General features: G+C 60.6%; 87 protein-coding genes, 4 tRNA genes and 2 pseudogenes (2 of these 93 cut by a window edge). 62 read left to right on the forward strand and 31 right to left on the reverse strand.

Annotated features, from left to right (window positions below; all coding sequences use genetic code 11):
* Positions 1 to 74, reverse strand: a pseudogene (locus GM655_RS17115) (EAL domain-containing protein); its annotated part reaches 715 nt to the left of the window's first position; the annotation flags it as partial.
* A gap of 227 nt (positions 75 to 301) precedes the next feature.
* Between GM655_RS17115 and GM655_RS17120 the strand changes: the two are divergent.
* From GM655_RS17120 to GM655_RS17130, 3 genes are all read left to right on the forward strand, one after another.
* A complete protein-coding gene (locus GM655_RS17120; protein ID WP_155435908.1) occupies positions 302 to 2,464 on the forward strand; it encodes a prolyl oligopeptidase family serine peptidase in 2,163 nt (720 codons plus the stop codon).
* Entirely contained in the window at positions 2,461 to 4,947 is a 2,487-nt protein-coding gene (locus GM655_RS17125) for a zinc-dependent metalloprotease (protein WP_155435909.1), read from the forward strand. The genes GM655_RS17120 and GM655_RS17125 overlap by 4 nt, the downstream gene beginning before the upstream one ends.
* Positions 4,948 to 5,118: 171 nt before the next feature.
* Positions 5,119 to 6,321, forward strand: coding sequence for an ammonium transporter (locus GM655_RS17130; RefSeq protein ID WP_155435910.1), 1,203 nt, complete (start codon positions 5,119 to 5,121; stop codon positions 6,319 to 6,321).
* Positions 6,322 to 6,380: 59 nt separating this feature from the next.
* On the opposite strand, the gene GM655_RS17135 is transcribed toward GM655_RS17130, so the two are convergent.
* The gene (locus tag GM655_RS17135; protein ID WP_155435911.1) at positions 6,381 to 6,956 is read right to left on the reverse strand and encodes a helix-turn-helix domain-containing protein; all 576 of its coding nucleotides are present in this window, start codon (positions 6,954 to 6,956) and stop codon (positions 6,381 to 6,383) included.
* Between the two features lie 159 nt (positions 6,957 to 7,115).
* On the opposite strand from GM655_RS17135, the gene kbl reads away from it, so the two are divergent.
* The 3 genes from kbl (at position 7,116) to GM655_RS17150 (ending at position 10,808) form a co-directional block, all read left to right on the forward strand.
* Complete coding sequence (gene kbl / locus GM655_RS17140) at positions 7,116 to 8,321, forward strand: glycine C-acetyltransferase (RefSeq protein WP_155435912.1); 1,206 nt, start codon at positions 7,116 to 7,118, stop codon at positions 8,319 to 8,321.
* Between the two features lie 26 nt (positions 8,322 to 8,347).
* Positions 8,348 to 9,319, forward strand: coding sequence for an NAD-dependent epimerase/dehydratase family protein (locus GM655_RS17145; protein WP_155435913.1), 972 nt, complete (start codon positions 8,348 to 8,350; stop codon positions 9,317 to 9,319).
* A gap of 91 nt (positions 9,320 to 9,410) precedes the next feature.
* Positions 9,411 to 10,808 (forward strand): L-serine ammonia-lyase, encoded by a 1,398-nt coding sequence (locus tag GM655_RS17150; protein WP_155435914.1) that lies wholly within the window; start codon positions 9,411 to 9,413, stop codon positions 10,806 to 10,808.
* 54 nt (positions 10,809 to 10,862) lie between these two features.
* Here the strand turns inward: GM655_RS17150 and GM655_RS17155 are convergent, their stop codons facing one another.
* Positions 10,863 to 13,913: a bifunctional diguanylate cyclase/phosphodiesterase gene (locus GM655_RS17155; protein ID WP_371866868.1), complete on the reverse strand. Its 3,051-nt coding sequence runs from the start codon at positions 13,911 to 13,913 to the stop codon at positions 10,863 to 10,865.
* Between the two features lie 299 nt (positions 13,914 to 14,212).
* Here GM655_RS17155 and thrC point away from each other — a divergent pair, with 299 nt between their 5' ends.
* From thrC to GM655_RS17175, 4 genes are read left to right on the forward strand one after another with little or no spacing between them, the layout of a single operon-like run.
* On the forward strand, positions 14,213 to 15,691 hold the full coding sequence (gene thrC / locus GM655_RS17160) for a threonine synthase (RefSeq protein WP_155435916.1): 1,479 nt from the start codon (positions 14,213 to 14,215) through the stop codon (positions 15,689 to 15,691).
* A 13-nt stretch (positions 15,692 to 15,704) separates the two neighbouring features.
* Positions 15,705 to 16,925, forward strand: a complete 1,221-nt coding sequence (locus GM655_RS17165; RefSeq protein ID WP_155435917.1) for a molybdopterin molybdotransferase MoeA — start codon at positions 15,705 to 15,707, stop codon at positions 16,923 to 16,925.
* A complete protein-coding gene (moaD, locus tag GM655_RS17170) occupies positions 16,925 to 17,179 on the forward strand; it encodes a molybdopterin converting factor subunit 1 (protein ID WP_155435918.1) in 255 nt (84 codons plus the stop codon). The genes GM655_RS17165 and moaD overlap by 1 nt, the downstream gene beginning before the upstream one ends.
* Complete coding sequence (locus GM655_RS17175; protein ID WP_155435919.1) at positions 17,180 to 18,442, forward strand: TIGR03862 family flavoprotein; 1,263 nt, start codon at positions 17,180 to 17,182, stop codon at positions 18,440 to 18,442.
* A gap of 5 nt (positions 18,443 to 18,447) precedes the next feature.
* Here GM655_RS17175 and GM655_RS17180 read toward each other — a convergent pair whose 3' ends face one another.
* The 5 genes from GM655_RS17180 to hpnC all read right to left on the reverse strand — a co-directional run bounded on the left by GM655_RS17180 (position 18,448) and on the right by hpnC (position 23,384).
* On the reverse strand, positions 18,448 to 19,254 hold the full coding sequence (locus GM655_RS17180) for a head GIN domain-containing protein (RefSeq protein WP_155435920.1): 807 nt from the start codon (positions 19,252 to 19,254) through the stop codon (positions 18,448 to 18,450).
* A 10-nt stretch (positions 19,255 to 19,264) separates the two neighbouring features.
* Positions 19,265 to 20,101 carry a DUF1700 domain-containing protein gene (locus GM655_RS17185; protein WP_155435921.1) on the reverse strand — a complete coding sequence of 279 codons (837 nt, stop codon included), beginning with the start codon at positions 20,099 to 20,101 and terminating at the stop codon, positions 19,265 to 19,267.
* Positions 20,102 to 20,246: 145 nt separating this feature from the next.
* Positions 20,247 to 21,584, reverse strand: coding sequence for a hydroxysqualene dehydroxylase HpnE (gene hpnE / locus GM655_RS17190; protein ID WP_371866884.1), 1,338 nt, complete (start codon positions 21,582 to 21,584; stop codon positions 20,247 to 20,249).
* 58 nt (positions 21,585 to 21,642) lie between these two features.
* A complete protein-coding gene (hpnD, locus tag GM655_RS17195; RefSeq protein WP_155435922.1) occupies positions 21,643 to 22,476 on the reverse strand; it encodes a presqualene diphosphate synthase HpnD in 834 nt (277 codons plus the stop codon).
* A gap of 65 nt (positions 22,477 to 22,541) precedes the next feature.
* The gene (hpnC, locus tag GM655_RS17200) at positions 22,542 to 23,384 is read right to left on the reverse strand and encodes a squalene synthase HpnC (protein ID WP_155435923.1); all 843 of its coding nucleotides are present in this window, start codon (positions 23,382 to 23,384) and stop codon (positions 22,542 to 22,544) included.
* Between the two features lie 156 nt (positions 23,385 to 23,540).
* Between hpnC and GM655_RS17205 the strand changes: the two genes are divergently transcribed.
* The 24 genes from GM655_RS17205 (at position 23,541) to GM655_RS17320 (ending at position 52,157) form a co-directional block, all read left to right on the forward strand.
* Positions 23,541 to 24,698 (forward strand): efflux RND transporter periplasmic adaptor subunit, encoded by a 1,158-nt coding sequence (locus tag GM655_RS17205; protein ID WP_371866870.1) that lies wholly within the window; start codon positions 23,541 to 23,543, stop codon positions 24,696 to 24,698.
* Positions 24,695 to 27,796 carry an efflux RND transporter permease subunit gene (locus GM655_RS17210; protein WP_155435924.1) on the forward strand — a complete coding sequence of 1,034 codons (3,102 nt, stop codon included), beginning with the start codon at positions 24,695 to 24,697 and terminating at the stop codon, positions 27,794 to 27,796. The genes GM655_RS17205 and GM655_RS17210 overlap by 4 nt, the downstream gene beginning before the upstream one ends.
* Positions 27,797 to 28,006: 210 nt before the next feature.
* A tRNA-Leu gene (locus GM655_RS17215) sits at positions 28,007 to 28,093 on the forward strand.
* 32 nt (positions 28,094 to 28,125) lie between these two features.
* The gene (gene tig / locus GM655_RS17220; protein ID WP_155435925.1) at positions 28,126 to 29,466 is read left to right on the forward strand and encodes a trigger factor; all 1,341 of its coding nucleotides are present in this window, start codon (positions 28,126 to 28,128) and stop codon (positions 29,464 to 29,466) included.
* A 74-nt stretch (positions 29,467 to 29,540) separates the two neighbouring features.
* Positions 29,541 to 30,158 (forward strand): ATP-dependent Clp endopeptidase proteolytic subunit ClpP, encoded by a 618-nt coding sequence (gene clpP, locus GM655_RS17225; protein ID WP_371865907.1) that lies wholly within the window; start codon positions 29,541 to 29,543, stop codon positions 30,156 to 30,158.
* Between the two features lie 173 nt (positions 30,159 to 30,331).
* The gene (gene clpX, locus GM655_RS17230) at positions 30,332 to 31,600 is read left to right on the forward strand and encodes an ATP-dependent Clp protease ATP-binding subunit ClpX (RefSeq protein WP_155435927.1); all 1,269 of its coding nucleotides are present in this window, start codon (positions 30,332 to 30,334) and stop codon (positions 31,598 to 31,600) included.
* Positions 31,601 to 31,887: 287 nt separating this feature from the next.
* Entirely contained in the window at positions 31,888 to 34,299 is a 2,412-nt protein-coding gene (lon, locus tag GM655_RS17235) for an endopeptidase La (protein ID WP_155435928.1), read from the forward strand.
* 233 nt (positions 34,300 to 34,532) lie between these two features.
* Entirely contained in the window at positions 34,533 to 34,805 is a 273-nt protein-coding gene (gene hbs, locus GM655_RS17240) for a non-specific DNA-binding protein Hbs (RefSeq protein WP_155435929.1), read from the forward strand.
* A 50-nt stretch (positions 34,806 to 34,855) separates the two neighbouring features.
* Positions 34,856 to 34,931, forward strand: a tRNA-Val gene (locus GM655_RS17245).
* A gap of 77 nt (positions 34,932 to 35,008) precedes the next feature.
* A tRNA-Asp gene (locus GM655_RS17250) sits at positions 35,009 to 35,085 on the forward strand.
* Positions 35,086 to 35,107: 22 nt separating this feature from the next.
* Positions 35,108 to 35,184, forward strand: a tRNA-Asp gene (locus tag GM655_RS17255).
* A gap of 198 nt (positions 35,185 to 35,382) precedes the next feature.
* A complete protein-coding gene (locus GM655_RS17260) occupies positions 35,383 to 35,973 on the forward strand; it encodes a PEP-CTERM sorting domain-containing protein (RefSeq protein ID WP_155435930.1) in 591 nt (196 codons plus the stop codon).
* 193 nt (positions 35,974 to 36,166) lie between these two features.
* Positions 36,167 to 38,077 carry a SurA N-terminal domain-containing protein gene (locus GM655_RS17265; RefSeq protein WP_155435931.1) on the forward strand — a complete coding sequence of 637 codons (1,911 nt, stop codon included), beginning with the start codon at positions 36,167 to 36,169 and terminating at the stop codon, positions 38,075 to 38,077.
* A 291-nt stretch (positions 38,078 to 38,368) separates the two neighbouring features.
* Positions 38,369 to 39,583 carry a XylR family transcriptional regulator gene (locus GM655_RS17270; RefSeq protein WP_155435932.1) on the forward strand — a complete coding sequence of 405 codons (1,215 nt, stop codon included), beginning with the start codon at positions 38,369 to 38,371 and terminating at the stop codon, positions 39,581 to 39,583.
* A 2-nt stretch (positions 39,584 to 39,585) separates the two neighbouring features.
* The gene (locus GM655_RS17275; RefSeq protein ID WP_229632619.1) at positions 39,586 to 40,632 is read left to right on the forward strand and encodes an aldose epimerase family protein; all 1,047 of its coding nucleotides are present in this window, start codon (positions 39,586 to 39,588) and stop codon (positions 40,630 to 40,632) included.
* A gap of 109 nt (positions 40,633 to 40,741) precedes the next feature.
* Positions 40,742 to 41,899, forward strand: coding sequence for a fumarylacetoacetate hydrolase family protein (locus GM655_RS17280; protein WP_371866871.1), 1,158 nt, complete (start codon positions 40,742 to 40,744; stop codon positions 41,897 to 41,899).
* A gap of 11 nt (positions 41,900 to 41,910) precedes the next feature.
* Positions 41,911 to 42,699: a D-xylose 1-dehydrogenase gene (gene xylB / locus GM655_RS17285; RefSeq protein WP_155435933.1), complete on the forward strand. Its 789-nt coding sequence runs from the start codon at positions 41,911 to 41,913 to the stop codon at positions 42,697 to 42,699.
* Positions 42,696 to 43,592, forward strand: a complete 897-nt coding sequence (locus GM655_RS17290) for an SMP-30/gluconolactonase/LRE family protein (protein ID WP_155435934.1) — start codon at positions 42,696 to 42,698, stop codon at positions 43,590 to 43,592. Before xylB ends, GM655_RS17290 begins: the two co-directional genes overlap by 4 nt.
* Positions 43,589 to 45,376 (forward strand): IlvD/Edd family dehydratase, encoded by a 1,788-nt coding sequence (locus GM655_RS17295; protein WP_155435935.1) that lies wholly within the window; start codon positions 43,589 to 43,591, stop codon positions 45,374 to 45,376. The genes GM655_RS17290 and GM655_RS17295 overlap by 4 nt, the downstream gene beginning before the upstream one ends.
* Before the next feature lie 54 nt (positions 45,377 to 45,430).
* Positions 45,431 to 46,435: a D-xylose ABC transporter substrate-binding protein gene (gene xylF / locus GM655_RS17300; RefSeq protein ID WP_155435936.1), complete on the forward strand. Its 1,005-nt coding sequence runs from the start codon at positions 45,431 to 45,433 to the stop codon at positions 46,433 to 46,435.
* A gap of 10 nt (positions 46,436 to 46,445) precedes the next feature.
* Positions 46,446 to 47,984 carry a D-xylose ABC transporter ATP-binding protein gene (gene xylG / locus GM655_RS17305; RefSeq protein ID WP_155435937.1) on the forward strand — a complete coding sequence of 513 codons (1,539 nt, stop codon included), beginning with the start codon at positions 46,446 to 46,448 and terminating at the stop codon, positions 47,982 to 47,984.
* Between the two features lie 3 nt (positions 47,985 to 47,987).
* A complete protein-coding gene (locus tag GM655_RS17310; RefSeq protein ID WP_155435938.1) occupies positions 47,988 to 49,130 on the forward strand; it encodes a sugar ABC transporter permease in 1,143 nt (380 codons plus the stop codon).
* A 36-nt stretch (positions 49,131 to 49,166) separates the two neighbouring features.
* Positions 49,167 to 50,786, forward strand: a complete 1,620-nt coding sequence (locus GM655_RS17315) for an alpha-L-fucosidase (protein ID WP_155435939.1) — start codon at positions 49,167 to 49,169, stop codon at positions 50,784 to 50,786.
* 36 nt (positions 50,787 to 50,822) lie between these two features.
* The gene (locus GM655_RS17320) at positions 50,823 to 52,157 is read left to right on the forward strand and encodes a GDSL-type esterase/lipase family protein (RefSeq protein WP_155435940.1); all 1,335 of its coding nucleotides are present in this window, start codon (positions 50,823 to 50,825) and stop codon (positions 52,155 to 52,157) included.
* Between the two features lie 29 nt (positions 52,158 to 52,186).
* On the opposite strand, the gene GM655_RS17325 is transcribed toward GM655_RS17320, so the two are convergent.
* Positions 52,187 to 53,095, reverse strand: coding sequence for an alpha/beta hydrolase (locus GM655_RS17325; RefSeq protein ID WP_155435941.1), 909 nt, complete (start codon positions 53,093 to 53,095; stop codon positions 52,187 to 52,189).
* Positions 53,096 to 53,316: 221 nt separating this feature from the next.
* On the opposite strand from GM655_RS17325, the gene GM655_RS17330 reads away from it, so the two are divergent.
* The 3 genes from GM655_RS17330 (at position 53,317) to GM655_RS17340 (ending at position 58,196) form a co-directional block, all read left to right on the forward strand.
* Positions 53,317 to 54,483 carry a glycoside hydrolase family 5 protein gene (locus GM655_RS17330; protein WP_155435942.1) on the forward strand — a complete coding sequence of 389 codons (1,167 nt, stop codon included), beginning with the start codon at positions 53,317 to 53,319 and terminating at the stop codon, positions 54,481 to 54,483.
* Positions 54,484 to 54,594: 111 nt separating this feature from the next.
* Positions 54,595 to 56,847 (forward strand): glycoside hydrolase family 3 C-terminal domain-containing protein, encoded by a 2,253-nt coding sequence (locus tag GM655_RS17335; RefSeq protein WP_155435943.1) that lies wholly within the window; start codon positions 54,595 to 54,597, stop codon positions 56,845 to 56,847.
* Positions 56,847 to 58,196, forward strand: a complete 1,350-nt coding sequence (locus GM655_RS17340) for a tryptophan 7-halogenase (protein ID WP_155435944.1) — start codon at positions 56,847 to 56,849, stop codon at positions 58,194 to 58,196. The genes GM655_RS17335 and GM655_RS17340 overlap by 1 nt, the downstream gene beginning before the upstream one ends.
* A 9-nt stretch (positions 58,197 to 58,205) precedes the next feature.
* On the opposite strand, the gene GM655_RS17345 is transcribed toward GM655_RS17340, so the two are convergent.
* The 7 genes and pseudogenes from GM655_RS17345 to GM655_RS17370 form a co-directional block, all read right to left on the reverse strand.
* Positions 58,206 to 59,747, reverse strand: a complete 1,542-nt coding sequence (locus tag GM655_RS17345; RefSeq protein WP_155435945.1) for a GH39 family glycosyl hydrolase — start codon at positions 59,745 to 59,747, stop codon at positions 58,206 to 58,208.
* A complete protein-coding gene (locus GM655_RS23330) occupies positions 59,744 to 60,385 on the reverse strand; it encodes a glycoside hydrolase family 31 protein (protein WP_371866886.1) in 642 nt (213 codons plus the stop codon). The genes GM655_RS17345 and GM655_RS23330 overlap by 4 nt, the downstream gene beginning before the upstream one ends.
* Positions 60,377 to 62,737: pseudogene (locus GM655_RS17350) on the reverse strand (TIM-barrel domain-containing protein); the annotation flags it as partial. The pseudogene GM655_RS17350 and the gene GM655_RS23330, both read right to left, overlap by 9 nt.
* Positions 62,638 to 64,284 (reverse strand): DUF5597 domain-containing protein, encoded by a 1,647-nt coding sequence (locus GM655_RS17355; protein ID WP_155435946.1) that lies wholly within the window; start codon positions 64,282 to 64,284, stop codon positions 62,638 to 62,640. The gene GM655_RS17355 and the pseudogene GM655_RS17350, both read right to left, overlap by 100 nt.
* 17 nt (positions 64,285 to 64,301) lie before the next feature.
* On the reverse strand, positions 64,302 to 67,313 hold the full coding sequence (locus tag GM655_RS17360; RefSeq protein ID WP_155435947.1) for a TonB-dependent receptor: 3,012 nt from the start codon (positions 67,311 to 67,313) through the stop codon (positions 64,302 to 64,304).
* A 466-nt stretch (positions 67,314 to 67,779) separates the two neighbouring features.
* On the reverse strand, positions 67,780 to 68,838 hold the full coding sequence (mnmH, locus tag GM655_RS17365) for a tRNA 2-selenouridine(34) synthase MnmH (RefSeq protein WP_155435948.1): 1,059 nt from the start codon (positions 68,836 to 68,838) through the stop codon (positions 67,780 to 67,782).
* Entirely contained in the window at positions 68,835 to 69,470 is a 636-nt protein-coding gene (locus GM655_RS17370) for an arylesterase (RefSeq protein ID WP_308807415.1), read from the reverse strand. Before GM655_RS17370 ends, mnmH begins: the two co-directional genes overlap by 4 nt.
* Before the next feature lie 46 nt (positions 69,471 to 69,516).
* Here GM655_RS17370 and GM655_RS17375 point away from each other — a divergent pair, with 46 nt between their 5' ends.
* A complete protein-coding gene (locus GM655_RS17375) occupies positions 69,517 to 70,242 on the forward strand; it encodes an ABC transporter ATP-binding protein (protein WP_155435950.1) in 726 nt (241 codons plus the stop codon).
* Here the strand turns inward: GM655_RS17375 and GM655_RS17380 are convergent.
* The gene (locus GM655_RS17380) at positions 70,239 to 71,744 is read right to left on the reverse strand and encodes an NAD(P)H-hydrate dehydratase (RefSeq protein ID WP_155435951.1); all 1,506 of its coding nucleotides are present in this window, start codon (positions 71,742 to 71,744) and stop codon (positions 70,239 to 70,241) included. The two genes, GM655_RS17375 and GM655_RS17380, sit on opposite strands and share 4 nt — an antisense overlap.
* Before the next feature lie 98 nt (positions 71,745 to 71,842).
* Between GM655_RS17380 and GM655_RS17385 the strand changes: the two genes are divergently transcribed.
* The gene (locus tag GM655_RS17385) at positions 71,843 to 75,454 is read left to right on the forward strand and encodes a hydantoinase B/oxoprolinase family protein (RefSeq protein ID WP_155435952.1); all 3,612 of its coding nucleotides are present in this window, start codon (positions 71,843 to 71,845) and stop codon (positions 75,452 to 75,454) included.
* 211 nt (positions 75,455 to 75,665) lie between these two features.
* On the opposite strand, the gene GM655_RS17390 is transcribed toward GM655_RS17385, so the two are convergent.
* Positions 75,666 to 77,381, reverse strand: a complete 1,716-nt coding sequence (locus GM655_RS17390) for a response regulator (RefSeq protein ID WP_155435953.1) — start codon at positions 77,379 to 77,381, stop codon at positions 75,666 to 75,668.
* 305 nt (positions 77,382 to 77,686) lie between these two features.
* Between GM655_RS17390 and purL the strand changes: the two genes are divergently transcribed.
* Together purL and GM655_RS17400 are read left to right on the forward strand one after the other, a co-directional pair.
* Complete coding sequence (gene purL, locus GM655_RS17395) at positions 77,687 to 81,736, forward strand: phosphoribosylformylglycinamidine synthase (RefSeq protein ID WP_155435954.1); 4,050 nt, start codon at positions 77,687 to 77,689, stop codon at positions 81,734 to 81,736.
* Positions 81,737 to 81,902: 166 nt separating this feature from the next.
* A complete protein-coding gene (locus tag GM655_RS17400) occupies positions 81,903 to 83,642 on the forward strand; it encodes a DUF4214 domain-containing protein (RefSeq protein ID WP_155435955.1) in 1,740 nt (579 codons plus the stop codon).
* Between the two features lie 55 nt (positions 83,643 to 83,697).
* On the opposite strand, the gene GM655_RS17405 is transcribed toward GM655_RS17400, so the two are convergent.
* The 7 genes from GM655_RS17405 to GM655_RS17435 all read right to left on the reverse strand — a co-directional run bounded on the left by GM655_RS17405 (position 83,698) and on the right by GM655_RS17435 (position 88,999).
* Complete coding sequence (locus tag GM655_RS17405; protein ID WP_155435956.1) at positions 83,698 to 84,357, reverse strand: DNA alkylation repair protein; 660 nt, start codon at positions 84,355 to 84,357, stop codon at positions 83,698 to 83,700.
* 63 nt (positions 84,358 to 84,420) lie between these two features.
* Positions 84,421 to 85,197: a peptidylprolyl isomerase gene (locus tag GM655_RS17410; RefSeq protein ID WP_155435957.1), complete on the reverse strand. Its 777-nt coding sequence runs from the start codon at positions 85,195 to 85,197 to the stop codon at positions 84,421 to 84,423.
* Positions 85,198 to 85,296: 99 nt separating this feature from the next.
* The gene (locus GM655_RS17415; protein WP_155435958.1) at positions 85,297 to 86,076 is read right to left on the reverse strand and encodes a peptidylprolyl isomerase; all 780 of its coding nucleotides are present in this window, start codon (positions 86,074 to 86,076) and stop codon (positions 85,297 to 85,299) included.
* A 120-nt stretch (positions 86,077 to 86,196) separates the two neighbouring features.
* The gene (locus tag GM655_RS17420; protein WP_155435959.1) at positions 86,197 to 86,469 is read right to left on the reverse strand and encodes a BolA family protein; all 273 of its coding nucleotides are present in this window, start codon (positions 86,467 to 86,469) and stop codon (positions 86,197 to 86,199) included.
* On the reverse strand, positions 86,466 to 87,095 hold the full coding sequence (locus GM655_RS17425) for a septation protein A (RefSeq protein WP_155435960.1): 630 nt from the start codon (positions 87,093 to 87,095) through the stop codon (positions 86,466 to 86,468). Before GM655_RS17425 ends, GM655_RS17420 begins: the two co-directional genes overlap by 4 nt.
* Before the next feature lie 10 nt (positions 87,096 to 87,105).
* Positions 87,106 to 87,501, reverse strand: a complete 396-nt coding sequence (gene msrB, locus GM655_RS17430) for a peptide-methionine (R)-S-oxide reductase MsrB (RefSeq protein WP_155435961.1) — start codon at positions 87,499 to 87,501, stop codon at positions 87,106 to 87,108.
* 28 nt (positions 87,502 to 87,529) lie between these two features.
* Positions 87,530 to 88,999 carry a protein adenylyltransferase SelO gene (locus GM655_RS17435; protein WP_155435962.1) on the reverse strand — a complete coding sequence of 490 codons (1,470 nt, stop codon included), beginning with the start codon at positions 88,997 to 88,999 and terminating at the stop codon, positions 87,530 to 87,532.
* A 155-nt stretch (positions 89,000 to 89,154) separates the two neighbouring features.
* Here GM655_RS17435 and GM655_RS17440 point away from each other — a divergent pair, with 155 nt between their 5' ends.
* The 3 genes from GM655_RS17440 to GM655_RS17450 all read left to right on the forward strand — a co-directional run bounded on the left by GM655_RS17440 (position 89,155) and on the right by GM655_RS17450 (position 93,890).
* A complete protein-coding gene (locus tag GM655_RS17440) occupies positions 89,155 to 90,807 on the forward strand; it encodes a 3-(methylthio)propionyl-CoA ligase (protein WP_155435963.1) in 1,653 nt (550 codons plus the stop codon).
* A 64-nt stretch (positions 90,808 to 90,871) separates the two neighbouring features.
* Entirely contained in the window at positions 90,872 to 91,666 is a 795-nt protein-coding gene (locus GM655_RS17445; protein WP_229632620.1) for a PEP-CTERM sorting domain-containing protein, read from the forward strand.
* Positions 91,667 to 91,802: 136 nt separating this feature from the next.
* Positions 91,803 to 93,890 carry a 3-hydroxyacyl-CoA dehydrogenase NAD-binding domain-containing protein gene (locus GM655_RS17450; protein WP_155435964.1) on the forward strand — a complete coding sequence of 696 codons (2,088 nt, stop codon included), beginning with the start codon at positions 91,803 to 91,805 and terminating at the stop codon, positions 93,888 to 93,890.
* Between the two features lie 55 nt (positions 93,891 to 93,945).
* Here GM655_RS17450 and GM655_RS17455 read toward each other — a convergent pair whose 3' ends face one another.
* Positions 93,946 to 95,655, reverse strand: a complete 1,710-nt coding sequence (locus GM655_RS17455; RefSeq protein ID WP_155435965.1) for an MFS transporter — start codon at positions 95,653 to 95,655, stop codon at positions 93,946 to 93,948.
* Positions 95,656 to 95,850: 195 nt separating this feature from the next.
* Between GM655_RS17455 and GM655_RS17460 the strand changes: the two genes are divergently transcribed.
* The 6 genes from GM655_RS17460 to GM655_RS17485 all read left to right on the forward strand — a co-directional run bounded on the left by GM655_RS17460 (position 95,851) and on the right by GM655_RS17485 (position 101,088).
* A complete protein-coding gene (locus tag GM655_RS17460; protein WP_155435966.1) occupies positions 95,851 to 97,029 on the forward strand; it encodes an acetyl-CoA C-acyltransferase in 1,179 nt (392 codons plus the stop codon).
* Between the two features lie 105 nt (positions 97,030 to 97,134).
* Positions 97,135 to 97,437 carry a Dabb family protein gene (locus GM655_RS17465; protein ID WP_155435967.1) on the forward strand — a complete coding sequence of 101 codons (303 nt, stop codon included), beginning with the start codon at positions 97,135 to 97,137 and terminating at the stop codon, positions 97,435 to 97,437.
* Between the two features lie 6 nt (positions 97,438 to 97,443).
* Positions 97,444 to 98,226: an SDR family oxidoreductase gene (locus GM655_RS17470; RefSeq protein ID WP_155435968.1), complete on the forward strand. Its 783-nt coding sequence runs from the start codon at positions 97,444 to 97,446 to the stop codon at positions 98,224 to 98,226.
* An 8-nt stretch (positions 98,227 to 98,234) separates the two neighbouring features.
* Positions 98,235 to 99,233: an NADP-dependent oxidoreductase gene (locus tag GM655_RS17475; protein ID WP_371866887.1), complete on the forward strand. Its 999-nt coding sequence runs from the start codon at positions 98,235 to 98,237 to the stop codon at positions 99,231 to 99,233.
* The gene (locus tag GM655_RS17480) at positions 99,233 to 99,664 is read left to right on the forward strand and encodes a GNAT family N-acetyltransferase (protein ID WP_155435970.1); all 432 of its coding nucleotides are present in this window, start codon (positions 99,233 to 99,235) and stop codon (positions 99,662 to 99,664) included. Before GM655_RS17475 ends, GM655_RS17480 begins: the two co-directional genes overlap by 1 nt.
* Before the next feature lie 65 nt (positions 99,665 to 99,729).
* On the forward strand, positions 99,730 to 101,088 hold the full coding sequence (locus GM655_RS17485; protein WP_155435971.1) for a 3-oxoacyl-ACP reductase: 1,359 nt from the start codon (positions 99,730 to 99,732) through the stop codon (positions 101,086 to 101,088).
* A gap of 33 nt (positions 101,089 to 101,121) precedes the next feature.
* On the opposite strand, the gene GM655_RS17490 is transcribed toward GM655_RS17485, so the two are convergent.
* The 3 genes from GM655_RS17490 to ygfZ are packed head-to-tail and all read right to left on the reverse strand — an operon-like array spanning position 101,122 to position 103,161.
* Positions 101,122 to 101,865, reverse strand: a complete 744-nt coding sequence (locus GM655_RS17490) for an NRDE family protein (protein WP_155435972.1) — start codon at positions 101,863 to 101,865, stop codon at positions 101,122 to 101,124.
* Positions 101,856 to 102,143 carry a DUF4936 family protein gene (locus GM655_RS17495; RefSeq protein ID WP_155435973.1) on the reverse strand — a complete coding sequence of 96 codons (288 nt, stop codon included), beginning with the start codon at positions 102,141 to 102,143 and terminating at the stop codon, positions 101,856 to 101,858. Before GM655_RS17495 ends, GM655_RS17490 begins: the two co-directional genes overlap by 10 nt.
* A 1-nt stretch (position 102,144) precedes the next feature.
* Complete coding sequence (gene ygfZ, locus GM655_RS17500) at positions 102,145 to 103,161, reverse strand: CAF17-like 4Fe-4S cluster assembly/insertion protein YgfZ (protein ID WP_155435974.1); 1,017 nt, start codon at positions 103,159 to 103,161, stop codon at positions 102,145 to 102,147.
* Between the two features lie 164 nt (positions 103,162 to 103,325).
* Here ygfZ and mltG point away from each other — a divergent pair, with 164 nt between their 5' ends.
* The 10 genes from mltG (at position 103,326) to GM655_RS17550 (ending at position 110,123) form a co-directional block, all read left to right on the forward strand.
* Positions 103,326 to 104,315 (forward strand): endolytic transglycosylase MltG, encoded by a 990-nt coding sequence (gene mltG, locus GM655_RS17505; RefSeq protein WP_155435975.1) that lies wholly within the window; start codon positions 103,326 to 103,328, stop codon positions 104,313 to 104,315.
* Positions 104,316 to 104,318: 3 nt separating this feature from the next.
* On the forward strand, positions 104,319 to 104,942 hold the full coding sequence (tmk, locus tag GM655_RS17510) for a dTMP kinase (RefSeq protein WP_155435976.1): 624 nt from the start codon (positions 104,319 to 104,321) through the stop codon (positions 104,940 to 104,942).
* A 3-nt stretch (positions 104,943 to 104,945) separates the two neighbouring features.
* Entirely contained in the window at positions 104,946 to 105,980 is a 1,035-nt protein-coding gene (locus tag GM655_RS17515) for a DNA polymerase III subunit delta' (RefSeq protein ID WP_155435977.1), read from the forward strand.
* A gap of 10 nt (positions 105,981 to 105,990) precedes the next feature.
* On the forward strand, positions 105,991 to 106,371 hold the full coding sequence (locus GM655_RS17520; protein ID WP_155435978.1) for a PilZ domain-containing protein: 381 nt from the start codon (positions 105,991 to 105,993) through the stop codon (positions 106,369 to 106,371).
* A gap of 6 nt (positions 106,372 to 106,377) precedes the next feature.
* Positions 106,378 to 106,899, forward strand: a complete 522-nt coding sequence (locus tag GM655_RS17525) for a GNAT family N-acetyltransferase (RefSeq protein ID WP_155435979.1) — start codon at positions 106,378 to 106,380, stop codon at positions 106,897 to 106,899.
* Positions 106,900 to 106,943: 44 nt separating this feature from the next.
* On the forward strand, positions 106,944 to 107,723 hold the full coding sequence (locus GM655_RS17530; protein WP_155435980.1) for a TatD family hydrolase: 780 nt from the start codon (positions 106,944 to 106,946) through the stop codon (positions 107,721 to 107,723).
* A gap of 16 nt (positions 107,724 to 107,739) precedes the next feature.
* Positions 107,740 to 108,426, forward strand: a complete 687-nt coding sequence (locus GM655_RS17535; protein ID WP_155435981.1) for an ankyrin repeat domain-containing protein — start codon at positions 107,740 to 107,742, stop codon at positions 108,424 to 108,426.
* Between the two features lie 132 nt (positions 108,427 to 108,558).
* Positions 108,559 to 109,482 carry a class I SAM-dependent methyltransferase gene (locus GM655_RS17540; protein WP_155435982.1) on the forward strand — a complete coding sequence of 308 codons (924 nt, stop codon included), beginning with the start codon at positions 108,559 to 108,561 and terminating at the stop codon, positions 109,480 to 109,482.
* A gap of 58 nt (positions 109,483 to 109,540) precedes the next feature.
* The gene (locus tag GM655_RS17545) at positions 109,541 to 109,789 is read left to right on the forward strand and encodes a hypothetical protein (RefSeq protein WP_155435983.1); all 249 of its coding nucleotides are present in this window, start codon (positions 109,541 to 109,543) and stop codon (positions 109,787 to 109,789) included.
* A gap of 136 nt (positions 109,790 to 109,925) precedes the next feature.
* Positions 109,926 to 110,123 carry a hypothetical protein gene (locus GM655_RS17550; protein ID WP_155436119.1) on the forward strand — a complete coding sequence of 66 codons (198 nt, stop codon included), beginning with the start codon at positions 109,926 to 109,928 and terminating at the stop codon, positions 110,121 to 110,123.
* Here GM655_RS17550 and GM655_RS17555 read toward each other — a convergent pair.
* Complete coding sequence (locus GM655_RS17555) at positions 110,120 to 111,181, reverse strand: phospholipase A (RefSeq protein WP_155435984.1); 1,062 nt, start codon at positions 111,179 to 111,181, stop codon at positions 110,120 to 110,122. The two genes, GM655_RS17550 and GM655_RS17555, sit on opposite strands and share 4 nt — an antisense overlap.
* 143 nt (positions 111,182 to 111,324) lie before the next feature.
* Here GM655_RS17555 and fusA point away from each other — a divergent pair, with 143 nt between their 5' ends.
* The gene (gene fusA, locus GM655_RS17560; RefSeq protein ID WP_155436120.1) at positions 111,325 to 113,427 is read left to right on the forward strand and encodes an elongation factor G; all 2,103 of its coding nucleotides are present in this window, start codon (positions 111,325 to 111,327) and stop codon (positions 113,425 to 113,427) included.
* Here fusA and GM655_RS17565 read toward each other — a convergent pair.
* Positions 113,411 to 113,896 (reverse strand): hypothetical protein, encoded by a 486-nt coding sequence (locus GM655_RS17565; RefSeq protein WP_155435985.1) that lies wholly within the window; start codon positions 113,894 to 113,896, stop codon positions 113,411 to 113,413. The genes fusA and GM655_RS17565 overlap by 17 nt on opposite strands.
* A gap of 189 nt (positions 113,897 to 114,085) precedes the next feature.
* Here GM655_RS17565 and GM655_RS17570 point away from each other — a divergent pair, with 189 nt between their 5' ends.
* A protein-coding gene (locus GM655_RS17570) for a DUF2799 domain-containing protein (RefSeq protein WP_155435986.1) crosses the window boundary here: on the forward strand, positions 114,086 to 115,343 show its 5' portion. It continues 137 nt past the right edge of the window; 1,258 of the gene's 1,395 nt are visible here — the first part of the coding sequence; it begins with the start codon at positions 114,086 to 114,088; the stop codon falls past the right edge of the window.

Consider the following 115,343-nt stretch of genomic DNA (forward strand, 5'->3'; position numbering starts at 1 on the left):
AGCTGGCGGCGCGCCAGAATTTCCAGTAGTTCCACGCGCTGGTGATCGGCTTGCTCCTCGCTACGGGTGGGCAGATAGTGGATACGGGCGCTACGGTGCAGAGTCACGATCAGGTAGAAGGCAGGTGATAACAAGGGCCTATGGTAGTGGGGTTTTGTGTCACTATCGTGACGGCCGGCAACTTTATCGGGCTGAAGCTTGCCGCCGAATAAAAATCGTTCTGGCCAGAGTGCTATCGTTTCATATTTGTTACGCTTCAGGCTATGATCGGAGTTCCTGAACTTCCGACCATGGACCCCGTATGCAACGACGACTCACCCTGCTGGCCAGCCTGATCATCACTCATTTTGCCGCCTACGCCCAGACTTGCCCGCCCGCTGCTGGCGCGCTCAGTTATCCGGTGACGCGCACAGTGGCCCAGCAGGATGTGTATCACGGTACCACGGTGGCCGATCCCTATCGCTGGCTGGAAGATGCCAACAGCGAAGAGACCCACGCCTGGGTACAGCAGCAGAACCAGCTGACCCAGAGCTATCTGGGGCAGATCGATGCGCGCGCCGCGATCCGCCAGCGCCTGACCACGCTGTGGAACTACGAGCGTTTCAGCGTACCGTTCAAGGAAGGCGGACGTTATTTCTACAGCCGCAATGACGGCCTGCAGAACCAGTCCGTGCTGTACACCATGAAGTCGCTGGCCGATGTGCCGCGCCTGCTGCTTGATCCGAATACGCTGGCCGCTGATGGCACGGTAGCGCTGGCCGGTCTGGCGGTGAGCCCGAACGGCAAATATCTGGCCTATAGCACGGCCGCTTCCGGCTCCGACTGGAACGAGATCCATGTGCGCGATATCGACAGCGGCAAGGACACGAACGACCATATCAAATGGGTGAAGTTCTCCCAGACCGCCTGGCTGCATGACGCTTCCGGCTTTTTCTACAGCCGCTATGACGAGCCTACCGAAGCCACCAAGCTGGCTGCCGTGAACTACTTCCAGAAGCTGTACTTCCACAAGATCGGCACGCCGCAAAGTGCCGATACGCTCGTGTACGAACGGCCTGACCACAAGGACTGGGGTTTCAGCGCGGAAGTCAGCGAAGATGGACACTACCTGATCATCCATGGTTCGCAAGGCACCGAGAACAAGAACCGGGTGTTCTACAAGGATCTGACGCGCAAGGGCGCGCCGGTGGTGGCGCTGCTGGAAGAATTCGACGCAGCGTATAGCTTCATTGGCAATGACGGTCCGGTGTTCCTGTTCCGCACCGAGCGCGATGCGCCGCGCGGGCGCATAGTCGCGATCGACATCCGCAAGCCCGCCGTGGCCAACTGGAAGCAGTTGGTGCCCGAATCGGCCAATACCATGGTGTCCGCATCGTTGGTCAACAACCAGCTGGTGATCGACTATCTGAGCGATGCCCACAGCCTGGTCAAGGTGTTCGACCTGAAAGGCAAACCGCTGCACGACATCGAACTGCCCGGCATCGGTTCGGCGGGCGGCTTCGGCGGCAAACGGGGCGATAGCGAAACCTTTTATTCCTACACCAGCTTCACCACGCCTACCACCATCTACCGTCACGACCTGAAGACCAACAAGAGCAGCGTGTACCGCCAGCCGCGGGTGGACTTCGATCCCTCAGCTTTCGAAGTACGCCAGGAGTTCTACACCAGCCGCGATGGCACCCGGGTACCGATGTTCATCGTGGCCAAGAAAGGCCTCAAGCATGATGGCAGCAACCCCACCTATCTGTATGGCTACGGTGGCTTCAATATCTCGCTGACGCCAGCCTTCTCGGTGGCCAATCTGGCCTGGCTGGAAATGGGCGGCGTGTATGTGGTGCCGAATCTGCGTGGCGGCGGCGAGTACGGCGAAGCCTGGCATGCAGCCGGCACCAAGCTGCAGAAGCAGAATGTGTTCGATGATTTTATCGGCGCCGCAGAGTGGCTGATTGAGCACAAGATCACTACGCCGGCCAAGCTGGCCATAGGCGGCGGCAGCAATGGGGGCTTGCTGGTGGGCGCCACCATGACCCAGCGTCCGGAACTGTTTGCGGCGGCGATCCCGCAGGTGGGTGTGCTGGATATGCTGCGCTTCCATAAATTCACGATTGGCTGGGCCTGGACTTCGGACTACGGCTCGTCGGACAATCCGGACGAATTCAAGGCCCTGCTGAAATACTCGCCGCTGCACAACCTGAAGCAGGGCGGCTGCTATCCGGCCACCATGATCACCACGGCCGATCACGATGACCGCGTGGTACCGGCGCACAGCTTCAAATTCGCCGCAGCGGCCCAGGCAGCGCAGGGCGGCGCTGCACCGATACTGATCCGCATTGACAGCAAGGCCGGCCACGGTGCCGGCAAGCCGACCAGCAAGCAGATCGATGAAGTCACTGATCGCTGGGGCTTCCTTAGCCGCGCGCTGAAGATGGACGCGGCCGGCAAGCCCGTGGTGGGGCAACCATGAGCCGCGCGCCAGTGCGCGGGTGTCGGCGCTGGACCTTGCTGGCGCTGCTGGCCGGTGCGGCGGCTAGCGTAAGTGCAAGCACTACGCCAGCCGCAGCCGAGCAGGGGACTGCACTGGCGCAGCAAACCAGGGGCATGGCGCACCAGAGCGGCCTGTTCGAACTGTGGCGCGATACGGCCAAAGGCCGCGTGCTGCTGGGCGTGAGTGCGCTCGAGCAGCCGTTCCTGCTGGTCAGCTCTCTGCCGTATGCGCTGGGCTCCAACGATGTGGGGCTGGACCGGGGCCAGGGCGGCGAAGTGCAAATGGTGCATTTCGAACGCCATGGCAACCGTTTGTTCCTGCTGCGCGATAACACGGGCTATGTGGCCAATTCGACCGATGCCGACGAGCGGGCCGCGGTACGCGAATCGTTTGCCGCTGCCGTACTGTGGGCCGGCGACATCCTGGCCACGGAAGGCGAGCTGCATCTGGTCGACTTTTCCAGCTTCCTGCTGGCCGACCGGCATGGCGTGGGCGCGCGGCTGGCCGCCACCAAACAAGGCAGCTATCAGGTCGACGCGGGGCGCAGCGCCGTGCTGGCCGCAACGGCCAAGGCCTTTCCCGACAATCTGGAACTGGAAGCCCTGCTGACTTTCGCCGGACCGGCCAGCGGCGAATTCGTGCGCCAGGTCGCCGCCGATCCGGCCAGCGTGGCGCTACGCCAGCGCATCAGCATGGTGCGCCTGCCGGCACTCGATAGCGCCTGGCGGCCGCGTGCCTATCATCCGTTCTCGGGCGGCTTCGATGTCAGCTATGTCGATTTTGCCACGCCGCTGGCCAGCAGCATCGACGTGCACTGGCAGGTGCGTCACCGTCTGGAGAAAACCGATCCGGCCGCCGCCGTCAGTACGGTGAAGCGGCCCATCGTCTACTACGTCGATCGCGGCGCGCCGGAGCCGGTGCGTTCGGCGCTGGTGCAGGGGGCATCGTGGTGGGCCAGCGCCTTCGAGAAGGCTGGCTACAAGGATGCGTTCCGGGTCGAAGTGCTGCCCGAAGGCGTGGATGCGATGGACATCCGCTACAACATGATCCACTGGGTACACCGCGCCACCCGTGGCTGGTCTTACGGCAATGCGCTGGCAGACCCGCGCACGGGGCAGATCATCCGCGGTGCCGTAACGCTGGGTTCGCAGCGCGTGCGGCAGGACATCCTGATCGCGGAAAGCCTGCTGGCGCCGTATGGCCAGCATGCGCCCGCCGCTGCGGCGCAACTGGCCTCGCAGATGGCACTGGCCCGCTTGCGCCAACTGGCTGCGCACGAGGTCGGCCATACACTGGGCTTTGCCCACAATTTCGCCGCTAGTCGTCTCGGCAACGGCTCGGTGATGGACTATCCCCATCCGCTGCTCGGGCTGGACGCCAGCGGCAAGCCCACACTGGAACAGGCGTATGGCGTAGGGGTGGGCCCCTGGGATGACTATATCGTGCGCTATATCTATGGCGATTTCGGTCACGGTGAGCAGGAGCAGCAGGCGCTGGCCGGCCTGCGTGCGGCGGCCCATCAGGCGGGCTTGCAGTATGTGAGCGACCAAGATGCGCGCAGTCCCGGCGCCAGCCATCCGGACGGCCTGCTGTGGGATTTTGGCCCCGACAGCCTGCGTACCTGGGACCAGCTGGGCGCCGTGCGCCAGCGCGCACTGGCCAGCTTCTCCTACGACGTGCTGCCCGCTGCAAGGCAGGCGGGCGAACTGGAAGCGCGGCTGGTGCCCGTCTATCTGCTGCAGCGCTATCAGGGTGAAGCACTGGCGCGGCTGCTGGGCGGCGCCAGTTTTGCGAGTACCAGTGCCGGCGATATACGCGCCGGCATTGCGCCGGCCGGCACCCGGCCTACGCCGGCCCCCATGCAGAAAGAAGCACTGGCACGTCTGAGCGACACCTTCACGGCCGAATATCTGGCCCTGCCGGCCAGCGTGCTGGACGCGCTGACGCCGCCCGCAACGGGCTACGAACGGGGGCGCGAGTATTTTGCCAGCCGCATGGCGTCCGTGTTCGATGCGCTGTCCATGGCCGAAGCTGGCGCAGCCCAGACGGCTGGCTTCCTGTTCGATGCGGAACGTCTGAACCGGCTGGCCTGGCAGCAGGCCCGCGATGCGCGCCAGCCCGGCGTGGATACGCTGCTGGAACAAGTGCTGCGCAAGAGCTGGCAGCGCACCAGTGTGCCGGCCAGTCTGGCCGGTGGTGAAGCCGTACAGCTCGCGGCTAACTGGGTAGTGCTCGATAGCCTGCTCAATGTGCTGGATGGCGGCAAGCTGCATGCGCAGGTGGCAGCCCAGCTGCAGGTGGGCTTGCGCCAGTTGGCCGGCTGGCTGCAGCAGCACCCGGGGCAGGGCAGTACGGCCGCCAGCCGCAAGCAGGCTGCCGAGCTGATTCTGGCCTATCTGCGCGACCCCCGCAGCGTGAAACTACGCACCTTGCCGGTGATTCCGCCCGGTGCGCCCATCTGATTTTGCACCAAAATGATGCCTTAAATCGGTGCGCACACATTTAGTGCGCACCGATGCACAAAAACAAAACAGCATGAAATCAAACACTTAAGCGTTCGCACCAAATTGGTACGATTATTGCTCCAACAAAATACATACAAATATTTTTGCATTATTTTGGGGAGTGATCTGATGGGTGATTTCAAAAGCGGCGCCGATGCACTGTTTATCCTGCTCGGTGCCATCATGATACTGGCCATGCACGCCGGCTTCGCGTTTCTGGAGCTGGGCACGGTGCGCAAGAAGAACCAGGTCAATGCGCTGGTCAAGATCTTGGTGGACTTTGCCGTGTCCACCATCGCGTATTTCTTTGTCGGCTACAGCATTGCTTATGGCATCAATTTCTTCGCCTCGGCAGACGTGCTGGCCGAAAAGAATGGCTATGAACTCGTCAAATTCTTCTTCCTGCTGACCTTTGCAGCGGCGATCCCGGCGATTATTTCGGGCGGTATCGCCGAGCGTGCCCGCTTCCATCCGCAGACGCTGGCCACGGCGCTACTGGTGGGCCTGGTCTATCCTTTCTTCGAGGGCATAGTCTGGAATCACCGTTTCGGCGTACAGGAATGGCTGGTGTCGGCGCTGGGCGCGGAATTCCATGACTTCGCCGGTTCCGTGGTGGTGCACGCTGTCGGTGGCTGGATTGCGCTGCCAGCCGTGCTGCTGCTGGGCGCGCGTCGTGGCCGCTACATGAAAAATGGCGCCATCGCTGCCCACCCGCCTTCGTCGATTCCTTTCCTCGCGCTGGGTGCGTGGATCCTGACGGTGGGCTGGTTCGGCTTTAACGTGATGAGCGCGCAGGCGCTGGACAAGATGAATGGTCTGGTTGCCGTCAATTCGCTGATGGCCATGGTGGGCGGTACGCTGGTGGCACTGGTGATGGGCAAGAATGACCCCGGCTTTGCCTATAACGGTCCGCTGGCTGGTCTGGTCGCCGTATGTGCCGGTTCCGACCTGATGCACCCGCTCGGTGCGCTGATCACGGGTTGCGTGGCCGGTGCGCTGTTCGTATCGATGTTCACGCTGGCCCAGAACAAGTGGAAGATCGACGATGTGCTGGGCGTATGGCCGCTGCACGGCCTGTGCGGCGCCTGGGGCGGGATTGCGGCCGGCATCTTCGGGCTGAAATCACTGGGCGGTGTGGGCGGTGTGACGTTTGCGGCCCAGTTAGCCGGGACCGCGATGGGCGTGCTGATCGCGCTGGCCGGTGGCGCCATTGTCTATGGCGGCATCAAGGCCGTGATGGGCTTGCGTCTGGATCCCGAAGATGAATTCCAGGGCGCCGATCTGGCCATCCACCGCATCAGCTCTACGCCGGAACGGGAATCGAGCTGGTAAAGCGGGTTGTTTCCTGAAATAAAGATTAAAAAGGCTCCGTACGGAGCCTTTTTGCATTTCTAGCGGTGGATTACCACCAGCAGGGCCTTGGCCTCGGTCTTGCCGAGATTGCGGATGATGTGCTGCAAGTCACCGGGATAGCGCGCCGTGGCGCCCACTTTCAGCTTGCGTTTATCGCCGCCCACTTCCACTTCGGCCGTGCCGTGCAGCAAGGTCACGTGCTCCTGCGCACCCGGATCATGGCCTTGCGAGGCCAGTTCGCCACCGGGTGCCAGCGTCAGTTCATACCATTCATATTTGCCCGCCAGTTCCATCGGACCCAGTATGCGCAGCACATAGCCTGCATGCTGGCCGGGCAGGGTAGGGGTTTCGTGCGCTTCCAGTATGCGGATGGTTTCAGGCGCCTTTTCCGCCGTGGCCAGCAGTTCGCCGATCTGCACGCCCAAGGCATTGGCCAGCCGCCACGTAATGGCGATGGTGGGATTGGCCTTTTCCCGCTCTATCTGCGACAGCATGGATTTGGAGACGCCGGCGATGCGCGACAGGTCTTCCAGCGTCAGGCCGCGGGCCAGTCGTAAACGTTGCAGGGCCGCGCCAACTTCGGGCGGTGCATTGGTCGAAACAGGAGTTTGCATTGTTTTATTCGGCGTTTGGTCTAAATTTCAATTGAATCGGCACCCTCGTGCGGCTTGCGGAGTTCAATGGGACTCTGTAATATTCGATATATCGAATTCGTGTTCGAAATAACGAATTTCTCATAACGTAGTGAAATCGTACCACAGACAGGAACCTATATGAGCATTCAGGCAAAATCCGCTTTCTTCACCGGCCTTCAGGACAACCTCGACCAACTGCGTACGCAGGGTCTGTACAAACCGGAGCGCGTGCTGGCTTCGCGTCAGGGTGCCGAAGTGATGGGCGAGGATGGCCGAATGCTGATCAATATGTGCGCCAACAACTATCTGGGCCTGTCCGGTCAGGAGTGGGTGGCGCAGGCGTCCATCGCGGCGACGGAAAAATACGGCTACGGCCTGTCGTCGGTACGTTTCATTTGCGGCACCCAGACCGTGCACAAGCAGCTGGAACAGGCGATTTCCAAGTTCCTCGGCACCGAAGACACCATTCTGTACGCGGCTGCGTTCGACGCCAACGGCGGCGTGTTTGAGCCGCTGTTCGACGAGAACGATGCCATCATCTCCGATGCGCTCAATCACGCTTCCATCATCGACGGCATCCGTCTGTGCAAGGCAGCGCGCTTCCGCTACGCCCACAACGATATGGCCGATCTGGAAGTACAACTGCAGGCAGCGGCCGGCAAGCGCCATAAAGTCATCGTTACGGACGGCGTGTTCTCGATGGACGGCACCATCGCCCAGCTCGACAAGATCTGCGATCTGGCCGACCAATACGGCGCGCTGGTGATGATCGATGAATGCCATGCCTCCGGCTTCATGGGCGCTACCGGCCGCGGCACCCACGAGCACCACAACGTGATGGGCCGTATCGACATCATCACGGGCACGCTGGGCAAAGCACTGGGAGGCGCCATGGGCGGCTTTACTTCAGCGCGCAAGGAAGTGATCGAGATGCTGCGCCAGAAGTCGCGTCCTTACCTGTTCTCGAACACGCTGGCACCGGCCATCGCCGGCGCCTCGCTGACGGTGCTGGAAAAGCTGTCCGCTTCCACCGAGCTGCGCGACCGCCTGCATGAAAACACGGCCTTCTTCCGTAGCGAAATCGAACGTATCGGCTTCACCATCAAGCCCGGCACCCACCCTGTGGTCCCGGTTATGCTGTTCGACGCGCAGGTGGCACAGAAATTCGCCGCCCGCATGTATGAACTGGGCGTGCTGCTGCGCGGCTTCTTCTACCCGGTCGTGCCTATGGGCCAGGCGCGTGTGCGCGTGCAGCTGTCGGCCGCCCATAGCCGCGAGCAGCTGGTGACCGTACTGAAAGCATTCGAACAGGCTGGCCGCGAACTGGGCCTGCTGAAGAACTAAAAATGAAAATCGTCAGGAATAAGAATATGACTACTCAGGAACGCATCCTCGTTATCGGCGCCAATGGCCAGATCGGCAGTGAACTGGTCGAGGCACTGGCCGCCCAGCACGGCGCGCAGAACGTGATCGCCGCCGACATCAGCCCGAACAATCTGTACAACGCGGCGCGCTACACCACCCTTAATGTGCTCGATAAAGCCGGTCTGGCAGCGCTGGTGGCAACGGAGGAAATTACCCAGGTCTACCAACTGGCGGCCATGCTGTCGGCCACCGGCGAAGCAGCGCCGCTCAAGGCCTGGACTCTGAACATGGACGGTCTGCTCAATATTCTGGAAGTGGCGCGCGAACGCAATGCTGTCGGCAAGCCGCTGCGCATCTTCTGGCCATCCTCGATTGCTGCTTTCGGCCCGAGCACGCCGGCGCAGGATACGCCGCAGACCACGGTGATGGACCCGACCACGATTTACGGCATCAGCAAGCTGGCTGGCGAGCGTCTGTGCGAGTACTACTTCATCAAGTATGGCGTGGACGTGCGCAGCATCCGCTACCCGGGCATCATCAGCTACAAGTCGCCTCCGGGCGGCGGCACTACCGATTACGCGATTGCCATCTTCCACTCGGCTTTGCGCGGTGAGCGCTATGAATCCTTCCTTGGCCCGCAGACCACGCTGCCGATGATCTATATGCCGGACGCGATCCGCGCCACCCTTGAACTGATGGATGCGCCGGCTGAACTGGTCAAGGTGCGCTCGGCCTACAACGTGGCTGGTGTATCGTTCAACCCGGAACAGTTGGCCGCGGCCATCAGCCGCAAGCTGCCGGACTTCAAGATCGCCTACAAGCCGGACAGCCGTCAGGCCATCGCCGATACCTGGCCGCAGAGTCTGGACGACGCGGCCGCCACGGCTGACTGGGGCTGGCAAGCCCGCATAGGCATAGACGAGATGGTGGCCGATATGCTGGCCAATGTCGATGTCAGTCTGGGCAAGGCTGCTTGATCTGAAGCACCAAGGCTGTGTATCATGCGCAGCCTTTTTTATTGCACACTTAGTAATTAAAAAAATACAGAATTAGAGAGAGACACACACGATGGATATGAGCGTATTTGATCTGTTTAAGATCGGCATAGGGCCGTCAAGCTCCCACACGGTGGGGCCTATGGTGGCAGCACGCCGCTTTTTGCTCGACAACGCTCCGCTGGATGACGTTACGGCCGTTACGGCCGAACTGTATGGTTCGCTGGCACTGACGGGCGTAGGCCACGCTACCGACAAGGCAGTGCTGCTTGGCCTGATGGGAGAAACCCCGCAGGATGTCGATCCTGCCGGCGTGGACCAGCAACTGGCGCAGGCTGAAGCCAGCGGCCAGCTCAAGCTGCTGGGCAGCCATGTCGTGCCGTTCCGCCGTGCCGACCATTTGCTGTTCCACATGACTGAATCGCTGGCCGAACACCCGAACGGCATGCGGTTTACCTTGACGCGGCAGGACGGCAGTAGCGCCAGCAAAGTGTATTACTCGGTAGGCGGCGGTTTTATCCGCGCCGAAGGCGAGCAGACCGCGGCGCCGGCCGATGGCGGCGCCACGCCAGCCCGGCCTTACCCGTTCGACACCATGGCCCAGTTGCTGGCCCATGGTGAACGCACGGGCCTGAGCATTCCGCAAATGTTGCGTGCCAATGAAAATGTGCGCTACAGCGATGCCGAACTCGATGCCGGTATGGACCGTATCTGGCAGGTGATGCGCGATTGCATCGCCCACGGCCTGAGCACGCCGGGGCAACTGCCCGGTGGCTTGAACGTCAAGCGTCGCGCCGCCAAACTGTGGCAGCAAGCCAACGATAAGAGCGCTGCTGCCAAAGCCGTAAATGATCTACCGCACGATGCGCTGCATCAGGTCAGCCTGTATGCGATGGCCGTCAACGAGGAAAATGCGGCCGGTGGCCGTGTCGTCACGGCACCGACCAATGGGGCGGCCGGCATCATCCCGGCCGTGCTGCGCTATTACGCGGAAGACTGCAAACCGGCTGATCCCGTAACGGGCGTGCGCAACTTCCTGCTCACGGCTGCGGCCATCGGCATGCTGTGCAAACGCAATGCCTCGATTTCGGGCGCGGAAATCGGCTGCCAGGGGGAGGTCGGCGTGGCTTGTGCCATGGCGGCGGCCGGTCTGGTGGCGGCGCTGGGCGGCACCAACCAGCAGATCGAGAATGCGGCCGAAATCGGCATCGAACACCATCTGGGCATGACGTGCGACCCGATCGGCGGGCTGGTGCAGATCCCCTGCATCGAGCGTAACGGCATGGGCGCCGTCAAAGCCATCACGGCCGCTTCGCTGGCGTTGAAGGGCGATGGTACCCACTTCGTCAGTCTGGATGAGGTGATTGAAACCATGCGCCAAACTGGCGCCGACATGCAGGCCAAGTACAAGGAAACTTCGCTGGGCGGGCTGGCCATCCACGTCATCACCGTTAACCACGCTGCCTGCTAGGGCAGACGCAAGCGCGCGTGGCCGGACAGCCTGCCGGCCCGCACTGTGTCGGGTTCAGACTGGATGCTTGAAGGCGCGGGCTGCGCCATCGAGCAGCAGTTGGCGGAAGGCCGTGGCAGCGACCGGACGGCTGAAGTAATAGCCCTGGATTTCATCGCAATGATGCTCGTGCAGATAGCTGAGCTGCTCTATGGTTTCCACCCCTTCGGCGATGGTGCGCATGCCCAGGCTGCGTGCCATCTGGATGATGGCATTGACGATGGCGCGGTCTTCGGCATCGGTCGTGATGTCGCGCACAAAGCTTTGGTCGATCTTGAGCTTGTAGGCCATGAATTTCTTCAGGTGGCTCAGCGAAGAATAGCCCGTACCGAAATCGTCGATCGACATGCGCACGCCGCGCTCGTGCAGATTATTCATCATGGCGATGGCGCCTTGTGGATCGTTGGCTGCCACGGCTTCCGTCAGCTCCAGCTCCAGATATTCGGCCGGCAAGCCTTCTTCCTGCAGTATGCGGGTAATCAACTTGGGCAGGTCGGTATTGCGGAACTGCACGGCTGACAGATTGACGGCCATGGTGATGGGCGGCAGGCCTTCGGCGCGCCAGCTAACAGCCTGACGCACGGCTTCGCGCAGCACCCAAGCCCCTATGCTCTGTATCAGCCCGCTTTCCTCGGCGGCCGGAATGAACTCGGCCGGCGAGACGTTGCCCAGCTCAGGCGACTCCCAGCGCAGCAGGGCTTCGGCGCCGATAATCGCGCGTTCGCGTAGTGCTACCTGTGGCTGGTACACCACGTGTAGCTGCTTGCGTTCGATCGCGTAGCGGAGCGCATTCACCAGTTGCAGATGGCGCGCGGCGCGCTGCTGCATGGCGCTGGTGAAGAAGCGTATGCCCTGACGGCCTGTGCGTTTGACCTGATACATGGCCGCATCGGCGCGTTGCAGCAGGGTTTCGATATCGTCGCCGTCGGCCGGGTAGGTGGCCACACCCAGCGAAGCCGTTACTTTCAGATCGTGGTTGCCGATGCGGAAAGGCTGGATGCTCAGGTCCAGCAGCTTTTGTGCCACGCTGGCCACTTCATCCTCGTTCAAGCCTTGCAGCACGAAGATGAATTCGTCGCCGCCCAGTCTGGCCACCATATCCTGTTCGCGCATGGCCGAACGCAGGCGCTGGCCCAGCTCGCACAATAGCTGGTCGCCCACGCTGTGGCCCAGCGAATCGTTGATATCCTTGAAGTGGTCGAGGTCGAGCATCAGCAGCGCCAGCGTGCTGTGCTGACGGCGCGCCAGAGCCAGTGCCATGTGCGCATGTTCCTGCAGCTGGGTGCGGTTAGGCAGTCCCGTCATGGCGTCGAAGTGGGCCAGATACTGGATGCGCTCGTTGGCTAGCCGGCGCTCCGTCACATCGCGCGTAATCCCCAGCAACATGCGTTCCTGTCCCTGCGCGTTGTCCATCGGTGCGGCATGGGTTTCCAGCCAGCGCTGCACGCCTTGCAAACCCTGTATGCGGAATTCCAGGTGGCCGCTTTCGCCGGCCATCACGCGCTGCAGCAGCGTGGCGAAGGCGGCACGGTACTCAGGCAGGATCAGCTGCTCAGGCGTGCTTTGCTGCAGCTGTTCCAGGCTGGCCGCCTCCAGCATGCGCAGGCCGGCTGCGTTGATATCCTGGAACTGGCCAGCGGCATCGATCAGCATCACGCACTCGGGCTCGGTTTCGATGATGGTGCGCAGCCGCTGCTCGCTCTTGCGCAGGTTTTCTTCCGTGTGCTTGCGGGCCTGCTGGTGATCGAAATTCTTCAGTGCAAATTCGATATCGAGCCGCATTTCCATCAGCAAGTTCTGGGCATCTTCATCAAACGCGTTGCGGGTTTCCGAATAGGCCGAGAGGATGGCCACCACCTTGCCCTGACGGCGCAGCGGAATGGCGGTGGAAGCGGCCCAGCCGAATTCGGCAGCGCGGCTATGCCAGATGGCGGTTTCTTCGGCATGCATGAAGTCCTGACACCAGTAGGGTTCGCCGCTACGGTAGGATAGCCCGGCGGGCCCGCAGCCTTCCGGCAAATCGGCGCTCAGCGACAGTTTGGCCTGTTCCACATATTTGGTGCCGGCGCCGGCCCAGGCCAGTGGTGCCAGCGTATGCAGGGCATTGTCGACGGCACCTATCCAGGCCATCGACATACCGCCATGGGAGACGATGGCGTCGCAGATATGCTGGAACAATTCGTGTTCCGAACGGCAGCGCACGATGGCCTGGTTACACTGGCTCAGGGCCATGTACAGCCGGCTCAGGCGGTGCGTGCGCTCCTGTGCAGCGCGCCGTTCCTGTTCCAGCCGGGACAGGTTGCGTTGCATTTCGCCCAGCCAGCCCCAGACGGTATCGCGCGAAGCGGGCGGCACCAGTAGCGGCGCATCGAGTTCGCCCTTGCCCAGCCTGCTGATGCTGAGCTGCAGCTGGTCGACCTTGCAGCCGAGTGCCGTGTCCAGACTGCGCTTGGTACGCCACAGCATGATCAACAGGCCGACGGCGCTCAGGCCGAATACGATGCGGGCCAGCAGCGCATCGTTGGCGGCCAGCTTGACTTCCATGCGGGTGCGCTGCTCGACGCTGTAGCTGACCTGGCCTATGGGCGACATGATGCGTGCCTTGGCATGGTGGTAGTACTGGTTGTGCAGCATCAGCATGGCCTGCTGCAGCGCCTCGGGGCTGACATCGCTACGGTCGCGTATGCCGATGGCATTGCGCTCTATGGTGGAAAGACGGTCCGATTCGCGCTTGGACTGGGCCAGCAGTTCCATTTCCTGATCGGTGAAACCGGCCGCTCGCATTAAGTCCAGCAGCGGCACGGCCGCGTCCGACGGGCGCGGCCGGTGCTCGCCATCGAGCACCAGATCCCAGTACACGTCTTCATAGCGCTGCGGGCGCGCCAGACGGCCATCACGAATATCGAGAATTTCCTGATAGTGGGTACGGAAATGCGGCTCGCCCGTGATGATGTAGCTGCGTGCCATGCGCGTCAGGTCATCGGACGAGTGGCGCAGTTCTTCTACCAGTGATTGCGACTGGAAGCGCCGCTCATTGGCTCGGTCGATGCGCTTTTCTGTCCACACATAGGCTACAAATGTCAGTGCGGCAACTATAATGAGACCAACGCAATAGTTGAGGAAGCTGGTAAATTGCGGCGGCTGGCGGTTGTCTGACACGGGCATTGGGGGTCGAAAGCAAGCTGAACAGGAGTGCGCAACCCTTAGTATAGGGGCTGCAAGTAACAAATTGCCAGCATTCTGCGGAGTTGCGCTGCAGATAATACAACGTCAATTTCACGGCTAGGCCCCGGGCGCACTATAATAACCGCTCGCTGTGTACCGTTCTGCCAATTTGCCGTAAGCTCAACCGGACTTTCCTACCTATGCAATACGTGTCTACCCGCGCCGCCGCGTCGGCCGCTGCTTCCTCTACCCAACAATTCTCCGATATTCTGCTGGGCGGCCTGGCCGCTGATGGCGGCCTGTTCCTGCCGACTGCCTATCCGCAGGTAACGGGCGACGAGCTCAACGCATGGCGCGAGCTGTCGTATGCGGATCTGGCTTTCCAGATACTCAAGAAGTTTGCCACCGATATACCGGAAGCGGATCTGCGCGCTCTGACGGCCAAGACCTATACCAAGGAAGTCTACAAAAACACCCGCGCTGGCGAGAAAGCCAGCCAGATCACGCCGCTGCGCGTGCTGGAAGAACGTGCGGACGGCAGCAAGCTGGTGCTGCAAGCGCTGTCCAACGGCCCGACGCTGGCCTTCAAGGACATGGCCATGCAGTTGCTGGGCAATCTGTTCGAATACGCGCTGGCCAAGCAGGACGAGCAGCTCAATATTTTCGGCGCCACGTCGGGCGATACGGGTAGCGCGGCCGAATACGCCATGCGCGGCAAGAAGGGCGTGCGCGTATTCATGCTGTCGCCGCACAAAAAGATGAGCGCGTTCCAGACGGCCCAGATGTTCAGCCTGCAGGACCCGAATATCTACAACATCGCCCTCGAAGGCGTGTTCGATGATGCACAGGACATGGTCAAGGCCGTGTCCAACGATCTGGAATTCAAGCGCCGCTACAAGATCGGCACCGTCAATTCCATCAACTGGGCCCGCGTGGTGGCGCAGGTGGTGTACTACTTCCGCGGCTATCTGTCGGCCACCACCTCGAACGATCAGAAAGTCTCGTTCACCGTCCCGTCGGGTAACTTCGGCAATATCTGCGCGGGCCACATCGCCCGCATGATGGGCCTGCCGATCGACAAGCTGGTGGCGGCCACCAATGAAAACGATGTGCTCGACGAATTCTTCCGCACCGGCGTCTACCGTGTGCGCAAATCGGCCGAGACCTATCACACCAGCAGCCCGTCGATGGATATCTCCAAGGCCTCCAACTTCGAGCGCTTCATCTACGATCTGGTGGGCCGCGATGGCGACCGTACCCGCGCGCTGTTCCAGAAAGTGGAAACGCATGGCGGCTTCGACCTGTCCGGCAAGCCGGGCAGCGATGGCGACGAGTTCAAGCTGGTGGCCAAATATGGCTTCAAATCGGGCAAATCCACTCATGCCGACCGTCTCGACACGATCCGCGATGTGGCCGACGACTACGGCATCGTGATCGACACCCATACGGCAGACGGCATCAAGGTGGCGCGCGAACACATAGCACCGGGCGTGACCATGATCGTGCTGGAAACGGCGCTAGCTGCGAAGTTCAACGAAACCATACTGGAAGCGCTGGGTCAGGATGCCGAGCGTCCGGCCGGCTTCGAGGACATCGAACAACTGCCGCAGAAATTCGTGGTGATGCCGGTCGATGTGCAGAAGCTCAAAGACTATATCGCGGCCAACACCGGCCTGTAATCGGGATACCCGCATGAGCAGCTACCAGCCCCCAGCCATGTTATCCGTCAGCCAAGCCTTGCAGTTGATGGCCTCGGCCGCCCGCGTGGTGGACGGGGTGGAAAGCGTGTCCACGCTGGCCGCCAACGGCCGCGTGCTGGCCGAAGCGCAGGTGTCCGGCATGAATGTGCCGGCCATGGACAATACCCAGATGGATGGCTATGCCGTGCGGGCGGCCGATTGCGCCAGCGGCAGCGCCAGTTTGCCCGTCTCCCAGCGCATCCCGGCCGGCCATGTGGGCACGGAACTGGCAGCAGGGACGGCTGCGCGGATCTTTACCGGCGCGATGATACCGGCCGGTGCCGATGCCGTGGTGATGCAGGAGCAGTGCGAGTTCAAGGATGGCGTAGTCACCGTCAAGCACACGCCCAAGGCGGGCGAGTGGATACGCCGTGCCGGCGAAGATATCCGCGATGGTGCCGTGATCCTGCCGGCTGGTACCCGCTTGCGCAGTCAGGAACTGGGGTTGGCCGCATCCGTCGGGCTGGCGCAGCTAGCCGTGCGGCGCAAGCTGCGTGTGGCCGTGTTCTTTACCGGTGACGAGCTGACCATGCCGGGCGAACCGTTGGCGCCCGGTGCCATCTACAATTCCAACCGTTTTACCATCCGCGCCTTGTTGGAAAATCTGGGCTGCGAAATCAGCGATTTCGGCATTGTGCCCGATACGCTGGCTGCAACCCGCGCCGTGCTGCGCGAATCGGCCCAGGCGCATGATCTGATCATCACTTCGGGTGGCGTGTCGGTGGGCGAGGAAGACCATATCAAGCCGGCCGTGGAAGCGGAAGGGCGGCTGAATATGTGGCAGATTGCTGTCAAGCCGGGCAAGCCGCTGGCTTTCGGCGAAGTCGGACAGGCCTTCTTCGTGGGCCTGCCGGGCAATCCCGTCTCAAGCTTTATTACTTTTTTGATGTTTGTGCGGCCCTTCATCTTGCGCCTGCAGGGTGTGCAGCACGGGTTGGCACCGCGCGCCTACACCATGCGCGCCGATTTCGACTGGCCCAAGGCCGACCGCCGCAACGAGTTCCTGCGCGTGCGCCTGAATGCCGAAGGCGGGCTGGAACGCTTTTCCAACCAGAGTTCCGGCGTGCTGACGTCGACTGTCTGGGGCGATGGGGTGGTCGACAATCCGCCCGGCCAGGCCATAGCACGCGGTGATAGCGTGCGATTTATACCGTTTAGCGAGTTAATGTACTGATGTCCGTCACCGTAAAATTCTTTGCCAGCGTGCGTGAAGCGCTGGGTGCTTCGTCCGAAGTGTTGCAACTGCCGGCCGGCGTGGCCACCGTGGGCGCGCTGCGCGACCATCTGGCTGCGCGCGGCGACGTGTGGCAGCAGGCGCTGGGCAATCCGGCCCTGCGTATGGCCTGCAATCAGGTTATGTGCGATGCCGCGACGGCCCTCAACGATGGCGCAGAAGTGGCGTTCTTCCCGCCCGTGACGGGCGGTTGAATGGTGCAGCAGGCAGCCCACGCGGCTAGCTCGGCAGGCAAGCGGGTGGCCGTGGTCGGCGGCGGGCCTGCCGGCCTGATGGCTGCTCAGCAGCTGGCGCTGGCCGGCGTGCAGGTCGATCTGTACGATGCCATGCCTTCGGTAGGCCGTAAATTTCTGCTGGCCGGACGCGGTGGCATGAATATTACCCACGCCGAACCGTATGCCCAGTTTGTCACGCGTTATGGCGCCAGCGCGGCGCCGCTGCGTCCCATGCTCGATGCTTTTGGCCCGCAGGCCGTGCGCGACTGGGTGCACGGCTTAGGTCTGCAGACCTTTGTCGGTACTTCTGGCCGGGTATTCCCCACTGATATGAAAGCAGCGCCGCTGCTGCGCGCCTGGCTGCACCGTCTGCGTGTAGCGGGTGTGCAGTTCCACATGCGCCACCGCTGGCTGGGCTGGCGCGATGGTGCTCTGCTGCTGCAAGGCCCCGAGGGCGAAGTGCTGGTGCAGGCCGATGCCGTGGTGCTGGCACTGGGCGGCGGCAGTTGGGCGCGGCTAGGTTCGGATGGTAGCTGGCTGCCACTGCTGGCCCAGCGCGGCGTGGCTGTGGCAGCGCTACAGCCGGCCAATTGCGGCTTCGATGTGGACTGGAGCAGCCACTTCAGCGAGCGCTATGCGGGTGAGCCCTTGACCACGGTGGCGATAGCCGCCCGTACGGCTGACGGTGCCATGGCTTACCGTCAAGGCCAGTTTGTGGTTACGGCCGGTGGCGTAGAGGGCAGTCTGATCTACGCACTGTCCGCGGCGCTGCGCGAACAGATTAATACGGATGGCCATGCCACCATCTATCTCGATCTGCTGCCCGATTTGAGCGCCGGGCGCGTGCTGGATGAAGTGCAGCGGCCGCGCGGCGCGCGCTCCATGTCCAGTCATCTGCAAAGCCGGCTCGGTATCAAGGGGGTCAAAGCAGGTTTGCTGCGCGAATGCCTGAGCAAAGAAGCGTTCGGCGATACGGCGATGTTGGCGCAGGCCATCAAGCACTTGCCGCTACGCTTGCAACGGCCGCGGCCTATTGATGAAGCCATCAGCAGCGCCGGCGGCGTGCGCTGGCAGGCACTGCAAGGCTGCATGCTGGCGGCCTTGCCCGGCGTATTCGTGGCCGGTGAAATGGTGGATTGGGAAGCGCCCACGGGCGGCTATCTGCTGACCGCCTGTCTGGCCGGCGGGCAGACTGCAGCACGCGATGTGCTGCAATGGCTGGCGGCGCGCCAGCCGGGCTAGCCTGGCTATTCCCAGCGTACGTCGCCGGAACCGTTGCGGTCCACCGTGCGCTGGTCGGGCCGGCCCAGAACTTGTACATCGCCGCTACCGCGCAGCGTCAGGTCGGCGCTGCGGCGGGCAAACACCACGCTGCCACCCGAGCCGCGCTGGTTCAGCACCACTTTGTCGGCACTCAGATGGCGCGCATCGAGGTCGCCCGACCCTGTCACTTCGGCATTCAGATCCTTGCAGCTACCGGCTGCCGTCAACGTGCCGGAACCTATCATTTCCAGTGCAACATGATCGCTATTGCCCGTGTTCAGATTCAGATGGCCGCTGCCATGGATGCCGCCCGTGAGCGTGCGGTAGCGTCCGCTGAAGTCCAGATTGCCCGAACCGTGCAGCTGTAGCTCGAGCTTGTCGCCGCTAAAGCCCTGCACGCGGGTTTCGCCGCTGCTGTTGACCACCAGTTCCTGCAGATCGGGCAGCACCAGCTCCACACGCAAGCGGTGGCGCGGGTTGAGCAGCATGCCCTTGGTGCCGATGTGCAGGTCGCTGCCATCCTGTATGGTTTCGATATTCGCCAGCGAACGCTGCTCGCCCCGTACTTTCAGGCTGGCCGGCTGGCCCTGGGTGAGGATCAGGTCGATCGGGCCGTTGATTTCGACCGTATGGGCCATGCCGTCGATAGGCCGGGTCTCGCCGGCCAGCGCGCGTCCGGCTGAACTGGCGGGGCTGGTCGTGCCATAAGCCTTGAGCATGGTGTAGCTGATGCCGATCAGCACAAACGCCAGTAACAGCAGGCTGGTCGCAATTTTAAGCAGTGAGCGCATGACAGGTTTCCTATTGGCCGCGCAGTAGCGAGAGGTTGGCGGCGGCATAGCGTTTCAGGCCGATCAGGGTGTAGCGGCTCAGCACCACGCCGAGCAGGCAGAAGCCTATGCCGCCCAGGATCAGGCCGAAGCCGATCAGGCTCTGGGTGGTGCGCGCGCCGCTATCGAAATCAGTGGTGATGTGCAGGTCACCCGCAGCGACGGCCTCGGCCCGGTTGAGCAGACGGCCACCCCGGCTCAGATTGTCGTCCGCGCTCTGGCTGCGCGGCGATTCCGTATCCTGATGCAGTTGCACGCCCATGCTATCGATGGACATGCGCCAGCCTTCGCCGGCCTGTTGTTCTTGGTCGGAATCGAAGTGGCTGCTGGTGTAGGCCATCACATGGCGCAGCGGGCCTTCGAGTGCCAGTTCGTTCTGGCCCGACAGGCCACTGGAAACCAGGGCAATGCCACCTATGTAGAAAGCAAAGGCCGAAATATAGACCGTGGCCAGCAGGCAGGCGTAGACGGCGGCCGGGATCACCATGAACAGGTTGAACAGGGCCAGTCCGATAAGCGAGCCCAGCATGCGCAGTGCATGGAAGGGGCGCTTCCTGGGGGCGGCGTCGGCGGCCGGCTGGCCGTTTGGCGCAGTATTGAGCTGGGCGTCCAGATGGGCGGCCGTGCGCAGGGCCATGGCGACCTGGCGTGGCGGCTCCAGTTCCTGATAGATTTCGCTCTCGCTGCGGCCGGCCACCAGCCCGTCGATAAACCGTTGTTCATAGTCGGCCAGCGTGGCCGCCACCGTATGGGGTGGCAGGCCCTGCAGCGCGAGTCTGAGTTGTTCGAGGTATGCCTGCTTGTTCATAGCGTCTTCGTGGTGCGTAGCAATCGTTTGCAATATGGCCTATGGTGCTACTTTATCGAGATGCCCGTCCAGTTTCCATGTCCATGTGATGAAATGCAGAAATACAGGAATAGACGACAGAATTCGCTACCCAGACGGTAGCCACCTAGCCCAGCGTGATGGCCCGTGCGGCCGCCAGCCCGCTGCGTACGGCACCTTCGAGCGTGGCCGGATACGGGCCGGCCGTGTAGTCGCCCGCCAGCAGCAGACCGGGCAGGCCGGAAGCGTTGGGCGGGCGCTGCAGGCCGGGGCTGCTGGCGAATGTGGCGCGTTTTTCCGTGATGACCTTGAACCAGCCCGGTTGTTGCAATTGCGGCATCTGCAGGCTGCTGGCCAGTTGCGCCGCGATGGCCCGCGCCAGCGTTTCCTGCGGCAGGGCGGCAGCGTTGGCGGCGGCGCTGATCACCACGGCCAGCAAGCCTTGCTGCTCGGTGTCGAGCTGGCCACGGTCGAACACGAACTGGCCCCAGTGCTGCTGGCTGGCATCGTCGAGCAGGGCGTAGAACGGCTGCTGCAGGCGCACATCCGCGTCGTATTGCAGATAGCAGGTGGTAATGGCTTCCGGCTCCAGTGCCGTGAGCTGCTGGCAGATGGCGCTGGTGTCGCAATCTGGGATGGCGTGCAGCAGGCCGGCGGCCTGGCTGGCGCCCGTGGCCAGCACCACATGGGAAAAATAAGTGCTCCAGTTGCCACCCACGGCGGCACCGCTGATATCGAGCTGCCACAGCCGGCCTTCGATGTTGCGTATGGCCTTGACGCTGGCGCCCGTGCGGACCGAGCCGCCGCGCTCGGCGATATAGCTGGCTGCCGCTTCCGGCAGCAAACGCGACAGGTCGTAGCGCGGCAGCAGCATGTCGGACGCACTGCGTCCCGCGCCCAGACTGTCGCGCAGCACATTCAGGAAGATTTGTGCGGACGCGCGTTCGGGCGGCGTGTTCAGCGCTGCCAGACAGAGCGGGCGCCACATGAGCCGGATCAGTTGTTCGGTCTGGTCCCAGCGCTGCAGCAGTTCGCTGACGCTGCAATCCTGATCGAGTTGCCAGCCAGCCCAGCGCGCCGTACTGGAAAAGCGTGCCAGACTCAGTTTGTCGGCGCGGCTCAGACCCTGGGCGCGCAGCAGCGCGATGGCCAGATGCAGCGGCGCGGGCAGGCGCGGCGCGATGAAATCCATGCCGCCACTAGCAGGCGGGTAGCGCATCTGCAGGGGCAGGCGGAGCAGGGCCTGACGGGCGTCCACGCCCAGGCGGCGCAACAGGCTCAGCGTGGCGCCATATGCACCGAGCAGGATGTGCTGGCCATTGTCGAGCTGGCGCCGGTCCGTTTCGATGCGGCGGGCCCGCCCGCCCAGCGTGCGCGCAGCTTCCAGCAACGTGACTTTGTAGCCGGCGCTGGCCACTTCCACGGCGGCAGCACAGCCGGCCCAGCCGCCGCCGATGACGGCCACGGCAGGCGCACCCGGCTTGCTGCCCGCTGCGCCGCTGCCGCGTTGTTCCACTACGGGCTTAACCACGGATATAGGTCTTCCACGCCAGCCACAGTTTGCGGATGGGCGTGAGCGAGATGCGTTGGGTCAGCACGTGATAGCCGTCCGCTTCCACTTCCGTCAGCAGGGTGCGGTAGATGGCCGCCATCATCAGGCCGGGCCGCTGGGCGCGCCGGTCTTCCTTGGGCAGCAGGGCAAAGGCTTCATCGTAGGCAGCCTGAGCACGGGCAGTCTGGAAGGCCATCAGCTGCTCGAATTTCTCGCTGTGGCGCGCGTTGAGCAGGTCGGCGGCAGTGACGTTAAATTGCTGTAGCTCGTTGATGGGCAGGTAGATGCGGCCTTTGCGCGCATCTTCGCCCACATCGCGGATGATGTTGGTGAGCTGGAAAGCATGGCCCAGCTTTTCCGCATAGCGCAGGGTTTCCGGACGCGTCGCGCCAAAAATGCTGGCCGACAGGATGCCCACCACGCTGGCCACATGCCAGCAGTATTTGCTGAGGGCGGCGTAATCGAGGTAGCGGGTCTGGTTCAGGTCCATTTCCATGCCATCGATGATGGCTTGCAAGTGTTCCTGCTTGAGATCGTACTGGGCCAGATGGGGTTGCAGCGCCAGCGTAACCGGATGGCTCTGCTGGCCCGCATACATATTGGCGATTTCCTTGCGCCACCAGGCCAGCTTGATGCGGGCTACCGATTCATCCGTGCAGTCATCCACGGTGTCATCCACTTCGCGGCAGAAAGCGTACAGGGCAGTGATGGCACGACGACGTTCCGGCGGCAGGAACAGAAAGCTGTAGTAGAAACTGGAGCCGCTTTGTGCGGTCTTTTGCTGGCAGTAGTCGTCGGGAGACATGGATAAAAAAGCAAGAATGACTTTGAAGCCGCTATTCTATCGGTTATGGACTGGCCTGTGGGGCTTCAGGCCAGGCCATACATCAGGCGCATCTGCTTTTTCATGCGCACGGCCGCCCAGAAGATACGCAGCCAGTCGCGCTTGCCCAGCTTGGGGCGGTGCAGGAACACGTCGTACTCGGCCGCTTCGATGGCGTCGAGGATGTGCAGGCCGCCCTGTACTACCATGCGCAGCTCGAAACCGATGCGGCCTTTCAGGCGCAGGGCCAGCGGCGCGCCGCTCAGCATCAGGGCACGGGCCCGTTCCACTTCGAACTTCATCATCGAGCGCCAGCGCGGCCGCGCACTCGGATGATCGAGCGCGGCCGGCGAAATGGCGTAGCGGTTCAAGTCTTCCAGCGGAATGTAGATGCGTTCCTTGTGCAGGTCGACGGCCACGTCCTGCAGGAAATTGATCAGTTGCAGGGCGGTGCAGATGGCATCGGCATCGCGCACGTTCTCCTCATCAGCGGCGCCATACAAGTGCAGCATCAGGTAGCCTACCGGATTAGCCGAGCGCGAGCAGTAGTCGAGCAGGGCGTCATACGTCTGGTAGCGGCTGACCAACACATCCTGTTTGAAGGCGGACAGCAGTTCATAAAACGGCTTGATCGGCAGTTCATGACGGCGGATGGTGGCGGCCAGGCGGGCAAACATGGGCTCGTCGCTATCGGCGCCCGCATCGATGCGGGCCAGTTCCGCCTCGTAAGCGTTCAGATCGGCCAGCCGTTGCTCGGGCGTAGCCTCGCCTTCATCGGCCAGATCGTCGGCACTGCGGGCAAAGGCATAGATGGCTTCAACAGCGGGCCTTAGCCGGCCGGGCAACAAAATTGAGGCAACGGGAAAATTTTCGTAGTGGTCAACCGACATAAAAGCGAAGCCTAAAAGCAGAATTTAAAATTAATGACGCCAAAGTCATTTGCAAACAGATGGGCTCGGCTTATAATAAATTAACGGAAAGTCATTAATTTCCAAATCGTAATCTTAGTGCCATCTACACTCCAGAGCAAGCTAAAGGAAGAAACCGTGACCGCCTTCACCAGACTGCGCCAGATCTACCCCCTAACTATTGTTGCATTTGCGGTCGCCGTGCTGGCGGGCTGCTCCAAACCTGCCGAGAAGACGGAAGAAGTGCGCCCTGTGCGTGCCATGGTGCTGGCCGCCGATGATGTGGCCGTCGATGCCGAATTTTCTGGCGAAGTCCGGGCCCGAGTAGAGTCCCGCCTCGGTTTTCGCGTGGGCGGCAAAATCGTCGCGCGCAAGGTTGATGTAGGTACGGTGGTGAAAAAAGGCCAGGTGCTGATGCAGCTGGACCCGCAGGATTTGCAGCTGGCCCAGGCCCAGGCACTGGCCGGACTGCGCTCGGCGGAAACCAATCGTGATCTGGCCCAGGCTGAACTCAAGCGCTACCAGGAATTGCGCGCCAAGAACTTCGTCAGTGCTGCCGTGCTCGATGCCAAGGATGCCGGCTTCAAGGCCGCACAAGCCAATGTCGATGCTGCCCATGCCGCTTATCGTGGCCAGTCCAATCAGGCAGGCTACAGCGCGCTGGTAGCCGATATCGATGGCGTGGTGACGGCCGTGGATGCGGAAGTCGGGCAGGTGGTGGCGGCCGGTACGCCCGTGGTGCGGGTGGCCAAACAGGGCGAAAAGGAAGTCGTGATCGGCCTGCCGGAAGACAAGGTGGATAGCCTGCGCCGCGTGTCCGATGTGCAGATCCGCCTGTGGGCTGATCCGCAGCGTTCGGTGCCGGGCAAGATTCGCGAAATTTCTCCGGTGGCCGATGCGGCCACCCGTACTTATACTGTCAAGGTCACTATCCCCGATACGCTGGACGATGCCAAGCTGGGCATGACGGCCGTGGTGCAGTTCAATGCCAAGACGGCTGCACCGCAGATCAAGGTGCCGCTGACGGCACTGTTCTATGAAAAATCGGCGACTTCGGTGTGGCTGGTGGAACGCAATGCCGTCAAGCTGGTGCCGGTGACGGTGGGTGGCGCCGTCGGCAACGACATCGTGCTGGCCACTGGCGTCAAGGCCGGCCAGACGGTGGTGACGGCCGGCGTGAATCTGCTCAAGCCGGGCCAGCAGGTCAGAATACTGGGCCAGGATCTGCCTGCCGCCGGCGGGGCTGGTGCGGCGGCCAGCGCCAGTGCTGCGGTGCAGGCGGGGAGCGCTAAATGAAGGGCGGCTTCAATCTTTCCCGCTGGGCGCTCGAACATATTCCGCTGACGCGTTATCTGATCGCCGTGCTGCTGATAGGCGGCATGCTCAGCTACAGCAATCTGGGCCAGGATGAAGATCCGCCGTTCACCTTCCGCATGATGGTGGTGCGGGCCATCTGGCCGGGTGCTACCTCGCTGCAGATGGCCGAGCAGGTGACGGACAAGCTCGAGAAAAAGCTGCAGGAAACGCCGGACATCGATGAAATCACCAGCTATTCCAAGCCTGGCGAGACCACCATCATGCTGAAACTGCGCGAATCGGCACCACCCAAGGAGGTGGCGCAAGCGTGGTATCAGGTACGCAAGAAGATAGGCGACATCCGCGGCACCTTGCCGGGCGGCGTGCAAGGGCCGTTCTTCAACGATGAATTCGGCGATACCTATGGGTCCATCTTCGCGCTGTCCGGCGATGGCTATACCTATGCCGAAATGAAGGACTACGCTGACTTTGTGCGTCAGCAGTTGCTGGGTGTGAAGCTGGTTTCCAAGGTCGAGCTGTTCGGCGTGCAGGACGAGAAAATCAATATCGAGTTCTCGCACCACAAATTCGCCCAGCTCGGCGTGCCGATCGAGGTGATCGCCAACCAGATCGCGACCCAGAATGCGGTGGAAGCCAGCGGTGTGCTGGTCACGCCGACCGATAATCTGCAGGTGCGCGTGACGGGGGCACTCAGAACGCTGAAAGATCTGGAAAATCTCGAGCTGCGTGCCAATGGCACCACCTTCCGGCTCGGTGATTTCGCTACCATCAAGCGCGAGTATCAGGATCCGCCCGGCAATACCATGCGCTATAACGGCAAGGCCGTGATTGGCCTGGGCGTGTCGATGGAGAAGGGCGGCAATATCATCGTGCTGGGCAAGAATATGGAAGCCAAGGTGGCAGCGCTGAAAGCCAAGCTGCCCGTAGGTATCGAGCTCGAGCGCGTATCCAATCAGCCGGAAGCTGTCAAAGCGTCGGTGGGCGAGTTCGTCCATACGCTGATCGAAGCCGTGCTGATCGTGCTGGCCGTGAGCTTTGTGGCACTCGGTCTGCATAGCAAACCGTTCCGCCTCGATGCGCGCCCCGGTCTGGTGGTGGCGCTGACCATCCCGCTGGTGTTGTCGGTGACTTTCCTGTGCATGCGCATGCTCGACATCGATCTGCACAAGATCTCGCTGGGCGCCCTGATTATCGCGTTGGGTCTGCTGGTGGACGACGCCATCATCGCCGTCGAAATGATGGTGCGCAAGATGGAAGAGGGCATGTCGCGCTTCGATGCTGCCACCTATGCCTATACTTCGACCGCGATTCCGATGCTGACCGGTACGCTGATTACGGTGGCCGGCTTCCTGCCCATCGGTCTGGCCAAGTCGGCCGCCGGTGAATACACCTTCTCGCTGTTCTCCGTGAATGCGCTGGCGTTGGTGATTTCCTGGGTGGTGGCCGTGGTGTTCACGCCTTACATCGGTTATGTGCTGCTCAAGGTCAAGCCGCATGCGGCCGGCGACCATGGCCACGAGCTGTTCGATACACCGGGTTTCCGCCGTTTCCGCGCGATGGTCAACTGGTGCGTGGAATTCCGCAAGACCACCATCGTTGCGTCCATGCTGATTTTTGCGCTCGGCGTGTACGGTTTCAACTTCATCGAGAAGCAATTCTTCCCGGATTCCAGCCGCCCCGAGCTGATGGTGGAAATGTGGATGCCGGAAGGCACGACCTATGCGGCCAATGAAGCCCAGGTGAAGAAATTCGAAGCGTTTATCCGTCAGCAGGATGGGGTAGTCAGCTACACCAGTTATGTGGGTACGGGCAGTCCGCGTTTCTATCTGCCGCTGGATCAGATTTTCCCGCAATCGAATGTGTCCCAGATCGTGGTGCTGCCCAAGGATCTGCAGGCGCGCTCGGCCTTACGCGAGAAAATCGTCGACGTGTTCAAGCACGATTTTCCCGAAGTGCGTGGCCGCGTCAAGCTGCTGCCTAACGGCCCGCCTGTGCCTTATCCCGTGCAGTTCCGTGTCACGGGCGGCGAAGTGTCCAAGGTGCGCGCGATTGCCGATCAGGTCAAGGACATCATGCGCGCCAACCCGAATACGGTGGGCGTCAATGATAACTGGAATGAATCCATCAAGGTGTTGCGCCTCGATCTGGATCAGGACCGCATGCGTGCGCTGGGCGTGAGTTCGCAGACGGTGATGCGGGCTGCCAACACCGTGCTGTCGGGCACCACCATCGGTCAATTCCGCGAGGACATCAAGTTGATCGATATCCAGATCCGTCAGCCTGTGGAAGAACGCAACAGTATTACGGTATTGAACAATACGAATATTCCCACCGCGAGCGGCAAATCGGTGGCACTGAGTCAGTTGGCGCGTGCGCATTTTGTCTGGGAGCCGGGCGTGGTGTGGCGCGAAGGGCGCGAATGGGCGATTACCGTGCAGTCTGACGTGGGCGACAACATCCAGGGGCCTACCGTGTCCAGCCAGATCGAACCCAAGCTCAAGGCGCTGCGCGAGCAACTGCCGGCCGGCTATGACATCCGGGTCAAGGGCGCGGCTGCTGACAGCGGTTCGGCCGAAGCATCGATTTCTGCCAATCTGCCGCTGGCCATCTTCATCATCTTCACCTTGCTGATGCTGCAGCTGCACAGCTTCTCGCGCGCCTTGCTGGTGTTCCTGACGGGGCCGCTGGGCGTGGCCGGAGCCGCGATGGCGCTGCTGTTGCTGGGGCGTCCGCTGGGCTTCGTGGCCAATCTGGGCATCATCGCGCTGTTCGGCATGATCATCCGTAACTCGGTGATCCTGGTCGATCAGATCGAGCAGGATATCGCCGGCGGTGCCGAGCCCTGGGATGCGGTGGTGGAATCGGCCGTACGGCGCTGCCGTCCTATCATTCTGACGGCGGCCGCCGCGGCGCTGGCCATGATCCCCTTGTCGCGCTCCGTGTTCTGGGGGCCGATGGCGGTGGCCATCATGGGCGGCCTGATACTGGCGACGGCACTGACGCTGTTGTTCCTGCCGGCGTTGTATGCGGCCTGGTTCCGTGTCAAAAAGCCCCAAGGGGTGGCCGGAAAAGCCTGAAAACAGCCCGGTTTTGCCTATGAAATATGCAAAACCGGGCTGAAACCCAGTGGAATGTTGGTGAGCTAATAAAAATCACCACATTCCGCCGAAAAACCCGTTAGAATACCGCGTTGAAGTTGAAAGCTCCTGCGGATTTCTACCGGTCACGCAGGAAAAGGGCGACCGTTTTCACTTACGGATCGCCCTTTGCTTTTGTGCAAACAAGCCGCGAGGATGGCGAAATTGGTAGACGCACCAGGTTTAGGTCCTGACGCCAGCAATGGTGTGGGGGTTCGAGTCCCCCTCCTCGCACCAACAGTATTACTAATTTTTTGGACGATTTTTACATGGCAACTGCAGTCGAAACCTTGGGCAAACTTGAACGTCGTATCACGATCTCCTTCCCGCTGACCGAGGTCCGCGCTGAAGTTGAGAAGCGCCTGAAAGTGCAAGCCAAAACGGCTAAAGCACCGGGCTTCCGTCCAGGTAAAGTGCCTCTGAAAATGGTCGCCGCACAATACGGTTATCAGATCGAAACCGAAGTGCTGAACGATAAAGTTGGCCGTGCGTTCAACGACGCTGCTAACGAAGCGCAACTGCGCGTTGCCGGCTACCCACGCATCGAACCTAAAGAAGGTTCGGCTGAAGGCGTGCTGAGCTTTGACGCTACCTTCGAAGTGTACCCAGAAGTCGTGATCGGCGACCTGACCACCGTAGAAATCGAGACCGTGAAAGCGGCCGTGTCGGAAGTCGAAATCGACAAGACCATCGATATTCTGCGCAAACAGCGCGTGCACTTCCACACCAAAGGTGAAGCTGGCGAGCACGGCGACGGCGGCGAAGCAATCGCTGCCAACGGCGACCGCGTGACCGTGGACTTCGTTGGTTCGATCGACGGCGTAGAATTCCCGGGTGGTAAAGCGGACGACTACGCTTTCGTACTGGGCGAAGGCCGCATGCTGCCAGAATTCGAAGCCGCGACCGTCGGCCTGAAAGTGGGCGAAGCCAAGACCTTCCCACTGGCTTTCCCAGAGGACTACCATGGTAAAGACGTGGCCGGTAAAACCGCCTCGTTCACCATCACCCTGAAAAAACTGGAATGGGCCCACCTGCCAGAAGTGGACGCCGAGTTCGCTAAATCGCTGGGCGTAGCCGATGGCGACGTAGCTAAAATGCGCGAAGACATCAAAGTCAATCTGGAACGTGAAGTGGCTGGCCGTGTGAAAGCACGCAACAAAGAAGCCGTGATGGAAGCGCTGGTGAAAACCGCCACGCTGGACGTACCAGAAGTGCTGATCGCTCAGGACACCGAGCGTCTGGCCGAAATGACCCGTCAGGACATGGCGCAGCGCGGCATGAACGTGAAAGACGTACCATTCCCACCAGAACTGTTCAAAGACAAAGCCGAACGTCGCGTACGTCTGGGCCTGATCCTGTCGCAACTGGTCAACGAAAACAATCTGCAAGCCCAGCCTGAACAGGTAAAAGCCCAGATCGAAGACTTCGCCCAAAGCTACGAAGATCCACGCGAAGTGCTGAAGTACTACTACAGCGACCGTCGTCGTCTGGCGGAAGTCGAAGCCCTTGTATTGGAAGAAAACGTCGTCAACTACGTACTGGGCCTGTCGAAAACCTCGTCCAAGGATGTAGCCTTTGACGAGCTGATGGGAAGCAACGCTCAAGCGTAATACAGAAAAAGCCGGATGCGGTAAGATGCCAACTCCGGCTTTATGCTGCTTCACAAGGAAATAGAATGACTGGTATGAACCGTAATCCAGCGCTGGACACTGAAATGCTCGGCCTCGTGCCGATGGTGGTCGAACAAAGCGGTCGCGGCGAGCGTTCGTATGACATTTACTCGCGCCTGCTGAAGGAACGGGTCATTTTCATGGTCGGCCCTGTGCACGACCAGATGGCCAACCTGATCGTCGCCCAGATGCTGTTCCTGGAAAGCGAAAATCCGGACAAGGACATCTCGCTCTACATCAATTCTCCTGGTGGCTCGGTATCGGCCGGTCTGGCGATTTTTGATACCATGCAGTTCATCAAGCCTGATGTGTCGACGCTGTGCACCGGCATGGCCGCCTCCATGGGCGCCTTCCTGCTGGCCGCTGGCGCCAAGGGCAAGCGTTTCTCGCTGCCTAACTCGCGTATCATGATTCACCAGCCTTCGGGTGGCTCGCAAGGCATGGCTTCGGACATCGAAATCCAGGCCAAGGAAATCCTGTATCTGCGCCACCGTCTGAATTCGATCATGGCGGAACGTACGGGGCAAACCGTGGAACAGATCGCCAAAGACACGGATCGTGACCGTTTCATGTCGGCGGAAGAAGCGGTAGAGTACGGCTTGATCGACAAGATGTTGACCAACCGGGCTTGATGCATCCAGTACAGCATTGCTAAACAGACGCCCGGGCGATCCATCGTTCGGGCGTTTCGTTTTTATTTCAGGTAGCATATCAGGTAGATGTATAGTGTTAGGGAAGTTAAATTAAGGTTTAGGCAACTTCACCAGCGACTATGCATCCTACTGTAACTCTTAGATAAAGCCCCATGTCAGACAAAAAAACCTCCAGCGGCGAAAAATTACTGTACTGCTCGTTTTGCGGCAAAAGTCAGCACGAGGTAAAGAAACTTATCGCCGGCCCATCGGTCTTCATCTGCGATGAGTGCATCGATCTGTGCAATGACATCATTCGTGATGAAACTTCGGCCATCGAGTCGGTCACGGGCGCCAAGTCGGATCTGCCGACGCCATCCGAGATCAAGGATCTGCTCGACCAGTACGTGATCGGCCAGCAGACCGCCAAGCGCATCCTGTCGGTAGCGGTGTACAACCACTACAAACGCCTCAAGCATCTGGGCAAGAAAGACGACATCGAACTGGCCAAGAGCAACATCCTGCTGGTCGGTCCTACCGGCTCCGGCAAGACCCTGCTGGCACAGACGCTGGCGCGCATGCTCAACGTGCCGTTCGTGATTGCCGACGCGACCACGCTGACCGAAGCCGGTTACGTGGGCGAAGACGTCGAGAACATCATCCAGAAGCTGCTGCAAAGCTGCAATTACGACGTCGAGAAAGCCCAGCGCGGCATCGTCTACATTGACGAGATCGACAAAATTTCGCGCAAATCGGACAACCCTTCGATTACGCGCGACGTGTCGGGCGAAGGCGTGCAACAGGCGCTGCTGAAGCTGATCGAAGGCACCATGGCTTCCGTGCCACCGCAAGGCGGCCGCAAGCATCCGAATCAGGACTTCGTGCAGATCGATACCACCAACATCATGTTCATCTGCGGTGGTGCATTCGACGGCCTGGCCAAGGTAATTTCCGAGCGTTCGGAAAAATCCGGCATCGGCTTCTCGGCTACCGTGAAGAGCAAGGAAGAGCGTAGCGCGTCCGACGTGCTGCAGGAAGCGGAACCGGAAGATCTGATCAAGTTCGGCCTGATCCCTGAGCTGGTGGGCCGTCTGCCGGTCGTGGCCACGCTGGCCGAGCTGACGGAAGAAGCGCTGATCCAGATTCTGGTCGAGCCTAAGAACGCACTGGTCAAACAGTACGCCAAGCTGCTCGACATGGAAGGCGCGGAACTGGAAGTGCGTCCGGCTGCTCTGCATGCGATCGCCAAGAAAGCACTGGCCCGCAAGACGGGTGCGCGCGGCCTGCGTTCGATACTCGAACATGCGCTGCTCGACACCATGTATGAATTGCCGAATGAAAGCAATGTGACCAAAGTAGTCATCGATGAAAATACGATTACCAGCGGCGCGAAACCATTGCTGATTTATGAAGAAGCCGCCAAAGCCTCTGGTGAGAATTAATTAACTTGTGCACACTTGCCGCGCACTTCGACAAATTTCATTTCGCATCTGCGGGGCAAGGCGGTACAATTTGACTCAATAAGAGTACGCAGGCTTCAAACGGAAAGCCACTCGTGACAGCATCGTTTGTCACGCGTGGCTTTTTTATTTACGCGCTGTTTATCACTCTTAGAGTTTTATCGTTATTCGGAAATATTCTTTGTATATAAGAACAAATTGACGATGACGGTCTTGTGATCTGGATCTTCGCGCCCACATCATAAACACGCTTTCACATAAGGTACGCCATGACAACTTCCAAATTAACTGAGCAAACTCAACTGCCGTTATTGCCGTTGCGGGACGTTGTAGTTTTCCCGCATATGGTGATACCGCTGTTCGTAGGACGCCCAAAATCGATTAAGGCGCTGGAAGCCGCAATGGAGCAAGGCAAGAGCATCATGCTTGCCGCCCAAAAAGCCGCTGCCAAGGACGAACCTTCTGCTGCCGATATTTATGAAATCGGCTGCGTGGCCAATATTCTGCAAATGCTGAAACTGCCGGACGGCACCGTCAAGGTGCTGGTGGAAGGCGCTCAGCGTGCACGCATCAACCGCATTACTGATACGCCGGCCCACTTCGTGGCCGATCTGACGCCGCTCGATTCCGAGCAGGGCGACGATTCGGAAATCGAAGCGATGCGCCGCGCCATCGTTCAGCAGTTCGACCAGTACGTCAAACTCAACAAGAAAATCCCACCGGAAATCCTCGCTTCGCTGTCGGGCATCGACGATGCCGGCCGCCTGGCTGATACCGTGGCTGCCCATCTGCCGCTGAAACTTGAACAGAAACAGGTGATCCTGGAAATCTTCAGCGTGACCAAGCGTCTGGAACATCTGCTGGGCCAGCTCGAAGGCGAGCTCGATATCCTGCAGGTGGAGAAGCGCATCCGTGGCCGCGTCAAGCGCCAGATGGAGAAATCGCAGCGCGAGTACTATCTGAACGAACAGGTCAAAGCCATCCAGAAAGAACTGGGCGAGGGCGAAGACGGCGCCGATCTGGACGAGCTGGAAAAGAAAGTGGCCGCGGCCAAGATGCCGAAAGAGGCACTCGACAAGGCCAATGCCGAGCTGAAAAAGCTCAAGCTGATGTCGCCGATGTCGGCCGAAGCGACGGTGGTGCGCAACTACATCGATACGCTGGTCAGCCTGCCATGGAAGAAAAAGTCCAAGGTCAACAACGATCTGTCGAACGCTGAAAAAGTGCTCGAAGGCGACCACTACGGTCTGGAAAAAGTCAAAGAACGTATCCTCGAATATCTGGCAGTGCAGCAGCGCGTCGACAAGCTGAAGGCGCCTATCCTGTGCTTCGTCGGTCCTCCGGGCGTGGGTAAGACTTCGCTGGGCCAGTCGATTGCACGCGCTACCAACCGCAAGTTCGTGCGCATGGCGCTGGGCGGCGTGCGTGACGAAGCCGAGATCCGCGGTCACCGCCGTACCTATATCGGTTCGATGCCGGGCAAGGTGCTGCAATCGCTGGCCAAGGTTGGTGTGCGCAACCCGCTGTTCCTGCTCGACGAGATCGACAAGATGGGGGCGGACTTCCGTGGCGATCCTTCTTCGGCTCTGCTGGAAGTGCTCGATCCGGAACAGAATCATACGTTCTCGGACCACTACATCGAAGTCGATTTCGATCTGTCCGATGTGATGTTCGTGGCGACCTCGAACTCGTACAACATCCCGCCGGCACTGCTGGACCGTATGGAAGTGATCCGCCTGTCCGGCTACACGGAAGATGAGAAGACCAGCATTGCCCAGCGTTATCTACTGCCGAAACAGATCAAGAACAATGGTCTGAAAGAGGACGAGATTTCGGTCGCCGAATCGGCACTGCGCGACATCATCCGCTACTACACGCGCGAAGCCGGGGTGCGTTCGCTCGAGCGTGAAGTGTCGAAGATCTGCCGCAAGGTCGTGAAGATGCTGCTGCTGAAGAAGTCCGACAAGAAGATCGCCGTTACTTCGAAAAATCTGGATAAATTCCTCGGTGTGCGCCGTTACGATTTCGGCGTGGCCGAGAAAGATAACCAGATCGGTCAGGTGGTCGGTCTGGCCTGGACGGAAGTCGGTGGCGATCTGCTGACCATCGAAGCCGTGTCGATGCCGGGCAAGGGTGGTGTGATCCGCACCGGTACGCTGGGCGACGTGATGAAAGAGTCGATCGAAGCGGCACGTACGGTAGTGCGCAGCCGTGCCCAGCGCCTAGGCATCAAGAACGAAGTGTTCGAGAAGAGCGACATCCACATCCACGTGCCGGAAGGTGCGACGCCGAAAGATGGTCCATCGGCCGGCGCGGCCATGACGGTGGCCATGGTGTCGGTGTTCACCGGCATACCGGTGCGTGCGGACGTGGCCATGACGGGCGAAATTACGCTGCGCGGTGAAGTACTGCCGATCGGCGGGCTCAAAGAAAAACTGCTGGCGGCACAGCGCGGCGGCATCAAGACCGTGCTGATCCCTGAGCAGAACGTCAAGGATCTGGCCGACATTCCGGACAATGTGAAGAACAAGCTGGAAATCGTGCCGGTGCGCTGGATCGATAAAGTGCTGGAAATCGCGCTCGAGCGTCTGCCTGAACCGCTGACGGAAACGGCGCCGGTAGAAGCGGTGGCCGCAGCCGCCGCGAAAACCGATGGCCAGACGGATGTGGTGAAGCATTAATTAGCGCAAGCACATTTCTTAGGCAAAACGGCGATTAATTCTCGCCAACACCACAAACGGGCACTTTTAGAGTGCCCGTTTGTTATTTTGAGTAGTATTTCTATAGTGCAGTCCTTGACACAAGTGCAGGCTGGCTTGTTTAATACGGCCTGAGATTTTTCCAGACCTGCAAGATGCAGTTAAATGCATGCATGCAGGCTAAAACGATATAACCTTTGTGACGGGGAATTGCTTTGAATAAGACTGAATTGATCGACCATATCGCAGCGACCGCTGATATTTCGAAAGCGGCTGCGGCTCGCGCACTGGACGCGGTGATCGATGGCGTAACCACCACTCTGCAAAAGAACGACAGCGTCACCCTGGTCGGCTTTGGCACCTTCTCGGTGAGCGAACGCGCTGCCCGTACCGGCCGCAATCCACGCACCAAGGAAGAGATCACCATCGAAGCAGCAAAAGTTCCTAAATTTAAAGCTGGTAAAGCTTTGAAAGATGCTGTAAACTAACGGACTTCGGTGAGCAGCAGATGTTAGCTAGCTCACCAAAGCGCGAAATTGGGCGGTTAGCTCAGTTGGTAGAGCGGAGCCCTTACAAGGCTTAGGTCGGGAGTTCGAGCCTCTCACCGCCCACCAGTTTGGCGCTAGTAGCAAGAAGTAAGATGTAGTAGAATGCAGTAATAAGAAGTTAGTAGTAACTTGTGTGTTTTGCTGGAGCGGTAGTTCAGTTGGTTAGAATACCGGCCTGTCACGCCGGGGGTCGCGGGTTCGAGTCCCGTCCGCTCCGCCAACAAAACCACAGTACTCGTATAGGAGCGGTAGTTCAGTTGGTTAGAATACCGGCCTGTCACGCCGGGGGTCGCGGGTTCGAGTCCCGTCCGCTCCGCCAAGAACAAGATACCCCGTAGCTAATTATTAGCTACGGGGTTTTTCTTTTGTACCTACGATTATTAATGTGCCGGTTTTTTATTCATCCGGAAATGAAAATTAACTTATCGTATCGTGCGCAGGCTTTTATTAGCTCCCTTGTAAGATGTTTGAACGTCAACCACGTTCTTAATTGAACATTTTTAATAGGGGGTGCATTATGGGTTTTAAAAAAATCGTTATTGCTGCAGCTTTGTTCGGCGCTTCGGCAGCACAGGCGGCGCCATTGTTTAGCGATAATTTTGATACGGATACACTGGGCCTGAATTCGATCGCCTTTAATGGCGGCTGGTCAGTCAGCGGTGGCACGGTCGATATTATCGGGGCGCCCGGTTTCTTTGATCTGGTACCCGGCAATGGCCGTTATATCGACCTCGACGGTTCGACCAACAAGGCCGGTATCTTTGCCAATTCGATCAATGTGGTCAATGGCATGACCTATGCGCTGAGCTTTGATCTGGCGGGCAATCACCGTGCCGCAGGCATGGACACGGTGATGGTCAATTTCGGTAGCGGTAGCCAGACCTATACGCTGGCCGATACGGCCGGCTTCCAGACTTTTACCCTGAATTACACGGCGACCGGCACGGGTAAAGTAGGCTTCAGCTTTATCGATCAGGGCGCTGATCAGAAGGGCGCGCTGCTGGACCGCGTGACGGTCACGGCTGTGCCCGAGCCTGAAACCTATGGCATGCTGCTGGGCGGTCTGGCCCTGCTGGGCGTGGTGGCGCGGCGTCGCCGTCAAGGCTGATTCGGCACGGCCGATCTGGAAGGCTCGCCCAGGCGGGCCTTTTCTTTTGAGGCCGTTGCAATGTGTCTGTTTTGCCAAGGATTTAGACTTGCTATAGAGGGGGCTGCACTGTAAAATCGGCCAACTGGAATCGGCGAACGCGAGTTCGCCTTTTTTGTATGTGCAAGTCCCACTCAATCCGAATTGGCTGACCATGTTTGAATTTATTCGTACCCATCAACGCCTGATGCAGATTTTCCTGGCGATTATCATCGTGCCGTCGTTTGCTTTCGTCGGCATCGGTAGTTATAAGAGCTTCGGCGACGACGCCAATACGATCGCCAAAATCGATGGCAAGCCGCTGACCCAGCAGGAATTCGATAACGCCGTGCGTAACCAGTTGGATAATTATCGCCAGCGTCTGGGCGCCCAGTTCGACCAGAAAATGTTCGATACGCCCGAGTTCAAGCAGAATCTGCTAGACCAACTGATCGCCGAACGCGCGATTGCTGCCGAAGTCGTGCGTTCGCACCTGACCGTGAGCGACGCGCTGCTGCAGCGCGTGATCAAGGAACAGTTCGGTGGCGAAGGTGCTTTCGACATGGAACGTTATAAATCCATCCTGGCCGCACAAGGCATGACGCCGAGCATGTACGACCAGCGTCTGCGCCGCGATCTGACCCTGCAGCAACTGGGTAACGCCATTCAGGCCACCGGCTTCGCACCGCGCGCTGTGGCAAAGACCCTGTCCGATATCGGCGCGCAAGAGCGTGAAGTGCAGGAACTGCTGCTGCCTGTGGCTGATTTCGTGCCACAGGTCAAAGTGACCGACGACATGGTCAAAGCCTTCTACGACAAGAACGCCAAGTTCTTCGAAGTGCCCGAGCAGGCCAAGATCGAATATGTGGTGTTCAATAGCGACTCCGTGCTGGGCCAGATCAGCGTGACTGACGCCGATGTGGCGGCCTATTACAATGCCAATCAAGCTGGCTTCACTACGCCAGAAAGCCGCCGTGCTGCGCACGTGTTGGTGGCACTCAAAAAAGGCGCGAGCGCTGCTGAAGTGGCTGCTGCCAAAGCCAAGGCGGAAGCCATCGTGGCCGAGCTGCGTAAAGCACCTGGCGACTTCGCCAAAGTGGCCAAGGCCAAATCGGAGGACGCCGTATCGGCCGAGCAGGGCGGTGACCTCGACATCGTGACCAAGGGTGCGCTGCCAGCACCAGTGGAAGCGGCAGTCATGAAGCTCAAGCAGGGCGAGATCAGCGATGCCGTGCAGTCGGAATATGGCTTCCACGTGCTGACCGTTACCGCGCTGAAGCCTGCGGTGGTGAAGCCGCTGGACGAAGTTAAAACTGAGGTGGCGGCTGTGCTGAAAAAGCAAAAAGCGGCCAAGAAGTATTCGGAAATGGCCGAGACTTTCTCGAACACCGTATATGAACAGGCGGACAGCCTGAAGCCGGTAGCTGACAAGCTGGGCCTGAAGATCGAATCGGCCGTCAACGTGAGCCGTACGCCGGGGCCGGCTGCTGGTGCTGCGCCATACAACAATGCCAAGTTCCTGACTGCGCTGTTCTCGAACGAATCGATCAGCAGCAAGCGTAATACGGAAGCGGTGGAAACTGCACCGAGCACGCTGGTGGCGGGCCGTATCGTCGAATTCAAGCCTGCCAGCAAGCGTCCGCTGGCTGAGGTAGATGCTGCTATCCGTCAGCGTGTGACGATGGAAGAAGCTGCCAAGCTGGCGGCCAAGGCCGGCGCCGACAAGTTGGCCGCCTTCAAGAAGTCGGGCGATGCGGCCGGCTTCGCTGCAGCCAAGCTGGTGTCGCGCTCCAAGCCAGAAGGCATCAATGGTCTGGCCATGCAGGACATCATGAAGGCCGACACCACCAAGCTGCCTGCGTATGTGGGTGTGGACGTGCCGGGCATGGGGTATGGCGTGTACCGCATCAGCAAAGTGCAGCAGCCGGCGGTGCAGGACGAAGAGCGCCGCAAAGCGGAGGCCGATCAGATCAACAATATCGTGGCACAGCAGGAAATGCACGATTACATCGAACTGCTGAAGCAAAAAGCAAAAGTAAAAATTCTGAAACCTATCGCCAAGGCGACCGTGGTGGAAGTCAAGTAAGTCTGTTGTGGCGCTCGCCACGAGCGCTTGCGAGATGGTGCAAAAAGCCGGCTAGATGCCGGCTTTTTGCATTTCTGCGCGGATGAAACTATCGATACGCGACTGACTGTTGCAGATTGTTGTCAGTTGTCCGATCTCTTGTGTATTTTCATATGAAGTTTGCCAGAAAACAAACCGTGACCATGCATAATTGCAAGGCCATTTGGTGATTTTCATAATTGAGCCTGCTGCCTTTGCACGGCAGAATGCAGGCATACCTATAAAAAATACAAGGTTGAGGAGACCGTCGCCATGTCGACGACTAAAACGCATCGCGTCGCGTTGCTGTTTAACGCGAATAAGATTTTTGACCGGGAAGTGATCACTGGTATTGCGGATTACCTATCCAGCACCCGCAGTTCGTGGGATCTGTTTCTGGAGGAGGATTTCCGCCTGCGCCTGCCCGGCATCGAAAAGTGGCAGGGCGACGGCATCATCGCTGATTTCGATGATCCGGCCGTGGCTGCGGCTCTGGCCGAAAGCAAGATTCCCGTGGTGGCAGTGGGCGGCTCGTATGCCAATCCGGCCGACTATCCGCGCGGCGTGCCTTACGTAGCAACGGATAACTTCAAGCTGATCAAGCTGGCCTACGATCACTTGATAGAAGCGGGCTTGCGCCACTTTGCGCTGTTCTCGCTGCCCGAAGCGGACGGCAACCGCTGGGGCCAGGAGCGCGAGAAAGCTTTTACGGCACTGATGCAGCGCGAGCGCTTTGATGTGGAGATCTTCCGCGGCCTGGCCACCAGCGCGCAGTCGTGGGACGAGGCAGTCGAACAGCAGATCCGCTGGCTGCATAGCCTGCCCAAGCCGGTCGGCATCATCGCCGTCACCGATGCACGCGCGCGCCAGTTGATGCAGGCTTGCATGCTGGCCGGTATCGCCGTGCCGGAACAGGTGGCATTGATAGGCATCGACAATGATCCGCTCGCGCGCATGCTCACGCGCATTCCGCTGAGCTCGGTCATTCAAGGTGCGCAGGAAATGGGCCGTACGGCGGCGCACTTGCTGGACCAGATGCTGCACGGCGTGCGGCTGAATAATACCTGCATCCTGGTACCGCCGGCCGGTATCAATGTGCTCGCTTCCAGCAAGCACGAAGCGACGCGCCACCCGTATGTGATGCGCGCCTGCCACTTTATCCGTCAGTACGCCTGTCAGGGCATCAAGACGGATCAGGTGGCTGATTATGTGGGGATTTCGCGCTCCTCGCTGGAAGCCTATTTCCGCCGCGAACTCGGTTACAGCGTGCATGACCAGATACTGCGTTTCCGGCTGGAGGCGGCCACCGCCATCCTGTCGAATGGCGACTGCAATCTGGTCGATGTGGCGCTCCGATGCGGTTTCACCTCCAGCCAGTATATGCATCTGGTCTTCAAGCGCGAACTCGGTTGCACTCCGCGAGCCTACCAGCAGCGCGCCGCAGAAGACCGGCATGCAGCACCGCTTACTTATGAAGGAATTGTTTAGTGATGATAGACAGCATGGCCGATACGGGCGCCGACGCCGAGGCGCAGGACCAGCTCTTCGAACTGCGTAACGCCGATGGCATGAAAGTGACCATCAGCGAGCGTGGCGCAGCGCTGGTTGCGTGGAAGGCACCGGACCGGTATGGCCGTCAGGCCGATGTGGTGCTGGGCTATGCCGAGCATGAAGCTTATCGCGATAATCAGGTCTATCTGGGCGCTATTATCGGGCGCTGGGCCAACCGCATTGCGGCCGGCCGCTTCGAGCTGGATGGCCAGCCGGTGCAGACGGTAGTCAACGACAGGGGCAATCACTTGCACGGTGGCCCGCAGGGTTTCCATATGTTGCGCTGGGAAGGCGTGGCCGATGACGATGGCGTGTCCTTGCGACTGGTTTCGCCCGCCGGTGATGCGGGTTTTCCGGGCCAGCTAGAGGTGTGCGTGCGCTACCAGCTAGATGACCGCGGTGCATTGCGCATCGATTATCAGGCCATCAGCGACGCGGCAACACCGATCAGCCTGACGGCGCATCCATACTTCAATCTGAACGGCGGCATAGCCGATGTGGGCGACCACATGCTGCAGATCGATGCCGACGAATATATGGCCACGGACGCGAGCGGCATCCCGCTTGCGCGCGCTTCTGTCAGCGGCACGGCGTTCGATTTCCGCCGCCCAGCGGCGATAGGTGCGCGCCTGTGCTGGCCCGATCAACAGCTGCAACTGGCGCAAGGTTTCGATCACTGTTTCTGCCTGCGTGGCAGTGCCGATGGACGTGCCAGCCCATTGCGCGAAGTGGCGCGCGTGGTTGATCCCGGATCGGGCCGCTGTCTGCAGGTGGCAACGACCGAGCCGGGCTTGCAGTTCTATAGCGGGAATAATCTCGATGGTGTGCGCGGCTATGCGGCACGGCCGTACACGCGTCACGACGGGTTTTGTCTGGAGGCCGGCAGCTTCCCGGATCAGCTAAATAGTCCGCAGGCGGCCGCTGCGATCCTGCGGCCCGGACAGGTTTACCGTCAGACCACGATCTATCGTCTGAGCTTGCAGTAACTCTGCGTAATCATGACTGCCGTTGGTGAGTTTCGTAATTGCCGTGGCGGGTCACACAGGGCAACATCTGATCCGTCGAATAAATTACCTAACGCAGGAGACGAAACAAGTGACAGATGCTAAGTTGGCGAAGTTGGCGATATTGCCGGAAGATAGTGAGCAGGCGTTGCTGGTAGGCCGGATCTGGCGTGCCGGCATCGGGCCTTGCGTGGTGACCGTGCGTGCCGGCCAGCTGGTGGATATAACCGCGCAGGCAGCGACCATGTCGGAACTGCTAGAACGCGGTGACGTGCTGGAAGTGGTGCGCCACGCAGACGGTGTAAGCTTGGGCGCACTGGATGCCGTGCTGTCGGCCGGCGATGGTGACGTGAGCCTGCTCGCGCCGTGCGATCTGCAAGCCGTCAAAGCCTGTGGCGTGACGTTTGCCGTCAGCCTGCTGGAACGCGTGATCGAGGAACGCGCCAAAGGCGATCCATCGCGTGCCGCCGCGCTGCGGCTGGAAATCCAGAGCCATATCGGTGCCGACCTGTCGGCCATCCGCCCCGGTTCGGAACAGGCGGCGCGGCTCAAGGCCGATCTGATCGCGCGCGGCCTGTGGTCGCAATATATGGAAGTGGGCATAGGCCCCGACGCCGAAGTGTTCACCAAGGCGCAACCAATGTCGGCCGTGGGCCATGGTGCCAGTGTAGGCTTGCATCCGGATTCGCAATGGAATAATCCCGAGCCGGAAATTGTGCTGGCCGTGAACAGCCAGGGTCAGGTGGTCGGTGCCACGCTGGGCAACGATGTGAATCTGCGCGATATCGAAGGACGCAGCGCGCTGTTACTGGGCAAGGCCAAGGATAACAATGCTTCCTGCGCCATCGGTCCGTTTATTCGCCTGTTCGATGAGCATTTCGGCATCGAGCAGATCCGCGCTGCCGAAGTGAGTTTGCTGATCCGCGGCATCGACGATGGCTTCGAACTGCAAGGCAGCAGCCGTATGCGTGAAATCAGCCGCGACCCGCTGGAACTGGTAGCGCATGCGTGTGGTCGCCATCACCAGTATCCGGACGGCTTCATGCTGTTCCTCGGCACCATGTTCTCTCCGACCAAGGACCGCGATGCGAGCGGAGCGGGTTTCACCCACCATCTGGGCGATCTGGTGCGGATTTCGACGCCGGCGCTAGGCACGCTGGAGAACAGCGTGCAGCGCAGCGATCAGTTGCCGCCTTGGACTTTCGGCCTGCGTGCCCTGTATCAAAATCTGGCCGCACGCGGTCTGTAGAAAGGTAGTCGATGAATCAATCGGACAAAACGCTGGTCTATCCGCAGTATCAGGAACTGGCCGGGCGCACGGTGGTGGTCACGGGTGGCGGTAGCGGCATAGGCGCAGAAATGGTACGCGCGTTCTGCCTGCAGGGTGCACGCGTGTTCTTCCTCGACATCGCCGAACAGGCGTCGCAGCAATTGGTGGCCGCGCTCGCACAGCAGCCGCAGCCGCCGGTCTACCTGCCGTGCAATATGGCTGATCTGGATGCGGTGGCGCAAGCGATGGCGCAGATCGAGCTGCAGGCCGGCATGATCCATGTGCTGATTAATAACTGCGCGAATGACGACCGCCATGCTGTTGCTGATGTCACGCCGGCTTACTGGGAGGAGCGCATGGCCGTCAATCTGCGCCACCAGTTCTTCTGTGCGCAGGCCGTGGCGCGCGGCATGCGGGCCGATGGCGGCGGCGTGATTCTGAATCTGGGTTCGATCTCGTGGCATCTGGCACTGCCGAACCTGAGCCTGTACATGACGGCCAAGGCCGCCATCGAAGGCATGACGCGCGGCCTCGCACGGGATCTGGGTCCGGACCGCATACGCGTCAACTGCATCATCCCCGGTGCCGTGCGCACGCCGCGCCAGATGGCGCTGTGGCATACGCCGGACGAGGAGGCGCGCATATTGGCGGGCCAGTGCCTGTCTGAGCGGGTCGAGGTGGAAGATGTCGCCGCCATGGCGCTGTTCCTTGCATCGAATGGCGCGCGCCGTTGCAGCGGCCGCAATTACTACGTGGATGCAGGATGGTTCGGAGCATGAGTATGCCTGATTACAGCGCCCCCGAGGCTCTGTGGGAAGTGGGGGCGACGCTGGGCGAAGGCGTGCTGTGGCACGCGCCCAGCGCCAGTGTGTATTTTGTCGATATCAAGCAGCAGCGCATCCATCGCTGCGATGCGCGTGGTGGCCGCCGCATGAGCTGGGACGCACCGGCGCAAATCGGTTTTCTCACGCCCACCTCGAATGGGCGCTGGCTGGCTGGCCTCAAAGGTAGCCTGCAGTATTTCGATCCGGCCAGCGGCGCCTTTACCCACTATTGCGCGCTCGAACCGGAACAGCCTAACAACCGCTGTAACGATGGCTATGTCGATGCCCAGGGCCGGCTGTGGTTCGGCACCATGGATGACGGCCAGCAGCTGGCGACTGGCGCGCTGTACTGCTGCGGCGCCGATGGCGTGCCGCGCCGTGCCGACAGCAACTACATCATCACCAATGGCCCGGCCTGCAGCCCGGATGGTGCGACGCTGTACCACACCGATACGCTGGGATTGCAGACCTTTGCCTTCCGCCTTGATGCGGCGGGCCAGTTGCATGACAAACGCGTGTTCGCGCGCTTTGCCGGACGCGGTGGCCATCCGGACGGCATGGCCGTCGACACGCTGGGTCGCGTGTGGATCGCTATCTTCGGCGGTAGCCGGATCGAGCGCTACAGCGCCGATGGCGAATATCTGGATAGCATCGCTATGCCATGCTCCAACATCACCAAGCTGGCTTTCGGCGGGCCGGATCTGCGCACGGTGTTCATTACCACGGCGCGCAAAGATCTTTCCGCCGCCGCGCTGGCGCAGCAGCCGCTGGCGGGTGCCGTGTTCACGCTGCACAGCGACGTCGCCGGTCTGCCGGCCCATGTACTGCAACTGGGAGGCTGCGCATGAGCGAGCAGGACAAGAAAACGCGGCGCTACCGCTCGCAGGACTGGTTCGACAATCCGGAGCGCATCGACATGACGGCGCTGTATCTGGAGCGCTTCATGAACTACGGGATCACGGCGCAAGAACTGCGTTCCGGCCGTCCCATCATCGGCATCGCCCAGAGTGGCAGCGATATCAATCCGTGCAACCGCATCCATCTGGAGCTGGCCAAGCGGGTGCGCGAAGGCATCCGCGATGCGGGCGGGATTGCGCTGGAATTCCCTATCCATCCCACTTTCGAAAACTGCCGCCGGCCGACGGCGGCCATCGACCGCAATCTGGCCTATCTGGGGCTGGTGGAAATTCTGCATGGTTATCCGCTCGATGCGGTGGTGTTGATGACCGGCTGCGACAAGAGTACGCCGGCCCAACTGATGGCCGCCGCCACGCTCGATCTGCCTGCCATCGTCCTGTCCGGCGGCCCGATGCTGGACGGCTGGTTCAATGGTGAACTGGTGGGTTCCGGTGCGGCGATCTGGAAGGGCCGGCGCCAGCTGGCCGCTGGCCAGATCGACAACGAACAGTTTCTGCAGATCGCCACGGCATCGGCACCATCGGCCGGCCATTGCAACACCATGGGCACGGCTTCGACCATGAATGCGCTGGCCGAAGCACTGGGTATGTCGCTCACAGGTTGTTCGGCGATTCCGGCACCGTACCGCGAGCGCGGTCAGATCGCCTATGAAACGGGGCGCCGCATAGTCGGGCTGGCGCAGGACGATGTGCGGCCTTCGCAGATTCTCACGCGTGAGGCCTTCTTCGACGCGATTGTGGTCAATGCAGCCATCGGCGGTTCCACCAACGCCCAGCCGCACATCATGGCAATGGCGCGTCACGCCGGCGTGGAGATTACGCCGCAGGACTGGATGGCTGTGGGTTACGACGTGCCGCTGCTGCTGAATATGCAGCCGGCCGGTAAATATCTGGGCGAACGTTTCCACCGCGCCGGTGGTGTGCCGGCCGTGATGTGGGAACTGCAGCAGGCTGGCCTGCTGCGCAGCGAGCGTCCTACCGTGACGGGGCAGACCATGGCGCAGAATCTGCAGGGCCGCGCCAGCAACGACCGCGAGATGATCAAGCCGTTTGCCGAGCCGCTCAAGACGCAGGCCGGCTTCCTCGTCCTCAAGGGCAATCTGTTCGACTTTGCCATCATGAAGACCAGCGTGATTTCGGCTGATTTCCGTCGGCGCTATCTGTCCACGCCGGGGCGCGAAGGCGTGTTCGAATGCCGTGTGGTGGTGTTCGACGGCGCCGACGACTACCATGCCCGCATCAATGATCCCGCACTCGGCATCGATGCCCAGACCATGCTGGTGATCCGTGGCGCGGGTCCGATAGGCTGGCCCGGCTCGGCCGAAGTGGTGAATATGCAGCCGCCCGATGCGCTGATCAAGCAGGGCATCACGGCCTTGCCGACGCTGGGTGATGGCCGCCAGTCCGGTACGTCGGACAGCCCGTCCATCCTCAACGCTTCGCCCGAGAGTGCGGCTGGCGGCAATCTGGCCTGGCTGCGCACTGGCGATACGGTGCGGGTGGATCTGCATGCGGGTCGCTGCGATGTGCTGCTGAGCGATGAAGAAATGGCACAGCGCCGCGCCAGCGAGCCGGTGCCACCGGTGCCGCCCAGCCAGACGCCGTGGCAGGAAATCTACCGTGCTACAGTGGGACAGCTGGAGTCTGGGGCCTGCATGGAGCTGGCGCTTAATTATCGCGCAGTAGGCCACGATATGCCGCGCCATAACCACTAGCTCGCACCTCTTACTGGCATTAAGATACAACGATAACAATTACAGGAGACTTTAATGAAACATGTTCTGAGTGCCATGGCACTGGCCATTGCCACGCTGTGTGCCAGCGCACCGGCTAGCGCCGATGCCAATCATCCTAAAATCGGCTTCTCCATCGATGACCTGCGCGTCGAGCGCTGGACCCGTGACCGCGACTTTTTCGTTGCCGCCGCGGAACAACTCGGCGCCAAGGTGTACGTGCAGTCGGCCGACGCCAGCGAACAGCGCCAGATGGCGCAGATCGAAAATCTGATTGCGCGCGGCGTCGACGTGCTGGTGATCGTACCGTACAACGCCACCGTGCTGGCCAATGCTGTCAGTCAGGCCAAGAAGGCCAAGGTCAAGGTACTTTCTTACGACCGCCTGATCCTGAACGCCGACGTCGATGCCTATATCTCGTTCGACAATACGGCAGTGGGCGAGCTGCAGGCTACGGCGCTGGTGCAGCTGAAACCCAAGGGTAATTACTACCTGCTGGGCGGCGCGCCGACCGACAACAATGCCAAGATGCTGCGCGAGGGCCAGCTGAAAGTCCTGCAGCCGCTGGTGGATAAAGGCGCGATCAAGATCGTGGGCAAGCAGTGGGTCAAGGACTGGAGCGCGGCCGAAGCCATGGCCATCGTGGAAAATGCACTGACGGCCAATGGCAACAAGATCGATGCGGTGGTGGCCTCGAATGATGGCACGGCGGGCGGTGCGATACAGGCGCTGGCCGCGCAGAAGCTGGCCGGTAAAGTGCCGGTGTCGGGGCAGGATGCCGATCTGGCGGCGGTACGCCGGGTTATCGCCGGTACGCAGGCCATGACGGTCTACAAGCCGCTGCGCCAGATCGCAGGCGAAGCGGCCAAGCTGTCGGTGCAACTGGTGCGCGGCGAGAAGCCTGCTACCCAGGCACAGATCGATAATGGCTACAAAAAGGTCGATACGCTGCTGCTCAAGCCTATCCTGCTGACGTCTGCCAACGTCGATCTGCTGGTCAAGGACGGCTTCTACACTCAGGCCCAGCTGGCCGGTAAATAAGGCGCTACGCATGTCGGAATATCTGTTTGAAATGCGCCAGATCGTCAAGCGTTTTGGCGGTGTGGCGGCGCTCAACGGGATTGATCTGAAGATCCGTCCCGGCGAATGCATAGGCCTGTGCGGCGAAAACGGCGCCGGCAAGTCGACCCTGATGAAAGTGCTGTCGGCGGTTTATCCGCATGGCAGCTGGGAAGGTGAAATTCTGTGGGAAGGCCAGCCGCTGCGTGCACATTCGGTGCGCGAGACGGAAGCAGCCGGCATCATCATCATCCATCAGGAGCTGATGCTGGTGCCTGAACTGTCTGTGGCGGAGAACATCTTCCTCGGCCACGAGCTTACGCTGCCCGGCGGACGCATGAACTATCCGGCCATGAACCAGCGTGCCGAGGCGCTGCTGCGCGAACTCAGGCTGCCCGATGTAAACGTGGTACTGCCCGTGAAGCAGTATGGCGGCGGCCACCAGCAACTGATCGAGATCGCCAAGGCGCTCAACAAACAGGCCAAGCTGCTGATTCTGGATGAACCTTCGGCTTCGCTGACGGCGGCCGAGACGGATGTGCTGCTGGAGATAGTACGCGGCCTGAAAGCCAAGGGTGTGGCTTGTGTCTATATTTCGCACAAGCTGGAGGAAGTGGCAGCAATCTGCGACACCGTGGTGGTGATCCGCGACGGCCAGCATATTGCCAGCACGCCGATGGCGCAGATGGATGTGCCGACCATCGTGGCGCAGATGGTGGGGCGCGAAATGAGCCAGATGTATCCGCAGATTCCCCATGCAGTGGGCGAGGTGGTGCTGGAAGCGCGCCATATCAGCTGCTACGACCCGGATCAGCCGTCGCGCAAGCGGGTCGATGAAGTGTCGTTCTCGCTGCGCAAAGGCGAAGTACTGGGCATAGCGGGACTAGTCGGTGCGGGGCGCACGGAACTGGTGAGCAAGCTGTTCGGCGCGTATGGCGGCATGTCGGAAGGCGAGATCTGGCTGAACGGGCGCAAGGTGGAAAACCGTACGCCGCTACAGGCCATCGCGCACGGCTTTGCACTGGTGCCGGAAGACCGCAAGCAGCATGGCATCGTGCCCGATCTGGGCGTGGGGGCAAATATCACGCTATCGGTACTGCAGCGCTATGCGCGCCTGACGCGCATTGATAGTACGGCGGAACTGCTGGCGATCCATCAGCAGATTAGCCAGCTGGCGCTGAAAACGGCCAGTCCGGCGCTGCCGATTACGGCGCTTTCGGGCGGCAACCAGCAGAAGGCAGTGCTGGCCAAGATGCTGCTGACCGAACCGCAGGTGCTGATACTGGACGAGCCTACCCGTGGCGTCGACGTGGGCGCCAAATTCGAAATCTACCGCCTGATTCTGGAACTGGCTGCGCAGGGCGTGGCCATCATCATGGTGTCGTCCGAACTGCCGGAAGTGCTGGGCATCTCGGACCGTGTACTGGTGATGGGCGAAGGGCGTTTGTGCGGTGACTTCATCAATCAGAATCTGACTCAGGAACAGTTACTGGCCGCAGCTATCGGCCAGCAGCAATACAGCGTAGCGTAAAACATGAAAAACACTCAATTCAAACAGCTGTTCACGCAATACAAACTACTGGCGTTGATGGTGGCCATCGCGCTGATCTGGGCTTTCTTTAGCTGGAAGACGGATGGCGATTTCGCCACCGCGCGCAATCTGTCCAACCTGATGCGGCAGATGGCAATTACCGGCATTCTTGCCTGCGGCATGGTGTTCATCATCATTGCCGGTGAAATCGATCTGTCGGTGGGCTCGCTACTGGGTCTGCTGGGCGGTGCTGCTGCGCTGCTCGATGTGAGCCACCACCTGCCGCTGCCGGCCACACTGGCTCTGGTGTTGTTCTGCGGCCTGCTGGTCGGTCTGTTCAACGGGTATCTGACGGCGTATGCGGGCATCCCTTCCTTTATCGTCGGGCTGGGCGGCATGCTGGCCTATCGGGGCGTGCTGCTGGGCGTATCTGGTGGCCAGACCATCGCACCCGTGTCGCCGGAACTGACGGCGCTGGGGCAGGGCTATCTGGCGCCGTCGCTGGGCGTGGCACTCGGCGTGCTGCTGGTGGCGCTCGATGTGCTGCTGGTGTGGCAGCAGCGCCGCCTGCTGGCGCTGCACCGTCTGCCGTTGCGCAGCCTGTGGACCGATGGCTTGCGCGTGCTGGCGACGGCGGCGGCAGTGGGCGGCTTTGTCTACCTGTTCAACAGCTATGAAGGTATTCCGCTGCCGGTGCTGCTGTTGCTGGTGCTGCTGGGCGTGTTCAGCTACATCGCCACCCAGACCGTATTCGGCCGCCGCATCTATGCGCTGGGCAGCAATATGGAAGCAGCCCGTCTGTCCGGCGTGAACGTACGTGCGATTAAGCTGTGGATCTTCGGCCTGATGGGCCTGATGTGCGCGCTCGGTGGCCTGATCAACACGGCCCGTCTGGCGGCTGGTTCGCCTTCGGCCGGTACGGCCGGTGAGCTCGATGTGATTGCCGCCTGCTTCATTGGCGGTACTTCCATGCGCGGCGGCGCCGGCACCGTGCACGGTGCGCTGATCGGTGCACTGGTCATGGCCAGTCTCGATAACGGCATGTCCATGCTGGATGTGGATGCCTACTGGCAGATGATCGTCAAAGGCCTGATCCTGACCTTTGCCGTGTGGGTGGACGTGGCCACGCGCAGCGCGCGCCGCTAGGCCAGACAGCACAAACCTACAAGCGGAGCGGCCAGCATGCAACGTCGTCAAATACTCAAACAGCTGGCCGCCGCGATACCGGCGCTGGCTGCCTCACCTTATCTGTTTGCCGCGCCTGAACGCGCGGCGCAATTCACGCCGGACTGGGACTCGCTGGCGCAGTACCGCACGCCGGACTGGTTCCGCAATGCCAAATTCGGCATCTGGGCACACTGGGGGCCCCAGTGTGCGCCCGAATATGGCGACTGGTATGCGCGCGCCATGTACGAGCAGGATAGCGAAGCCTACCAGCATCATCTGCAGCACTATGGCCACCCGTCGCAGCACGGCTTCAAGGACATCATCGGCAACTGGCGCGCGGACGCGTGGCAGCCTGACGAGCTGCTGGCGCTGTATCGCCGCGCGGGTGCGCGCTATTTTGTGGCGCTGGCCAATCACCACGACAATTTCGATCTGTACGATAGTCGCTACCAGCCGGAGTGGAACTCGACCCGTATCGGTCCGTGCAAGGATTTGATCGGCGGCTGGCGCGCTGCGGCACGGCGCCAGGGCATGCGTTTCGGCGTGAGCGTCCATGCCGCTCATGCGTGGACATGGTACGAGGTGGCGCAGGGCGCCGACAAGCATGGGCCGCTGGCGGGTGTGCCGTACGACGGCCACCTGCAGCGTACCGATGGTGCCGGCAAGTGGTGGCAGGGCCTGGACCCACAAGGGCTGTATGCGCAGAATCACCCTTTGAGCGCGCCGGCCCAGCAGAGCGGCATCTGGGACGAGCAGTGGCACTGGCGTGGCGGCGTGGCGCTGCCGAGCGCCGAGTATGTGGAGCAGTTCCGTGCCCGTGTGATGGATCTGGTGCAGAACTATGATCCCGATCTGGTGTATTTCGACGATACCGTGCTGCCGCTACACCCCGTCAGCGATGTGGGGCTGCGGCTGGCGGCCGATATCTACAACCTGAGCATCGCCCGCAAGGGGCGGCTGGAAGCTGTGATCAACGGCAAACTGCTGGATGCGCAGCAGCGCCAGTGCATGGTGCTCGACATCGAACGGGGCCAGAGCAACGAGATCGAAGCGCTGCCGTGGCAGACCTGTACCTGCATCGGTAACTGGCATTATGACCGGCGCATCTACGATGCGAATGGCTATAAGAGCGCCCGCACCGTGGTGCACATGTTGATCGACGTGGTCAGCAAGAACGGCAATCTGCTACTGAGCGTGCCGGTGCGCGGCAATGGCAGCATCGATGAGCGCGAACGCGCGGTGGTGGAGGAGATCGGTCAGTGGATGGGCGTGTACGGTTCCGCCATCTACGATAGCCGTCCGTGGCGGGTAGCGGGCGAAGGACCGGTGCTGGAAGCTGCGGCCAGCCAGAGCAAGCAGGGCTTCAATGAAGGACAGGGCATTGCCTTCAGCAGCGCCGATATCCGCTATACCTGCAAGGAGAATGACTTGTATGCCTTCGTCATGGGCTGGCCGGAGCACGGCACGGTGCTGCTGCGCCAGTTGCGGCGCGGCCAGGTGCCCGTGCGTACCGTGCAACTGATAGGCGGCACAAAGAATCTCGCCTACACCCAGCAGGCAGACGGCCTGCTGGTACATCTGCCCGCTGAGCGGCCCGCATTGCCGTATGCCTTCGCCCTGAAAATCACAAGCTGAAAGCCTGACACCATGCGTAATACCCTGCACCAAATTATGCCGCTATCCCGTCGCGTCGCGTTGCCATGGCATCTGCTGGGCCGCTTGCTGGCCGTCAGTGCATTGACTGTAGGCGTACTGCCTGCTGCGCATGCCGGCAGCGCCGATCTGTCGCTATACAGCGGACAGAAAGCCGGCTCCTTGCCCGTTACGCTGGTGGCGCACGACTTGTCTGCGCCTATGCAGGCGGGTGCTCCGCTGGTACTGAGCGGCGCCGGTGGCAGCGCCAGTGTGCAACCCCAACGCGAGGCAGGGCGGCGTAATGCACTGCTGCTGAAATGGGATCATGCGTGGTACGCGGCCCTGCGCCTGACGCCCGCGCGAGCACTGGATCTGCAGGCACTGGTGCCGCATGCCACGCTGGAACTGGATCTGCGTGTGGCGCAGCTGGCGCAGGGCGGCATAGACTTCAAGATGGCTTGTGGTGAAGCCTGCCAGCGCAAACTGAGCTATGTTGTGCCGGGGCGCGCATTGCAGGGTAAAGGCTGGCAGCACCTGTCATTCTCGCTGAACTGCTTTGCCCGTGGCGGCGATGATTTCAGCAAGGTAGACGTGCCGTTTGCGCTGGAAGCCAATGGCGCTGGCGAAGTGGCACTGGCCAATGTACGTATCGTTGCGCACGGCAAGCCTAACCAGTCCTGCCCCGACTATCGCAGCATCGCATTCGAGCCTAGCCCGCTCAATCAGGCGTGGGCAATGCCGCGCTGGATGCAGCGGCATGAACAGAAGCTGGCCCTCAAACAGCAGATGCTGGCAGCAGGCACGGCGCCTGAGCTCGTGTTTATCGGCGATTCGATTACGGAAGGCTGGGAAAATGATGGCAAGGCAGTGTGGCAGCAGTATTACGCAGCTTACCACGCGCTGAATCTCGGCTATGGCGGTGACCACACGGAGAATGTGCTGTGGCGTCTGCAGCATGGCGAGGTGGATGGCCTGCAGCCCAAGGTGGCCGTGCTCATGATAGGCACTAACAATACGGGTGATCGCCAGGATCAGCCGGAAGTGACAGCAGCGGGCGTGGCGCGCATCCTGCAGGAACTGCGCCAGCGCTTGCCGCAGACGCGCGTGCTGCTGCTGGCCATCTTCCCGCGTGAAGCCGGTGCGGATGCGGTACTGCGACGTATCAACGAGCAGATTAACGTCAGACTGGCAGCGCTGGCCGATGGCGACAAGGTGGTATTTGCCAATTTGAATAGCGCGATGCTGGACGCAGATGGGCGCCTGAGCACCAGTGTGATGCCCGATTTGCTGCATCCGCAGCAGCGCGGCTATACCATCTGGGCCGAAGCCATGCAGCCTGTCCTGACCCGTATGCTGGCAAGTCAGCCCTGAGCTGTCTTGCCAGTTCAGGTGCGTCGTGCTTACTGGACGATCAGCTTGCGGCTAGCCAGCCAGTCCTCGGCGCGCTTGGTCCAGTTCGAGGCATTACCGAGACCGGGGCGCAATGCCATACCGTGTCCGCCCCGTTCGAACAGATACATCTCGGCCGGTACGCGGGCGCGGGTCAGCGCCTGGTAGAACAGGATGCTGTTCTCGACCGGCACCACATCGTCATCCTGACTGTGGATCAGCAAGGTGGGCGGAGTCTGGGCATGGACCTGTAGCTCGGTCGACATCAGCTGCACCTGTGCGGCGCTAGGCTGTTGTCCCAGCAGGGCCTGGCGCGAACCCATGTGGGTGGTGGCTGGCGCCATGGTAATCACGGGGTACATCAGCATGAGAAAGTCCGGCCGTGCGCTGATGCTATCGAGCGCAGCGCCCGTGCGGCCGGCCGGATTGTCGTACAGCGTAGCCGCGCTGGCCGCCAGATGGCCGCCCGCCGAACTGCCCATCACGCCGATGCGGTCCGGTGCAATGCCATAGTCCGCAGCATGGGCGCGCACCGTGCGGATAGCGCGCAGCACATCCTGCAGCGGCGCCGGATGGCCGTAGTCCGACAGGCGCGATTTCAGCACGAATGCCGTCACGCCCAAGCCGGAGAGCCATTGCGCGTACTGCTGGCCTTCACGGGTGTAGGACAGATAGGCATAACCACCACCGGGACAGATGATCACGGCCGTGCGGGCGGGGCGGTCGATCGATGCGGGATAGACCGTCAGGCTAGGGTGCGAGATATTGTTGATACGCTCGCCATCATGCTGCTCTGCGCCTGCGTTGGCGCGGTAGTTAGGCACACCTTCTGGCCACAGGTCGAGTTGTACTGTCTGGGCGTGCGCCTGCCAGTTGAGTGCCAGCAGCAAAGGCAGCAGGCGGAAGCGGGATAAACGCATGGATGAAACTCCTGTCTGATAGTGATGTAGCGATAGTACTCAATCTGGCGCGCCGCAACCGCCGCTGCGCAATTTCGTTTGGACAGTTGCGGGATTTCGCAATTGCTGCTGCGGGGCGGGGCTCGCACAATGCCATAATTGAACTGGTTCCTGGCGCAATGCCGATACGGGACCGGTGCCGTGGCGGCGCCAGAGCGCCCGTAACCTGAACGGAGACTTTGATGAAATCATTCCTACCTGCGCTGAGCATGGCGCTGGCACTTGCAGCCTTTCCTGTGCCGCAGGTATGCGCCGCCGAGGCGGGCAGCGTACCGGCGCCGGAGCCCATGCGTGAGCTGACCAGCATGCAGTTTTCGTCGCTGATGTCGCCGGGCTGGAATCTGGGCAACGCGCTGGAGGCAATCGATAGCAAGCATCCCTATGTTTGGGGCAGTACGGTGTTTCAGGAGACTGCGTGGGGTAATCCGCCCGCCAGCCGCCAGCTATTCGACGCCGTCAAGGCGGCCGGTTTCCGCAGCGTGCGCATCCCCATTTCGTGGAAAGTGTATGCGGACGCGCAGGACAATATCAGCCCGCAGTGGATGCAGCGGGTAGTGCAGGTGGTTGATGATGCACGTGCGGCCGGGCTAATCGTGATGATCAATCTGCACTGGGATGGCGGCTGGATGCAGCCGACTTACGCCGCCCAGAACATGGCGCAGGCGCGCACGCGCAAGTTCTGGCAGCAGATTGCCACCCGCTTCCGCGATTATGGCGATACCCTGCTGTTTGCCGGTACCAACGAGGTGATGGTGGACGGCGATTATGGCGCCCCGACCAGCGAATACTGCGCCGTCCAGAATAGCTATAACCAGACCTTTATCGATGCAGTGCGCGCTACGGGTGGCAACAATGCGCGCCGCCATCTGGTGGTACAGGGCTTCAATACCAACATCAATTACACTCTCAATTGCAATGCCACGCTGCCGCATGACAGCACGGCACAGCGTATGATGATGGAAGTGCATGACTACGATCCGTACGATTTTGCGCTTGATGAAAAGAGTGGCGTGTGGCGCTGGGGCAGTGCCGCAAATCCGTCTGGCTGGGCTAACGAAGCCTATACGGACGGGCAGTTCGAGAAACTGCGCAAAGCCTTTATCGCACAGGGCATACCCGTGCTGCTGGGGGAATATTCGGCGATTCTGCGCAGCGAGTTTGATCCCGCCGGCAGCCAGCGCAAGTACTGGGACAGTTACATGACGCGCGCTGCCCATAGCCGCGGCATAGTGCCCATGTACTGGGACAATGGCTACACGACCAACCATCAGTCCGGCCTGTTCGATCGGGGCCGCGCCGTGCCCGTGTATGTTGACATTATCGAAGCGCTGATCAGTGCCAGCCGATAAATCTTTAGCTGTGCTGTCATCGTCCGGCCAGGCTGGCGGACGTAGACATCTCCCTCTGCCCGTAAGGGTAGTTCGGGCAGCCGCTGCTGCCCCTTTTTTATTCGAGCGAATATGAAAATCTCTTCCCCGTTAAGCCAGATCTGTGCCGCTGTGCTGCTGTGCGCCAGCGCTACCACCACTTATGCCGATGCGCCCGCGCCTGCACAGCCATGGATGAATGCCAAGCTTCCCGCTGCACAGCGGGCCGCACTGGTGGTACAGGCTATGACGCTGGATGAAAAGCTGCGGCTGGTGTATGGCTATCTGGGCGCAGACTCGGACTGGAAAAAGAGCAAGCGGCCGGCTGGCGCACGGCCGCAGTCGGCTGGCTACATCGATGGGGTAGATCGGCTGGGCATACCGCCGCTGTATGAAACGGATGCGGGGCTGGGTGTGGCCAGTCAGCCGGGGCCAGACGTACGCCAAGGTACGGCACTGCCTTCCGGTCTGAGTACGGCGGCCAGCTGGGATACGGCAGGGGCGCGTGCGGCCGGTGCCATGATAGGCGATGAAGCGCGCAAGTTCGGCTTCAATGTGCTGCTGGCCGGTGGCGTCAATCTGTTGCGCGAGCCGCGCAATGGACGTAATTTCGAATACGCGGGAGAAGACCCGCTGCTGGCGGGGCGCATAGTCGGCGCCCAGATAGCCGGCATCCAGTCGCAGAAAGTGGTGGCAACGCTCAAGCATTTTGCACTCAATGATCAGGAAACCAACCGCACTACGCTGAATGTGAAGATCGACGATAGCGCCGCACGCATGTCCGATCTGCTGGCGCTGCAACTGGCCTATGAAGATGGCCAGCCCGGCTCCGTGATGTGCGGCTATAACCGGGTGAACGGCGCCTATGCGTGCGAGAACAGCTACTTGCTGAATACGGTGCTGAAGCAGGAGTGGGGCTTCAAGGGTTGGGTCATGTCGGACTGGGGCGCCACCCACAGCACCATACCGGCCGCCAATGCAGGACTGGATCAGCAGTCCGGCATGCCGTTCGATCTGTCCGACTATTTTGGCCCGCCGCTCAAGGAAGCTGTGCTCAACGGCTGGGTGCCGCAGCAACGGCTGGATGACATGGCGTTGCGCATCGTCGGTGCCATGTTCGAGCATGGCGTGATAGACCATCCAGTGACGGTGGCGCCGCAGCAGATCGATTTTCGCGCACACGGCGCGGCCAGCCAGCACGCCGCACAGGAAGGTATGGTATTGCTGAAGAACCGCGACAAGCTGCTGCCACTGGCAGATGGTGCGCGCCGCATTGCTGTGATAGGCGGCTATGCCGACAAGGGCGTGATGGCGGGTGGTGGTTCCTCGCTGGTGTATCCGCAAGGAGGCAATGCGGTACCGGAGCTGGAACCGAAAGTCTGGCCTGGCCCCGTGATGATTTATCCGTCTTCGCCGTATCAGGCTTTGCAGCGCAAGCTGGGCAAAGCCACGCTGCGCTTTGATGACGGGCGCGATCCCGCCCGTGCCGCCGCCCTGGCACGCGACAGCGACGTGGTGCTGATGTTTGCCACCCAGTGGACCGGCGAAGGCATGGATGTGCCGGATCTGGCACTGCCCAAGCAGCAGGATGCACTGATCCATGCCGTTACGGCAGCGAACCCGCGTACTGTGGTGGTGTTGGAGACGGGCGGCCCCGTGACCATGCCGTGGCTGGAACAGGCGGGCGCCGTGCTGGAGGCGTGGTATCCGGGCACGCAGGGCGGCGAAGCTATTGCCAGCGTGCTGACCGGCGAAGTCAATCCGTCCGGCCGTCTGCCTATGACTTTCCCGGTCAGCGAAGCGCAACTACCGCGCCCTAAACTGGATGGCTATCCGGAGCAGGCCGATGCCCGCATCGAGGTGGATTATCACGAAGGCGCAGCAGTCGGCTATAAATGGTTCGACCTGAAACAGCAGACGCCGCTGTTCCCGTTCGGCTTTGGCCTGTCGTACACCGAGTTTGCCATGTTGGGCTTGCGCGCAGAAGTGCGCGACGGCCGTCTACAGGCCAGCTTCGAAGTGCGTAACACGGGCAAACTGGCTGGCAAACAGGTGGCGCAGATTTATGTGGCGCCCGTGCAGGCGCGCTGGGAAGCTCCCAAACGTCTGGGCGGCTTCAGTAAAGTCAGCCTGGCTGCCGGTGCGCGCACCAGCGTGAGCCTAAGCGTCGATCCTCGCCTGCTGGCTACATTCGATAGCGCCAGCAAGCGCTGGCAGGTTGCCGCTGGCGACTACCGCGTCACACTGGCGGCGCATGCACGCGACGCTCAAGCCAGCAGTGTGGTCATACATCTCGACGCGGCCAGCTACGATGTGCAGGGTCGCGCGATCAAGGCGTCGCACTGATGCAGCCATATCAGCGCATCGTCATACTCGGCGGTGGCACGGCAGGCTGGATGGCGGCGCTGGCGCTGGTCACCAGCCAGCGCGCGGTAGAGGTCGAAGTGGTGGAGGCGGCGCCTACGTGTAGCATCGGCATTGGTGTGGCCAGTTGTGCGGCCCTGCGCGAATTCCACCGCATGGTCGGTATCGACGAAGCGGACTTCCTGCGCGCGACGCTGGGTAGCTACCGGCTAGGAACGGAACTGCGCGACTGGCAGCATTTAGGCCAGCGCTATTTCGATATGTTGGCCGGCATGGAGCCGGATGGCACGGCAGCCCAATATGCCTACCAGTTCGATACCCAGCTATATGCGGGCTATCTGCGCCGGCTTGCCATGCTGCGCGGCGTACACCGCAATGTGGGGCGGCTGGAGCAGGCGATTCGCCGGGCAGATGGCGGCATCAGCGCGCTACAACTGAGCAATGGTCGCAACATATGTGCGGATTTGTTCATCGATTGCAGCGGCGGCGATGCACTGCTACTGGGCGCGGAACTGGGAGTGCCTTTTGTCGATTTCAGCCAGTGGCTGCCTGCCGATGCGGTCTGGCTTTGTCCGGCCGAGCGCAGTGCCGCGACACCCGCGCCCTGTAATATCGCGGTCGCGCTGGATGCCGGCTGGGCATGGCAGATCTCGCTGCAGCATCGTAGCGAACATGGTTATATCTACTCGCGCCGGCATTGCGATGATGCGACCGCCCGTACCAGACTGCTAGCGCGGCTGGATGGCGCGGCGCTGGCGGAACCCCGTCTGCAACATCTGCGCAGTGGTCACCGTAGCCGATTCTGGCAGCACAATGTGGTCGCACTGGGGCAGGCAGCGGGCCAGCTGGAACCGCTCGAAGCGCCCGCAGTGATGCTGATCCAACGCGGACTGACGGATATACTGCAGGTGCTGGCCAGTCCTGCCTCCGCCCAGGCAGACGCCATTGCGGCATACAACCGTGCGCAGGAGCGCCTGTACTGCTACGAGCGTGACCGGCTGATTCTGCACTATGCCCGTTCGACGCGGCAGGATAGCCAGTTCTGGCGTGATATGGGCAAGCTGGCCTTGCCGGATGCGCTGGCGCTGCGGCTGCAGGCTTGGCGCGAATGCGTCAACCCGCCGCGGCACGAAGCGGCGCGGCTGGATGGTGCGAGCTGGGGCGGCATTTATGCGGCGACCGGCTGTGTGCTGCGCCGCTGCGATCCCGTATTACTGGAATTGACGCGCGAAGAAGCACTGCATGCGCGTGATGCGCGCCGTGTCAGACTGGCGGCCTTGATGGAACTGGTACAGCGTGAATACGGCCAGCAGCATCAGCTGCTGGCCTGAGCGACGCACCTAGCGTCGCTCGATTTTGACGAGCACGATGTCGTTGCTGCGCATCGCCACGTTGAGCGTGGCTTTGCCGCTGACCGGTACATTCAGGACTTGTGTACGTGGCAGATCACGCGTCTCTGTCTGCAGTTGCTCTAGCTGGGCGGAGGTCAGCGTCTTCGGCGCACCCATACGCAGGTAAGCCGTATGCGCATCATTGGCCTGATAACCGGTGCGGTAGATGCTCACCGCGTATTTGCCCGCAGTATAACCTTTGAGCACTAGCCGCAATGGCTGACTGGCCTTGCTCGGCTGTACCCGTGTGTAGTAGCTGCGATTACTGAGCTTCTGTTGCGGCGTTTGGAAGTCCCATGCCAGCACCTGGGTGGCGCCATGGCTACGGGCGGCATAGCTCTGCGCGTCGCCAGTAGGCACTTCAGCTTCGCCTAGCTGGTTCAGATATTTATAGGCAAACCATGCAGGCTTGCGCACGCCCTGCGGATTCATCAGACCAAAACCGCCTTCGAACGGCGCCGTAGGCGGCCCCGGTTCTTCGAACAGATCGCTATAGGTCCAGTAGCTCATGCCTTGAACCAGACCGGCACTTTGCTTGAGCTTCTGCAGGATGTAGGGCGCACTCAGATAGGCATCATGCACGGGATCACGCGGCGTGTAGCTGGTGCTCCACTCGGTGAAGTAGAGCGGCATGTCGGCATGTCCGGCGGCCTGCATCTGCGCGCGTACGCGGCGCACATCGCCGACGATGGCATCCGGCGAATCGGACAGCTTGGTATCCTCCTTGCCATGCTCATCGAGGAAGCCGCCATCTACGCCGTAGGTGTGGGTCGTGACGAAATCTACCGGCACAGCGTTGCTGCGCATATAGGCGAGGAATTCCGGCACCCATGCGGCACCTGCCGTGGATGGGCCACCCACCCGCAGTGCGGGATCGATGGCCTTGATGGTACGGGCAGTACGGGCATACAGTTCGAAATAGGCTTGCTGGTCGGCGCGCTCCCAGAAGCCGTCCAGATTGGGTTCGTTCCACACCTCGAAGAACCAGCTACGCACTTCGTCCGCACCATAGCGCTGCTGTACGTGGCGTACGAAAGCATCGATCAGCGCCACCCACTTATCCGGCTGCGGATGGGAGGTGTTGCCTTTCCAGTAGAAGATGCTGAGGTCCGAACTGCGCATGGCCAACGGTGTAAAGCCCAGTTCCACGAAGGGCTTGATGCCGATCTTGAGCATCTGGTCATACAGGTAATCGAGCTTGCTCCAGTCGTAGACCGGCTGGCCGTCTACCTCACGGTAGGTGCCCAGCACATCATGGAAGATGGCATGGAAGCGCAGGTAGCGAAAGCCTAGTTCCTGCCGTGCGGTCTTGAGCTGTGCCAGACTGTCGTCCCGTATCAGTGTGCCGGGATAGTCGGAGCCCACCGACAGATCGGCAAAATGGTCGCGTGGCGTACTCGCTGCCGCAGCATCGAGCACGATTTCGCGCACATTGGCGGCACTGGCCGTGCAGGCCAGTGCGGTGCCGCAGATCAGCAGCGCCGCCTTCATCGTTGCACCTTGATGGCGTGCCCATCGTAGTCTACGCTGCGGTCGGCCAGCTCGAAGTTGTCGCTGCTCGAATCGCCAGGCTTGATAAAGCGGATCTTGAACTGGCGCTTAGCCACCATGCCTTGGTACTGGCCGCTGCGTGCACCGATGGTGAACACGCCCGTCTTCTGGTTGTAGCTGAACGGAATCCGGCTGGCTTCGCCGCGCAGATAGCCATTGCTGACGCCATCATCTTCATACAGCGTGAACTGACCATCGGCTCCCGTGTAGACATTCAGCGTGAGCGGCGCGTCCGGTTTTTCGTCGACGTACTGGGTGACGGGACCAAATGGAACGATGGCGCCAGCCTTGACCAGCACAGGAATGCGGGTTTCCGGTGCATCCACCTTGACGCTCCGGCCGCCGCGGTGCAACTGGCCGGTGTAGAAATCGTACCAGTCGCTGCCTTTAGGCAGATAGACCTCGCGCGCACGGCCGCCATAGGTAGTTACCGGAGCTACCAGCAAGCTGTGGCCGAACAGATATTCGTCTTTCAGGTCGCGCACCGCTGGGTCCTGCGGATAGTCCATTACCAGTGCGCGCATGATGGCGCCCGATTCGTAGTGGATATCGGCAGCGGCCGAGTAAATGTAAGGCATCAGGCGATAGCGCAGCTGGTCGTACCACACCATCGAGGCGCGCATAGGCGAGCCTTCCGGCGAGATTTCGTGGATCTCACGCTTGACCACTTCGCCGTGCGAACGGAACAGCGGCGAGAAAGCGCCGAACTGGAACCAGCGCAGATTCAGCTCGCGCCATTCTTTCAAATCTTCCGGATTGCCTGCACGCGTGCCGGTACTGCGGTTTTCCTGTGCCGAGCCGACTTCGCCGATCTGGAAGCGGGTTTCCTGCGCATAGCCGCCGATATCGTGCGTCCAGTTGGCGATGCCGGACATGGAAATACTGACGCCAGCCGAAATCTGGTCATACAGATTGTTCCAGCGGCTCACCGTGTCGCCACTCCATACAGCGCTGGCGTTACGCTGGATACCTGCGAAACCGGAACGCGACAGTATGAACTGGCGCGTGTCAGGCCGGTCCTGCTTCAGATGTTGGTAGAAGCCTTCCGTGTGCACCAGACTATACGGATTGAAGGTGATCTCGCCGGCGCCGTAGATGGTGGGTCCGATCAGCTTCTTGAAGTCCTCGGGACGGGCGTTCGACAGCACATCGGGTTCAGTATTGTCCATCCACCACGCGTCGAAGCCCAGGTCCACCAGCTTGGGCTTCATCTGGCGGTAGTAGATATCGCGTGCTTCCGGTGCATACGGCGAGTAGTGGCTGTTCTTGTAGCCGGGGCCTACCCAGTCCAGATCGCCGTTCTCGACGTTCTTGGTCTACATGTGGCCTTGGGCTTCGAGTTCCTTGTAGTTGGCCGTATTGGCGTAGAACTTGCCCCAGATGGAGATCATGATGCGTGCGTGCGCCTGATGGATTTCATCCACCATGGCTTTGGCGTCGGGGAAGCGCGCTTTGTCGAAATCGTGGCTACCCCAGCCATCTTCCGGCCAGTAGAACCAGTCCTGCACCATATTGTCGATCGGCCAGCCACGCTTGCGGTATTCGCGTAGCACGCCCAGTAGTTGTTCCTGCGTTTCGTAGCGCTGGCGCGACTGCCAGTAGCCATAGGCCCATTTCGGCATCATCGGTGCGCGGCCTGTCAGGTGGTGGTAACCGGCGATGACCTTGTCCATGCTGTCGCCGTTGATCACATAGTAATTGATGCTCTGCGCGAGTTCGGACGAGAAGGTCAGCGAATGGCGCTCGGGCGCGGGCAGGGGATCGTTGTGGGTCATGGCGATCATGCCGCCGCTAGGCTGCCATTCGAGCCGCAGCGGCACTGGCTGATCCGCCTTGAAGCTGACTTCAAAGTTGTGATACCACGGGTTCCAGCCCTGACGCCAGACATCCATGACTTCCTTGCCATCGACAGTCAGCTTGGCATAGTCGGACGAGTACAACTGCATTTTGTGCACGCCAGCCTTGGGCGAACGCATGGTGCCTTCCCACACCACTTTCAGATTGGCCGCTTTCGGATCAACCGCATCCTTGGGCCAGTTCTCGGCCACGTCCTTCAGATATTGGTAGGCGATATCCTTCTCGCGCCGCGTGTACACCAGTTTGCCGTCCACATAGTACTTGGCCGTGAGCCCGCCGGCCACGCCATCGGCATCGGCCAGTTGCAGGTCGCGGCTCAGCCATGCATACGGTTTGCTGTCGCCGAAGCGCGAGATGGCATTGTTATCCCACAGGACGCCGTAGTTCTTGCTGGAGACGACAAACGGCACGGCAATCGCCATATTGTGCTGCATCAGCAGCACGTCTTCGCCGTTCATGTTCATCTGGTGGTTCTGATGCTGGCCCAGGCCATACAGCGCGTCGGTGGTGCCGTGATTGAAGCCCTGTTTAATCGCCAGCATCTGCTGGCCTTCGACGGATACGGGCGTCATGCTTTCCGCGTGCTGGGTCAGGAAGGCTTTGCCGGCCGCGTTGAAGAACTGCAGTGCGCCCGTGGCGAGGCTGACTTCCACCGCCATGCGTTTGGCTTTGAGCTTGACTTTGTCTTTGCCGGCGGTCACGCTGTAGCTGCCCTGCAGCGGCTGGGCTACCGTCATCAGCGAGGGTGTCAGCGTCTTATTCGGCTGGTCGATTTTGACCACGTGGATGATGTTGTCGGCCATGACTTCCAGCCGCACCTCTCTGGCTGCACCGCTGTCAGGCCGCACGATCAGGCCGGTGGCGGTCTTTTCAAAGCTGCCCGCCAGTGCCGGCACGCTGGTCAGGGTGGCCAGGCCAGCCAAACTGGCCACTGCATGGGCCATGATCTTGATACGCATAGTGTCTCCGCTGTTTAATAGGTGTTCAGTGTTACTTTGAGTACGGTGGGTGTAGCGCCTAGATTCAGGCCGTAGTCGGTCTGGTCGCCGTTCCAGTTGCGCTCCATGATCCATTTGCCGCTGGCGTCGAAATGTCCCTGTTCCACCCGTGCCCACATCGACGGCTCGCCTTTTGCATGGCTGATCTTGACGCGCGCGCGCTGGCCGATGATGATGAATTCCTTCTCGCCCGTCTGGGCGATAGCCACGCCGCCATTCGGAATCTCCGTGCCGACCGGTGTGTCTTTCAGATCCTTGAAGTATTCGCGCTCACCGAACTGCCATTCGCGGAACGAGATGGTAGCGTTCCAGCCCTTCATGGCGATGCTCTGCGGCTGGCGGTCGTCGCCTTCGGCCACGCCGTAGGTACGGCCTTCATACGCCCAGCGTGCCCACTGGCGCTGCATGGGGCGGAAGGCGGCATAGATCGCGCCGAACGGCGCCACCATGCTGCGGTCGCTGGCCTTGTGGCCGAGCGGGAAGTTGCTGTACTCGGCATAGTCGATGCCGAACGGCGCCACGCCGATGGCGCCGCGTCCGAGCACCAGCCACAGATAGCGCACATAGTTGGCGCCATTGCTCATTTCGGGCACCATCAGCGGCTGGTCGGCGCGCTGGAAGTGCTGCAGGCTGGCGTTGAATTTTTTCCAGTCTGGATCGTAGATATCCGGGCTGGCGAAGTCGATGTGCGGTGCAGCGGCGCGATAGATATCGATTACGTCATAGGTCGGGCCGCCGCTGGCGAAGTTCTCGTGCCATGGCAGCAGCGGGCTTTCGGTGGAATCACGCTGGGCATTGTTGACGTACATGGGCAGGTCATACACGGCGCGGCCGGCCTTGGCGATTTCCTCGATATAGCTGGCGATGGCATAGGCGTGGAAGTACTCTTCGGCATAGTCGCCATACACCTGCTGCCACGTGCCGCTGGATGGCCGCTCCGGCAGCGGCTTTTTGTGCGCCAGTACGGCGGCCGGCACGGGCTGGCGGAATAGCTGTTCGGCTGCAGGGCTGTAATCGCGCGCATAGCCATAGGTGCCCACTTCATTCTCCACCTGCATCATGATTATGGTGCGCGCGGCGCTATCGACCTGCTTCAGGTGCTGCATCAGGCGGACAAAAGCTTTGCGGTCGGCCCGCAGGGTAGTGTCGCCATGCGGCGACAGGCAGTAATTGGGTTTGCCTTGCCGGTCCAGCATACGCGGGAAGCGCGCATTGTTGAACTTGACCCACTCGGGGGCGTAACTAGGGCTGGTGTTCTTCCAAGTGCCGAACCACAGCAGCACCAGCCGCACCTGATGCTGGCGCGCCTGCTTGAGCAAGGTGTCGACATAGCTGAAATCGAACTGGCCTTCGACCGGCTCGATCTGTTCCCACGCCACGGGTATCTCCAGCGTGTTGGCGTGCATGTCCTTGATGGCGGCAAATACTTTATCCAGCGCCTGCGGATAATTGCTGGAATTGTGCGCCTGTCCACCGAGGATCAGGAAGGGGGCGCCGTCCACCATCAGGGCATGGCGTCCCTGATGGCTGACGATGCGGGGGATTTCCGAGGCCAGCGCCGCGCTGCTTGCTGCCATCAAAAACAGGAGGGTGGTAACAAGCCGGCGGGCGGTTGGCATCATCTATTTCTACCTTTCGATCAGAAGTCGTAGCTCAGTTTTGCTACCACGCGGCGGCCCGTCTTGAACCATGCGCGACCCATCATGCCGATATTCTGCTGCATCAGCTGCTTGTAGGTCGAATCGGTCAGATTCTGTGCTTCCAGACCCAGTTGCAGCTTGTCGGTGAACTTGTAGAACATCGAGGCATCCAGCTGGCCATACGCATCCGACCAGGTAGGCAGCGCCCATGCGACATTGGTCTTGCCGTAGTCGGCGCTGGCCGGGTTGGTGTCGGTAGCATCCGAACCCTTGGTGCCGTTCACGTTCACACCCTGTAGCGCTTTGGAACGCCAGTTGTAAGCGAGGCGCGCCGAAATCGGACCTTTATCGTACAGCAGGGCCAGATTGTAGGTCTGACGCGACAGGTTTTCCAGCGGCAGATTGCCGAAGGTGGTGCCGTTGGTGTCGCAACCATTCATGTTCAGATTCAGGTTGGCTGCCGTATCGCCGCCGGTGCAGTATTTCGAATAGATCGGCGTATAGAGTTCGCGCTTGCTGTCGACGAAGGTGAAGTTAGCCTGTACGCCGAGACCCGAGAAGGCGCCCGGCAGCTTGTCGAAGTACTGCTGGAAGGCCAGTTCGAAGCCGCGCGCATGGCCTTTGGCACCGTTGATCGGACCGGTCACCGTGAAGTCATGCAGCTTGCCATTCACGTCGGCCAACTGTTTGATATACATCTGCTTGACGATGATGTCCTTGAGCTGCTTGTTGAACAGCGCGACGGTGAAGGAACCAGTCGGAGCGAAGTACCATTCAGCGGTCAGATCCAGCTGCGTGGAGGTGGTAGGACGCAGCATCGGGTTGCCGTCGCTCTCGCCGGTCAGGCTCACGCTATTGACTTTGGTGACGCCGGTAACCGTGTTGGTGGCCGAATCGGCACTTTCCCCCAGCTTGGTGTAGCCCTGTAGCTGCGAGAAGTCAGGACGCGACAGCGCTTTGGCCAGCGCCAGACGGAACTGCAGGCTGTCGCTGGCTTTCAGGCGCAGGTTCAGGCTAGGCAGGAAGTTGTGGTAGTTGTTGTCGTAGTCTTTGACTTCGGCAAACGGTTTGATGTCAGGGACAGGCGTACCGACCATTACGCCGCCATTCGGCGCGGTCGAAGTGAATACGGTATAGCCGTGAGCACGCGAGTCGGTCTTCACATAGCGCAGGCCGATGTTACCGTCGATCGGGTATTTCAGGTTGTCCAGACCGAAGCGCAGTTGGCTGTACAGGGCCTGGGTTTTTTCCGACTGATCGTTGGTGCCGGCATAGTTGCTGGCGCCGAAGCTGGCAGCCGTCCATGGATCGCAGCTGCCCCAGCCCTGCTTGGCCACCTGCTCTTTACACAGGATATCGTGGTAAGCGTGCAGCTTGGCGTACGAAGCTGGGAAGCCTTGTGCCAGCGAGACATCGGGGAAGATCACTGATGGCACGCTGACGCCACCGTTAAAGAAGTTATTGAAGCTATGCAGATTGGTATTGCTGCTAAAGCGAGGATCGCCCAGCGAAGCCAGACCACTGATGTTCCAGCCCAGCTGCCATGGCTGGCTGATTGGCGACCAGTTATAGCTAGGGTTGGAATTCTGTGTGACGGCATCGCGGTCGGTCAGGCGCACACCAAAGCGCAGGTCACGCAGCACCGGATGATCGAAGTCGTATTTGACGTCGGTCTTCCAGGCCGTTTCATTGGCACGGCTCTGGTCCAGATGCTCCATGGTGAAGGCCCAGTAGTAGTTCTTCGGATCGGCCAGGTAGGCGCGATCGGCGTCGGTGAAGATCAGCTTGGGCACATTGCCGCTCAGGTCCACTTTCTCCTGCTGCATCATGACACCGGTGGCGACGGTGGAATCAACGCTATGGGTGCTGGCGCGGATGCGCTGCAGATCGGTGCTCACGGTCCAGTTGTCATGGCGCCAGCGCAGGTTCCACGACAGATCGGTGGTGTCGGATTTGCGGTTCGAGGTACGGGTGTCGTCGCCGAAGTTGATGCCGCCATCGGATGGATCGGTCAGGGTGCCGGTCAGCAGGGCGCCGCGCGAATTGAAAGTGGCGTCTTGCGAAACCTTGATGTTGTATGGGCTGGATTGCGCAAAGATTGCCTGCTCATCCCACTGCATTTCGTATTTGGACTTGAAGTAGGTCAGGTTGCTAGACCAATCGTCTTTCTTCCATTGCAGCGCGCCGTAAGCGCCTTCACGCTTGCGGTTGAATTCCAGCGTACGCCATTGCGCACCTTTCGGTACGAACACGGTATTGCCCTTGGCATCCTTGAGCGGGTAGTAAGGCTCGACCTGGAATGCATCGGTACGGGTGCCACTTTCCGAATAGGCCAGATCGAGCAGGGCGCCCACTTCACCGACCGGCGTTTTCCAGCGGTTGGAAATCAGCCCTGAGGCCGATGGCGAAGTTTTGCCTTTTTTCAGTTCCGACCAGGTACGGTCAGCCGAGATGGCAGCCTTGAAGCCTTTGAAATCGAATGGCAGTGCGGTGCGCAGATTGATCAGACCACCGACAGCGCCTTCTACCTGTTCGGCCGAAGGGTTTTTGTAGATGTCCACGCCGGCGACCAGTTCCGGTGGCACGTCTTCGAAGTTGAGCGAACGGCCGCCGTTGGCCGAGAACGAATCGCGGCCATTGAGTTCGGAACGCACATAGCTGAGGCCACGGATGGAGACGCCCGAACCTTCCACCGAGAAGTGCTCGGGATCCCCCTTGCTCATGGTGCGATCGATGGTCACGCCGACCACGCGTTGCAGCACCTCGGTGACCGAACGGTCTGGCAGCTTGCCCATATCTTCGGCTACGATGGAGTCGACGATTTCGTCTGAATTCTGTTTGATCTTCTGGGCCGATTGCAGCGCGGCGCGCTGACCCGTCACCACGACGGTATCGACGGCGGCGCTAGGCGGCTGGTCAGCATCGGCCGGGCGTGCCATGGCGGCATTGCTCAGCATCATGGTCATCTGGGCGAGGCCCATGGCAATTGCTGTCTTCTTGAATTGTTTCATCTACGTTCTCCAAGGGGATACGAAGCTACCTAGCTTTTCAGCTAGTCGTTATAGGTATAGTTCAAGCTCTAGGGGGATTTCAGGCAGGCGGGACTGACTGGCCCGCCGGCGCGCACGGGCGCCCGGTTCTGGTTCTGCTATTCATTCGATCTCGTCTCGCTCTCTTATTTTTGTCACGCTGTCGTACTGGCGGGTTGCCAATGCTTGCGATCTCGAACCATTGTGCTTTTTACCAAACTGGCTCGCAATTGCGAAATTCACCAAGGTTGCGAATGATAATAAGCAATCATTGCAATGCATCTTAGGGCTGGCGGCATGTGTAGGCGGGGAGCACTCGCGCGCCATAGAGCGGCGCGTATGCGGGGACAGCAGACCGAATGTCGCCGGGGTGCGACATTCGGTGTGGCGAGAGATATTAAGTCATTAATTGTGTCAAAAACACAAATTCATCTGGCGCGCTTCTGCTTCAGTTCACGGCGATCAACTGCTGGGCGCCGCTACGGAAACTGTCGAGATCGATGGCGTCCAGCGTGAGCTGCTGAGCCTGCGTGTAGCGCACGAAATTACGGTCTATCGAACGCAGATAGGCGGGGTCGTAGTGTTCGATCAGCAGTTCCTCGACCAGCGCCGTCATCTCACCCGCGGCGGCCATGGCTTGCCAGCGCTTGATGCGCTCATGGCCATGTAGCGGCGTCAGATAGGCTAGTTGTTCGTTGAGGGCGGCAGCATCGTTGGTGTAGTGCTGGTAGTCTTCCATCAGCAGGCGTACGCGGTCGGCCCGGCTCAGCGTCATGGCGATGCAGTCGGAGCCGCGCATGCGTTCCATCAGTGCAGCCGGTACGCGCAAATTGCCGACCTTTTTGCTCTCCGATTCGACGAAAACCGGACGTGCAGGATCGAAGCGCCGCAGCGTATTCCAGATCGCCGTCTCGAATGCCTTCTGGCTAGGCTGCGGCTGGCTTGGTAGACCACCCAGCACGGAGCCGCGATGTGCCGCCAGCTGTTCCAGATCGAGTACCTGTGCGCCTTGTGTGGCAAGCACTTCCAGCATGCGGCTCTTGCCGCTGCCGGTGGTGCCGCAGATGACCTTGAAGTCGAATTCCGGTGTCCGTTCCAGTTCGGCGTTGACGTGGGCACGGAAGGATTTGTAGCCGCCATCGAGCTGCGCCACCGGCCAGCCCACTTTGGATAGTATGTGCGCCATGGCGCCGCTGCGGTTGCCGCCGCGCCAGCAATAGATCAGCGGGCGCCATTCACGCGGCTGCTCCATCCACAGGGTTTCGATGTGGTGGGCGATATTTTTGGCGACCAGCGCCGCGCCCAGCTTCTTGGCCTCGAATGCGCCTACCTGCTTGTACATGGTTCCGACCGTGATGCGCTGTTCGTCATCGAGCACGGGTGCATTGATCGCGCCGGGCAGATGATCGATCGCATATTCGCATGGGCTGCGCGCGTCGATGATGGCGTCGAACTGATCGAGCTGGGGAAGAACCTGTTCGAGCTTGAGTACTTCTGGGTATTTCATTTGGCTTTGAGTGTTTTCTGCAGGGTGGGCCAAATATTGGCGAGTATCACGGGATGAGCGCTGGCGACGGGATGCAGGCGATCGGGCTGGAACAGTTCCGGCTTGTCGGCCACGCCTTCGAGCATGAACGGCACCAGCGGTGCGTTGATCTGTTTCGCCAGCGTGCCATACATGGCGTAGAACTTGTCGGCGTAGTCACGGCCGTAATTGGGCGGCATGCGCATGCCGACCAGCATTACCCGGGCATTGCTGTGTTTTGCCGCGTCGGCCATGGCTTGCAGATTGGCCTGCGCTGCCGCTACCGGCAATCCGCGCAAACCATCGTTGGCACCGAGTTCGATGACGACCAGCGCCGGTTTGTATTTTTCGAGCAGGGCGGGCAGGCGGCTGCGTCCACCGCTGGTAGTTTCGCCGCTCACACTGGCGTTGACGATGGCCGCGTCGATCTTCTGTGTGCGCAGCTTTTCTTCGGCCAATGCCACCCAGCCCGTGCCGCGCGCCAGTCCGTATTCGGCTGATAGACTATCGCCAAGCACCAGAACGGTTTTTGGTGCAGAATAGGCGCTGCCAGAAATGCCGGCAAGTATTGCCAACAGTGTGAGCGCCAGCCAACCGTTGAAGCGTAGCGTCAAGCTAGACCATCCCGATAACCGTATAAAGCCTTTTAGATCTTTAAGCATGCCTGATAATCCTGTACGTCCTGTCGATTCGAATGCGGAGCAAGGCCACACTGCGCACCCACACGCAGCCATCGAGGTACGCGGCCTCGCCAAGCGTGTGGCCGATGCCAGCGGCGAGCTGACTATACTCCATCCCCTCGATTTTACCGTGCAAAAGGCCGAAACGCTGGCGATAGTGGGTGCTTCCGGCTCAGGCAAGTCTACTTTACTGGGCCTGCTGGCAGGACTCGATACACCCAGCGCGGGCACGGTGCTGATCGACGGGGTGGACATCTATGGCCTAGACGAGGACGGGCGCGCCTTGCTGCGCAAGGAGAGACTGGGTTTTGTGTTCCAGTCCTTCCAGCTACTGGCCCATTTGACGGCGCTGGAAAACGTCATGCTGCCGCTGGAACTACGCGGGATTGCCAATGCCAGAGCGCGGGCCGAGGCCATGCTGGAACGCGTCGGGCTGGCCAGCCGCTTGCGCCATTATCCCAAATATCTGTCCGGGGGCGAGCAGCAGCGCGTGGCACTGGCACGGGCTTTCGTCACTGAGCCGCCGTTGCTGTTTGCCGACGAACCTACCGGCAGCCTGGACGCAACCACGGGAGAATCCGTGATCGCGCTGATGTTCGAGCTGAATCGCCAGCACGGTTCGACACTGGTGCTGGTCACCCACGACCAGAGCATGGCGGCGCGCTGCGACCGCACCCTGACTATCGCAGCGGGGCGGCTGGTCTAGTTAGCGTGATGCGCCACCATGCGGTTGATGGCGGTGCGTATGGCTGGTATCAGCTCGCTGGCGGTCAGGCCGATGGCGTTGCCGCTTTCCGCTACCAGTACGTCGGCTGCCATGCCGTGCAGCCAGACGGCCGCAAGTGCGGCCTGCCATTGCGGCCAGCCTTGCGCGAGCAGGCTGCCGCATAAACCGGCCAGCACATCACCCGTGCCTGCCGTGGCCAGCGCCGCATTGCCGGTGCTGTTGATCACAGCATCGCCAGCCGGATGGGCGATCACCGTGCCCGAACCTTTGAGTATGACGATGGCCTGATAGCGCGCGGCAAGCTGGCGCGCCGAGCGTATCCGGTCGGCCTGTATCTCGCCTATGCTGACGCCCGCAAGTCGGGCTGCTTCCAGCGGATGCGGGGTCAGCACGGCTGGCCGCGTACGTACGCGCAGTGCCTGCTGCAGCGCGCCATCGCTTGCCAGCAAATTGAGGGCATCGGCATCGAGCAGTAGCGGCGTGTCGGCAGCGATGGCTTGTTCCAGTAGCTGGCGGGCGTGGGCTGAACTGCCCAGCCCCGGCCCTGCAACCACCGTCGAACTAGCGTAATCGTAGCCGGCCGCCGCGCGGCACATCAGTTCCGGCTGGCTTGCGTCATAGGGGAGAGCAGTGCCTGCGAACAGGGCGTAGACACGCCCGGCGCCCGCGTGCAAGGCCGCACGCGCTGCCAGTATCGGTGCGCCGCACATGCCTTCCGCACCGCCGACCACGGCCACGTTGCCGTAACTGCCTTTGTGGCTGTTCTGGCGGCGATTGCGCAAGTGACGCGCAAAGTAGGCCACGTCGTTCAGATGCAGGCGTGCAGGCGGCACCAGCTCGCAATCGATATCGAGGCTGGCCACATCTACCAGCCCGGCATAGTCGCGCCCATCGGCAGTATGCAGCCCGGGCTTGTTGGCGATGAAGGTCAGCGTGTGGCTAGCGCGCAGCGCGATGCCTTGCGCGCCGACTACCTGGCCCGTATCGGCATCGAGCCCGCTGGGTACATCGAGCGCCAGTATCTGGCAGCGCAGTGTATTGACTTGCTCTACCAGCTCACGGATGGTGCCGGCCAGCGGCCGTTGCAGGCCGATGCCGAATAGGCCGTCGATCACCAGCGACCATGGGTGGCTGCCCACCAGTTCCGTCGTGTAGTCAGCGAACAAGGCATCGCAGGACAGTGCCCGCTGTAGCGCGGCCTGGCGCTCGGGCGAGCTATCACCGGGTGGTGCGTAATGGATCACGCTGACGCGCGCACCGGCAAACGCGAGGTGGGCGGCTGCCTCGAGCGCGTCGCCGCCGTTGTTGCCGGGGCCGGCCAGTACCAGCACGCGCGCGCCGGAGGCGGCTGCAGGCAGCAGGTCCAGTGCAGCATTGGCAGCGGCCTGGCCGGCGCGCTGCATCAGTACGCCGGGCGGCAGGGCGGCAGCAGCAGCCTGCTCGATGGCGCGGATTTCAGCGACGGTATAGAGTGGATTCATGCTGCAATTCTAGCATCGAAATTATATGCTTTCGGCCGCGCACGGGAGCTGCTACTGCTACTACAATAAGCGCTTATTTTGATCGTCGTGAGGCAGGTATGGATTGGCAGTTCTGGATAGATCGTGGCGGCACGTTTACGGACATCGTGGCGAAGATGCCCGATAACCGCTTGCGCACACTGAAGCTGCTGTCGGAAAATCCCGAACACTACGCCGATGCCGCCGTGGCCGGCATACGCCAGCTGATGGGCGTGGCGGCTGGCCAGGCCGTGCCGGTCGGGCAGATTGCGGCCGTCAAGATGGGCACCACGGTGGCCACCAACGCGCTACTGGAGCGCAAGGGCGAACCTACCGCGCTGGCGATTACGCGCGGTTTTGGCGACGCCTTGCGCATCGCCTACCAGAACCGTCCGCGCCTGTTCGACCGTCATATCGTGCTGCCCGAACTGCTGTATCAGCGCGTGATCGAAATCGACGAACGCATGGGCGCCCATGGCGAGACCGTGCAGGCGCTTGATCTGGTACAGGCCAGGGCAGGGCTGCAGGCGGCCTATGACGATGGCCTGCGTTCACTGGCTATCATCTTCATGCATGGGTACCGCTACACCGAGCACGAAGCGCAGGTGGCAGCACTGGCGCGAGAAATCGGTTTTAGCCAGATATCCGTATCACATCAGGTCAGCCCCATGATGAAGCTGGTGGCACGCGGTGATACCACGGTGGTCGATGCCTATTTGTCGCCGATACTGCGGCGCTATGTCGATCTGGTGGCGCAGCAACTGCCCGGGGTGAATCTGCAGTTCATGCAATCGAACGGCGGCCTGACGGATGCGCGGGCGTTTCAGGGCAAGGACAGCATACTCAGTGGCCCGGCCGGCGGCATCGTCGGTATGGTCAGGGCCAGCCAGCTAGCCGGTTTCGATAAGGTCATCGGTTTCGATATGGGTGGCACATCGACCGATGTGTCGCATTTCTCGGGCGAGTTCGAGCGCGTATTCGAAACCCAGGTGGCCGGCGTGCGCATGCGCGCGCCCATGATGAGCATTCATACGGTGGCCGCTGGTGGCGGTTCGATTCTGCATTTCGATGGCAGCCGCTATCGCGTAGGTCCCGACAGTGCCGGCGCCAATCCGGGACCGGCCAGTTACCGGCGCGGCGGCCCGCTGGCCGTCACGGACTGCAACGTCATGCTGGGCAAGATACAGCCGCGCTTCTTCCCCCATCTGTTCGGTGCTGATGGCAAGCAGGCGCTCGATACGGCGGCCGTGCGTGCGCGCTTTAGCGCCATGGCGGAGGAGATTGCCAGTGCGACCGGGCGCGCAACCAGTGCCGAGCAGGTGGCCGAAGGCTTCCTCGATATCGCAGTCGGCAATATGGCCAATGCCATCAAGCAGATATCGGTGCAGCGCGGTCACGACGTCACCGAATATGTGCTGACCAGTTTTGGCGGCGCCGGCGGACAGCACGCCTGTCTGGTGGCCGATGCGCTGGGCATGAAGACGGTGTTCGTGCATGCGCTCGCTGGCGTGATGTCGGCCTATGGCATGGGACTGGCCGACCAGAGCGCGATGCGCGAAGCGGCGGTGGAGATCAGGCTGGCGCAGGATGCGCTGGAACAGGTGGCGCAGCGCCTTGAACAACTGGGCGCGCAGGCCACGGCTGATCTGCAGGCGCAGGGTGTGGCGCACGAGCGTATCAGCCTGATGCGCCGTGTGCACCTGCGCTACGAAGGGACGGACAGTGCGCTGATCGTGCTGTTCGATACGCTGGACAGCATGCAGGCCCAGTTCGAAGCGGCCTACCGCAAGCGCTATTCCTTCCTGATGCCGGCGCGTGGTCTGATCGTGGAAGCCGTTTCGGTGGAGGCCATAGGCAAATCCGATGCGCCTGCCGAATCGGTGGAGCCGGCGCCACGCCGCATGACAGGCCTGCTGCCGCAGGCCGTGGTGCCCATGTACACGGGGGGTAAATGGTGCCAGACCAGCCTGTATTCGCGCGAACACACCCGCATCGGCGATCTGATCAAAGGGCCGGCCATCATCGCCGAGCAGAACTCCACCACTATTGTGGAAGCAGGCTGGCAGGCCGAAGTCACGCCGCACGATCATCTGGTGCTGCGGCGTATCGCGGCGCTGCCCGAGCGGCGCGCCATCGGTACCAGCGCCGATCCCGTGATGCTGGAAATCTTCAATAATCTGTTCATGTCCATTGCCGAGCAGATGGGTTTGCGGCTGCAGAATACCGCGTATTCGGTCAACATCAAGGAACGGCTGGACTTCAGTTGCGCCATCTTCGACGCCGACGGCAATCTGATCGCCAATGCACCGCACATGCCTGTGCATCTGGGCTCCATGGGCGAGAGCATCAAGACCGTGATGCGCGAAAACGCGGGCCAAATGCAGGCCGGCGATGTGTACATGCTCAATGATCCTTACAACGGCGGCACCCATCTGCCCGACGTGACGGTGATTACGCCAGTGTTCGATGAAGCGGGTAGTACGCTGCTGTTCTACGTGGGTTCGCGCGGCCACCACGCCGACATCGGCGGCACCACGCCCGGTTCCATGCCGCCTGATTCGCGCGTGATCGAGGACGAGGGTGTGCTGATCAATAACTTCAAACTGGTCGATGGCGCGGCGGGTGGCCGTTTGCGCGAAGAAGAAACCCGCGCGCTGCTGGCCTCAGCGCGCCATCCAGCGCGCAATCCTGACCAGAACATGGCCGATCTGCGCGCGCAGGTGGCGGCCAACCAGAAGGGTGTGGAAGAGCTGCGCAAGATGGTGGCGCACTTCGGGCTGGAAGTGGTGCAAGCCTATATGGGCCATGTGCAGGACAATGCCGAGGAGGCTGTGCGGCGCGTGATCAGCGCACTGCAGGATGGCAGCTATACGCTGGAACTGGACAATGGCGCACGCATACAGGTGGCGATTCGCGTCAATCAGGCCGAACGCAGCGCTGAAATCGACTTTGCCGGCACGTCGGCACAACTGGACAACAATTTCAATGCGCCTTCCGCCGTGTGCATGGCGGCCGTGCTGTATGTGTTCCGTACGCTGGTCAATGACGATATTCCGCTCAATGCGGGCTGTCTGAAGCCGCTCAAGGTCAGCATACCGGCCGGATCCATGCTCAATCCCCACTATCCGGCCTCGGTGGTATCGGGCAATGTGGAGACTTCGACCTGCATCACCAACGCGCTGTATGGTGCACTCGGCGTGATGGCCGCGGCGCAGGGCACCATGAATAACTTCACTTTCGGGAATGCGCGCTACCAGTATTACGAGACCATCAGCGGCGGCTCCGGCGCCGGGCCCGGCTTCGACGGCACCAGCGTGGTCCAGACCAATATGACCAACTCGCGCCTGACCGATCCTGAAATCCTCGAATTCCGTTTCCCGGTGCGGCTGGAGAGCTACACCATACGGCGCGGCAGCGGCGGAGCAGGGCGCTGGCACGGCGGCGATGGCGGCGTACGCAAGGTACGCTTCCTCGAAGCCATGACGGCGGCCATCCTGTCGAATAACCGTGTGTATGCACCGTTCGGTATGGCGGGCGGCAGCGCGGGCGCGTGCGGTTTGAATAGCGTGGTAAGGGTTGACGGCACAGTGGAGCACTTGCCGCATATCGGCAAGGCCGATATGCGGGCTGGTGACATGTTTGTGATCGAAACGCCGGGTGGTGGCGGCTACGGTGCGGCTGCTAGCGAGTAGATCGCGCCAGCGCTGGGTGGGGCTGGCGCCAGTTTTTGCTACCCCGGGTACTGTCTGGCGATACCCGGCCGCGCTGCCTTGATGCTGCAGAGTTGCGCGCGTACAGTCATGGCTTCACTAAATGACACTAGCGGAGAAGACTGTGCGTACGCTTACCCGATTACTGCGCGCCGGCGCCCAGACCCATGCTGCCATCCAGTCGGCGGCGGCTTTATGCGCTCTGTACTTTATCTCGTGGTACCTGATCGCCTACTGGTCTAACATCCCCGGCTCGCTGATGCTCTGATTCCACCAGCGCGGAAATCCCGTATTTACGCTGGGTGTGGGCAAACTGGGCTTCCAGCTGGGCCAGTGCAGCGTGATGGGGATCGAGCAGGCGCATGCGTCCCAGCAGGGTAGCGCAATGTTTGCCTAGCTGGGCTTCCCAGCCCAGATCTTCCAATTGTTTCAGTATGGCCGAGGTGGCCGCCAGTGCCAGCGACATATTGGCTGGTGCCTTGCGCAGGCCGGCATTGAGCGTATCGACGGCGGCGCGCAGATCGCCCTGACTGCGCTGCTCCGAGGCGTGCTCTATCAGTTCGTCCACCTGATGCTTGATTTCCTTGCTCATGCCTTCGGCCAGATCATGGCGGCCGGCTTTCTCGAACACCTGCACGGCATCGTCCATGGACACGCCGCTATCCGTATCGTTCATCAGGTTGATCATCAGCTCGGAGGCTTGCGCATCCAGTTCGGCATTCAGGCAGCTATGCACTACGCCGACCTTGAGCTCGGTCGACAGGCCGCGGCTGACGGTAATTGCACTGACGGCATTGGTAAATTCGGTGGCCGCGCCTTTGCGGTTGCCCGTCATTTCATGCAGCATGCCGGCAGCCACGGCGCGGCAGGCATCCACATTGGCGCTGCTGCGTAGCGAACGTTCCATATCGCGGATGACGCCGCTGATCTGGCCGGTGTCGCCCTTGGCGACTAGCGTCTTGACCAGCTTGACGTGATCTTCGGGATCGCGGAATTCCGAATATTTGGCCTTGGCCACCACCTGTTTGAAGGCTTTTTCGGCGGCCACCACGTCACCCGTCTCGAGCGCCACTTCGCCCAGATGGCGCAGCCGTCCGACCAGATTGGGCGAAATGGCTACTGCGTCTTCCAGGATTTTCTTGGCGGTTTCCTGTGCGCCCAGCGCTATATGGGTGCGCGCCAGCAAGTCGTAGGCGGACATGAATTTGGGATTGGCCGACAGCAGACCTTCCAGCGTGGCGCAGGCGTCGGCATATTTCTCCTGGGCGAACTGGCAGCGCGCCACGCCCATCTGCGCCCAGGCGATGGCGCGATTGATGACGATGACCTGATAGACCAGCTCCGCTTCGGCGTATTCGCCTCTGCTCATCAGCAGTTCCGCGCGCAGGCGGGCGAAGTCGGTGGCATAGGCCGGATTGGCCGCTTCGCGGCTGCGGCATTCTTCGATGGCTTTGCCGATATTGCCTGCTTCGGCCAACTGGTGCACGGGCAGGAATACGGCGCGGCGGGTGATCGCGCGACGCATGCGTTGCTGCAGCATGTCCACCGTGAATGGCTTGAGCACGTAGTCGGTGGGCGTCAGCTCGGCCGCACCGATGACCTTGCTGTACACGCCTTCCGAGGTCAGCATGATGAAAATGCTCGAGGGTGGCAGCAATTTATGGGCGCGCAAGTCCTCCAGCAGCTGCTGGCCATCCTGGCCATTCTGCTCGCCACTGCCATTGCCCAGATCGTACTCACACAGCACGATATCGAACGGTTTCTTCGCCAATTGCCGGATGGCAGTACCAGAACTGACCGCGTAATCGATCTTGGTGATGCCGGCCTGGGCGAGCATATTGTGCAGGTTGCCGCGCATGCCCGGATTGGGGTCGACGATCAACACTGACAAATCACTATTTTCGGCCATCTTAGCGCATTAAGTTAAAGTTGAATCTAGCATACTCTAAGGCAACCTAAAATGTTACCAAAACACGCTGAAAGCGCCATTTTTGGTCTATATTGGGCCCCGGGAAGGTGAAAAATGTTGCTTTGAAAGCAGTTTTTGTCTGCATTTGGCGCTGTATAGACAGCGTGGTAAAGGGTATAATGCGCGCAAAGGAATTCTGCCACTCAGGTAGTAAGACATCCGTAGTACGACATCAGTAACAATCGTGTCCTCATGCCTCATCGCCCTTTAATCCGCAGCCTTGCTGCATCAACCATCTTCCAACCATGTTGATTCTGCCGGGCTCCAACGCCCTGTCCGCATTCCGTAGCCAACGCCTGTTGACCCAACTGCAAGCTGTGCTGCCTGCCATTGCCGCCGTTCAGGCGCGCTTCGTCCACTTTATCGATGCCTCCGCGCCGCTGTCCGACGACGACAGCCGCCGTCTCGGTGCGCTGCTGACCTACGGTGAGCCAGCCCATCCGGACAACACGGAAGGCGCCGTCGAGGAATTCTTCGTGATTCCGCGTCTGGGCACCATTTCGCCATGGGCCTCGAAAGCGACCGATATCGTGCACAACTGCGGCATGGCCCATGTGAAGCGGGTAGAGCGCGGTATCGCTTACCGCATCAATCTGAAGGCCGGCATACTGGGCAGCAGCATCGGTGCGACCAAGCACCTGAGCGCCGAACAGGCACAGGCTGTGGCAGCGTTGCTGCACGACCGCATGACGGAATCCGTGCTGCGTCATCCGGATGAAGCGGCAGGCCTGTTCCGCACGCTGGAAGCGCGTCCGCTGGAAACCGTGGACGTGATCGGTGCCGGCAAGGCCGCACTCGAAAAAGCCAATACCGACCTCGGTCTGGCCATGTCGGACGATGAAATCGAATATCTGGACGCAGCTTTCACCAAAGCGGGCCGCAACCCGACTGACGTGGAACTGATGATGTTCGCACAGGCTAACAGCGAGCACTGCCGCCATAAGATCTTCAACGCCGACTGGACCATCGACGGCGTGGCCCAGCCTAAATCGCTGTTCGGCATGATCAAGAACACCCACCAACTGCAGCCTAAGGGCACGGTGGTGGCGTACAGCGACAACTCCTCGATCATGGAAGGCGCCGAAGTGATGCGCTTCTTCCCGCAAGGCGAAGTGCACCAGTACGCGCCTGTGACGGAGCTGACCCACACGCTGATGAAAGTGGAAACCCACAACCACCCGACCGCGATTTCGCCATTCCCGGGCGCCTCTACCGGCGCTGGCGGCGAGATCCGCGACGAAGGTGCAACGGGCCGTGGCGCCAAGCCGAAAGCCGGCCTGACCGGCTTCACCGTATCGAATCTGATGCTGCCGGGTGCCGTGCAGGCATGGGAAAACGATGCCAGCGTGACGGGTCCTGTGGCCGATTACCGTGACAGCGGCAAAGCCTACGGCAAGCCTGACCGCATCGCTTCGGCGCTGCAGATCATGATCGAAGGCCCGCTCGGTGGCGCTGCCTTCAGCAACGAATTCGGTCGTCCGGTACTGGGCGGCTACTTCCGTACCTACGAGCAGAACATCGGCAAGCAGTTCGCCGGCGCGCACGATACCGTGATGGGTTACCACAAGCCGATCATGATTGCGGGTGGTATCGGCAATATCTCGGCCCAGCACACCCACAAGAACGATATCCCGGTCGGCAGCCTGTTGGTGCAGCTGGGTGGACCGGGCATGCGCATCGGTATGGGCGGTTCGGCTGCGTCGTCGATGGCGACCGGTACCAACACGGCCGATCTGGACTTCGACTCGGTACAGCGCGGCAATCCGGAAATGGAACGCCGTGCCCAGGAAGTGATCAATAGCTGCTGGCAGCTGGGTCCCAAGAATCCGATCATCTCCATCCACGACGTGGGTGCCGGTGGTCTGTCGAATGCCTTCCCTGAAATTACCAACGACGCCAAGCGCGGTGCGATCTTCGATCTGCGCAAGATTCCGCTCGAAGAAAGCGGCATGGCACCGAAAGAGATCTGGTCCAACGAATCGCAGGAACGTTATGTACTGGCGATTGCACCGGAAAGTCTGGAGCTGTTCCAAGGCCTGTGCGAGCGTGAGCGCTGCCTGTTCGCCGTGGTTGGTACGGCCACGGAAGAGCGCCAGCTCAAGCTGATCGATCCGGAACTGGGCAACTCGCCCGTCGATATGCCGATGGAAGTCCTGCTCGGCAAACCGCCGAAAATGCAGCGCGATGTACACCATGTGCAGAACGATTTCCCAGCCATCGACCTGACCGGCATGGATCTGGAAGAAGTGGCCAAGCGCGTGCTGCTGCTGCCTACCGTGGGCGACAAGTCCTTCCTGATCACCATCGGTGACCGTAGCGTGGGCGGCATGTCCGTGCGCGACCAGATGGTCGGTCCATGGCAGGTGCCGGTGGCTGATTGCGCCGTCACGGCCATGAGTTTCGAAGGCTACAAGGGCGAAGCCATGGCCATGGGCGAGCGTACCCCGCTGGCCGTGATCGACGCTGCGGCTTCGGGCCGTATGGCCGTGGCGGAAGCCGTGACCAATATCGCTGCTGCACCGATCAACGATATTTCCGACATCAAGCTGTCGGCCAACTGGATGGCGGCCTGCGGCCAGCCCGGCCAGGATGCAGCGCTGTACGACACGGTGAAAGCCGTGGGTATGGAACTGTGCCCGGCACTGGGCATCTCCATCCCGGTCGGTAAAGATTCGCTGTCGATGCGCACCACCTGGAAAGACGAAGGCGAGAGCAAGGCGGTGACTTCGCCGGTATCGCTGATCGTGTCCTCGTTCGCGCCAGTGTACGACGTACGCAAATCGCTGACCCCGCAGATCCGCACCGACCTCGGTGATACCTCCATCATCCTGATCGATCTGGGCCGCGGCAAGAACCGTATGGGCGCGTCGGCACTGTCGCTGGTCATGGGCCAGCTCGGCAATGAAACGCCGGACGTGGACAGCCCGGAAGATCTGAAAGGCTTCTTCGCCGCCATCCAGCAACTGAACAAGGAAGACAAGCTGCTGGCCTACCACGACCGTTCTGACGGTGGCCTGTACGGCACGCTGACGGAAATGGCGTTCGCTGGCCGTGCCGGCCTGTCGATCAATCTCGACATCCTGACGCTGGATCAGGGCCATGGTGCCGATCAGGGCGATGCCAAGAACTGGGCTGGCCAGATCGCCGAGCGCCGCAACGAGCAGACCCTGCGTGCGCTGTTCTCGGAAGAACTGGGTGCGGTAATTCAGGTACGCGCCGAAGAGAAGTCGCTGGTGATGGATGTGCTGCGCAGCTACAACCTCGGCGCCTGCAGCCACATCATCGGTAAGCCTAACGACCGTGGCGTGATCGAGTTCACGCGCGATGCCAAGACCATCTACGCGCAGCCACGCTCGGCGCTGCACCGTCTGTGGAGCGAGACCAGCTGGCGTATCGCGCGTCTGCGCGACAATCCGGCCTGCGCCGATGCCGAATACGACCGTCTGCTCGACGAAACCGATCCGGGCATGACCCCGCGTATCACTTTCGATCTGAGCGAAAACGTGGCTGCGCCATTCCTCGCTACCGGCGTGCGTCCACGCGTGGCTATCCTGCGCGAGCAGGGCGTCAACTCGCATATCGAAACGGCTTACGTGATGCACCAGGCAGGCTTCACGGCGGTCGACGTGCACATGAGCGACCTGATTGCGGGCCGCGTCAAGCTCGATGACTTCCAGGGCATCATCGCCGTTGGCGGCTTCTCCTACGGCGACGTGCTCGGTGCAGGCGAAGGCTGGGCCAAGACCATCCTGTTCAACAACGCACTGTCCGACCAGTTCGCGCGCTTCTTTGCCCGTACCGACAGCTTCGGTCTGGGCGTCTGCAACGGCTGTCAGATGATGAGCAATCTGAAGTCCATCATTCCGGGCGCGCATGCGTGGCCTAAGTTCACCACCAACAAGTCGGAGAAATTCGAAGCCCGCTTCGCCATGGTAGAAGTGCTGGATTCGCCGTCGATCTTCTTCAGCGGCATGGCTGGCACGCAGACGGCCATCGCCATCGCCCACGGCGAAGGCTATGCCGACTTCAGCCAGACCGGCGACATCACGCAGGCCGTGGCCGCCATGCGCTACATCGACAACCGTGGCGCGGCGACGGAAGCCTATCCGTACAACCCTAACGGTTCGCCGCAGGGGCTGACGTCGGTGACCACGGCCGATGGCCGCTTCACGGTGATGATGCCGCACGCCGAACGCGTATTCCGCACCGTGCAGCAATCGTGGCATCCGGACGCATGGGGCGAGGATTCGCCATGGATGCGCATGTTCCGCAACGCCCGCAAGTTCGTCGGCTAAGCCGCGTTCCTGCAAAAAAAGCCGGCATCGCCGGCTTTTTTTTCGAGCTGCAGACGGCACACTTTTGATTTGCGGTTTTGCTCTGCTATGATTGTGGTCAAAAATATACCAATAGGGGGGAATAGTGCAGTACAAATCAATAATAGGCCTAGGAGCGGCCAGCCTGATGTTGCTTGCCTGTGGTGGCAATGACCCATCTACCGTAAGCGTTGCACCCATTGTGCAGCACGGCAGGGTCGCACAAGGGGCGGCCACGGCGGCAGATTATAGCGATTTGCTGCAGCGTATCTACGTAGCCTATTTCGGCCGGCCCAGTGATCCGGCAGGGCTGGCGTTCTGGACCAAGCAATATCTTGCAGCAGGGCTGCCGAGTACACTGAGCGGGCTGGTGCAAACCTATACCACGACACCTGCAGCGCGGCCATTGGTCGACATGTTTGGCACCAGTCAGGAGTCACAGGACTTGTACGGCGGCGACAATGACGCGTTTATTACCGCCATCTACCTGAATATGTTTGGTCGCCAACCGGATGCAGCCGGTAAGGCCTATTGGTTAAATCTGATCAATACCGGTGCAGTAACGCGCCCGATCGCGGCACTGTCCATTATGGCGGGCGCCCAGGCGGCAGATGGGCAGATCATCGAAAACAAGATCAAGGTGGCCAGTAACTTTACGACCGCTTTGAATAGTCCAGAACGCAATGCCGCCTATGATGGACTGGATGCGAATGTTGTCGTGCGTAAGCTGCTCAATACGGTCAATGCAACGACGAATGTGACGGCATTCCAAACTAGCCTGGACGATACGATAGCTGCGCTGGTCACTACGAAGGCGGCCAATACGCCAGTAGATCCTGCCACGCCGCTGACTTCCGGGCCCGCGCTTGTTACCCTCGCCGAAAACGTCGACAATCCCGCTTTCGGGTTGACCAAGAATGGTGAATTATGGGGCTGGGGTGATAGCTATTCCGGGATGTTCGGTGACGGTCAGCTTAACAGCACGCACTATCAGCCCATTTTGATCGGCACCGGCTATGCCAGTATTAGTACGGCCAAAGGAGGCGGGAACACCAGTGCCATCAAGTTGGACGGAACCCTGTTGAGCTGGGGTACTAATTCGCACTACGAACTGGGGGACGGCACTACCATCAACCGCACTATACCTACCCAGATCGGGTCGGGTTACAAAAGTGTCTCGACAGGCTATGGCTGTTCGTATGGTATTAAGAACGATACCTCTTTATGGGCCTGGGGCTTTTCCTGTGGGAGTAATACCACCTACTCCGTTCCGAAGATGATAGGAACGGGGTTTAGCTCGGTAGCTTCGGACGCTTACGGCATGGTGGGTATTAAGACGGATGGCACCTTATATGCTTGGGGCAGTAATAATCACGGCCGTATCCAGACCACGGGTTATACAGGGAATAATTACAAGTACGTGTTCGATGTGCCGACTGCGATAGGCAGCAATTTCAAAGCCGTTACACATACCAATAATGCTACGATAGCGCTCAAGGCAGATGGTACGTTATGGGGCTGGGGTAATCAGTATTGGGGCGAAGTGGGGAACGGTGTCAAGAATCCTGCTGGTGATCTGTATCTCCATACGCCAGTTCAAATAGGTCAGGGCTACACCGCGATTTCGGGGGGGCACCGCTACGTGATCGCCTTAAAAGGGGACGGTAGCCTGTGGAGTTGGGGACACTTGGCATTGACGGATTCAAACACCAGTGGCGACAGTAGTACACCGAAGCAGATCGGTAGTGGTTTTGTGAAGATTTTCGCTGGACCGTTCCGCGCGTATGCCATGAAAGCGGATGGCAGCCTATGGGCATGGGGCGAATTCCGCGCCGGTGGCTTTAACTCATCTTCGACTTTCTCGACTACACCAGTCCGGATCAATTGAGACCTGCAGCTGGGCTGCTGCAGGTCTGCTGTGGATATACAGCGTGAACCGGACCTTACAGATGCTTGCGGGCTTCGCGGTAGCTGAGCGGAGCGAGCGTTTGCCTGTGCTCGGCGCTGAATCGGCGCACGGCATCGGCATCGTGGCGAGCATAGTCGCGCAGGGCCCAGCCTATGGCTTTTTGGATGAAGAATTCCTGCTCATGGGCGCACTGCAGTGCATAACGGAATAGGCGCTCGCAATCTGCCCTGTCGCGCCAGCCTAGCTGGTGCAACAGGGCGATGCGGCGCACCCAAAAATTCTCATGGGTGATGGCGTCATCCATGCCCTCATGCTGGTAACGCAGCACGTCGCCGATCACACCGGCCAAGCCGTCCACGCTATCCCACCACGAACGTTGCTGCACCAGTTGCAGCAGGGCGGGCAAGTGGCTGCTATCGAGCTGCTTCCAGTGCAGCGCCAGCAGATCGATGGCGACATACTGAAATTCCCGTTCCGGCTGCTGCCACAGGGCGCGCGCCAGTTCCAGCAAGGTCGCTGCGGGCTGTCCTTTCAGCATCGCCAGTATGGGCTTGCAGGCGGATCGTCGCTGAGGCGTGCGCACGCCGAGAAATGCGAACTGGTCGCGCATATAGGCGCGCATGGCTGGTGCCTGTTCGGCTTCGGCGGCAGCGAGCAGGGTGGTGCGCAGGGTGGTTAGCGTGTCGTTCATCATGGCATTTGAGCAGGCAATAAAAAAGCGCCCCGTGAGGCGCTTTGGTTTTACCGTATAAACGGTTTACTGAATTTTGGCCTTGGCCATCAGCTCTTCACGCAGTGCGGCGATTTTACGCTGTTGCATGGCTTCGTTGATCTGGCCTTTGACTTCTTCGAACGATGGCAGTTTCACTGCGCGCGATTCTTCCATCTTGATGACGTGGAAACCGAACTCGGTTTTTACCGGAGTCTGGGTGATTTCGCCGTTTTTCAGAGCCACCATGGCGTCAGCGAAAGGCTTGACCAGTTTGCCCGGAGTCATCCAGCCCAGATCGCCGCCGTTGTTAGCCGAACCGTCTTTCGATACTTTGGCCAGTTCTTCGAACTTGCCGCCGTTTTTCAGCTTGGCGATGATGTCTTTGGCTTCCTGTTCGGTGCCCACCAGGATGTGACGCGAGTGGTATTCTTTTTCACCCATGGCCGACTTGTACTTGTCGTACTCGGCCTTCATGTCGGCTTCCTTGACAGGGTTCTTTTTCAGGTAGTCGGCCAGCATGGCGTTGATGATGATGCTCTGACGGGCATTCTCGATGGCGGCTTTGACTTCAGCCTTGGTACCGAAACCTTGCTTGTCCGCTTCCTGGATCAGCACTTCGCGGCCGATCAGGTCTTTCTTGATCATTTCGCGCAGTTGCGGGCTGTCTGGCTGCTGGCCCTGGGCCACCACCTGTTTGACCACCTGATCTACCTTGGACGCTGGAATGGCCTTGCCATTCACGGTCGCTACGTTTTGCGCGAAGACTGGCGCTGCAGCAACAGCGATCAGGGCTAACATCATGCGGGTTGGCTTCAACATCATTATTAAATCCTATAAAAAAACAAGAAATCGCACTCGGCGGTGCATGGTACCAACGCTAAATCAAAAACGGCGCCCCGCAGGGCGCCGCCTAGTGCAACATTACTGCACTTTTGCTTTCTTGACCAGTTCTTCCTGATAGGCTTGAACTTTCTTCTGTGCCAGAGCTTCAGCAACCTGTGGTTTGACTTCTTCCAGAGTAGGCAGCTTGGCAGCGCGGATGTCGTCCACTTTGATCACGTGGAAGCCGTTAGGCGTTTGCACTGGCTTCTCGGTAACCTGGCCTTTTTGCAGCGCTACGAAAGCGGCCGAGAAGGCTGGCGGGAAGGCAGCAGGCACTGCCCAGTCCAGATCGCCGCCGTTGGCAGCCGAACCGGTGTCTTTCGAGTTTTTGGCCAGTTCTTCGAACTTGGCGCCGCCTTTGATCTTGGCGATCACGTCATTGGCTTCGGCTTCGGTGGCCATCATGATGTGGCGTACGTGGTATTCCTTGTCGCCGTTCTGGGCCACGAAGCGGTCGTATTCGGCTTTGATGTCGGCATCGGTGACCGGGTTTTTCTTAATGTAGTCGCCTACCAGTGCGTTGATGATGATGGCTTGACGGGCGTTCTCTACCTGGGCTTTGACTGCGGCGTCTTTGGCGAAGCCCTGTTTTTCCGCTTCCTGCATCAGCACTTCGCGGCCGATCAGGTCTTTCTTGATCAGTTCGCGCAGCTGTGGCGAATCTGGCTGCTGGCCTTGTGCAACAACTTGCTTGACCACGGCGTCCACGCGCGAGGTCGGGATAGCTTTGCCATTAACAACGGCAACGTTCTGTGCGAAAGCAGGTACGGCGATAACGGCGAGAAGTGCAATCAGCAACTTGGCTGGCTTGAAAGTCATTATTTATTCCTGTAAGGGGAAAGATTAAGCGGAGTGCTAGGCAGGGAGTTGGATCAGCTATTTGTTGTTCTGTTCAATTATTTTGCAACGAATAGGCCAGCGCCCATACCTCGCGTTACATCATACTTCGGACGGTGCCAATGCAGTAATGGCTAATGCATGTATTTCTTTATGCATCATATCGTGCACAGAATCATACACGAGTCGATGTCTTGTGACGAGTTTGAGCCCCTCAAATTGTAACGAAACAATTCTGACGTTGTAATGGCCACCGCCCGAGGCGGCACCGGCATGGCCGGCGTGCAGCGCGGAATCGTCTTCCAGCACCAGTTCCTGCGGCTGCAGGGCCGCTTGCATGCGGCTGCGCATGCGTTCGAGTCGGGTATCACTCATGCCTGATCCTTTATGTGGCGCGACAGATAGATGGTCTGTGCCACGATGAACACAAACATGATGGCCGTAGAGCCGAAAGCCTTGAAACTGACCCACGAGCTGGTATCGCCCTTGAACAGGACAAAGGCCAGATACCAGTTGAGGAAGCCCATTGCAGTGAAGAAACAAATCCATGCCAGATTCAGGCGCGACCAGATCAGGTCGGGCAGTTCGACGATTTCTTCCATGGACTTGCGCATCAAATTCTTTTTGAATACCAGTTCGCTCACCAGCAGGCCGGAAGCGAAGAACCAGTAGACGATGCTGAGTTTCCATTTAATGAAGTCTTCATCATGCAGGTAGATGGTCAGGCCGCCGAAGAAGATGAACATGGCCAGCGAGAACCACAGCACGAAATCGACCTTGCGGCCCTGCAGTTTGATATAGCCGATCTGCGCCATGGTGGCGAGTATGCCGATCAGTGTGGCGATCACGATGGGAGCCTGATCGGGCGTGACGGAGCCGCCCGAGACGATGCCGCTCAGATAGGTGTTGATGAAGTGCTGGGCCGCTTCGGCATTCCATCCCGATAATTTATATGCTGCGAAAAACAGTATCAGGGGAATCAGATCAAACAGGAATTTCATGGTGTCTCGGTTATTGTGGGTCGAAGCGTAAGGAAGCAGAGTTAATACAGTAGCGCAAACCGGTAGGCGGCGGGCCATCCGGGAAAACATGGCCCAGATGGGCGTCGCACACGGCGCACAGGATTTCGGTGCGCAGCATACCATGGGAACGGTCGACTTTTTCGATCACGTGGCGCGGATCAATGGCTTCGAAATAGCTGGGCCAGCCGCAGCCGGAATCGAATTTGGCGTCGGAACGGAACAGCGACGTGTCGCAGCAGACGCAGGTGTACACGCCGGCAGCGTGGTGGTCCCAGAATTTGCCCGTGAAGGCGCGTTCCGTTGCGGCGTGGCGGGTGACCTGATATTCCATAGGTTCTAGCATGGCACGCCATTCGGCGTCGGTACGGATGACTTTATCTTGCATGGCTTATCACTCGCTTAAAAGTGGGGTGCTAGGATGAGCAGCTTACCTCAAGATGGCTGGCCCAGTCGGGTGGCAATGCGGCATACGCCGCATGTTCCGGTTGTTCGTCGTAAGGGTGGCGTAAAACTGACAGCAGGCGGTGAATTTCGCTGAAATCCTTATTCTGCGCCTTTTCGATGGCGACTTGCGCCAGATAGTTACGCAGCACGTATTTCGGGTTGACACGGTTCATCGCGGCCGCACGCTCCCCATCATCAGCTGCTTCGTGCTGCAGGCGGCTGCGGTACTGCGCCGCCCAACGATCGAACGCCTCTCTATCGATGAACAGGTCGCGCACGGCGCTGTCGCCGCTGGTATCGGCGCGCTTTAGCTGGGACAACTGGCGGAAGAACAGGGTGAAGTCGACGGCATTGGCTTCCATCACGCCGAACATGGCATCGAACAGGGCACGGTCTGCCTCGGCATGTTCAGGCAATTGGCTCAGGCCCAGTTTGGCATGCAGCAGCCGTTCCATCTCCGCCGCGAACACGGGCTGGTAGCGGTCCAGTGCGCCTTGCGCCAGCGGTACGTCGTCGATCAGCGGCATCAGCGCCTGCGCCAGTGCGTAGCAATTCCAGTGGCCGATTTCGGGCTGGTTGGCATAGCTGTAGCGGCCATGCTGGTCAGTGTGATTGCAGATATGGCCGGGATCGAAGCTTTCCATGAAGCCGAACGGGCCGTAGTCCAGCGTCAGGCCGAGGATGGACATATTGTCGGTATTCATTACGCCATGCATGAAGCCCACGCTTTGCCATTGCGCCATCAGGCGCGCCGTGCGCTCGGTCACTTCCTGCAGCAGCGCAGCATACGGATGCTCGTGCTTCTGCAGCGTGGGGAAGAAGCGCGCGATGACGTAATCGGCCAGGATTTTGAGCTGCTCCGGCTGCTTGCGGTAGTACCAGTGCTCGAACGAACCGAAGCGCACAAAACTGGGTGCCATGCGCACCACCACGGCGGCTGTTTCCACGGTTTCGCGCATCACGCCCTGATCGGAACCGCTCAGCGCCAGCGCACGCGAAGTCGGTATGCCCAGCGCTGCCATGGCTTCCGAGCACAGAAATTCGCGGATGGATGAACGCAGCACGGCGCGGCCGTCGCCCATGCGCGAATAGGGGGTCTGGCCCGCACCTTTCCATTGCAACTCCATGGGGCCGGCAGCGGTGGCAACATCGCCGAGCAGGATGGCGCGGCCATCGCCGAGCTGGCCCGCCCAGACGCCGAACTGGTGGCCCGAATACACGGCCGCCAGCGGGGTGGCGCCTTGCGGCACGGCATTGCCTATCCATACCTGCAGCCCTGCCGCCACCTGCTCGGCGTTCAGGCCTATCAGCTCGGCGGCCTGGTCGCTCACCGCCACCAGATACGGTGCGGGCAAAGGCGTAGGCATCAGCCGGGTATAGAAAGCTGGCGGCAGGGCAGCGTAGGAGTTGTCCAGCGTATGGTCCAGCGGCAGTGGCATGGCAGTCGATTTCCTGTTCGGTAGCGTGGCAGATTGCAGCGTGCGCGATTCTACCGTGTTTGCTGCTGCTGCGTTGCAGCATCGAAAACCATTGACGGTGTAGCTGCCCGCAAACCACACTCGTTCATCAATTACCAATGTTTCCGGAGACCGCTATGTACCCTCAAAGTCCCGTCATGGGCCAGATGATGAACCAGCCCCTGATTGTTTCCAGCATCCTCGAATTCGCTGCGCGCCATTACGGCGGCAGTGAAATTGTCTCGCGCCGGGTCGAGGGGGACATCCATCGCTATACCTTCCGCGACTGCCACCAGCGTGCCAAGCGGCTGGCCAATGCGCTGCATGCGCTGGGCGTGCGCATGGGCGAGCGGGTGGGGACGCTGGCGTGGAATGGTTATCGCCATCTGGAAGCGTATTACGCCGTGTCGGGCTCGGGCGCTGTGCTGCATACGATGAACCCGCGCCTGCATCCGGAACAGCTGGCTTATATCTGCAACCATGCGGAAGACCAGTACCTGATGTTCGATTTCTGCTTCCTGCCGCTGGTAGAAGCATTTGCGCCCCATTGCAGCACGATCAAGGGCTATATCCTGATGGGGGGCAAGGATCGTATGCCGGCCCAGACGGTGATTCCGAATCTGCTGTGCTACGAAGACTTGATCAATGCCCATTCGGACGACTACCAGTGGCCCCAGTTTGACGAGAATTCGGCCTGTACGCTGTGCTATACCTCGGGCACGACGGGCAACCCGAAAGGTGTGCTGTATTCGCACCGTTCCACCGTGCTGCACGCCTACGCCTCGGCACTGCCGAATGTGCTGAACGTGTCGTCGCGCGATACGGTGATGCCGGTAGTGCCCATGTTCCATGTGAATGCCTGGGGCTTGCCGTATTCCGTGCCGCTGTCCGGTGCCAAGATGGTGTTCCCTGGCGGCGCGCTCGATGGCAAATCCGTCTACGAGCTGATGGAAAGCGAAGGCGTGACTTTTTCGGCCGGCGTACCGACGGTGTGGCTGGGCCTGATCAACTATGCGACCGAACACGGGCTGAAATTTTCGACTTTTCGCCGTACCGTGATCGGCGGTTCGGCCTGTCCGCCGGCCATGATGAATACCCTGATCGATGAATATGGGGTGGAAGTCATCCATGGCTGGGGCATGACGGAAATGTCGCCACTCGGCACCACGGGCGGGCTACTGAGCAAGCATCTGGCCCTGAGCCGTGCGGAACAGCGCAAAATCCTGCAGAAACAGGGTCATGCAATTTATGGCGTGGATATGAAGATCGTTGATGACGATGGCAAGGAACTGCCATGGGACGGCGTCAGCTATGGCCATCTGATGGTGCGTGGCCCGTGGATCGTGGCACGCTATTTCAAGGACGAGGGCGGCGAGGTGCTGGAAGATGGCTGGTTCCCCACCGGCGACGTGTCCACCATCGATGCCGATGGCTTCATGCAGATTACCGATCGCAGCAAGGATGTGATCAAGTCTGGCGGCGAGTGGATAGGCACCATCGACCTGGAAAACATCGCCATGTCGCACCCGGCCGTCATGCAGGCTGCGTGCATAGGCGTGGCCCATCCGAAATGGGATGAGCGTCCGCTGCTGGTCGTGGTGCTGCGCCCCGGCCAGACGCTGGACCGCGCCGGCCTGCTGGCTCACTTCGAGGGCAAGGTAGCGAAATGGTGGCTGCCCGATGATGTGGTGTTTACTGAGCACCTGCCAGTCGGCGGCACGGGCAAGATCCAGAAGAACCGTCTGCGCGAACAGTACCGCAGCTATCTGCTGGGCGAGACAGCAGCCTGAACTCGACCAGCGGTCCGCAATGCATTATCATTTCAATATTCGAAATTTCACTTTTAATATCGTTATGAAGAATGTATTGCTGGCGGCTGCCCTGAGTTCCGCCCTGTGTTCGGCTCAGGCTGCGACGGTCAGCTTCGTAATGGACCCGCTGAAAACCAATGTCAGCGTGGCCAGTCTGCTGCCGAACAATTTCACCTTTACGGCGGCCACCCTGACCGTGCAGGTGGAGGCTGCCGGCTTCGAGCTTAGCGCCCCGGTACTGGGCGATTATCAGTTGCTCAATGAAACCCATGGCTACACGCCATGTCCTGCAGGCGGCAGCTATCTGTTCTGCGAAGGGGTGGTGCGGAACTTTGTGCGCGAACAGGTGCGCGAATATATACCTACCAGCCAGTCGGCCCGTCTGACGGTAGGCAGTGCCTCGGTGGCCGGTAACAACAATGCTTCGCCCTTGACGCTGATTAACAAAGTGGCTGGCAATTACGCCGAAGATAGCTCCTCGAGCGCCGCGCAGGATGTGGTGTTCGGCTACAACTTCAACCCTGACGGCAGCGTTACTCCCATCTATCAGTATTTGCTGACCACCACCAACTATGCCACGCAGGACTATCTGCTGCAGTATGACCGCCAGCGTCTGACGCTGCAGGTGCAGTTCGATGGCGATACCTTGGCCAGCCTGAACAGTCAGAAAGGCTTCAGCTACGGACTGCAAGGCTCGATGGTGTGGGATCCAGCTTCGGCCCAGCTACAGTACGAAGGCTATGCGGCGCCCGTGCCGGAACCTACTTCTGCCATGCTGTTGCTGGGTGGTCTGGGCCTGCTCGGCATCGCCGCACGCCGCCGCCGTCCGCAAGACTGAGGCGGCGCGTGCCGCACTTTGGTGGCCGGATGCCGTGCTGGTCACCTGACTTCCGTCAGTAAAAATAATAATACGACCGTTCTTTTATGCGGTATAGTGGCATGGACTCCATGCACCCACACTATAAGGAAGAGACATGACTGCTGAATATCAGGTTCACGGCGCAGTAGCCGTCATTACACTGAACAATCCTCCCGTCAACGGCCTGGGGCTGGCGACCCGTACGGCGGCGGTGCAGGGAATACAGCAGGCGCTGGCCGATGCAGCAGTCAAGGCCATCGTCATCACGGGTGGCGGCAAAGCCTTCTCGGGCGGCGCCGACATCAAGGAATTCAATTCGCCCAAGGCGCTGGCCGAACCCAGTCTGCATACCTTGATTGCGACGGTCGAAAACTCGACCAAGCCGGTGGTGGCGGCCATCCATACGGTCTGCATGGGCGGCGGGCTGGAACTGGCGCTGGGCTGCCACTACCGCGTGGCGCTGCCGGGCGCCCAGATTGCGCTGCCAGAGGTGAAGCTGGGCCTGCTGCCGGGTGCCGGTGGTACTCAGCGTCTGCCGCGCGTGCTTGGGCTGGAGATGGCCCTGAACATGATCGTCTCCGGCACGCCGGTCGCTTCGGAAAAGCTGGCTGGCACGGCTCTGTTCGATGCGGTCTACGAGGCCGGTTCCGATCTGCTCGCGCAGGCTATCGCCTTTGCCGAGAACGTGGCCGATGCGCGTCCGTTGCCGAAAGTGCGCGAGCGTAAAGTCGACTATCCGAATCATGAAGCTTTCCTGCAATTCTCGCGCAATACCGTCAAAGCCATGGCGGGGCCTTTCCCTGCGCCGCACGAGTGCGTCGAAACGGTGGCCGCTTCCGTCACCCGTAAATTCGACGATGGTTTGAAATTCGAACGCGAGCGCTTCCTGCATCTGATGCAAACCACGGAATCGAAAGCCCTGCGCCATGCTTTCTTTGCCGAGCGTGTGGCCAGCAAAGTGCCCGACGTGCCGGCCGATACGCCGGTGCGCAGCATCAAGCAGGCGGCCGTGATCGGCGCCGGCACCATGGGCGGCGGCATCGCCATGAACTTCCTGAACGCAGGCATTCCGGTCGTGCTGCTGGAAACCCGGCAGGAGGCGCTGGATAAGGGCATGGCCACCATCCGTAAAAATTACGATAACACGGTGAAAAAGGGCAAGCTGACGGCCGAGAAGCTGGAGCAGCGCATGGCCCTGCTGACGGGCACGCTGGCCTATGCCGATATCGGCCAGGCCGACATCGTGGTGGAAGCCGTGTTCGAGGACATGGGCGTCAAGGAAACCGTGTTCCGTCAGCTTGATAGCGTGATGAAGCCGGGCGCCATTCTGGCCTCCAACACTTCCACACTGGACCTGAACCGTATCGCCAGCTTCACCAGCCGTCCGCAGGATGTGATCGGCCTGCATTTCTTCAGCCCGGCCAACGTGATGAAGCTGCTGGAAATCGTGCGCGGCGCCCAGACCGGCAAGGATGTGCTGGCGACGGCGCTGGCGCTGGCGAAAAAACTCAAGAAGACCGGCGTGGTGTCTGGAGTGTGCGATGGCTTTATCGGCAACCGCATGATAGAGCAGTACAGCCGTCAGGCCGGTTTCCTGCTGGACGAAGGCGCGCTGCCCGAGCAAGTCGATCAGGCCATCGAAAAGTTCGGCTTTGCCATGGGGCCTTTCCGTATGGGCGATCTGGCCGGCAACGATATCGGCTGGGCGATCCGCAAGCGTCGCGCCATCGAAAGTCCCGAGATCACTTATTCGCGCAGCGCCGATCTGCTGTGCGAAATGGGACGCTTTGGCCAGAAGACGGGCGGCGGCTGGTATGACTACAAGCCGGGTGACCGCAAAGCCTATCCGAACGAGCAGGTGAATGCGATGATCGTCCAGCACTCGGCCGATCTCGGCATTACCCGCCGCCAGATCAGCGACAAGGAAATCGTCGAACGTCTGGTGTACTCCATGGTCAATGAAGCGGCCCATATTCTGGAAGAAGGCATCGCGCTGCGGGCTTCCGATATCGATATGGTCTACCTGACCGGTTATGGTTTCCCGCTGTTCCGCGGCGGCCCGATGTTCTATGCCGATACGGTGGGACTGGCGAATGTGCTGGCAGCCATGGCGCAATATGCGCGCGGCTATCAGGGCAGTGCATGGCAGCCGGCGCCGCTGCTGGTCAAACTGGCGGGTGAAGGCAAGGGCTTTAACAGCTAAGCTGGCAATCGTTGAGCTGGGCGGCTGATCTCGGTCGCGCCAGCGCTTTGTCGTATTAATCTTCGAGGCCGCCCTCTGCGGCCTTGTGTTTTGCGCCGGCGCCGCGCGTCTCGCGCAGGAACAGCGTGCCGACCACGGCCGTCAGCAAGGCGATGACAATTGGATACCACAGACCGTAGTAGATATCGCCTTTGTAGGCCACCAGCGCAAATGACACCGTTGGTAGCAGGCCACCGAACCAGCCATTGCCCAGATGGTAGGGCAGCGACATCGCCGTGTAGCGTATGCGGGTAGGGAACATCTCCACCAGCATGGCGGCTATCGGGCCGTACACCATGGTCACGTACAGCACCAGTACAAACAGGATGGTCACCACCATGGGTTTGTGGATCTGGCTTTCATCGGCCCGGCTAGGGTAGCCGGCCGCCTTGATATTCACCGCCAGCGCCTTCTTGAGCTGGCTTTCTGCCAGTTTGCTGGGCAAGTCGAAATCGACCCCGCTGGCCGTCATGCTGGCATTGAAGGATTCCAGTTCCGTCGTGCCGATACGGATGCGCGCGACGCTGCCCGCTGGCGCATCCTCATGGGCGTAGGCCACCGAAGCGTTCGATAACAGGCTGGCGGCGATATCGCAGGAGGAGGGATAGCGTATCGTGTTGCTGGGGCTGAACTGGAAGTGACAGGACGCCGGATCGGCAATCAGCGTGACAGGCGCTTTTTCCAGCGCCGCCTCAAGTGCCGGATTGCCGTAGTGGGTGAGTGCGCCGAACAGGGGGAAATAGCTGGCCGCTGCCAGCACGCAACCACTGAGGATGATCCACTTGCGCCCGTAGCGATCGGACAGCTTGCCGAACACCACGAAGAAGGGCGTGGCCAGTGCCAGCGACATGGCGCTCATCAGGTTGGCCGTAGCGCCATCGATCTTCAGCGTCTGGGTCATGAAGAACAAGGCATAGAACTGGCCTGTGTACCAGACAGCGGCCTGACCCATGGTGAGGCCGAACAGCGCGATGATGGCTAGCCGCAGATTCGACCAGCGCCCGAAAGCCTCTTGTATCGGCGCGCTGGAGCCACGGCCCTCCGCCTTCATGCGCGCGAACATGGGCGATTCGCCCATAGACATGCGTATCCACACCGAAATCCCCAGCAGGATCACGGAAACCAGAAAAGGGACGCGCCAGCCCCAGTGGGCAAATTCGGCTTCGCCCGTAGCCATACGCGTGCCCAGTATCACCAGCAGGGAAAGCAACAGGCCCAGCGTGGCGGTCGTCTGTATCCACGAGGTGAATAGGCCGCGCTTGCCGTCAGGCGCATGTTCGGCCACATAGGTCGCTGCGCCGCCATATTCGCCGCCCAGTGCCAACCCCTGCAGCACGCGCAGGATGACCAGGCTGATGGGCGCAGCAATGCCGATGGCATGATAGGCCGGCAGCAGGCCGACCAAAAAAGTCGAGCCGCCCATGATAAAGATGGTGATCAAAAAAGTGTGCTTGCGGCCCACCAGATCGCCGAGGCGGCCGAACACCAGTGCACCGAACGGGCGCACCAGAAAGCCGGCGGCAAAAGCCAGCAGGGCGAAGATGAAGCTGGTCGTGCTATCGCTGACAAAGAACTGTTTGGCGATAATCGGCGCCAGCGCCCCATACAGATAGAAGTCGTACCATTCGAATACGGTGCCGAGCGACGATCCGATGATGACCTTGCGTTCCTGCGCAGTTAGCGGCGGCGATGGATGCTGTGGGCGTATTGCTGCGCCTCGCACCATGTTGGTCTCCTGAGTCTTTTATTGTTATGGCTGGAAAGATTGCTAGTTCATCAGCCTGCTGCTAGTGTGAGCCGCGTAACTTACGCAGTGCTTGCGGTGAACTTACCGCCCGCTTACACGAGGTTTACGAACGATCGTGCTTATTTGTTCCCAAGTGTGCTATGCTGGGTTTTCTAACCTATAACGGAGACTCCGATGATGGATGCTGTAATCGTTTCGACTGCACGTACCCCACTGGCCAAATCGTGGAAAGGCGCTTTCAATATGACCCATGGCGCCACGCTGGGCGGCCATGCGCTGCAGGCGGCGATCAGCCGGGCCGGACTTGAGGCGGGCGAAGTGGAAGACGTGCTGGTAGGCTGCGCCAATCCGGAGGGCGCCACGGGCGGCAATATCGCACGTCAGATCGCCCTGCGCGCGGGCTGCCCCGTCAGCACGGCCGGCATGACCATCAACCGCTTCTGCTCGTCCGGCCTGCAGACCATTGCCACCGCGGCCCAGCGCATCATGGCCGGCGAAGGCGACATCTATGCAGCGGGCGGGGTGGAGTCGATCTCCTGCGTGCAGCAGGAGATGAACCTGCATATGTACAAGGAAGTGTGGCTTGCGCAACACAAACCGGAACTCTACTGGCCCATGCTGCAGACGGCCGAAACCGTCGCCAAGCGCTACGGCATTAGCCGCCAGCGTCAGGATGAATACGGCGTGCAAAGCCAGCAGCGCGCTGCGGCGGCGCAGGCTGCCGGTCTGCTCGATGCGGAAATTGCCCCCATGACGACGGTGATGGGCGTGGCCGACAAGGCCAGCGGCATGTTGCTGTCGCGCGAAGTGACGATCAGCGCGGACGAAGGCATACGCGCCGATACCACGTATGAAGGCGTGGCCAAGATCCGCACGGCGCTGCCGGGTGGCGTGATCAGCGCCGGCAATGCCAGCCAGTTTTCCGATGGCGCTTCGATGGCCATTGTGATGAGCGCAGCCACAGCCGCAGCCAAAGGGCTGCAGCCGCTGGGCATTTTCCGCGGCTTTGCCGTAGCCGGCTGCGAGCCTGATGAAATGGGCATAGGTCCGGTCTACGCCATTCCCAAGCTGCTGAAGAAAGCCGGTCTGAAGGTCGAGGATATCGGCCTGTGGGAGTTGAATGAAGCGTTCGCCGTGCAGGTACTGTACTGCGCAGACAAACTGGGCATCCCCATGGACCGCCTCAACGTCAACGGCGGCGCCATCGCCGTAGGCCATCCGTACGGTGTGTCCGGCGCCCGCCTGACGGGCCACGCCCTGATCGAAGGCAAGCGGCGCGGCGTGAAATATGTGGTGGTCACCATGTGCATAGGTGGCGGCCAGGGCGCTGCCGGCCTGTTCGAAGTGGTCTGAGCGGGGCCGTCATCCTTGCCGGAGGTGGTGCAAGCGCCGTAAAAGCGGTATGCTGCGCGCCACGTCAACAAGGATGGCGCCCTTGCCGCGCCAGATAGGAACACTATGATCAAGCACATCGTCATGTGGAAGCTAAAGGAGCACGCCGAAGGGGCCGACCGCGCCACCAATGCGGCCAAGATGAAGGCCATGCTGGATGCCTGCGACGGCATAGTGCCCGGCATCCTCAAGCTGGAAGCCGTGGTGGCCCAGCCGGGTCTGGAAGCGACTTACGATGTGCTGCTGTACTCTGAATTTGCTGATCAGGCGGCACTGGACGCCTATCAGCACCATCCCCAACATGTGGCACTGAAGCCGTTCTTCGGCGCCGTGCGCGAAGCGCGCCAGTGCATGGACTATGAGGTCTGAACCATCATGCGTACTACTCAGGAATTGTTTTCTCTAGCCGGTAAAACGGCACTGGTAACGGGCGGCTCCCGTGGTCTGGGTTTGCAAATGGCGCTGGCGCTGGGCGAGCAGGGCGCACGCGTAGTGATTTCGGCACGCAAGCAGGCCGAACTGGACGAGGCCGTGGCCTTGCTCAAGCAACGCGGCATCGATGCCAGCAGCGTAGCGGCCGATCTGTCGAGCGAAGCGGATGCGGAAGCGCTGGTTTCCGCAGCGCTGGCACAACTGGGCCACATCGATATTCTGATCAATAATGCGGGCGCCAGCTGGGGCGCACCGGCCGAAGATCATCCTGTAGCGGCATGGGACAAGGTGATGAACCTGAATATACGCGGCATCTTCCTCGTCTCGCAGCTGGTGGGCAAGCGCTCGATGATACCGCGCCAGTACGGCCGCATCATCAACATTGCTTCGATTGCAGGTCTGGCCGGCAATCCGCCCGGCACCATGCAGACTATCGCTTACAACACGTCGAAAGGCGCGGTGGTGAATTTTACGCGCACGCTGGCCGGCGAATGGGGCCGTTTCGGCATCACCGTCAATGCGCTGGCGCCCGGTTTCTTCCCGTCCAAGATGACCCATGGCTTGCTGGCCCAGATGGGCGCCGATCAACTGGCCAAAGATGCGCCGCTGGGCCGCCTGGGCGACGATGAAGACTTGAAAGGGGCGGCCGTGCTGTTCGCTTCGGATGCCGGCAAGCATATTACCGGCCAGATACTTGCAGTCGATGGCGGGGTGTCGGCAGTATGACGCTGGAGATTCCTGCAAGCTACCAGCGCATCGTACTGGCCGCCCGTCCGCGCGGGCCGGTAGCCGAACAAAACTTCCGCCTCGAAAGCGTCGCCGTACCCGTCCTGGCCGATGGCGAAGTTCTGGTGCGCAACCACTATCTGTCGCTCGATCCGTATATGCGCGGCCGCATGAGTGCAGCCAAGAGCTATGCGGCATCGCAGGCGCTCGATCACACCATGATAGGCAATACTGTCGGTCAGGTGGTGGCTAGCCGTCATGCTGGTTTTGCCGTGGGTGATTATGCCGGTGGCCTGCTGGGCTGGGCCGAGATGGGCGTGGCCGACGGCAGCGCGCTGCGCAAGCTCGATATCAGCCGGATTCCGCTGTCCGTGTATCTGGGCGCGGCCGGCATGCCGGGTATGGCTGCCTGGTATGGTCTGAACCAGATCATTACGCCCAAGGCAGGCGAAACCATCGTGGTGTCTGCCGCCAGTGGCGCGGTGGGCAGTGTGGTTGGTCAGCTGGCCAAGTTGCAAGGCTGCCGTGTAGTCGGCATCGCTGGCGGACCAGAAAAATGCGCCCATGTGCGCGATGTGCTGGGCTTTGATGCCTGCGTGGACTACAAGGTGGGCCAGCTTGAAGCCGATCTGGCGGCGGCCACGCCGGATGGTGTCGATGGCATATTCGAAAATGTGGGCGGCGCCACGCTGGATGCCGCGCTGGCGCGCAGCAATGCGTTTGGCCGTATCGCTCTGTGCGGACTCATAGGCGGCTTCAACGGACAGGAGATGCCGATCAAGAATTCGCGCATCTTGCTGATCAACCGTCTGAGCCTGCGCGGCTTCATCGTCACCGAGCATATGGACCTGTGGCCGCAGGGGCTGGAACAGCTCGCTGCACTGGTGGCAGAGGGCAAGCTGAAATATCATGAGACCGTTGCGGCAGGGCTGGCAGCCGCGCCGCAAGCATTTATGGGACTGCTGCAAGGGCAGAATCTGGGCAAACAACTGGTGAAACTGATCTGATGACGCTATCCAATTGCAGTGTGACAGTGGGTGACTGGCCTAGCCTGAAGGAACAGGCGCAAGCCATCCGTATGGAAGTCTTCGTGCAGGAACAGCAGGTTCCGGCCGAACTTGAAATGGACCAGATGGATGCGGTGTGCATCCATGCCATCGCCTACGATGGCGCAGGTGTCGCGGTCGGCACGGGCCGTTTGCTGCCGGATGGGCACATCGGCCGCATGGCAGTGCGCAAGAGCGCGCGTGGCACAGGCGTGGGTGGACAGCTGCTGCAGGCGCTGATGGCGCGTGCCCATGCGCGGGGTGACCGCGTGCTGGCGCTGAGCGCCCAGACCCACGCCGCTCCGTTCTACCAGCGCCACGGCTTCGTGATCGAAGGCGACGAATTCTATGAAGCGGGCATTGCCCACATCAATATGGTGTACCGCTACTGAATGCGCGCTCCTGCGCCAGCTTCCGGGTCAGTTCTGGCCCCGCATTTTTTGAAGGGCAATAACTGATGGCTGACTTCCTCACTACCTTGAATCGCAATCCGCTGACGGCTCCGCTGGCCAAGGCGCTGGGCTTGCCCAACCCTGTGCCGCTGGCCCGTTCGGCCACCGGCTATGAGGCGGCGCCATTTGTCGGCAAGGCAGTTCTGCTGCAGGCAGCGCCGAATAGCTATGCGCAAGCTGCGCTGCTGCAAGCCTTACGTAATGGCGGCGCTGAGGTGGTGGCGCCAGGGTATAGTGAAAAACTCGATGTCGTGGTGTTCGATGCCAGCGGCTGCAGCACGCCGGCAGATGCGCACGCACTTTATGAGACTTTCCACGGGCTGGCACGCAAGCTGGCCGTAAACGGGCGTGTGCTGATCATTGCGCCCTTGTGCGATGACAGCGCCGACCCCGTGGTCGTGGCGACGGCGCGCGGCGTCGAAGGCTTTGCGCGTTCGCTGGGCAAGGAGCTCGGGCGCAAAGGCGTGACGGTGAATCTGGCCTATGTCGCGCCCGATGCGGTTGAACGGCTAGAGGGCGTGGTACGGTTTTTCTGCGGTACCCAGACCACCTATGTATCGGGTCAGGCCGTGCGCGTGACGGCGACTGCTGCCATGGCGCCGGCAGCGCCTGCACCGGCTTACAGTTCTGCACTGGCCGGCAAGGTCGCGCTGGTGACGGGTAGTGCACGAGGTATAGGCCTGGCCGTGGCCGAGCGGCTGTTGCAGGAAGGTGCACAGGTCGTCTGCCTTGATGTGCCAGCCGTCGAACAGGAGCTGCAACAGACCTGCGCCCGTATCGGTGCGTTGCCGCTAGCGCTAGATATTGCTGCGTCTGACGCGCCAGCGCGGTTGTCGGCCTATTTCCGCGAGCGTTTCGGCGGGCTCGATATCCTGATCCACAACGCCGGCATCACGCGTGACCGCACCATCGCCAATATGACGCCAGTGCAGTGGGATCAGGTGCTGGCGGTGAATTTCGCCGCGATTACGGAAATCGATAAGCTACTGCTGCAGGATGGCACGGTGCGCGATGGCGGGCGCGTGGTCTGCCTGTCGTCCATCAGCGGTATCGCCGGTAATTTCGGCCAGACCAACTATGCCTACACCAAGGCGGCCCTGATTGGATATGTGGCGGCGCAGGCTGGGCGGCTCGGCGCACGCGGTATCTGCATCAATGCCGTGGCGCCCGGCTTCATCGAAACGGCCATGACGGCCAAGATGCCGTTCTTCATGCGCGAAATGGGGCGGCGTCTGAATTCCGTCCAGCAGGGCGGCCAGCCGCGCGATGCAGCCGAGCTAATTACCTTCCTCGCCACGCCCGGCGCCTCTGGCCTCACGGGCAACACCATCCGCGTCTGCGGTCAGGGCCTGATCGGCGCCTGAAGCCGCAGGGCAGGGGCGCTGGCCTGCGCTATACTAGTGCACCTGCATCTCGTGCAGACAGGCGGGCGCGTTGGCGTACAGCTTGACCACGGTAGAAGTACGCGTGCCATAGGCCGGACTTTCGATGCGTACGGCGGACAACATGCGCTCGACATCGAGCGATACGCCAGTTTCCGGCAAGCGCATGTCCGGTGCCTGGGTGGTATCGGACAGCATTTCGAAATAGGCTTCGTCGGGTGCACCCAGGCACAGCAGACTGGCGAACTGGGCTTTGGTCTTCACCACTTTCGGCCATGGCGCGTCCAATAGCGCGTTCGACAAACCGTACACGCCCGGTTCCAGTGGCTTGCCGTTGCGCGCATCGCCATCGCCGCGATTGGAATACCAGATCAGGGTCTGGCCATCGCTGAGCACCAGATTGAAGCCATTGTAGGCCTGCGCCTGCGGACGGATCTGCGCCACATATTCTTCCGGCGTCATGTTCCCCGCCAGAAAATCGGCCACCAGTCCACCGCGCGAAGGCGCATCGTCGCGCTGTTCGGCCGGCGCGCGGATATTCGTAATGGCAGCAAAGCGCGAGGCTGGTCCGCCATCTTCAGCGCGCGTGATGCCCATCCAGCTACCACCGGCCTGCAGGTCGCGGCCTGCATAGATGCGCGGATGTTCGGGCCAGTAACCGGCTGGTGCCGTGGCGCGCTGGTAATACTCGTCGCGGTTGGCAGCGGCGATCAGGGGAACGGCTGGCACCACCTGCCAGGCAAAAACGATCAGGCACATGGCGCAATATCCACAAATACTTCGGTATGGCGGGCCCCGTCGATATGCGCGGCCAGACCGGCCGCTGCGACGGCCTGCGCCAGTTCCGTTTCGAAGGCCGGCGCGCAGCCGCCATACACTTCCATCCAGGTCTGCAAGCCGTCCTTGCTGTCGGGGCGGCGTTTCAGCGCGCACTGCACGCCGTGGCAGGCATCCAGTGCGGCCTGCATGGCCTGTACCTGCGGCAGCAATGCAGCCGCCTGCGCCTCGGCGACGCGGTAATAGATGTACAGGTCCATATCAGACGTCGATTGCGTCCAGCAGGTAGGGCATGCTGTGGAATTCCAGCGCCGTGCCATCGGCCGAACCAAGCCGCACGGAGGCCGCCTCGATGGCGGCCAGCTTCATCTCCACCAGTGCGTCGATACCGCCACGGCCATTCGGCGCCGTATTGACGATCATGCCGCAAGGCTGTTCGGGATCGGCGGTGGCGAACACTTCGGCACCGGCCACGGCAGCCTGATCCGGTATGGTGACGAGTGTGGTGCGGCGCTTGAGCTTGCCCAGATACTGGCTGCGTGCGACGATTTCCTGACCGGGGTAGCAACCTTTCTTGAAGTTCACGCCGCCCAGCAGTTCGAAATTGATCATCTGCGGTACGAACTGTTCCTGCGTAGCCTTGCTAATTTGCGGCACGCCGGCGTGGATGGAACTGAGCTGCCAGCTGGCGGCATCGCCCACGGTCAGGCGTTCGGCCAGTTCCGGCAGCACCGTCCGCGCGACTTCCTGATTCATCAGCCACTGGTAGCGCGGCGCGCCGAAAGCGTCGGCCAGACGGATCAGCGTGCCCAGCGGATGCTGCAGCAGGCCATACGGGCGGGCCGGCAGCGGCTCGAACCAGGTCTGCAGCACGGCTTCGGCCAGCACGCCACCCAGACCGATGACAACCTGATGGGCCGGCTGTTCGGTTGCATCGCTGAGTTTGGTCTTGGCGCGCAGCACGAACATGCTCAGGCGCTTCTGTACGGCGGCCTGGATATCACGCGGCAGTTGCAGCAGCAGGGTGTTATCGTTGCGCCACATGAGGAAGGAGGCCAGTAGTCGGCCTTTGGGCGAGCAATAGCCGGCCAGACGGGCTTCGCCGGCAGCCAGATGCTCGACATCGTTGGTCAGTTGACCATGCAGGAAATGGGCGGACTCTTCGCCATCGAGGGCGATCAGGCCCTGATCGGCGATGGGCGCGACAAAGCCGACGGCCAACTGGGTAGTATTCAGAGACTGCGCCTTGGGCGCCAATAATTCATTCCAGAGAGACATAATTTTTTCGATTTATCGATTAAGGCATTATCATTACGGGCTCATTATAGTGATGTCGAGCAGATCGCGTCGGATGCGGCGCAAAACATGACACTGGCGTTGCTAGCCAAGAACTGGCAAGCTGTGCGATTTGGTAGACAAACGACCCCCTATCCGTACCGACCATGGCATTTGTTAAGAAAATATTCATATTGCTCTTTCTGGGCACGCTGGCCGGCGCAGGCTATTTTATGTACTGGTCGCAGCACCCGATCGTCGGCGATGAAATCGAACCGATAGAGTTTTCCATCGCGCCCGGTAGCGGTGCTCATGCTGCAGGGCAGCAAATCGCCGAAGCCGGCGCGCCCGTACAACCCTTGCTGTTCAATCTGCTGGCCCGCATCACCAGCAAAAGCGGCAAGCTGAAGGCTGGTACCTATGAACTGAAACCGGGCACCACGCCGCTGGGACTGCTCGACCAGTTGGTGCGCGGCGAATTTGCTCAGGAACAGTTGACCATCATCGAAGGCTGGACCTTCCGCCAGATGCGCGCTGCCGTGGCGGCCCATCAAGGCCTCAAGCATGATTCCATCACGCTCACGGACAAGGAGCTGCTAAGCGCCATCGGTTCCGAATTCAATCAGGCGGAAGGGCTGTTCTTCCCAGACACCTATCTGTTTGCCAAAGGTTCGAGCGATCTGCACATCTACCGTCAGGCCCATGCGATGCTGCTGACCCGTCTCAACGATGCGTGGGCGCGGCGCGATCCGGCGCTGCCGTATAAGACGCCGTATGACGCGCTGATCATGGCGTCCATCGTGGAAAAAGAGACGGGGCAAAAGTCTGAGCGCGGCATGATCGCCGGCGTCTTCGTCAACCGCCTGAAAATTGGCATGATGTTGCAGACCGACCCCACTGTGATCTACGGCATGGGTGCGCGCTACGATGGCAAGATCCATAAATCTGATCTGGAAACGGACACCCCGTACAATACCTATACGCGCAACGGCTTGCCGCCCACGCCTATCGCCTTGCCCGGCCTGCAATCGCTGGCCGCAGCGCTGGCACCGGCCAAGACGGGCGCCCTGTATTTCGTTTCCAAGGGCAACGGCACCAGCCAGTTCTCCGATAATTTGACCGACCATAACCGGGCCGTCAACAAGTACCAAAGATAAGCAATGACTCAACAACGCGGTAAATTCATCACTTTCGAAGGCATAGATGGTGCCGGCAAGTCCACCCATATCGCTTTTGTCAGCGCCCACATCCAGCGCGCCGGCATAGCGCTGGTCAGCTCGCGCGAGCCGGGCGGCACGCCGCTGGGCGAGAAGCTGCGCGATCTGGTGCTGCATGAAAAAATGCATCTGGAAACGGAAGCCTTGCTGATGTTTGCCAGCCGCCGCGAACATATCGCGCAAGTGATCGCACCGGCGTTGGCGAGCGGTAGCTGGGCCCTGTCCGACCGCTTCACCGATGCCAGCTTTGCCTACCAGGGTGGCGGCCGTGGCCTGCCGCTGGCCAAGCTCGATGCACTGGAACAGTGGGTGCATCCCGATCTACAGCCGGACCTGACTTTCCTGTTCGATGTGCCACTTGATGTAGCGCGCGCGCGGCTCGATGCCACCCGCGAGCTGGACAAGTTCGAGCAGGAACAGGCCGATTTCTTCGCTGCCACCCGCAACGAGTATCTGCGCCGCGCTGCCCAGTTCCCCGAGCGCTTCCGCATCATCGATTCGACCCGCAGCATCGCCGCCATCCAGGCCGAGCTGGCCACCATTCTAGACGCCTTGCTGGCTGCCTGAGCGATGAGCGCCAATATCTACCCATGGCAGCAAGCAGCGTGGCAGCAGTTGCAGACGTTGCGCAGCCGCATGCCGCATGCGATCCTGTTCCATGGCGCGGCCGGTACCGGCAAGTCCCACTTCATCGAAGCGTTTGCCCAGAGTCTGCTGTGCGAAGCCGTGCTGCCGGATGGTCATGCTTGCGGCCAGTGTGCGTCCTGCGGCTGGTTCCTGCAGGCCAATCATCCGGATTACCGCCGTGTGCGGCCGGAAGCGCTGGAAGATGAGTTGCCGGCCGAGGGCGAGGAAGGCGAGGGCGAAACTAAAAAGGCGGCCAAGTCCAGCAAGACCCCTTCGCGCGAAATCAAGATCGAGCAGATCCGCAATCTGGCCGATTTCATGAATATTTCCACCCACCGCCAGGGCTTGCGCGTGGTCGTGCTGTATCCGGCCGAAGCGCTGAATCTGCCAGCGTCGAATGCCTTGCTGAAGACGCTAGAAGAGCCGCCACCGGGCACGGTTTTCCTGCTGGCCTCGAACAGTCTGGACCGGCTGCTGCCCACCATCCTGTCGCGCTGCCGCAAGTTTGCCCTGCCCATGCCTACGCATGCACAGGCACTGGCCTGGCTCAAGGAACAGGGCGTGCCGGACGCCGATAGCTGGCTGCGCGAGCAGGGCGGTGCGCCGCTGACTGCGCTAGCCCAGTCGGAAGGCGGCAACCGCGAAGAACTCGAGCTATTGCTGCAGATGCTGGCCCGCCCGGCCGTGGAAAGCGCGCTGCGGGTGGCCGACAAATTGCAGAAATTGCCGTTGAGTACGCAAGTTTCCTGCTTGCAGCGCTGGCTTTATGACGTGTTTTCCTACAAACTGGCAGGAAACATCCGTTACTATCCACGCTACCAGAAAGAACTGGCGCAGCTGGCCGACAAGATCCATGTCAGCCGTCTGCTGGCGTTGATCAAGCGGGCCAATGAACGCCGGGCCGTCGCGGACCATCCGCTGTCGCCCAAGCTGTTCCTTGAGGATATGTTGCTCGATTATGCGGCTAGCTGTGCCTGAGGAAAATACCATGTCCACCGTCAACCCCATCACCCAGACTGCGACGCCCCAGGCGCGGCCTACGGTGCTGTCGCTGGCGATCAAGGAAAAAGCCGCCCTGTATGCGGCCTATATGCCGTTCCTCAAGCACGGCGGCATGTTCGTGCCGACCCAGAAGCCCTACAAGATCGGCGACGAGATCTATCTGATCCTGTCGCTGATGGATGATCCGAATAAATACCCGATCGCCGGCAAGGTCGCGTGGATTACGCCGGCCGGTGCCAATAACAACCGGGCGCAAGGCATAGGCGTGCATTTTCCCGATGACGAGAGCGGCCAGCGCGCGCGCCAGCGCATCGAAGAGTTTCTCGGCGCGGCCATGCGTTCGGCCCGTGCCACCCACACTATCTGAATTTTCATGACTACCGAATTTCGTCACCGCATAGCCACGCTAGAAGATTTACCCACCATCGTTGCCATATACAACAGCACCATCGCTTCGCGCGAAGTGACTGCCGATACCGAGCCCGTGTCGGTCGAATCGCGCCTGCCATGGTTCCATGAGCACACGCCGGAGCGCCGCCCACTGTGGATCATCGAACGGGCGGACGATAACGCGGCCCAGTCCGAGATACTGGGCTGGATGTCGTACTCGAATTTCTATGGCCGTCCGGCCTATTCGGGCACTTCGGAAATCTCTATCTATATCGCCGAGGCATGGCGCGGCAAGGGCGTAGGCGGCTATTGCATCGCTCAGGCCATCGCCCATGCGCCGGCCATCAAGGTGCATACGCTGCTCGGTTTCATCTTTGGCCACAACCAGCCCAGCCTGGGGCTGTTTAACAAGTTCGGCTTTGCCACCTGGGCCAACCTGCCGCGCGTGGCCAATCTGGACGGCGTAGAGCGCGACCTGATCATTCTAGGCAAGCGCGTGGCCTGAGACACCGGCAGCAGGGCAGTGGCAGCTTGGGTTACAATCGCGGCATGTTTATCGATTCCCACTGCCATATCAATTTCCCCGAGCTGGCCGCTCGCATGCCCGAAGTGCTGGCCCAGATGGCCCACAACAAAGTCACCCACGCGCTGTGCGTGTCGGTAGACTTGCCGGACTTTCCGCAGGTACTGGCGCTGGCCCACCAGTATCCTCACATCTATGCCTCGGTCGGCGTTCACCCGGACTACGAAGATACGCCCGAGCCCAGCGTGGAACAGCTGGTCGAGCTGGCCAACGATCCCAAGATTATTGCCATTGGCGAAACGGGGCTGGATTACTTCCGCCTGCAGGGCGATCTGGAATGGCAGCGCGAACGTTTCCGTACCCATATCCGCGCTTCGCGCCAGTGCCGCAAGCCGCTGATCATTCATACCCGTAGCGCCAGCGAAGATACCCTGCGCATCATGCGTGAAGAGGGCGCCGGTACCGATGCAGGCGGTGTGGCCGGCGTGATGCACTGTTTTACCGAATCGCTGGAAGTGGCGCGCGCTGCCATCGAGATGGGCTTCTATATTTCCTTCTCCGGTATCGTAACGTTCAAGAGCGCCAAAGAACTGCAGGCGGTGGCGCTGGAACTGCCGCTCGAGCGCATCCTGATCGAGACGGATGCGCCGTATCTGGCGCCCGTGCCTTACCGTGGCAAGATGAACGAACCCGGTTTCGTCGCCCATGTGGGCGAATACATCGCCAAGCTCAAAGGCGTGCCGGTGGAGCAGGTAGCGCAGCAGACCACAGCCAACTTCTTCCAGCTATTTCAGCTGCAACCCTGACTGACGGAACCCTGCCATGGCTAGTCCTACCCGCCGCAAGCATCTCGCCGCTCTGACAGCATTGGCGCTATGTGCAGCAGCCAACTTGGCACCGGCCGCGACGCTGGCGCAGACGGACGACGAGGTCGATCTGCTGCGTGCAGCGCAACTCGACAATGTTTCCGGCGTGACTGCGGCATTGAGCCGCGGCGCCAATCCGAACGCGCGCGATAGTTCCGGCGAGACAGCGCTGATCGTGGCCATGCGTTACGAGGCCTACCGGGTCGCCAGTGTACTCATGAAGCATCCGCGCATCGATCTGGAAGCGCAGGCGCCGAATGGCAACACGGCCCTGATGATGGCGGCTTTCCGGGGCAGCAAGCCCGCCGTGCTGGACATGCTGGCCCATGGCGCCCGTGTCGAGCAACCGGGCTGGACGGCGTTGCATTATGCCGTGGCAGCCGGCAGTACCGAGGTTGCCGCGCTGCTGCTGGAGCGCCACGCCCACGTCGATGCGGAAGCGCCATCCGGCATGACGCCGCTGATGCTGGCCGCACGTGAAGGGCAGGAGCAGGCCGTGCTGTTCCTGCTTGAGCATGGCGCCGATGCCAGCCGCAAGGATGGCGGCTTTCATCTGAACGCAGCAGAATTTGCCATCAAGGCCGAGAAGCCATGGATCGCCAAAGCCATCAATGATTATCTGGCCCGCACAGCGCGGCGGTGAAATCGCGCCGCAGGCATAGCCGGAATTAGCGGGCAAAGTCCTGCCATTTTCGGGCATTGCTACGGAGCATCGTTCCGCATAATGTCATTACGTCCAGCAACCAGAGACTGGACGCGACATTTGAGGATAACCATGCTGAACGAACGCGAGATTGAAAGCTGCTATCTGGGGCAATTCATTCCAGTCCACTACCATCACAACATGCTGATGGACCAGAACCGTATGTATAGTTTCAAGGCGGCCATCGACTATGCCGTCAAGCCGGGCGCGAAAGTGCTGGAACTCGGTGGTGGAACGGGCGTGCTGTCGTGGTTCGCGGCCGACAAGGCGGACAAGGTGTATTGCGTCGAGTTCAATCCCGATATGGTGCAGGAAGCGCGCCGCATGCTGGCCCTCAATCCGAAAGGCGAAAAGGTCGAAGTGATCCATGCCGATGCCTTCGAATACCTGCCGCCCGAGCCGGTCGACGTGGTGATCTGCGAAATGATCCATGTGGGCATGCTGCGCGAAAAGCAGGTAGAAGTGATCGAATCGTTCAAGCGCCGTTACACCGAGCGCTTCGGCGGGCCGCTGCCCATCTTCCTGCCGGAAGCCGTGATCATGGCGGTACAGCCGCTGCAGCAGGAATATGATTTCGAGGGCTTCTACGCGCCCATCGTGCAGTTCCAAGAAACCGGCGTCAGCTACTCAGGCACCACGGAGCTGGCCCAGCCGGGCGTGTACAGCATCATCGATTTCACCCAGCCCAATGAGCTCAGCTATGCGTGGCAGGGCAAATTCGTCATCGAGCGCGATGGCGTAATCAATGCGCTGCGCTTCGTTACCAAGAACATCCTGGCCGTGGTGCCGGAACGCTCGAGCACTATCGACTGGCTCAACCACTACATGGTGCTGCCGCTGGAAACGCCGGTCACGGCGCGCGAAGGCGATGTGCTGCAAGTGAGTTTCCAGTACCGCGCCGGCGGCAGCATTCCATCGCTGCAGGCCAGCCTGCAAGCCAGTTTGCTGTATCAGGCTGCGCTGCAACCGGCCAGCTACAGTGCCGTGTATGCCTGAGCGGGCTTTGCGCTGAGCGATAGAAAGCGTATATTCCCACTTTTAGCGAAGGAATATCATGTCAGAAATCGATCAGCGCTACCTCGTGCAGCAGAATAAAATTGCGGATGGCGAGACCAAACCGCCCGTCTTTGCCAAAGTCATGCGCAGCAAGGAAGGCGTGTTCGAAGGCGTCTCCTTCATCAAGTCCAAGGACAAGGCGTCCGTGCTGACCATAGAGCAGGCCAACGAAGCCATCGCCTGGGCCAACCGTAAAAAGCCCAACGCGCGCGAATACCAGACCAAGATCATCTGCGTCGGCCAGTAAGCCGTACATACCACTCATCCCCCGTTAGTCACCGTTAATCGGCGCTATCTGCAGTTGGTCGCATGCCAATTGCAGGAGTGGGGGCAGCAGCCTACAGTGTCAGCATTGACAATGTTTTCCGTTCCGGGAGTGCATGATGCTGGGTTTTCTGCTGTGGCTGGTCCTGCTGTTTCTATGTTGGCCGCTGGCTTTGCTGGCACTGGTTGCCTATCCGCTGTGCTGGCTGATCCTGCTACCCTTCCGCCTGATAGGCATAGGCGTGGAAGGGGTATTCGAGCTGCTGCGCGCCATCGTGCTGTTGCCGGCCCGGGTACTGCGCGGCTCGGCCCGTTAGAAATCCACCAGGAAGCCGGCGCCTAGCGACTTCTGCGAATAGTTGTAGTCGATCAGGCTCTGGCCATAGCCGCTGAACGCTTGCAGATAGCCTTTCAGATTGGCGCGCACGGGGAAGGCCCAGCCCAGTTGCAGGCCGCCGTGCTGTTTCTTGAAGTTGCGCCGCGCCAGCAGCGACCATTCGTGGCCATCGGCGCGGTAGCTGGCTTGCAAGTCACCATGACCGAGATAGTCGGCAATATCGAAATTGTCATTATTCGAGCGGGCATTATCTAGCCGCTTCCACAGGCGGAAAGTCAGGCCGAAGCGCTCTTTCTCCGCACCCACCTCCGCATACACCCGGTTCCAGCTACGTGATAGCGAGGAAGTCTGGCCATTTGACTGGTGCACCACGCCCAACGTGATGTAGCGCAGATCGATGATGCCCAGCGGCAGATTGAATGGCGCCGCCAACATCAGTTCAGGCTGGTAATTGGTTTCGCGGAATGGGCTGGAGGCGGCCCGGTTATAGGCCTGCCAGAAACTTTCCTGGGTGTAACCAAACCACAGATCGATCGGCGTCTGCGCCGCCTGTTCGATCAGTTTCATCTTGAAACTAAGCTGGTACATCAGCTCCACATGCTTGGCTTTGATGCCCGCCGGCGTAAAGTCTTCAAATGGTGCATCATTGGAGCTGCTGCTGTAATTGGCCAGCAGGATGTAGGTGTCGCGATGGGGGCGGAAATTGAACACGCCGCGCTTGCTGGCGCTATCGAGTTCCCACCATTGCGCCATGCGTGAAATGCTGGCGGCCGGCGGGACGACGGCTAGCTGGGCCAGCTTGGGTGGTAATACCGGAGCAACGGGCGGGGCCGGCGGCTGGGTAGGATCGGCTGGCAGGGCCGCCACTTCGCTGCCAACCGGCAGCACTGGCCCCTTGGTCAGACCGTCGTAGCAGGCCAGACGGGCATTCGCATCGCCGAGCAGTGCGCAGCGTTCCAGCCGCTGTTCCAGCTCGCTGCTGGCCAGCGTGTGACCGGATGCGCAAATAAGTAGCAGGGGCAGTGCAGTGACTTTCATGAGAGATTTCCGCAAAACGATGGCTTATTGTACAGAAATCGTTCTGCCGCGCTAAGCGTGACTAGCCAGGCAGCTCTTGAATTTGTCCGGAACCGCCGCACCTGTGCCTCCCTGATTTGAAATTGCTGAACAAGGAGCAGATGATGACCCGCAAAACACCCATAGAGCGCTATCGCAATATCGGCATCAGCGCGCACATAGACGCCGGTAAGACCACGACCACCGAGCGTATCCTGTTCTATACCGGGGTCAACCACAAAATAGGTGAAGTGCACAACGGTGCGGCCACCATGGACTGGATGGAGCAGGAGCAGGAACGCGGCATCACCATCACCTCGGCAGCGACCACGGCCTTCTGGAAAGGCATGGCCGGCAATTTCCCTGAGCATCGTATCAACATCATCGATACGCCGGGCCACGTCGACTTCACCATCGAGGTGGAGCGTTCCATGCGTGTGCTCGATGGCGCCGTGATGGTGTACGACGCGGTGGGCGGCGTGCAGCCGCAATCGGAAACCGTATGGCGGCAGGCGAATAAATACGCCGTGCCGCGCATCGCCTTCATCAACAAGATGGACCGCGTCGGTGCGGACTTTTTCCGCGTGCGCGAACAGATCGCCAGCCGCCTGAAAGGCGTGGCCGTGCCTATCCAGATTCCGCTCGGTGCGGAAGAGGATTTCCATGGCGTCATCGATCTGGTCAAGATGCAGGCCATCCAGTGGGACGACGACAGTCTGGGCGTGAAGTTCAGCTATCAACCCATCCCGTCCGCGCTGCAAGCGCAGGCGCAGCAATGGCATGACAGCATGGTGGAGGCGGCCGCCGAAGGCGACCCCGTGCTGCTCGACAAATATCTGGAAGGCCAGACGCTGACGGAAGCGGAGATCAAAGCGGGGCTACGCGCACGCACCATACGTAATGAAATCGTGCCCATGCTGGCCGGCAGCGCCTTCAAGAACCGTGGCGTACAAGCCATGCTGGATGCGGTGATCGAATACCTGCCGTCGCCCGTCGACGTGCCGGCCATCGCCGGTCACGACGAGCATGACCAGCCGGTGGAACGCCATCCGAGCGACGACGATCCGTTCGCGGCGCTGGCCTTCAAGATCATGACGGACCCGTTTGTGGGCCAGTTAACCTTCTTCCGCGTGTATTCGGGCGTGGTCAACTCGGGCGACATGGTCTATAACCCCACCAAGGGCCAGAAGGAAAGGCTGGGGCGCATCCTGCAGATGCATGCCAACGAGCGCAAGGAAATCAAGGAAGTGTATGCCGGTGATATTGCTGCCGCCGTGGGGCTGAAAGGCGTGACCACAGGTGACACGCTGAGCGCGCCCGATCAGGTCATCGTGCTGGAAAAAATGGTGTTCCCTGAACCCGTGATTTCGCAGGCGGTGGAGCCCAAGACCAAGGCCGATCAGGAAAAAATGGGCATCGCCCTGAACCGGCTGGCACAGGAAGATCCGTCGTTCCGCGTGCATACGGACGAAGAGTCGGGCCAGACCATCATGTCCGGCATGGGTGAACTGCATCTGGAAATCCTGGTGGACCGCATGCGGCGCGAGTTCGGCGTGGAAGCGGCCGTGGGCAAGCCGCAGGTGGCTTACCGCGAAACCATACAGCGCAGCGCCACCGATGTGGAAGGCAAGTTCGTCAAGCAATCCGGCGGACGGGGTCAGTACGGCCATGTGGTGCTGACGGTGGAACCGCTGGAAGCCGGCAAGGGCTATGAATTTGTCGATGCCATCAAGGGCGGGGTGGTGCCACGCGAGTTCATTCCGGCCGTCGACAAGGGTGTGCAGGAAACCCTGCGTTCGGGCGTGCTGGCCGGCTATCCGGTAGTGGATGTGAAGGTGACGCTGACCTTCGGCTCCTACCACGACGTGGACTCCAACGAGAACGCCTTCCGTATGGCGGGCTCGATGGCGTTCAAGGATGCCATGCGGCGCGCCGACCCGGTGCTGCTGGAGCCGATGATGCAGGTGGAAGTGGAAACGCCGGAAGAGTTCATGGGCAATGCCATGGGCGACCTGACGGCAAGGCGCGGCATGGTGCAGGGCATGGATGAAATTGCCGGTGGTGGCGGCAAGATCATCCGCGCGCTGGTGCCGCTGGCGGAAATGTTCGGTTATTCGACCACGCTACGTTCGCTGACGCAGGGGCGGGCCACCTACACCATGGAGTTCAAGCATTACGCAGCCGTGCCCAAGCATCTGGTGGAGCAGGGCATCAGTCGGAAAGCTTGAACTTGAGCTGGACGGAAATGGCGCCGTAGAGCCGGTCTTTATAGGTCGGCACTACCGCCACATTCACGCCCACGCGCTGGTATTCGAAACTGGCGGTAGGGATGGCGGCCACAAACCAGCCACCCTGCCGCATTTTCGGATAACCGTTGAAGCCGCCTGCAACAGCCCCCAGGCGTACCGGCCCGATCTGCCACGGCTGGTAGTACATACCGGCGTAATTCGAATAACTGCGGTCGCTGTTATAGAAACGCCCGGCGGTGACGGACGCGACGCTGGAGAATCGGTATTCGAGCCCTAGGCCGGGATTGCGGTCATTGAGGTTTTTGTTACGCTGGAAATGGTAGGAATAGAAACCGCCGTTGACCCAAAGTTCCTGCAAGGGCGCGTTCGGAATGGATTCCAGCGTTTGTGCCTGGGCCCATTGCGCCGCCAATATCAGACAAGTGGCTGTGATCAGACTGCTTTTCATTGTTTTCCTGTCAAGCGAAGAAAGTGGCCCATTATAGCCAGCCCGAAACGGCGCGCCAGAGTTTTCTTTTGGGCTCTGATACCGCCAGTCACACGGTCATTACATCTGTAACAAGTGCTAACCAGAAACCCTGTTTTGTTTTGTCAGATGTACCATATAATCGCCCCGAATTCACTCATCGGGACTGTCATGAAACCTCTGTTACGCCTACGCCCCCTGATACTTGCGCTGCCCTTCCTGCTGGGCGGTTGCGCCGGCACCATGCAGCGCATCGCCGATTGCAAAGTGGGCGACTGGAACCTGATCGGGCACAAAGACGGCATCGCTGGCGAACCGGCCAACTTTGCCGATCGCAAGGAGTTTTGTGACGACCATGCGGACAGCAAGCAGGCCGCCGCTGGTGCGGACAGCCTGTATGCGGCGGGCTGGAACAAGGGCAACTGGGAGTTGTGGTCGGGCTGGGGCGAGCAGGATGGCGTAAAAGGCTTGCTGCCTACTCAGTACGAGCAACATGCGGCCAGTTCCGACGTGCGCAAGCATGGCACACCGCTCAACCGTCCCGCCTATGACAATGGCTGGACCATGGGTAATTCAAGCTACTGGCACGGCATAGGCCGCAGCGCCGGCATCGACGGCCAGCCACTCGCTGCGCCGCTCGAGGCAGGGCGCAGCCGTGCCGCTGCCATGCAGATGCGCTTCGACGAAGCGGCGTTCAGCAGTGGCTGGCAGGTAGGCAACCGTACCTTCTGGCAGGATGCCGGATACAACGATGCCCACAACGGCGTGCCCGATAGCGAATTGCAGAACCGCGCAGCGCGCGCGCGCAGCGCCGGCGTGCAGGTGCAGGAAGATGTATACCGGACGGCGTGGAATGCCGAGCTGGTTAACTACTGGCGCAATCTCGGTACGGAAGACGCCGTCAACGGCCGCGAGTTTGGCATGCGCAGCAAGGAAGCCCGTGCGCGCGGCCTGAAAGTGCTGGAAACGGAATACCGGCTGGCCTGGGAAACCCGTTTGACCGACTACTGGCGTCAGGCTGGTGCCGACGATGGTTATGGCAAACCCTTCCTGCTCGATAACCGCATAGCCAATGCTGCGCGCGACCAGGTGTTTGTGCTGCCGTCCACCCGCAGCGTGTACACGGCGGCGTGGCAGGAACAGAATGCGCGCTATTGTCAGCCCGAAGTGGCGTTCGAACGCGGGCGGGCCAATCAGGGCATGGCCATCGATGTCTGCCGTGCCGAACTCCGCGACCAGCTCAAGCATGCTTACGTGAGCGGGCAGGATTACGAGTCGGTCAGCGCACGCCACCGTCAGGCTGTCAATGATCTGGAAGAACTGAACGGCCGCATCAACGATGGCTACCACCGTCTGAGCCGGCTCGAGCGTGAAATGCGCAATGCCAGCGAAGCCAAAGACCGCCCCGTCAACGAAGAGAGCAAGAAGC

This window comes from Pseudoduganella danionis (assembly GCF_009720775.1).
GTDB classification, from domain to species: Bacteria; Pseudomonadota; Gammaproteobacteria; order Burkholderiales; family Burkholderiaceae_D; genus Rugamonas; species Rugamonas danionis.

Excerpts from the sequence above, each read along its gene's own strand:
- GM655_RS17120 (WP_155435908.1), top strand. The coding sequence starts at position 302 with ATGCAACGACGACTCACCCTGCTGGCCAGCCTGATCATCACTCATTTT.
- GM655_RS17125 (WP_155435909.1), top strand. The coding sequence starts at position 2,461 with ATGAGCCGCGCGCCAGTGCGCGGGTGTCGGCGCTGGACCTTGCTGGCG.
- GM655_RS17130 (WP_155435910.1), top strand. The coding sequence starts at position 5,119 with ATGGGTGATTTCAAAAGCGGCGCCGATGCACTGTTTATCCTGCTCGGT.
- GM655_RS17135 (WP_155435911.1), bottom strand. The coding sequence starts at position 6,956 with ATGCAAACTCCTGTTTCGACCAATGCACCGCCCGAAGTTGGCGCGGCC.
- kbl (WP_155435912.1), top strand. The coding sequence starts at position 7,116 with ATGAGCATTCAGGCAAAATCCGCTTTCTTCACCGGCCTTCAGGACAAC.
- GM655_RS17145 (WP_155435913.1), top strand. The coding sequence starts at position 8,348 with ATGACTACTCAGGAACGCATCCTCGTTATCGGCGCCAATGGCCAGATC.
- GM655_RS17150 (WP_155435914.1), top strand. The coding sequence starts at position 9,411 with ATGGATATGAGCGTATTTGATCTGTTTAAGATCGGCATAGGGCCGTCA.
- thrC (WP_155435916.1), top strand. The coding sequence starts at position 14,213 with ATGCAATACGTGTCTACCCGCGCCGCCGCGTCGGCCGCTGCTTCCTCT.
- GM655_RS17165 (WP_155435917.1), top strand. The coding sequence starts at position 15,705 with ATGAGCAGCTACCAGCCCCCAGCCATGTTATCCGTCAGCCAAGCCTTG.
- moaD (WP_155435918.1), top strand. The coding sequence starts at position 16,925 with ATGTCCGTCACCGTAAAATTCTTTGCCAGCGTGCGTGAAGCGCTGGGT.
- GM655_RS17175 (WP_155435919.1), top strand. The coding sequence starts at position 17,180 with ATGGTGCAGCAGGCAGCCCACGCGGCTAGCTCGGCAGGCAAGCGGGTG.
- GM655_RS17180 (WP_155435920.1), bottom strand. The coding sequence starts at position 19,254 with ATGCGCTCACTGCTTAAAATTGCGACCAGCCTGCTGTTACTGGCGTTT.
- GM655_RS17185 (WP_155435921.1), bottom strand. The coding sequence starts at position 20,101 with ATGAACAAGCAGGCATACCTCGAACAACTCAGACTCGCGCTGCAGGGC.
- hpnD (WP_155435922.1), bottom strand. The coding sequence starts at position 22,476 with ATGTCTCCCGACGACTACTGCCAGCAAAAGACCGCACAAAGCGGCTCC.
- hpnC (WP_155435923.1), bottom strand. The coding sequence starts at position 23,384 with ATGTCGGTTGACCACTACGAAAATTTTCCCGTTGCCTCAATTTTGTTG.
- GM655_RS17210 (WP_155435924.1), top strand. The coding sequence starts at position 24,695 with ATGAAGGGCGGCTTCAATCTTTCCCGCTGGGCGCTCGAACATATTCCG.
- tig (WP_155435925.1), top strand. The coding sequence starts at position 28,126 with ATGGCAACTGCAGTCGAAACCTTGGGCAAACTTGAACGTCGTATCACG.
- clpP (WP_371865907.1), top strand. The coding sequence starts at position 29,541 with ATGAACCGTAATCCAGCGCTGGACACTGAAATGCTCGGCCTCGTGCCG.
- clpX (WP_155435927.1), top strand. The coding sequence starts at position 30,332 with ATGTCAGACAAAAAAACCTCCAGCGGCGAAAAATTACTGTACTGCTCG.
- lon (WP_155435928.1), top strand. The coding sequence starts at position 31,888 with ATGACAACTTCCAAATTAACTGAGCAAACTCAACTGCCGTTATTGCCG.
- GM655_RS17260 (WP_155435930.1), top strand. The coding sequence starts at position 35,383 with ATGGGTTTTAAAAAAATCGTTATTGCTGCAGCTTTGTTCGGCGCTTCG.
- GM655_RS17265 (WP_155435931.1), top strand. The coding sequence starts at position 36,167 with ATGTTTGAATTTATTCGTACCCATCAACGCCTGATGCAGATTTTCCTG.
- GM655_RS17270 (WP_155435932.1), top strand. The coding sequence starts at position 38,369 with ATGTCGACGACTAAAACGCATCGCGTCGCGTTGCTGTTTAACGCGAAT.
- GM655_RS17275 (WP_229632619.1), top strand. The coding sequence starts at position 39,586 with ATGATAGACAGCATGGCCGATACGGGCGCCGACGCCGAGGCGCAGGAC.
- xylB (WP_155435933.1), top strand. The coding sequence starts at position 41,911 with ATGAATCAATCGGACAAAACGCTGGTCTATCCGCAGTATCAGGAACTG.
- GM655_RS17290 (WP_155435934.1), top strand. The coding sequence starts at position 42,696 with ATGAGTATGCCTGATTACAGCGCCCCCGAGGCTCTGTGGGAAGTGGGG.
- GM655_RS17295 (WP_155435935.1), top strand. The coding sequence starts at position 43,589 with ATGAGCGAGCAGGACAAGAAAACGCGGCGCTACCGCTCGCAGGACTGG.
- xylF (WP_155435936.1), top strand. The coding sequence starts at position 45,431 with ATGAAACATGTTCTGAGTGCCATGGCACTGGCCATTGCCACGCTGTGT.
- xylG (WP_155435937.1), top strand. The coding sequence starts at position 46,446 with ATGTCGGAATATCTGTTTGAAATGCGCCAGATCGTCAAGCGTTTTGGC.
- GM655_RS17310 (WP_155435938.1), top strand. The coding sequence starts at position 47,988 with ATGAAAAACACTCAATTCAAACAGCTGTTCACGCAATACAAACTACTG.
- GM655_RS17315 (WP_155435939.1), top strand. The coding sequence starts at position 49,167 with ATGCAACGTCGTCAAATACTCAAACAGCTGGCCGCCGCGATACCGGCG.
- GM655_RS17320 (WP_155435940.1), top strand. The coding sequence starts at position 50,823 with ATGCCGCTATCCCGTCGCGTCGCGTTGCCATGGCATCTGCTGGGCCGC.
- GM655_RS17325 (WP_155435941.1), bottom strand. The coding sequence starts at position 53,095 with ATGCGTTTATCCCGCTTCCGCCTGCTGCCTTTGCTGCTGGCACTCAAC.
- GM655_RS17330 (WP_155435942.1), top strand. The coding sequence starts at position 53,317 with ATGAAATCATTCCTACCTGCGCTGAGCATGGCGCTGGCACTTGCAGCC.
- GM655_RS17335 (WP_155435943.1), top strand. The coding sequence starts at position 54,595 with ATGAAAATCTCTTCCCCGTTAAGCCAGATCTGTGCCGCTGTGCTGCTG.
- GM655_RS17340 (WP_155435944.1), top strand. The coding sequence starts at position 56,847 with ATGCAGCCATATCAGCGCATCGTCATACTCGGCGGTGGCACGGCAGGC.
- GM655_RS17345 (WP_155435945.1), bottom strand. The coding sequence starts at position 59,747 with ATGAAGGCGGCGCTGCTGATCTGCGGCACCGCACTGGCCTGCACGGCC.
- GM655_RS23330 (WP_371866886.1), bottom strand. The coding sequence starts at position 60,385 with ATGCCTTACATTTACTCGGCCGCTGCCGATATCCACTACGAATCGGGC.
- GM655_RS17355 (WP_155435946.1), bottom strand. The coding sequence starts at position 64,284 with ATGATGCCAACCGCCCGCCGGCTTGTTACCACCCTCCTGTTTTTGATG.
- GM655_RS17360 (WP_155435947.1), bottom strand. The coding sequence starts at position 67,313 with ATGAAACAATTCAAGAAGACAGCAATTGCCATGGGCCTCGCCCAGATG.
- mnmH (WP_155435948.1), bottom strand. The coding sequence starts at position 68,838 with ATGAAATACCCAGAAGTACTCAAGCTCGAACAGGTTCTTCCCCAGCTC.
- GM655_RS17375 (WP_155435950.1), top strand. The coding sequence starts at position 69,517 with ATGCCTGATAATCCTGTACGTCCTGTCGATTCGAATGCGGAGCAAGGC.
- GM655_RS17380 (WP_155435951.1), bottom strand. The coding sequence starts at position 71,744 with ATGAATCCACTCTATACCGTCGCTGAAATCCGCGCCATCGAGCAGGCT.
- GM655_RS17385 (WP_155435952.1), top strand. The coding sequence starts at position 71,843 with ATGGATTGGCAGTTCTGGATAGATCGTGGCGGCACGTTTACGGACATC.
- GM655_RS17390 (WP_155435953.1), bottom strand. The coding sequence starts at position 77,381 with ATGGCCGAAAATAGTGATTTGTCAGTGTTGATCGTCGACCCCAATCCG.
- purL (WP_155435954.1), top strand. The coding sequence starts at position 77,687 with ATGTTGATTCTGCCGGGCTCCAACGCCCTGTCCGCATTCCGTAGCCAA.
- GM655_RS17400 (WP_155435955.1), top strand. The coding sequence starts at position 81,903 with ATGTTGCTTGCCTGTGGTGGCAATGACCCATCTACCGTAAGCGTTGCA.
- GM655_RS17405 (WP_155435956.1), bottom strand. The coding sequence starts at position 84,357 with ATGATGAACGACACGCTAACCACCCTGCGCACCACCCTGCTCGCTGCC.
- GM655_RS17410 (WP_155435957.1), bottom strand. The coding sequence starts at position 85,197 with ATGATGTTGAAGCCAACCCGCATGATGTTAGCCCTGATCGCTGTTGCT.
- GM655_RS17415 (WP_155435958.1), bottom strand. The coding sequence starts at position 86,076 with ATGACTTTCAAGCCAGCCAAGTTGCTGATTGCACTTCTCGCCGTTATC.
- GM655_RS17420 (WP_155435959.1), bottom strand. The coding sequence starts at position 86,469 with ATGAGTGATACCCGACTCGAACGCATGCGCAGCCGCATGCAAGCGGCC.
- GM655_RS17425 (WP_155435960.1), bottom strand. The coding sequence starts at position 87,095 with ATGAAATTCCTGTTTGATCTGATTCCCCTGATACTGTTTTTCGCAGCA.
- msrB (WP_155435961.1), bottom strand. The coding sequence starts at position 87,501 with ATGCAAGATAAAGTCATCCGTACCGACGCCGAATGGCGTGCCATGCTA.
- GM655_RS17435 (WP_155435962.1), bottom strand. The coding sequence starts at position 88,999 with ATGCCACTGCCGCTGGACCATACGCTGGACAACTCCTACGCTGCCCTG.
- GM655_RS17440 (WP_155435963.1), top strand. The coding sequence starts at position 89,155 with ATGTACCCTCAAAGTCCCGTCATGGGCCAGATGATGAACCAGCCCCTG.
- GM655_RS17445 (WP_229632620.1), top strand. The coding sequence starts at position 90,872 with ATGAAGAATGTATTGCTGGCGGCTGCCCTGAGTTCCGCCCTGTGTTCG.
- GM655_RS17450 (WP_155435964.1), top strand. The coding sequence starts at position 91,803 with ATGACTGCTGAATATCAGGTTCACGGCGCAGTAGCCGTCATTACACTG.
- GM655_RS17455 (WP_155435965.1), bottom strand. The coding sequence starts at position 95,655 with ATGGTGCGAGGCGCAGCAATACGCCCACAGCATCCATCGCCGCCGCTA.
- GM655_RS17460 (WP_155435966.1), top strand. The coding sequence starts at position 95,851 with ATGATGGATGCTGTAATCGTTTCGACTGCACGTACCCCACTGGCCAAA.
- GM655_RS17465 (WP_155435967.1), top strand. The coding sequence starts at position 97,135 with ATGATCAAGCACATCGTCATGTGGAAGCTAAAGGAGCACGCCGAAGGG.
- GM655_RS17470 (WP_155435968.1), top strand. The coding sequence starts at position 97,444 with ATGCGTACTACTCAGGAATTGTTTTCTCTAGCCGGTAAAACGGCACTG.
- GM655_RS17480 (WP_155435970.1), top strand. The coding sequence starts at position 99,233 with ATGACGCTATCCAATTGCAGTGTGACAGTGGGTGACTGGCCTAGCCTG.
- GM655_RS17485 (WP_155435971.1), top strand. The coding sequence starts at position 99,730 with ATGGCTGACTTCCTCACTACCTTGAATCGCAATCCGCTGACGGCTCCG.
- GM655_RS17490 (WP_155435972.1), bottom strand. The coding sequence starts at position 101,865 with ATGTGCCTGATCGTTTTTGCCTGGCAGGTGGTGCCAGCCGTTCCCCTG.
- GM655_RS17495 (WP_155435973.1), bottom strand. The coding sequence starts at position 102,143 with ATGGACCTGTACATCTATTACCGCGTCGCCGAGGCGCAGGCGGCTGCA.
- ygfZ (WP_155435974.1), bottom strand. The coding sequence starts at position 103,161 with ATGTCTCTCTGGAATGAATTATTGGCGCCCAAGGCGCAGTCTCTGAAT.
- mltG (WP_155435975.1), top strand. The coding sequence starts at position 103,326 with ATGGCATTTGTTAAGAAAATATTCATATTGCTCTTTCTGGGCACGCTG.
- tmk (WP_155435976.1), top strand. The coding sequence starts at position 104,319 with ATGACTCAACAACGCGGTAAATTCATCACTTTCGAAGGCATAGATGGT.
- GM655_RS17515 (WP_155435977.1), top strand. The coding sequence starts at position 104,946 with ATGAGCGCCAATATCTACCCATGGCAGCAAGCAGCGTGGCAGCAGTTG.
- GM655_RS17520 (WP_155435978.1), top strand. The coding sequence starts at position 105,991 with ATGTCCACCGTCAACCCCATCACCCAGACTGCGACGCCCCAGGCGCGG.
- GM655_RS17525 (WP_155435979.1), top strand. The coding sequence starts at position 106,378 with ATGACTACCGAATTTCGTCACCGCATAGCCACGCTAGAAGATTTACCC.
- GM655_RS17530 (WP_155435980.1), top strand. The coding sequence starts at position 106,944 with ATGTTTATCGATTCCCACTGCCATATCAATTTCCCCGAGCTGGCCGCT.
- GM655_RS17535 (WP_155435981.1), top strand. The coding sequence starts at position 107,740 with ATGGCTAGTCCTACCCGCCGCAAGCATCTCGCCGCTCTGACAGCATTG.
- GM655_RS17540 (WP_155435982.1), top strand. The coding sequence starts at position 108,559 with ATGCTGAACGAACGCGAGATTGAAAGCTGCTATCTGGGGCAATTCATT.
- GM655_RS17545 (WP_155435983.1), top strand. The coding sequence starts at position 109,541 with ATGTCAGAAATCGATCAGCGCTACCTCGTGCAGCAGAATAAAATTGCG.
- GM655_RS17550 (WP_155436119.1), top strand. The coding sequence starts at position 109,926 with ATGCTGGGTTTTCTGCTGTGGCTGGTCCTGCTGTTTCTATGTTGGCCG.
- GM655_RS17555 (WP_155435984.1), bottom strand. The coding sequence starts at position 111,181 with ATGAAAGTCACTGCACTGCCCCTGCTACTTATTTGCGCATCCGGTCAC.
- fusA (WP_155436120.1), top strand. The coding sequence starts at position 111,325 with ATGACCCGCAAAACACCCATAGAGCGCTATCGCAATATCGGCATCAGC.
- GM655_RS17565 (WP_155435985.1), bottom strand. The coding sequence starts at position 113,896 with ATGAAAAGCAGTCTGATCACAGCCACTTGTCTGATATTGGCGGCGCAA.